This is a genomic window from Burkholderia pseudomultivorans (assembly GCF_001718415.1).
Classification (GTDB): domain Bacteria; phylum Pseudomonadota; class Gammaproteobacteria; order Burkholderiales; family Burkholderiaceae; genus Burkholderia; species Burkholderia pseudomultivorans_A.
In genome coordinates this window covers 4561603-4673378 of the sequence record NZ_CP013378.1, presented here as the reverse complement: position 1 = coordinate 4673378, position 111776 = coordinate 4561603, and the positions used below count along the sequence as shown (strand labels likewise).

105 protein-coding genes and 1 pseudogene (1 of these 106 running past the window's edge) are annotated in these 111776 nt (G+C 68.9%); 40 read left to right on the top strand and 66 right to left on the bottom strand.

The genetic code is table 11. From position 1 onward, the window contains the following. Positions 1–39 precede the first annotated feature (39 nt). Positions 40–924 (bottom strand): transcriptional regulator GcvA, encoded by an 885-nt coding sequence (locus WS57_RS33915; RefSeq protein WP_059603503.1) that lies wholly within the window; start codon positions 922–924, stop codon positions 40–42. Between the two features lie 96 nt (positions 925–1020). Between WS57_RS33915 and WS57_RS33910 the strand changes: the two genes are divergently transcribed. From WS57_RS33910 to WS57_RS33865, 11 genes are all read left to right on the top strand, one after another. Continuing rightward, entirely contained in the window at positions 1021–1608 is a 588-nt protein-coding gene (locus tag WS57_RS33910; RefSeq protein WP_040128429.1) for a chromate transporter, read from the top strand. After that, the gene (locus tag WS57_RS33905) at positions 1605–2132 is read left to right on the top strand and encodes a chromate transporter (RefSeq protein ID WP_040128428.1); all 528 of its coding nucleotides are present in this window, start codon (positions 1605–1607) and stop codon (positions 2130–2132) included. The genes WS57_RS33910 and WS57_RS33905 overlap by 4 nt, the downstream gene beginning before the upstream one ends. 226 nt (positions 2133–2358) lie before the next feature. Further along, positions 2359–3060 carry a YoaK family protein gene (locus WS57_RS33900; RefSeq protein WP_059481682.1) on the top strand — a complete coding sequence of 234 codons (702 nt, stop codon included), beginning with the start codon at positions 2359–2361 and terminating at the stop codon, positions 3058–3060. 310 nt (positions 3061–3370) lie between these two features. Next, positions 3371–4492, top strand: coding sequence for a porin (locus tag WS57_RS33895; RefSeq protein ID WP_009693651.1), 1122 nt, complete (start codon positions 3371–3373; stop codon positions 4490–4492). A 262-nt stretch (positions 4493–4754) separates the two neighbouring features. Next, positions 4755–5897 (top strand): porin, encoded by a 1143-nt coding sequence (locus WS57_RS33890; protein WP_069245390.1) that lies wholly within the window; start codon positions 4755–4757, stop codon positions 5895–5897. Between the two features lie 303 nt (positions 5898–6200). Beyond that, a complete protein-coding gene (locus WS57_RS33885; RefSeq protein WP_009693647.1) occupies positions 6201–6428 on the top strand; it encodes a hypothetical protein in 228 nt (75 codons plus the stop codon). A 234-nt stretch (positions 6429–6662) separates the two neighbouring features. After that, on the top strand, positions 6663–8018 hold the full coding sequence (gor, locus tag WS57_RS33880) for a glutathione-disulfide reductase (RefSeq protein ID WP_069245389.1): 1356 nt from the start codon (positions 6663–6665) through the stop codon (positions 8016–8018). Between the two features lie 242 nt (positions 8019–8260). Then, positions 8261–8539, top strand: a complete 279-nt coding sequence (locus WS57_RS37450; protein WP_155774385.1) for a hypothetical protein — start codon at positions 8261–8263, stop codon at positions 8537–8539. Beyond that, entirely contained in the window at positions 8536–9213 is a 678-nt protein-coding gene (locus WS57_RS33875; RefSeq protein WP_059481687.1) for a CsgG/HfaB family protein, read from the top strand. The genes WS57_RS37450 and WS57_RS33875 overlap by 4 nt, the downstream gene beginning before the upstream one ends. Before the next feature lie 70 nt (positions 9214–9283). Further along, complete coding sequence (locus WS57_RS33870) at positions 9284–9727, top strand: DUF4810 domain-containing protein (protein ID WP_059516835.1); 444 nt, start codon at positions 9284–9286, stop codon at positions 9725–9727. 10 nt (positions 9728–9737) lie between these two features. After that, the gene (locus WS57_RS33865; RefSeq protein WP_040128419.1) at positions 9738–10403 is read left to right on the top strand and encodes a DUF799 domain-containing protein; all 666 of its coding nucleotides are present in this window, start codon (positions 9738–9740) and stop codon (positions 10401–10403) included. A 119-nt stretch (positions 10404–10522) separates the two neighbouring features. On the opposite strand, the gene WS57_RS33860 is transcribed toward WS57_RS33865, so the two are convergent. The 10 genes from WS57_RS33860 to WS57_RS33815 all read right to left on the bottom strand — a co-directional run bounded on the left by WS57_RS33860 (position 10523) and on the right by WS57_RS33815 (position 22920). After that, the gene (locus WS57_RS33860) at positions 10523–11824 is read right to left on the bottom strand and encodes an NAD(P)/FAD-dependent oxidoreductase (protein ID WP_060299667.1); all 1302 of its coding nucleotides are present in this window, start codon (positions 11822–11824) and stop codon (positions 10523–10525) included. A 22-nt stretch (positions 11825–11846) separates the two neighbouring features. Further along, entirely contained in the window at positions 11847–13151 is a 1305-nt protein-coding gene (locus WS57_RS33855; RefSeq protein ID WP_069245388.1) for an NAD(P)/FAD-dependent oxidoreductase, read from the bottom strand. 111 nt (positions 13152–13262) lie between these two features. Then, on the bottom strand, positions 13263–14840 hold the full coding sequence (locus WS57_RS33850; RefSeq protein ID WP_059516826.1) for a DUF3138 family protein: 1578 nt from the start codon (positions 14838–14840) through the stop codon (positions 13263–13265). A gap of 102 nt (positions 14841–14942) precedes the next feature. Then, entirely contained in the window at positions 14943–15788 is an 846-nt protein-coding gene (locus WS57_RS33845) for an ABC transporter permease subunit (protein ID WP_040128415.1), read from the bottom strand. After that, positions 15785–16777 (bottom strand): ABC transporter permease subunit, encoded by a 993-nt coding sequence (locus WS57_RS33840; protein ID WP_069244234.1) that lies wholly within the window; start codon positions 16775–16777, stop codon positions 15785–15787. The genes WS57_RS33845 and WS57_RS33840 overlap by 4 nt, the downstream gene beginning before the upstream one ends. 10 nt (positions 16778–16787) lie before the next feature. Continuing rightward, positions 16788–17942 carry an ABC transporter ATP-binding protein gene (locus tag WS57_RS33835; RefSeq protein WP_040128411.1) on the bottom strand — a complete coding sequence of 385 codons (1155 nt, stop codon included), beginning with the start codon at positions 17940–17942 and terminating at the stop codon, positions 16788–16790. Between the two features lie 189 nt (positions 17943–18131). Further along, a complete protein-coding gene (locus tag WS57_RS33830) occupies positions 18132–19247 on the bottom strand; it encodes a polyamine ABC transporter substrate-binding protein (RefSeq protein WP_059481503.1) in 1116 nt (371 codons plus the stop codon). 61 nt (positions 19248–19308) lie between these two features. Next, positions 19309–20739, bottom strand: a complete 1431-nt coding sequence (locus tag WS57_RS33825) for an aspartate aminotransferase family protein (RefSeq protein ID WP_069245387.1) — start codon at positions 20737–20739, stop codon at positions 19309–19311. Between the two features lie 29 nt (positions 20740–20768). Beyond that, positions 20769–22106 (bottom strand): glutamine synthetase family protein, encoded by a 1338-nt coding sequence (locus WS57_RS33820; protein WP_040128408.1) that lies wholly within the window; start codon positions 22104–22106, stop codon positions 20769–20771. Positions 22107–22134: 28 nt separating this feature from the next. Beyond that, positions 22135–22920: a gamma-glutamyl-gamma-aminobutyrate hydrolase family protein gene (locus tag WS57_RS33815; protein WP_059482662.1), complete on the bottom strand. Its 786-nt coding sequence runs from the start codon at positions 22918–22920 to the stop codon at positions 22135–22137. A 105-nt stretch (positions 22921–23025) separates the two neighbouring features. Here WS57_RS33815 and WS57_RS38235 point away from each other — a divergent pair, with 105 nt between their 5' ends. Beyond that, positions 23026–23160: a hypothetical protein gene (locus WS57_RS38235; protein WP_257786280.1), complete on the top strand. Its 135-nt coding sequence runs from the start codon at positions 23026–23028 to the stop codon at positions 23158–23160. 42 nt (positions 23161–23202) lie between these two features. Here WS57_RS38235 and WS57_RS36590 read toward each other — a convergent pair whose 3' ends face one another. Then, the gene (locus tag WS57_RS36590) at positions 23203–23382 is read right to left on the bottom strand and encodes a hypothetical protein (RefSeq protein ID WP_080292952.1); all 180 of its coding nucleotides are present in this window, start codon (positions 23380–23382) and stop codon (positions 23203–23205) included. 455 nt (positions 23383–23837) lie between these two features. Between WS57_RS36590 and WS57_RS33810 the strand changes: the two genes are divergently transcribed. Together WS57_RS33810 and WS57_RS33805 are read left to right on the top strand one after the other, a co-directional pair. After that, complete coding sequence (locus WS57_RS33810) at positions 23838–24389, top strand: cupin domain-containing protein (protein ID WP_009687514.1); 552 nt, start codon at positions 23838–23840, stop codon at positions 24387–24389. A gap of 84 nt (positions 24390–24473) precedes the next feature. Next, positions 24474–25964, top strand: coding sequence for an aldehyde dehydrogenase (locus tag WS57_RS33805; protein WP_059600973.1), 1491 nt, complete (start codon positions 24474–24476; stop codon positions 25962–25964). A gap of 45 nt (positions 25965–26009) precedes the next feature. On the opposite strand, the gene WS57_RS33800 is transcribed toward WS57_RS33805, so the two are convergent. Next, complete coding sequence (locus WS57_RS33800; protein WP_009687511.1) at positions 26010–26210, bottom strand: heavy-metal-associated domain-containing protein; 201 nt, start codon at positions 26208–26210, stop codon at positions 26010–26012. Positions 26211–26556: 346 nt separating this feature from the next. Between WS57_RS33800 and WS57_RS33795 the strand changes: the two genes are divergently transcribed. Further along, complete coding sequence (locus WS57_RS33795; RefSeq protein ID WP_009687510.1) at positions 26557–26889, top strand: cupredoxin domain-containing protein; 333 nt, start codon at positions 26557–26559, stop codon at positions 26887–26889. 6 nt (positions 26890–26895) lie between these two features. Then, complete coding sequence (locus tag WS57_RS33790) at positions 26896–27732, top strand: FTR1 family iron permease (RefSeq protein WP_059518516.1); 837 nt, start codon at positions 26896–26898, stop codon at positions 27730–27732. Between the two features lie 118 nt (positions 27733–27850). On the opposite strand, the gene WS57_RS33785 is transcribed toward WS57_RS33790, so the two are convergent. From WS57_RS33785 to WS57_RS33750, 9 genes and pseudogenes are all read right to left on the bottom strand, one after another. Further along, entirely contained in the window at positions 27851–28069 is a 219-nt protein-coding gene (locus WS57_RS33785; protein ID WP_009687508.1) for a hypothetical protein, read from the bottom strand. Beyond that, a complete protein-coding gene (locus WS57_RS33780) occupies positions 28069–28533 on the bottom strand; it encodes a hypothetical protein (RefSeq protein ID WP_059600976.1) in 465 nt (154 codons plus the stop codon). Before WS57_RS33780 ends, WS57_RS33785 begins: the two co-directional genes overlap by 1 nt. Positions 28534–28592: 59 nt before the next feature. After that, positions 28593–28913: a helix-turn-helix domain-containing protein gene (locus tag WS57_RS33775; protein ID WP_009689604.1), complete on the bottom strand. Its 321-nt coding sequence runs from the start codon at positions 28911–28913 to the stop codon at positions 28593–28595. Further along, a pseudogene (locus WS57_RS36585) lies at positions 28909–29271 on the bottom strand (type II toxin-antitoxin system RelE/ParE family toxin); the annotation flags it as partial. The pseudogene WS57_RS36585 and the gene WS57_RS33775, both read right to left, overlap by 5 nt. A 141-nt stretch (positions 29272–29412) precedes the next feature. Beyond that, positions 29413–31230, bottom strand: coding sequence for a glutamine--fructose-6-phosphate transaminase (isomerizing) (gene glmS, locus WS57_RS33770; RefSeq protein WP_069245386.1), 1818 nt, complete (start codon positions 31228–31230; stop codon positions 29413–29415). A 54-nt stretch (positions 31231–31284) separates the two neighbouring features. Continuing rightward, positions 31285–32646, bottom strand: a complete 1362-nt coding sequence (glmU, locus tag WS57_RS33765; RefSeq protein WP_069245385.1) for a bifunctional UDP-N-acetylglucosamine diphosphorylase/glucosamine-1-phosphate N-acetyltransferase GlmU — start codon at positions 32644–32646, stop codon at positions 31285–31287. A 135-nt stretch (positions 32647–32781) separates the two neighbouring features. Further along, positions 32782–33786, bottom strand: a complete 1005-nt coding sequence (gene ttcA, locus WS57_RS33760) for a tRNA 2-thiocytidine(32) synthetase TtcA (protein WP_069245384.1) — start codon at positions 33784–33786, stop codon at positions 32782–32784. Further along, positions 33783–34187, bottom strand: coding sequence for a dihydroneopterin aldolase (locus WS57_RS33755; protein WP_009689608.1), 405 nt, complete (start codon positions 34185–34187; stop codon positions 33783–33785). Before WS57_RS33755 ends, ttcA begins: the two co-directional genes overlap by 4 nt. Positions 34188–34264: 77 nt before the next feature. Next, positions 34265–35005 (bottom strand): Rossmann fold domain-containing protein, encoded by a 741-nt coding sequence (locus tag WS57_RS33750; RefSeq protein ID WP_059482673.1) that lies wholly within the window; start codon positions 35003–35005, stop codon positions 34265–34267. Between the two features lie 13 nt (positions 35006–35018). On the opposite strand from WS57_RS33750, the gene WS57_RS33745 reads away from it, so the two are divergent. Further along, positions 35019–36200 (top strand): class I SAM-dependent methyltransferase, encoded by a 1182-nt coding sequence (locus tag WS57_RS33745; protein WP_059600983.1) that lies wholly within the window; start codon positions 35019–35021, stop codon positions 36198–36200. Positions 36201–36211: 11 nt separating this feature from the next. After that, on the top strand, positions 36212–36406 hold the full coding sequence (locus WS57_RS33740; protein WP_009695565.1) for a DUF2905 domain-containing protein: 195 nt from the start codon (positions 36212–36214) through the stop codon (positions 36404–36406). A 28-nt stretch (positions 36407–36434) separates the two neighbouring features. On the opposite strand, the gene WS57_RS33735 is transcribed toward WS57_RS33740, so the two are convergent. The 6 genes from WS57_RS33735 to WS57_RS33710 form a co-directional block, all read right to left on the bottom strand. Next, entirely contained in the window at positions 36435–36656 is a 222-nt protein-coding gene (locus tag WS57_RS33735; RefSeq protein ID WP_009695564.1) for a hypothetical protein, read from the bottom strand. Positions 36657–36785: 129 nt separating this feature from the next. Then, positions 36786–37691 carry a carbohydrate kinase family protein gene (locus WS57_RS33730; protein ID WP_059518525.1) on the bottom strand — a complete coding sequence of 302 codons (906 nt, stop codon included), beginning with the start codon at positions 37689–37691 and terminating at the stop codon, positions 36786–36788. Further along, the gene (locus tag WS57_RS33725) at positions 37688–38968 is read right to left on the bottom strand and encodes an AGE family epimerase/isomerase (RefSeq protein WP_009695561.1); all 1281 of its coding nucleotides are present in this window, start codon (positions 38966–38968) and stop codon (positions 37688–37690) included. Before WS57_RS33725 ends, WS57_RS33730 begins: the two co-directional genes overlap by 4 nt. 2 nt (positions 38969–38970) lie before the next feature. Next, the gene (locus WS57_RS33720) at positions 38971–39984 is read right to left on the bottom strand and encodes a LacI family DNA-binding transcriptional regulator (protein ID WP_040128393.1); all 1014 of its coding nucleotides are present in this window, start codon (positions 39982–39984) and stop codon (positions 38971–38973) included. 424 nt (positions 39985–40408) lie between these two features. Then, positions 40409–42250 carry an EAL domain-containing protein gene (locus WS57_RS33715; protein WP_060255010.1) on the bottom strand — a complete coding sequence of 614 codons (1842 nt, stop codon included), beginning with the start codon at positions 42248–42250 and terminating at the stop codon, positions 40409–40411. A gap of 180 nt (positions 42251–42430) precedes the next feature. After that, positions 42431–43462 carry a bile acid:sodium symporter family protein gene (locus tag WS57_RS33710; RefSeq protein WP_040129037.1) on the bottom strand — a complete coding sequence of 344 codons (1032 nt, stop codon included), beginning with the start codon at positions 43460–43462 and terminating at the stop codon, positions 42431–42433. Between the two features lie 343 nt (positions 43463–43805). Here WS57_RS33710 and WS57_RS33705 point away from each other — a divergent pair, with 343 nt between their 5' ends. From WS57_RS33705 to WS57_RS33695, 3 genes are all read left to right on the top strand, one after another. Next, positions 43806–44300 carry a hypothetical protein gene (locus WS57_RS33705; RefSeq protein ID WP_040129036.1) on the top strand — a complete coding sequence of 165 codons (495 nt, stop codon included), beginning with the start codon at positions 43806–43808 and terminating at the stop codon, positions 44298–44300. 346 nt (positions 44301–44646) lie between these two features. Then, entirely contained in the window at positions 44647–45723 is a 1077-nt protein-coding gene (locus tag WS57_RS33700) for a porin (RefSeq protein WP_009692371.1), read from the top strand. A gap of 166 nt (positions 45724–45889) precedes the next feature. Beyond that, on the top strand, positions 45890–46852 hold the full coding sequence (locus WS57_RS33695; protein WP_040128390.1) for a LysR family transcriptional regulator: 963 nt from the start codon (positions 45890–45892) through the stop codon (positions 46850–46852). Between the two features lie 101 nt (positions 46853–46953). Here the strand turns inward: WS57_RS33695 and WS57_RS33690 are convergent, their stop codons facing one another. Next, on the bottom strand, positions 46954–47913 hold the full coding sequence (locus tag WS57_RS33690) for an NAD(P)H-dependent flavin oxidoreductase (RefSeq protein WP_009692373.1): 960 nt from the start codon (positions 47911–47913) through the stop codon (positions 46954–46956). Between the two features lie 265 nt (positions 47914–48178). On the opposite strand from WS57_RS33690, the gene WS57_RS33685 reads away from it, so the two are divergent. After that, positions 48179–49075, top strand: a complete 897-nt coding sequence (locus WS57_RS33685; RefSeq protein WP_040128387.1) for an alpha/beta fold hydrolase — start codon at positions 48179–48181, stop codon at positions 49073–49075. A 35-nt stretch (positions 49076–49110) separates the two neighbouring features. Here WS57_RS33685 and WS57_RS33680 read toward each other — a convergent pair whose 3' ends face one another. Next, a complete protein-coding gene (locus tag WS57_RS33680) occupies positions 49111–49602 on the bottom strand; it encodes an Lrp/AsnC family transcriptional regulator (protein ID WP_009692375.1) in 492 nt (163 codons plus the stop codon). Between the two features lie 113 nt (positions 49603–49715). Between WS57_RS33680 and WS57_RS33675 the strand changes: the two genes are divergently transcribed. Then, positions 49716–50618, top strand: a complete 903-nt coding sequence (locus tag WS57_RS33675; protein WP_069245383.1) for a DMT family transporter — start codon at positions 49716–49718, stop codon at positions 50616–50618. Positions 50619–50835: 217 nt separating this feature from the next. Here WS57_RS33675 and WS57_RS33670 read toward each other — a convergent pair whose 3' ends face one another. From WS57_RS33670 to WS57_RS33650, 5 genes are read right to left on the bottom strand one after another with little or no spacing between them, the layout of a single operon-like run. Beyond that, entirely contained in the window at positions 50836–51042 is a 207-nt protein-coding gene (locus tag WS57_RS33670; RefSeq protein ID WP_009692377.1) for a DUF1289 domain-containing protein, read from the bottom strand. Continuing rightward, positions 51039–51545 (bottom strand): YbaK/EbsC family protein, encoded by a 507-nt coding sequence (locus WS57_RS33665; RefSeq protein ID WP_009692378.1) that lies wholly within the window; start codon positions 51543–51545, stop codon positions 51039–51041. Before WS57_RS33665 ends, WS57_RS33670 begins: the two co-directional genes overlap by 4 nt. 25 nt (positions 51546–51570) lie before the next feature. Continuing rightward, complete coding sequence (locus WS57_RS33660) at positions 51571–52503, bottom strand: hydroxymethylglutaryl-CoA lyase (protein ID WP_009692379.1); 933 nt, start codon at positions 52501–52503, stop codon at positions 51571–51573. 30 nt (positions 52504–52533) lie between these two features. Then, positions 52534–53475, bottom strand: a complete 942-nt coding sequence (locus WS57_RS33655) for a 2-hydroxyacid dehydrogenase (RefSeq protein ID WP_040128381.1) — start codon at positions 53473–53475, stop codon at positions 52534–52536. Between the two features lie 4 nt (positions 53476–53479). Continuing rightward, complete coding sequence (locus WS57_RS33650; protein ID WP_009691311.1) at positions 53480–53917, bottom strand: VOC family protein; 438 nt, start codon at positions 53915–53917, stop codon at positions 53480–53482. A 230-nt stretch (positions 53918–54147) separates the two neighbouring features. Here WS57_RS33650 and WS57_RS33645 point away from each other — a divergent pair, with 230 nt between their 5' ends. Continuing rightward, complete coding sequence (locus tag WS57_RS33645) at positions 54148–54771, top strand: RBBP9/YdeN family alpha/beta hydrolase (protein ID WP_059518531.1); 624 nt, start codon at positions 54148–54150, stop codon at positions 54769–54771. A 51-nt stretch (positions 54772–54822) separates the two neighbouring features. Here WS57_RS33645 and WS57_RS33640 read toward each other — a convergent pair whose 3' ends face one another. Beyond that, complete coding sequence (locus tag WS57_RS33640) at positions 54823–56943, bottom strand: phosphocholine-specific phospholipase C (RefSeq protein ID WP_059518533.1); 2121 nt, start codon at positions 56941–56943, stop codon at positions 54823–54825. A gap of 43 nt (positions 56944–56986) precedes the next feature. Further along, on the bottom strand, positions 56987–57289 hold the full coding sequence (locus WS57_RS38310; protein ID WP_069245382.1) for a hypothetical protein: 303 nt from the start codon (positions 57287–57289) through the stop codon (positions 56987–56989). 484 nt (positions 57290–57773) lie between these two features. On the opposite strand from WS57_RS38310, the gene WS57_RS33630 reads away from it, so the two are divergent. From WS57_RS33630 to WS57_RS33620, 3 genes are read left to right on the top strand one after another with little or no spacing between them, the layout of a single operon-like run. Beyond that, positions 57774–58526 (top strand): (2Fe-2S)-binding protein, encoded by a 753-nt coding sequence (locus WS57_RS33630; RefSeq protein ID WP_069245381.1) that lies wholly within the window; start codon positions 57774–57776, stop codon positions 58524–58526. 18 nt (positions 58527–58544) lie between these two features. Beyond that, the gene (locus tag WS57_RS33625; RefSeq protein ID WP_069245380.1) at positions 58545–59546 is read left to right on the top strand and encodes an FAD binding domain-containing protein; all 1002 of its coding nucleotides are present in this window, start codon (positions 58545–58547) and stop codon (positions 59544–59546) included. Next, positions 59543–61768 carry a xanthine dehydrogenase family protein molybdopterin-binding subunit gene (locus WS57_RS33620; RefSeq protein WP_059600992.1) on the top strand — a complete coding sequence of 742 codons (2226 nt, stop codon included), beginning with the start codon at positions 59543–59545 and terminating at the stop codon, positions 61766–61768. The genes WS57_RS33625 and WS57_RS33620 overlap by 4 nt, the downstream gene beginning before the upstream one ends. Positions 61769–62011: 243 nt before the next feature. Here the strand turns inward: WS57_RS33620 and WS57_RS33615 are convergent, their stop codons facing one another. Continuing rightward, positions 62012–62932, bottom strand: a complete 921-nt coding sequence (locus WS57_RS33615) for a LysR substrate-binding domain-containing protein (RefSeq protein ID WP_040128372.1) — start codon at positions 62930–62932, stop codon at positions 62012–62014. 114 nt (positions 62933–63046) lie between these two features. Here WS57_RS33615 and WS57_RS33610 point away from each other — a divergent pair, with 114 nt between their 5' ends. Together WS57_RS33610 and WS57_RS33605 are read left to right on the top strand one after the other, a co-directional pair. Then, entirely contained in the window at positions 63047–63685 is a 639-nt protein-coding gene (locus WS57_RS33610; RefSeq protein WP_059600995.1) for a glutathione S-transferase family protein, read from the top strand. A gap of 139 nt (positions 63686–63824) precedes the next feature. Continuing rightward, positions 63825–66026, top strand: coding sequence for a TonB-dependent receptor (locus WS57_RS33605; protein WP_009693851.1), 2202 nt, complete (start codon positions 63825–63827; stop codon positions 66024–66026). A gap of 22 nt (positions 66027–66048) precedes the next feature. On the opposite strand, the gene WS57_RS33600 is transcribed toward WS57_RS33605, so the two are convergent. After that, entirely contained in the window at positions 66049–67329 is a 1281-nt protein-coding gene (locus tag WS57_RS33600; RefSeq protein ID WP_059518545.1) for an MFS transporter, read from the bottom strand. 106 nt (positions 67330–67435) lie between these two features. On the opposite strand from WS57_RS33600, the gene WS57_RS33595 reads away from it, so the two are divergent. The 3 genes from WS57_RS33595 to WS57_RS38135 all read left to right on the top strand — a co-directional run bounded on the left by WS57_RS33595 (position 67436) and on the right by WS57_RS38135 (position 69177). Continuing rightward, on the top strand, positions 67436–68473 hold the full coding sequence (locus WS57_RS33595) for a LysR substrate-binding domain-containing protein (protein WP_069245379.1): 1038 nt from the start codon (positions 67436–67438) through the stop codon (positions 68471–68473). Between the two features lie 117 nt (positions 68474–68590). Next, positions 68591–68797 carry a hypothetical protein gene (locus tag WS57_RS38140; RefSeq protein WP_009690346.1) on the top strand — a complete coding sequence of 69 codons (207 nt, stop codon included), beginning with the start codon at positions 68591–68593 and terminating at the stop codon, positions 68795–68797. A gap of 62 nt (positions 68798–68859) precedes the next feature. Then, the gene (locus WS57_RS38135; protein WP_236871982.1) at positions 68860–69177 is read left to right on the top strand and encodes a type II toxin-antitoxin system VapC family toxin; all 318 of its coding nucleotides are present in this window, start codon (positions 68860–68862) and stop codon (positions 69175–69177) included. 65 nt (positions 69178–69242) lie between these two features. Here WS57_RS38135 and dapA read toward each other — a convergent pair whose 3' ends face one another. Then, on the bottom strand, positions 69243–70136 hold the full coding sequence (dapA, locus tag WS57_RS33580) for a 4-hydroxy-tetrahydrodipicolinate synthase (RefSeq protein ID WP_069245378.1): 894 nt from the start codon (positions 70134–70136) through the stop codon (positions 69243–69245). A gap of 448 nt (positions 70137–70584) precedes the next feature. Between dapA and WS57_RS33570 the strand changes: the two genes are divergently transcribed. Then, a complete protein-coding gene (locus tag WS57_RS33570) occupies positions 70585–71601 on the top strand; it encodes a sulfate ABC transporter substrate-binding protein (protein WP_009690343.1) in 1017 nt (338 codons plus the stop codon). 178 nt (positions 71602–71779) lie between these two features. Further along, positions 71780–72754, top strand: a complete 975-nt coding sequence (locus WS57_RS33565) for an ion channel (protein WP_059482704.1) — start codon at positions 71780–71782, stop codon at positions 72752–72754. A 133-nt stretch (positions 72755–72887) separates the two neighbouring features. Here WS57_RS33565 and WS57_RS33560 read toward each other — a convergent pair whose 3' ends face one another. Together WS57_RS33560 and WS57_RS33555 are read right to left on the bottom strand one after the other, a co-directional pair. Next, a complete protein-coding gene (locus WS57_RS33560; protein WP_069245377.1) occupies positions 72888–73505 on the bottom strand; it encodes a glutathione S-transferase family protein in 618 nt (205 codons plus the stop codon). Positions 73506–74739: 1234 nt separating this feature from the next. Then, entirely contained in the window at positions 74740–75117 is a 378-nt protein-coding gene (locus WS57_RS33555; protein ID WP_155774383.1) for a hypothetical protein, read from the bottom strand. A gap of 1116 nt (positions 75118–76233) precedes the next feature. Between WS57_RS33555 and WS57_RS33550 the strand changes: the two genes are divergently transcribed. Beyond that, complete coding sequence (locus tag WS57_RS33550) at positions 76234–79806, top strand: indolepyruvate ferredoxin oxidoreductase family protein (protein WP_040128360.1); 3573 nt, start codon at positions 76234–76236, stop codon at positions 79804–79806. A 107-nt stretch (positions 79807–79913) separates the two neighbouring features. Here WS57_RS33550 and WS57_RS33545 read toward each other — a convergent pair whose 3' ends face one another. Further along, complete coding sequence (locus tag WS57_RS33545) at positions 79914–81581, bottom strand: Na+/H+ antiporter (RefSeq protein WP_040128359.1); 1668 nt, start codon at positions 81579–81581, stop codon at positions 79914–79916. 306 nt (positions 81582–81887) lie between these two features. Here WS57_RS33545 and WS57_RS33540 point away from each other — a divergent pair, with 306 nt between their 5' ends. Both WS57_RS33540 and WS57_RS33535 read left to right on the top strand, forming a co-directional pair. Next, entirely contained in the window at positions 81888–83174 is a 1287-nt protein-coding gene (locus tag WS57_RS33540) for an EAL domain-containing protein (RefSeq protein WP_040128357.1), read from the top strand. A 179-nt stretch (positions 83175–83353) separates the two neighbouring features. Then, a complete protein-coding gene (locus WS57_RS33535) occupies positions 83354–84079 on the top strand; it encodes a copper homeostasis protein CutC (RefSeq protein WP_040128356.1) in 726 nt (241 codons plus the stop codon). 19 nt (positions 84080–84098) lie between these two features. Here WS57_RS33535 and WS57_RS33530 read toward each other — a convergent pair whose 3' ends face one another. The 7 genes from WS57_RS33530 to WS57_RS37445 all read right to left on the bottom strand — a co-directional run bounded on the left by WS57_RS33530 (position 84099) and on the right by WS57_RS37445 (position 90267). Next, on the bottom strand, positions 84099–85454 hold the full coding sequence (locus tag WS57_RS33530) for a purine-cytosine permease family protein (protein WP_069245375.1): 1356 nt from the start codon (positions 85452–85454) through the stop codon (positions 84099–84101). Between the two features lie 224 nt (positions 85455–85678). Next, positions 85679–86674, bottom strand: coding sequence for a biotin-dependent carboxyltransferase family protein (locus tag WS57_RS33525; protein ID WP_059518556.1), 996 nt, complete (start codon positions 86672–86674; stop codon positions 85679–85681). Beyond that, positions 86664–87539 carry a 5-oxoprolinase subunit B family protein gene (locus WS57_RS33520; protein ID WP_059518558.1) on the bottom strand — a complete coding sequence of 292 codons (876 nt, stop codon included), beginning with the start codon at positions 87537–87539 and terminating at the stop codon, positions 86664–86666. Before WS57_RS33520 ends, WS57_RS33525 begins: the two co-directional genes overlap by 11 nt. Next, positions 87536–89032: an acetyl-CoA carboxylase biotin carboxylase subunit gene (locus WS57_RS33515; RefSeq protein ID WP_069245374.1), complete on the bottom strand. Its 1497-nt coding sequence runs from the start codon at positions 89030–89032 to the stop codon at positions 87536–87538. The genes WS57_RS33520 and WS57_RS33515 overlap by 4 nt, the downstream gene beginning before the upstream one ends. 4 nt (positions 89033–89036) lie before the next feature. Next, complete coding sequence (locus WS57_RS33510) at positions 89037–89279, bottom strand: acetyl-CoA carboxylase (protein ID WP_069245373.1); 243 nt, start codon at positions 89277–89279, stop codon at positions 89037–89039. Between the two features lie 17 nt (positions 89280–89296). Next, complete coding sequence (locus WS57_RS33505) at positions 89297–90079, bottom strand: 5-oxoprolinase subunit PxpA (RefSeq protein ID WP_009694894.1); 783 nt, start codon at positions 90077–90079, stop codon at positions 89297–89299. Further along, positions 90076–90267: a hypothetical protein gene (locus WS57_RS37445; protein ID WP_155754994.1), complete on the bottom strand. Its 192-nt coding sequence runs from the start codon at positions 90265–90267 to the stop codon at positions 90076–90078. Before WS57_RS37445 ends, WS57_RS33505 begins: the two co-directional genes overlap by 4 nt. Positions 90268–90337: 70 nt before the next feature. Here WS57_RS37445 and WS57_RS33500 point away from each other — a divergent pair, with 70 nt between their 5' ends. Beyond that, positions 90338–91255, top strand: coding sequence for a LysR family transcriptional regulator (locus WS57_RS33500; protein WP_009694895.1), 918 nt, complete (start codon positions 90338–90340; stop codon positions 91253–91255). Positions 91256–91357: 102 nt separating this feature from the next. On the opposite strand, the gene bioB is transcribed toward WS57_RS33500, so the two are convergent. The 9 genes from bioB to aceK all read right to left on the bottom strand — a co-directional run bounded on the left by bioB (position 91358) and on the right by aceK (position 101426). After that, positions 91358–92377 carry a biotin synthase BioB gene (bioB, locus tag WS57_RS33495; protein ID WP_069245372.1) on the bottom strand — a complete coding sequence of 340 codons (1020 nt, stop codon included), beginning with the start codon at positions 92375–92377 and terminating at the stop codon, positions 91358–91360. Between the two features lie 46 nt (positions 92378–92423). Next, positions 92424–93143: a dethiobiotin synthase gene (gene bioD / locus WS57_RS33490; protein WP_069245371.1), complete on the bottom strand. Its 720-nt coding sequence runs from the start codon at positions 93141–93143 to the stop codon at positions 92424–92426. After that, positions 93140–94321 carry an 8-amino-7-oxononanoate synthase gene (gene bioF / locus WS57_RS33485; RefSeq protein WP_069245370.1) on the bottom strand — a complete coding sequence of 394 codons (1182 nt, stop codon included), beginning with the start codon at positions 94319–94321 and terminating at the stop codon, positions 93140–93142. Before bioF ends, bioD begins: the two co-directional genes overlap by 4 nt. Next, positions 94318–95664, bottom strand: coding sequence for an adenosylmethionine--8-amino-7-oxononanoate transaminase (bioA, locus tag WS57_RS33480; RefSeq protein ID WP_069245369.1), 1347 nt, complete (start codon positions 95662–95664; stop codon positions 94318–94320). Before bioA ends, bioF begins: the two co-directional genes overlap by 4 nt. A gap of 551 nt (positions 95665–96215) precedes the next feature. Continuing rightward, positions 96216–97487 carry a dienelactone hydrolase family protein gene (locus WS57_RS33475; protein WP_069245368.1) on the bottom strand — a complete coding sequence of 424 codons (1272 nt, stop codon included), beginning with the start codon at positions 97485–97487 and terminating at the stop codon, positions 96216–96218. Between the two features lie 107 nt (positions 97488–97594). After that, positions 97595–98032: a YchJ family protein gene (locus WS57_RS33470; protein ID WP_059518571.1), complete on the bottom strand. Its 438-nt coding sequence runs from the start codon at positions 98030–98032 to the stop codon at positions 97595–97597. A 46-nt stretch (positions 98033–98078) separates the two neighbouring features. Continuing rightward, a complete protein-coding gene (locus tag WS57_RS33465) occupies positions 98079–98756 on the bottom strand; it encodes an SDR family oxidoreductase (RefSeq protein WP_069245367.1) in 678 nt (225 codons plus the stop codon). A 39-nt stretch (positions 98757–98795) separates the two neighbouring features. Further along, complete coding sequence (gene can, locus WS57_RS33460) at positions 98796–99563, bottom strand: carbonate dehydratase (RefSeq protein WP_009692614.1); 768 nt, start codon at positions 99561–99563, stop codon at positions 98796–98798. Between the two features lie 48 nt (positions 99564–99611). After that, entirely contained in the window at positions 99612–101426 is a 1815-nt protein-coding gene (aceK, locus tag WS57_RS33455) for a bifunctional isocitrate dehydrogenase kinase/phosphatase (RefSeq protein WP_009692615.1), read from the bottom strand. Between the two features lie 315 nt (positions 101427–101741). Between aceK and WS57_RS33450 the strand changes: the two genes are divergently transcribed. After that, positions 101742–102821 (top strand): MBL fold metallo-hydrolase, encoded by a 1080-nt coding sequence (locus WS57_RS33450; RefSeq protein WP_069245366.1) that lies wholly within the window; start codon positions 101742–101744, stop codon positions 102819–102821. Between the two features lie 14 nt (positions 102822–102835). Here the strand turns inward: WS57_RS33450 and WS57_RS33445 are convergent, their stop codons facing one another. From WS57_RS33445 to argS, 6 genes are all read right to left on the bottom strand, one after another. Further along, on the bottom strand, positions 102836–104491 hold the full coding sequence (locus WS57_RS33445; RefSeq protein WP_069245365.1) for an ABC-F family ATP-binding cassette domain-containing protein: 1656 nt from the start codon (positions 104489–104491) through the stop codon (positions 102836–102838). A 199-nt stretch (positions 104492–104690) separates the two neighbouring features. Further along, positions 104691–106286, bottom strand: coding sequence for an ABC transporter substrate-binding protein (locus WS57_RS33440; RefSeq protein WP_069245364.1), 1596 nt, complete (start codon positions 106284–106286; stop codon positions 104691–104693). A 253-nt stretch (positions 106287–106539) separates the two neighbouring features. Then, positions 106540–107313, bottom strand: coding sequence for an SDR family oxidoreductase (locus tag WS57_RS33435; protein WP_009694797.1), 774 nt, complete (start codon positions 107311–107313; stop codon positions 106540–106542). A 19-nt stretch (positions 107314–107332) separates the two neighbouring features. Next, positions 107333–107971 carry a thiol:disulfide interchange protein DsbA/DsbL gene (locus tag WS57_RS33430; protein ID WP_009694796.1) on the bottom strand — a complete coding sequence of 213 codons (639 nt, stop codon included), beginning with the start codon at positions 107969–107971 and terminating at the stop codon, positions 107333–107335. A gap of 68 nt (positions 107972–108039) precedes the next feature. Next, positions 108040–108918, bottom strand: coding sequence for an SPOR domain-containing protein (locus WS57_RS33425; protein ID WP_069245363.1), 879 nt, complete (start codon positions 108916–108918; stop codon positions 108040–108042). Positions 108919–109017: 99 nt separating this feature from the next. Continuing rightward, positions 109018–110799 carry an arginine--tRNA ligase gene (gene argS / locus WS57_RS33420; protein WP_069245362.1) on the bottom strand — a complete coding sequence of 594 codons (1782 nt, stop codon included), beginning with the start codon at positions 110797–110799 and terminating at the stop codon, positions 109018–109020. Between the two features lie 200 nt (positions 110800–110999). Between argS and WS57_RS33415 the strand changes: the two genes are divergently transcribed. Then, on the top strand, positions 111000–111323 hold the full coding sequence (locus WS57_RS33415) for a DUF1840 domain-containing protein (RefSeq protein WP_009693452.1): 324 nt from the start codon (positions 111000–111002) through the stop codon (positions 111321–111323). Between the two features lie 125 nt (positions 111324–111448). On the opposite strand, the gene metH is transcribed toward WS57_RS33415, so the two are convergent. Continuing rightward, positions 111449–111776, bottom strand: the 3' end of a protein-coding gene (gene metH / locus WS57_RS33410) for a methionine synthase (RefSeq protein WP_069245361.1). Its footprint extends 2390 nt past the window's final position; 328 of the gene's 2718 nt are visible here — the last part of the coding sequence; the start codon falls outside the window, past its right edge; it ends in the stop codon at positions 111449–111451.

Below are 111776 nucleotides of genomic sequence, written 5' to 3'. Positions count from 1 at the left end.
ACGTCATCCGCCTCGCCTGCCTCGTCGAACCGCGCCGCGCTACGCGACGAGGTTCGACTGCGTCTGCAGCCACGCGCAGAACTGCGCGACCAGCGGATCGTCCGCCGGCGCGCACGGCGTGATCCACCAGTAGCTGCGCGTCGCGATGCGCGGGCCGTCGAGCGGCATCACGAGCCGGCCGCTCGCGAGTTCGTCGTCGATCAGCGGCAGCGGGCCGAGCGCGACGCCGAGCCCGTCGACGGCCGCCTGCAGCGCGAGATAGAAGTGGTCGAACGACTGCCGCTTGCGCGCCTTCATCGCGACGCCGGCCGCCGCGAACCAGTCGCGCCAGCCTTCCGGGCGCGTATCCGAATGCAGCAGCACGTGCCGCGCGAGATCGTCCGCGCGCGCGATCGGCGCGCGCCGGAGCAGCGCGGGGCTGCAGACCGGGATCACGCTTTCGTCGAGGAAGTGGCCGCTCGCGCAGTTCGGCCAGTGGCCCGGGCCGCGGCGGATCGCGACGTCGAAGCCGTCGAGCGTGTCGAGCGGCGCGTTCGACGTCGACAGCTTCAGCTCCACGTTCGGCACGTCGCGCTGGAATCGCGACAGGCGCGGCAGCAGCCATTTCATCGCGAAGGTCGGCAGCGCGTTGATGCGCAGCACGCGCGCGGTGCCGGTATGGCGCAGCTGCTCGGTCGCGAGCGCGATGCTGTCGAACGCGGCGCGCACGGTGTCCAGATAGCGGCGACCCTCGTCGGTGAGCTTGACGCGCTTGCCGTAGCGGTGGAACACCGGCTTGCCGAGCCACGCCTCGAAACCGGCGATCTGCCGGCTGATGGCACCGTGAGTCACATGCAGCTCGTCGCCGGCGGCGCTGAAGCTTTCATGTCGTGCCGCGGCTTCAAAGGCCCGAAGCGCGGAAAAGGGCGGGAGATCGCGTGCCATGCTTGTGATTCTAGATCACAAGGACGCGCCGATAAAATCGTTTTGCCGGCATCCCGAACGGCGGTAAGCTCGGCTGACCGCTTGATGAGGATCCCCATGCAATCCGCTTCTCCGCCGTCCGCCGCGTCGCCGCGCCGGATCGGTCTCGCCGAGTTGTTCACCGGTTTTCTGTCGCTCGGGCTGATGTCGTTCGGCGGCGCGCTGCCGTTCGCGCGGCGCACCATCGTCGAAGAGCGCAAGTGGCTGAGCGCCGACGAATTCACCGATCTGCTCGGCCTGTGCCAGTTCCTGCCGGGCGGCAACGTGATCAACCTGTCGGTGGCCGTCGGCATGCGCTTTCGCGGCATTCCCGGCGCGTTCGCCGGCATTCTCGGGCTGATCGCGGGGCCGACGCTCGTCGTCGTCGCGCTCGGCGTGCTGTACGCGAAAACGCAGAACGATCCGCGCGTGCAGCATCTGTTCGCGGGCCTTGCGGCCGCGGCCGCAGGGCTGCTCGCCGCGATGGCCGTGAAGGTCGCGAAGCCGCTGCGGCATGCGCGCGCGGCGGCCGGCATCGCGGTGCTCGCGTTCGTCGCGATCGCGGTGCTGCGCTTGCCGCTGCTGACCACGATGCTCGTGCTGACGCCGGTGAGCGTCTGGCTCGCGGCGCGGCGGCGCGACGCGCAACCGGGAGGTCGGCGATGAACGATACGCTGGTCGCGATCGCGACGATCTTCAGCCAGCTGTCGCTGCTGGCGTTCGGCGGCGGCAACACGATCCTGCCGGAGATGCAGCGGCAGGTCGTCGACGTGCATCACTGGATGAGCGCGCACGAGTTCACCGCGCTGTTCGCGCTCGCGCAGGCGGCGCCCGGGCCGAACATGATGATCGTGTCGCTGGTCGGCTGGCACGTCTCCGGCTGGGCCGGGCTGCTCGTCGCGTCGCTCGCGAAGTTCGGGCCGTCGTCGATCGTCACCGTGCTCGCGCTGCACGCGTGGGAGCGCTTCCGCGACCGGCCGTGGCGCCGCTACGTGCAGCAGGGGATGATGCCCGTCACGGCCGGGCTCGTCGCGGCGAGCGCGGTGCTGATTGCCGACGCGTCGAACCACACCGCGATCCAGTGGGGCATCACGGCCGCGTGCGCGGTGCTCGCCTATCGCACGCGCATTCATCCGCTGTGGCTGCTTGCGGCCGGCGCGCTGATCGGCCTCACCGGCATCGGGCAGTAGGCCGCGGCCGCCCGGCCCCGCTTGTGTCGTCGCCCGCGGCCGCGCCAATCCGGCCCGCGTCCGGCGCGCCGCTATACTCGGCCTGACCCGTCCCGCCCGCCATTCCGGCGCTTGGCGCTGCCCGTGCCGCGCGTCGCTGCGGCCAGCGGCGGGACGCGACGCCCGCAACCGAATTCCGCACCGTCCGCCGCGCACCGCGCGGGCGGCGCACCCCACGGGAGGATCGATGGATCTCGACGGCGCCAGCCGCAATCTCACCGTCGCCGCGCTGCTGACGCTGTCCGGCGGCTATCTCGATGCGTACACCTACGTCGGCCACGGCCACGTGTTCGCGAACACGATGACGGGCAACGTCGCGCTGCTCGGCATCAACGTGTCGGCCGGCGAATGGGCCGCCGCGCTGCATCACGTGCCGCCGTTGATCGGCTTCGTGCTCGCGGTGTTCGTCGCGCATCTGCTCGGGCTCGCCGCGCAGCGCGGCTGGATGCGGCACACGGCGTTCGCGAGCCTGATCGTCGAGATCGCGTTTCTCGCCATCGCGGCGAGCGGCGCGGTCGGCGCGTCGAGCGGCTGGCTGATTCCCGGCATCTCGTTCGTCGCGACGCTGCAGACGCTGTCGTTTACGCATCTCGAGGAACTGTCGTACACGTCGGTGATGACGACCGGCAACCTGCGGCGTGCCGCGCAGAAGCTGTTCGTCGGGCTGATCCCGCGCTACGACGCGGGCGCGCTGCACGACTCGGCGCTGCTCGCGACGATCAGCTTCTGCTTTCTCGCGGGTGCGGTGATCGGCGGTTTCGTCACGCGGCTCGTCGCGGAAGTCGCGCTGTGGGGCGCGGTGCTGCTGCTCGCGGGCGCGTTCGCCGAAATCGTGCGGCGGGCGTGGCGCCGGCACGCGAGCGACGACGCGCCGCCCTCGGCCGCGTGACGTGATCGGCCACGGCGGCGCGTCGTCCTTCCCGCCCACGGCCGCGCGGCCCTCCTTACAGACCCGAGGCCGCCCCGAGCGTCCCGCCGGACGCGCCCGGATCACGCCTGACGGCCGTCGATCCCGCGCCGCCGCGCATAACGTTGTGCGCGGGCGACAGTTCGCGCGTGACTGTGCGTTTCAATTTCTTTCAACGATTGCACTCGTCATATGATTCAGCCCACATCGTGCGCGCCAAGAACGCGCGCGATCGCCACCCGGCTGCGCACGCGGCCGGCCATGAATGGAGACACCTAAAAAAGGAAAGCTCGTGAAGCAGACCATCCGACTCGCAGCACTCGCAGGGGGCGCATTGCTGGCATTCGCCAGTCAGAATGCAGCAGCACAAAGCTCGGTCACGCTGTGGGGCGTCGCCGACGTCAGCGTCCGCTACCTGACCAACGCGAACGCGAACAACGACGGTCTCGTGTCGATGACCAACGGCGCGATCACCAACAGCCGCTTCGGCATCTACGGCACCGAAGACCTCGGCGGCGGCCTGAAGGCATTGTTCAACCTGGAAAGCGGCGTGAACCTGCAGAACGGCGCGTTCGCCGACAGCGGCCGCCTGTTCAACCGTGCGGCCTACGTCGGCCTGCAGAGCCCGTACGGCACGGTCACGCTCGGCCGCCAGAAGACGCCGCTGTTCGACCTGCTGTCGGACACCTACGATCCGCTGACCGTCGGCAACTATCTCGAGAACGCGTGGCTGCCGGTTGCGCTCGGCGGCGGCCTGTATGCGGACAACCAGATCAAGTACACCGGCAAGTTCGCGGGCCTGACCGCGAAGGCGATGTACTCGACCGGCACCAACTACGAATCGACCGGCGCGGGCGGCTTCTCGGGCCAGATCCCGGGTTCGCTCGGCAAGGGCAATGCGTGGGGCGTGTCGCTGTCGTACGTGATGGGCCCGCTCAGCATCGCGGCCGGCGCGCAGCAGAACAGCGACAACTCGGCGCGCAAGCAGACGATCTACCACGCGAACGTCGTCTACGCGTTCAGCAAGGCGAAGGTCTACGCGGGCTACCTGCGCTCGAAGGATGACACCGGCTTCGTCGACAGCCTCCTCGCACAGCAGACGATTCCGGTGGCGAAGGGCACCGGCCGGATCGACGACGGCCCGTTCGCGGGCGTGAGCTGGCAGGTCAGCACGCCGCTGACGCTGACGGGCGCGTTCTACTACGACCACATGCGCAACGCGATGACCGCGAACGGCACGCTCGCGAGCGGCAACCGCTACGCGATCGTCGGCATCGCCGAGTACGCGCTGAGCAAGCGCACCGAAGTCTACGGCACCATCGACTTCAACAAGACGAACGGCGCAGCCAACGTCGAGCTGCCGGGCCGCAGCAACCAGACCGGCATCGCGATCGGCCTGCGCAACATCTTCTGATCGGCAGCCGTCTCGTTCGATCGCATGCAGGAAGGCGCCGCAAGGCGCCTTTCTGCTTTTGAAGCGCGCCTCGCGTTGAAGCGCAGGCCGTCGGGTCATGCCGCATGGTCATGACTTTTCGCCGAATCGGCAATATTCAGCAGGGTTTCGTCTCCGGATAATGCGCCAGGCGTCCGGATCACGCGTCGCACGCGGTATCGCGTGCATGCGACGCATCCGATAGATCCGGACTGCAAATCAAAACGACCGGAGACGAAACACCATGAAAGCATGGGTTGGAGCGGGATCCGCCGCGCTGGCCACACTCGCGTGCGCGCCGGCATGTGCGCAGGGCAGCGTGACGCTGTACGGCGTCGTCGATACGGGCGTCGAATTCGTTTCGCATGCGGATGCTGCGGGCAACAGCGTGGTGCGCATGCCCGGCATCACCGGCGAGCTGCCGTCGCGCTGGGGGCTGCGCGGCAGCGAAGCGCTCGGCGGCGGCTGGCGCGCGAATTTCGTGCTCGAGAACGGCTTCAACCTGCGCAACGGCGCCGCGAACCAGGGCGGGCGGCTGTTCGGCCGGCAGGCGTGGGTCGGCGTGGACGGCCCGTACGGCAGCCTGAGCTTCGGCCGCCAGTACACGATGACGTACTGGGCGGTGGCCGATGCCGACCTGCTCGGGCCCGACATCTACGGCGGCCTCGCGTCGTTCGACCAGTACCTGCCGAGCGCGCGCAGCGACAGCACGATCGCGTACAAGGGCGCGTTCGGCGGGCTGACCGTCGGCGCGACCTGGTCGTTCGGGCGCGATGCGGCCGGCACCGGCAATTCGCCCGGGCAGGGTACCTGCGCCGGCCCGGTGGCGGGCAGTGCGCAGACCTGCCGCGAGTGGTCGGCGATGCTGCGCTACGACGCGCGCGGCTTCGGCGTGGCGGCCGCGTACGACGAGCAGCGCGGCGGCGCGGGCGCGGCCGCGAGCTTCTACGACGGCGTCGCGCCGGTCGCGTTCACGCAGCCGGGCGACAAGGACGTGCGGATGCAGCTGAACGGTTATGGCGAATTCGGCGCATGGCGTTTCGGCGGCGGCTGGCTCGGCCGCCGCGTGCGGCTCGTGTCCGCGCAGACGCCGAACGTCGGCTACGACCAGTTCTACCTGACCGCGTCGTGGCGCGCCGCGCCGTTCCTGGTCGTCGACGGCGGCGCATACCGGATCGTCAATCGCGTGCATGACGCGCGCGGCACGATCGGCGTGCTGCGCGGCACCTACCTGCTGTCCAAGCGCACGGCCGTCTACCTGCAGGGCGCGTATCTGTGGAACAGCGCGCACGCGCAGTACACGGTCAGCCAGGGCGGCGGCGGGACGACGCCCGCGCCCGGCATGACGCAGCTCGGCGTGATGGCCGGTATCCGGCACCAGTTCTGAACGGCGCGCCCGCCGGGCCGGCGCGCGTTATTCGGCGTTTGCTTCATCGCATTGCGCAATCCGTAAGCGATCCGTCGGCATTCCAGAACATACTTTGACAATGCGCGTGCGTGCTTTCCGCTACGCTGCGTGCATCGCCCGCCGTGTGCCGCAGCGCACGCGCGTGCGTCGTTCCGGTGTGCGCACGGCGCATCGTGCGCCGCCGGCCTGGTGCGTAACTTGTGTATCCGGTGATGACAAACGCGGTCCGCCGGTTTTTTTCGTGGGACGATCGGCTCACGATTTTCTTGAGAGGGGTTGACGATGGGTATCCTGAACACCGTGGGTGAAATCGCTGGCGCAGTGGCGGCCGTCGAGGCGGCGGAGAAGGTCGATCCGGATGCAGGCCTGCTGACCAAGGCGGCCGCGGCCGTCGCCGGCTTCAAGGGCGCCGAGGCGCTCGAAGGCCTGCTCGAGAAGAAGGAAGAGCAGCCCGAGCAGGCTGCGGACGATACGCAGGCGACGGACGGCGGCGACACGTCGCAGGCCTGACGAGCATGGCGGCCGCTCCGGCCCGTGCGCGCCCTTCGCGCGGCCGGGCGGAGCGGTGCCGCGCAACCGGCGGGTCGGGCATGCGGTCGATCGGTGACGCATGACACACCCGGCAGTCGGATTGACCGGCGAGAGGCGACGTCTCTCGCCGTTTTTTATGGCGCGCGCGGCGCGCCGCACGAAATCCCGAATCTTGCTATCGTGCCGTCATCCGAACTGCGATGAGGGCATGCGATGGATTTCGACTACGACCTGTTCGTGATCGGGGCCGGCTCGGGCGGCGTGCGGCTGGCCCGGATGTCGGCTTCATACGGCGCACGCGTCGGCATTGCGGAACAGGAGCAGATCGGCGGCACCTGCGTGCTGCGCGGCTGCATCCCGAAGAAACTGCTCGTCTACGCGTCGCACTATCCGCACGACGTCGACGATGCGAAGGGCTTCGGCTGGCGCTTCGGCGCCGGCACGCTCGACTGGCCCGCGCTGATCGCCGCGAAGGATCGCGAGATCAATCGCCTGAGCGACATCTACATCGGCCTGCTGCGGCAGTCCGGCGTCGACATGCACGAGGGGCGCGCGACGCTCGTCGATGCGCACACGGTCGCCGTCGGCGAGCGCCGCTTCCGCGCGCGCCACATCGCGATCGCGACCGGCTCGCGCCCGTCGCTGCCGCCGCGGCCGGGCATCGAACACGCGATCACGTCGCGCGAGGCGCTGTCGCTCGCCGCGCTGCCGGCGCGCATCGCGGTGGTCGGCGGCGGCTACATCGCGGTCGAGTTCGCCGGCATCTTCAACGGCTTCGGCAGCCGGGTCGACCTGTTCTATCGCGGCGAGAAGATCCTGCGCGGCTTCGACGACGACGTGCGGCAGTTCCTGTCCGATGAAATGACGAAACAGGGCGTCGCGATCCATGCGGGCGCGACGGTCGACGCGATCGCGCGCGCGGACGACGGCTCGCTGAGCGTGCGCGTCGGCGATGCGCGACACGGGCCGTACGACGCGGTGCTCTACGCGACCGGGCGCGTGCCGAACGTCGAGGGGCTCGGGCTCGAACAGACGGGCGTCGCGCTCGACGCGCGCGGCGCGATCGCGGTCGATGCGTATTCGGCGACGTCGGTCGACTCGATCCACGCGATCGGCGACGTGACCTCGCGCCCGCAGCTCACGCCGGTGGCGACGCGCGACGCCGGGCTGCTCGCGACGACGCTGTTCGGCGGGCGGCGCGTCGCGGCCGACCACGCCGCGGTGCCGTCGGCCGTGTTCAGCCAGCCCGAAGTCGCGACGGTCGGCCTGACCGAGGCGGCCGCCCGTGCGCTGCACGGCGACGTCGACATCTACCGCACGTCGTTCAGGGCACTGCGCCACACGCTGTCGGGCCGCGACGAGCGCACGCTGATGAAACTGGTGGTCGCGCGCGACAGCCAGCGCGTGGTGGGCGCGCACATGGTCGGCCGCGAAGCGGGCGAGATCATCCAGGGCATCGCGATCGCGATGCGCGCGGGCGCGACGAAGGCGCAGTTCGACGACACGATCGGCATTCATCCGACCGCGGCCGAGGAATTCGTGACGATGCGCCAGAAGGTGGCGGAATAACGAGCGCGCACGAGCCGGCGTGCGGGTGGCGCCGGCCGTTGCGCCGGTCGGCGCGGCAATCGAATCAAAGCGCGAATTCGTGCGCATGCTCCGCAGCGCCGCTGCCGGCAAGGCTCGGCGAAATATTTGCGCAAAACGAGGTGCGGCGTCGTCGATGCCGTCAAAACCGTTAATTATTATCAGGATTCCCCGTCTCGATAAAAGCGTTTGCTATCATCGCGCCGAACGATATACGGGGCCGCATGATGCGCGATCAACAGCGCAGCAATCAGAATAATCGGGTGACCAGCGCGCGCGAATCTCGACCGCGTCGGCGCTTTTCCGCTTTTCGCCGCAACACGTCCGTGGCGCGCGGCTTCCTTTCCTGTCCCGCCGTCGCCGGCCTGGCGACGCATCGGGCCGCACGCGCGCCGCGTCGATGCACGCATGCGCGCGGCCCCCGCAGTTTCGATCGCCGGCTCGCACACGCGCCGGCGCGCCCGTTCCGGGCAATCTTTCCAGGCAAGGAGACCCAGCAATGAACCTTCAGACACGACGCACCGTGGTCGTCGCGGCGGCCGTCGTCGCGGCGCTGTCCGGCTGCGCGACCGAGTCGTCGCGCACGCTCGACGTGCCGGCCGTCAGCAGCGCGCAGAAACCGTATGCGGGCAAGCCCGTCGCGATCGCGGTCGGCAAGTTCGACAACCGCTCGAGCTACATGCGCGGCATTTTCTCGGACGGCATCGACCGCCTCGGCGGCCAGGCGAAGACGATCCTCGTCACGCGCCTGCAGCAGAGCCGGCGCTTCAACGTGCTCGACCGCGAGAACCTCGACGAGATCAAGCAGGAAGCCGGCTTCATGAAGAAGGCGCAGGCCGTGAAGGGCGCGAACTACGTGGTGACGGGCGACGTGACCGAGTTCGGCCGCAAGGACGTCGGCGATCACCAGCTGTTCGGCATCCTCGGTCGCGGCAAGACGCAGGTCGCGTATGCGAAGGTCAACCTGAACATCGTCGACACGACAACGTCGGAAGTCGTCGCCTCGAGCCAGGGCGCGGGCGAGTTCAGCCTGTCGAACCGCGAGGTGATCGGCTTCGGCGGTACGGCCGGCTACGACTCGACGCTGAACGGCAAGGTGCTCGACCTCGCGATCCAGGAGGCCGTGAACCATCTCGCCGAGCAGGTCGACGCCGGCGCGCTGAAGACCGCGCAATAAGCGCTGCGGGCGCCGGGGCCGGCGCCGCGAGCGAACGATTCACCACGACATCAAAAAAAGAGAACAGACCATGAAACGGGCTAACTGGCTGCCGGCGACGGCCGCCGCACTGCTGCTCGCCGGCTGCGCGAGCTCGACACCGCCGCTTTACCAGTGGAGCGGCTACCAGCCGCAGGTGTACGAATACTTCAAGGGGCAGAAGTCGCCGCAGGAGCAGATCGACGCGCTCGAAAAGGCGCTGCAGGACATTCGCGGCAAGGGCCATACGCCACCGCCGGGGTTCCATGCGCATCTCGGGATGCTGTACGCGAGCGTCGGCAACGGTCAGCAGGCCGCGCAGGAGTTCGAGGCCGAGAAGCAGCTGTTTCCGGAATCCTCGACCTACATGGATTTCCTGCTGAAGAAGAAAGACGGCGCGCCCCGGCCGGCCGATCCGAAGGCGGCCGCCCGGAGCGCCGCCGGCCAGACGATCGCCGGCCAGAAGACGGCCGATTCGAACCCCGCCAAACAGTGACGCGCCCGCCATGTTCAAGACTCTTTCATTCAAGCTGATGTCCGTGCTGTCGATCGCCGTGCTGTTGAGCGCGTGCGCACAGCCGGTCAAGCGACCCGACTACACGGCGTTCAAGAAGAGCCAGCCGCGCTCGATCCTCGTGCTGCCGCCCGTCAACGAGACTTCCGACGTCGGCGCGACCTACGGGATGCTGTCGCAGATGACGCTGCCGCTCGCCGAGTCCGGCTATTACGTCGTTCCGGTCGCGGTGATGGACGAAACCTTCAAGCAGAACGGCCTGACGAACGCGGCCGAGATCCAGGAAACGCCGGCCGCCAAGCTGCGCGAGATCTTCGGCGCGGATGCCGCGCTGTACTCGAAGGTGTCGCAGTACGGGACCGTGTACCGGATTCTCGCGAGCGCGACCGTCGTGTCGGCCTCGGCGAAGCTCGTCGACCTGCGCACCGGCGACGTGCTGTGGCAGGGCAGCGCCAGCGCGGCCAGCGACGAAAGCGGCAACAACGGCGGCGGCAGCCTGATCGGCATGCTGGTGACGGCCGCGGTCAAGCAGGTCGCGAATACGCTGATGGACCAGAGCCACGACGTCGCGGCGTTCACGAGCAGCCGGCTGCTGACGGCGGGGCCGCCCAACGGCCTGCTGTACGGCCCGCATTCGCCGAAGTACGGCACCGACTGACGGGCGCCGGCCGGGTTGGCGGCCATGCCGGCCCGCCGCGCCGCGAGACGGCGATCCGGCTCGACGGCCGCGCCCATGCGCGGCCGTTTTTGCATCGACGCGGCGTGCGCGCGTGGTGTTCAGTGCACGCCGAACGCGTCGAGCAGCCGATACCAGCTCATCGCGAGCACCAGCGCCGGCGTGCGCAGCGTCGCACCGCCGGGGAAGTCGCGGTGCCGGATCTTGCCGAACAGGTCGAAGCGGCTCGCCTGCCCGTCGATCGCCTCGGCGATCAGCTTGCCCGCCAGCGCGGTCGTATTCACGCCGTGCCCCGAAAACCCCTGCGCGAAATACAGCGTCGGCGCGATGCGCCCGAAGTGCGGCGCGCGGTTCATCGTGATGTCGACGAAGCCGCCCCACGCGTAGTCGATCTTCACGTCCGCGAGCTGCGGGAACGTCTTGAGCATGTCCGCGCGCATCGCTTCGGCGAGACGGCGCGGCGCGCGCGTCGAATAGCTGACCTTGCCGCCCCACACGACGCGCGTGTCGGGCGCGGGCCGGAAATAGTCGAGTACGAAACGGCTGTCGCAGATCGCCGCGCGCGCGGGCATCAGCGCGGCGGCGCGCGCTTCGCCGAGCGGCTCGGTGGCGATCACGTAGGTGCCGACCGGCATGATCTTCTTCGACAGCGCGGGCGACAGCGTGCCGACATAGGTATTGCACGCAAGCACGACGAAACGGGCGCGCACCTGGCCCTGCGCCGTCTCGACCAGATGGCCGCCCGACACGTCGCGCACGCGCGTCACGCAGCTGTCCTCGTGGATCCGCACGCCGGCGTCGGTCGCCGCGCGCGCGAGGCCGAGCGTGTAGTTCAGCGGATGCAGGTGGCCGCTGTCCGGGTCGTACAGGCCGCCGCAATAGCGCGACGACTGCACGTAGTCGCCGAGATCCTCCGCTTCGACGAAATGAAAGCGCTCGTAGCCGAAGCGCTTCGCGGCGTCGTCGCGCCAGCGCCTGAGCGCATCGGCGTCGCGCTCGGTGTTCGCGGCGGTCAGGTAGCCGGGCACCAGCGCGCAGTCGATGTCGTGCTTCGCGATGCGCGACTTCACGAGCGACAGCGTTTCCAGCCCCATGTCCCAGATGCGCTTCACGTCGCTTTCCGGCATGAACTGCGCGAACGTGTCGATGTCGCACGCGAAGCCGCCGATCAGCTGGCCGCCGTTGCGGCCGCTCGCGGCCCATCCGACCCGCGACGCTTCGAGCACGGTCACCGAATGGCCGCGCTCGGCGAGATTGAGCGCGGCGGACAGGCCGGTGAGGCCCGCGCCGATCACGCACACGTCGGCATCGGTCGCGCCGGCGAGCGGCGCATGGCGGGTCGTATCGTTGGCGGTCGCCGCGTAGTACGACGCGACGTGCGGCTGGTTGGCGAATGTCTGCATGATAAGGATGGCGAAGAAGGGCTCAGAACAGCTCGCGCACGCGGTGGTACAGCATCCCGAGTTCGAGCGCGGGCTGCCGCCACGCGTCGCCGCCCGGAAAGCGGCGGTGGCGCAGTTGCGCGAACAGGTCGAACGCGCGCGTGTCGCCCGCGATCGCGCCGGCGATCGTGCGCCCGGCGATGCCGGTCAGCGCGACGCCGTGTCCGCTGAAGCCCTGGACATAGAAGAAGTTCGGATCGAGCGCGCCGAAGTCCGGCGCGCGGTTGCGCGTGACGTCGACGAAGCCGCCCCACGCGTGCTCGACGCGCACGTCGTCGAGCTGCGGGAACACGCCGACCATGCGCCGGCGGATCGTGTCGGCGAGCGTGTCGGGCGACGCGCCCGCCGAGTTCGCGCGGCCGCCGAACAGCATCCGGTGGTCGGCCGACAGCCGGAAGTAGTCGAGGAAGAAGTTGTTGTCGCACACGGCCTCGCGCTGCGCGATCAGCGCGTCTGCGCGCGCCTTGCCGAGCGGCTCGGTCGCGATGATGTACGACGCGATCGGCGCGATGCGCGCGGCGGTCGATGCGGGCAGGATGCCGCCCGGACCGGCGTTGCAGCACGACACGACGAAGCGGCAGCGCACTTCGCCGGTCGGCGTGCGCACGACCGGCCGCGCGCCGCGCACGACGTCGAGCGCGGGCGTGTGCGCGTACAGCGCGATGCCTTCGCGGCGCGCGGCGTCGGCGAGGCCGAGGCAATACTTGAGCGGATGCAGGTGGCCCGACAGCGGATCGTAGACGCCCGCGAGATAGCGCGTCGACGCGATGCGCGCACGGATCTCGCCGGTTTCGAGCCACGCCAGCGACGGATGGCCCCAGCGCGTGGTCGCGGCTTCCATCCACGCATGCAGGTCGTCGATGCGGCGCGGCTTCGTCGCGACCGTCAGGTAGCCGCGCGTGAAGTCGCAGTCGATCCCGTAGCGCGCGATGCGCTCGGCGATCAGCGCGACGCCGTCGAGCGACAGCGACCACGCGGCGCGTGCGCCGGATGCGCCGAGCTGGCGCTCGATCTCCTCGTCCTTCGCGAAGCCGGTGATCGCCTGGCCGCCGTTGCGTCCCGACGCGCCCCAGCCGGGACGATGCGCGTCGATCACGGCGACCGACAGCCCGCGCGCGCGACAGTCGAGCGCCGTCGACAGGCCCGCGAAGCCGGCGCCGATCACGCAGACGTCGACGTCGATCGTGTCGTCGAGCACCGGGTCGTCCGCGGCCGGCCGCACGGCCGTCGCTTCGTAGTACGAGTCGCGCGCGAGCGCATCGGCACGGCGGGTGAAAGACTGCGTCATGAAACCGACTCCCTCGTTGCGGCCGGCGGCGATGCGCGACGCATCGCCGCCGGGCCGGTAGAAACGGCGCGGGACGCCGTGCGCGCGGCACGGCGTCCCGCGCGGACCGCATCAGAACGAATAGATGAACTGCGTCGCGAGCAGGTCGTTGGACTTGCCGTACGAACCGTCGTTGCGCAGGAACACCTTGTTGTTCGCCCAGTCGTGGCGGTATTCGACCTTCACGGTGATCTGCTGGGTCGGATAGAACAGCAGGTCGAGCGCGACGTCCTGGCGGATCGCGCCCTTGCAGTCGAAGCCCAGGCCGCCGTTCGCCTTCGACGTCGCGAGGCAGTCCGCATCGACGCCGAAGCCGTTGTACGGATCCATCCCGTTGCCGTTCAGCGCGATGCCGCCGCCGCCGCCGCCGTTCTTGCGGTTCACGAGCGCATCGTAGCGCAGCGTCACGCCCATGCGGCCGACCACCGGCGCGTTGAACTTGCGGTGCGCGAGCAGCGACAGGCCGTACCACTGCGCGAGCCCGCCGTTGTAGGCTGCATGCTGCTGCTGGCCGTAGTCGAGTTCGGCGTTGTACTGCACGTCGGCGAGCGTGTAGGTCGCATCGGCTTCCGCGAAGAAGAACGTGCCGTAGGCGTTCGGCGCCGCGCCGCCGACGCCGTACGATACGTTGCCGGTGGTCGGGTCGATCGCGCTCGGCAGCGTCTGCCGGCCGATGTTGAACGAGCCGCCGATGTCGAGCGCGCTCGACCACGTGTAGTCCAAGCGACCGGTGAAGGTCGGCACCTTGTTGCTGGTCGTGATCGGATCGCCGAGTGCGTTGGTGCCCGTCTGCGTGACCGAGCCGTAGGTGCGGTACTGCTCGTTGCCGAGGAAGAACTTCCACGCCCAGTTGCCCTTCGTGTAGTTCGCGCCCGCGCCGACGTAGCTGCCCGGATCGGAGAAGTCGTACAGCAGGTTGTGCGTGAGCGTGAGCATCTGGTTCGACTGCTGCACCTCGTAGCCGCCGAAGCTCGGGATCAAACCGGCGACGAGCGTCGTCTCGGCGGTGATCGGCACGTTGATGACCGCCGTGTTCAGCAGGTTGTCGGTGATCGAGCCGCGCGAGTTCTGCAGCAGCGTGATGCCGTTGCCGCGGTTCGGCATCAGCGTGATCTCGGCCGACGGCGCCATCGGCCCGACGCCGAAGGTCTTCTTGATGTCGAGGTAGAGGTCGCCGAACGTGCTGTTGAAGTAGTTGTACGCGTTCTCGTGGTTCGCGAACAGGAACGACGAGGTGCCGGCCGCGCGGTTGTAGATGTAGGTCGGGTCGAGGTAGCCCGTCACCGACAGCCCGGCGAGCGGGCCCGTGTTGGCCGCGTCCGTCAGCGAGTCGACCTTCAGCTGCTGGTTGGCGATCTGCTGCTTCATTTCGCTGACGTCGTCGTTGCTCAGCACGGCGGGCGCCTTGCCGTAGTCGGGCGAGCCCGGATCGGCCGCGACCGCGACCGGTGCGGCGCCGGCCTTCGCGCCGGCTTGCGCGACCGGCGCGCCGGCCGGCCGCGCGGCGAGCTGCGCCTGCATGGCCTTCATCTGCTTCTGCAGCGCGGCGACCTGCGCCTGCAGCGCCTTGATCTCGGCGGATGTCGAGTCGGCCAGCGCGATGCCCGGCAACGCGCCGGCCACCAGCAGGCAGATCAGTTTCTTCTTCATTGCGGATTCTCCTTGTCGTGCGCCTTGTCAATGCGTGGTCGAATCGCGCGCCGCGCGAAGCGGCGCGCAGGGTTTGTTATCGGAGCAAAGGGAAGCGGAAGCTCATGCGGCGGCCACCGCGAACGCCGCCTTCATGTCGGCCATGCGACGCCGCTCGCGCGCGATCATCATCTGGTTCACGACGATCACGCCGATCGTCACCGCCGTGATGAACAGCGTCGCCAGCGCGTTCATCTCCGGGTTCAGCCCCAGCCGCACGCGCGAGAACACCACCAGCGGCAGCGTCGTCGAACCGGGCCCCGACAGGAACGCCGACAGCACCAGGTCGTCGATCGACAGCGTGAACGACAACAGCCAGCCCGACAGTAGCGCCTGCGAGATCAGCGGCAGCGTCACCACGAAGAACACCTTCAGCGGCGTCGCGCCGAGATCGAGCGCCGCCTCCTCCAGCGACTTGTTCATCTCCTTCACGCGCGACTGCACGATGATCGCCACGTACGACACGCACAGCATCACGTGGCCGATCCAGATCGTCACCATCCCGCGCCCCTTCGGCCAGCCGAACATCTGCTCCAGCGCGACGAACAGCAGCAGCAGCGAGATCCCCTGGATCACCTCCGGAATCACCAGCGGCGCGTTGATCATCCCCGTGTACAGCGTGAAGCCCTTGAAGCGTCCGAAGCGCGCCAGCACGAAACCCGCCCACGTGCCGATCACGACCGAGGCGGTCGCCGTCAGCAGGCCGATCTTCAGCGACAGCCACGCGGCGCTCAGCAGCTCGTCGTCCTGCCACAGCGCCGCGTACCACTTCAGCGAGAAGCCCGACCACACCGTCACCAGCTTCGACTCGTTGAACGAGTACACGACCAGGCTGATGATCGGGATGTACAGGAACAGGAACCCGAAGGCGAGAACGCCCGTCGACAGCGGTTTGCTCGGCTTGATCATTTCGCGTCCTCCAGTTCCTTGACCTGGTAGTACTGGAACAGCGCCATCGGCACCAGCAGCAGCACCACCATCGCGACCGTCACGGCCGACGCCATCGGCCAGTCCATGTTGTTGAAGAATTCATCCCACATCACGCGCCCGATCATCAGCGTGTCCGCGCCGCCCAGCAGCTCCGGAATCACGTACTCGCCGACCGCCGGAATGAACACCAGCAGGCTGCCCGCGATGATCCCGTTCTTCGACAGCGGCAGCGTGATGCGCGTGAACGCGACCCACGGCTTCGCGCCGAGGTCGTATGCGGCCTCCAGCAGCGTGAGGTCCATCTTCACGAGGTGCGCGTACAGCGGCATCACCATGAACGGCAGGTACGAATAGACCATCCCGATGTAGACGCCCGCATCGCTGTGATAGAGCCGCAGCGGCGTGTGGATGATGCCCAGCGCGATCAGCGCATGGTTCAGCAGGCCGTCGTCCTTCAGGATGCCGATCCATGCGTACACGCGGATCAGGAACGAGGTCCAGAACGGCAGCATCACGGCCATCATCAGCACGTTGCGCGTGCCCGGCTCCGAGCGCGCGATGTAGTACGCCATCGGATAGCCGATCAGCAGGCACAGCACCGTCGATACAGCGGCCATCTTCAGCGAGCTGAGGTAGGTCGCGACGTACAGGTCGTCCTGCAGCAGGAACGCGTAGTGCGACAGCTGCAGCGCGAAGTGCACGACGCCGTCCTTGATCTCGACGAGCGACGTGTACGGCGGGATGCCCATCACCTGGTCGGCGAAGCTGATCTTCAGCACCAGCACGAACGGCAGCGCGAAGAAGATCGCGAGCCACAGGAACGGCACGCCGATCACCACGCTGCGGCCCGACGGCAGCAAGCGCGACAGCCGCGGGAAGCGATTGCCGCGCGCGGCAGTCGAGGCCGCGGTCGCGGCGGCGGCGCCGGACGACACCGGCGCGGACGAGGGGGAAGCGGAAGTTCTCATCGCGTGGTCCTCACTGCGTCAGCACGACGCCGCTGGACGGCGACCACGACACGAACACGTCGTCGTTCCATGCGGGCGCGCCGTCGTGCAGCAGGTGCGAGCTCGACAGGTTCGACACGACCGTCTTGCCGCTCGGCAGCCGCACGTGGTAGAGCGAGTACGCGCCCATGTAGGCGATGTCGGTGACGACGCCGCGCGCCCAGTTGTGCGGCGAGGCCGGCTTCTCGCGTGACACGTGCACGCGCTCCGGGCGCACCGAGATGCCGACCGGCATGCCGAGCGGGCCGGTGATGCCGTGGCTCACGTGCATGCGCGCCTCGAGGTCGTCGCTCTCGACGAAGATGTGGTCGGGCTCGTCTTCGACCACGCGCCCCTCGAACAGGTTGGTCGAGCCGATGAACTCGGCCGAGAAGCGGCTGTTCGGGAATTCGTACACTTCGCCCGGCGCGCCGATCTGCACGATCTTGCCCTCGCTCATCACCGCGAGGCGGCTGGCCATCGTCATCGCCTCTTCCTGGTCGTGCGTGACCATCACGCAGGTGACGTCGACCTTCTCGATGATGTTGACGAGTTCGAGCTGGGTCTTCTGGCGGATCTTCTTGTCGAGCGCGGACATCGGCTCGTCGAGTAGCAGCAGCTTCGGGCGCTTGACCAGCGAGCGCGCGAGCGCGACGCGCTGCTGCTGGCCGCCGGACAGCTGGTGCGGCTTGCGCTGCGCGTACTTGCTCATCTGCACGAGCGCGAGCGCGTCGGCCACGCGCTCCCTGATCTCGTTCTTCGGCGTGCCTTCCTGCTTCAGGCCGAACGCGACGTTCGACTCGACCGTCATGTGCGGGAACAGCGCGTACGACTGGAACATCATGTTCACCGGGCGGCGGTACGGCGGCAGCGACGCGAGGTCCTCGCCGTCGACGTAGATCTTGCCGGAGGTGGCCGTCTCCAGCCCGGCGAGCATGCGCAGCAGCGTCGACTTGCCGCAGCCCGAGCTGCCGAGCAGTGCGAACAGCTCGTTCTTCGCGATCGTCAGGTTCACGTTGTCGACGGCCGTGCTGTCGCCGAATTTCTTCACGACGTTTTCGATGCGCACGAAGGCGTCGTTCTTCGAACGGGCCACGGCAGCCGGTTGGGCCTGGCGTGCAGCAGCGGAAGAGGGTATCGATTGCATGGGAGTCACCATTCGTTCTTCACGGATTGCAGGCGTGAGCGTCCCCGCGCGAGGCGCGCAGCGCGACTCGCGGGATACGGCGCATGCCGGATGGAACAGTTGCGCGCGGCGCGCGCGGGCGGACGGTCGTCCGCGAATCTCAGGCGGGCAGGCGTACCGCCGGGCCTGCGCCGCCGGAATGCATCGCGATCAGTGGCCGGTCTTCAGCTGCGCCCACAGACGGTTCTGCAGACGCAGGATGTCGGCCGGCATCGGCTTCATCAGCACCATCTTCTTCAGCACGTCCTCGGGCGGATAGACGGTCGGGTCCTGCGCGACGGCCGGCGTGACGAACTGGTGCGCGGCCTTGTTCGCGGTCGGGTAGAACACCGTGTTGGTGATCGCCGCATTGACCTTCGGATCGGACACGTAGTTGATCCACTTCAGCGCGTTCTCGGGGTGCGGCGCATCCTTCGGGATCACCATCACGTCGAACCACAGCAGCCCGCCTTCCTTCGGGTTCGCGAACTTGATGTCGTACGAGCGCTTCGCTTCGGACGCGCGACGATGCGCGATGCCGACGTCGCCCGACCACCCGAGCACGACGCACACGTCGTTGTTCGCGAGGTCGTTGATGTAGCCGGACGAGTTGAACTGCGTGATGTACGGGCGGACTTTCTTCAGCACTTCGAAGGCAGCCTGGTAGTCGGCCGGATTCGTGCTGTTCGGGTTCTTGCCCATGTATTGCAGCGTGGCCGCGAACACGTCGACGGCCTGGTCGAGGATCGACACGCCGCAGCTCTTCAGCTTTTCCATGTTGGCCGGGTCGAACACCAGCGCCCAGCTGTCGACCGGCGCCTTGTCGCCGAGCACCTTCTTCACGGCCTGCACGTTGTAGCCGATACCGTCGGTGCCGTAGGCCCAGGGGACGCCGTACTGGTTGCCCGGATCCGCATCGGCAATCATCTTCATCAACAGCGGATCGAGGTTCGCGAGGTTCGGCAGCTTCGACTTGTCGAGCTTCTGGTACACGCCGGCCTGGATCTGCTTGGCCATGTAGTTCGACGTCGGCACGACGATGTCGTAGCCCGAGCTGCCGGCCAGCAGCTTCGCCTGGAGCGTGTCGTCGCTGTCGTAGTTGTCGTACTTGACGTGGATCCCGGTCTGCTTCTGGAAGTTCGGAATCGTGTCCGGCGCGATGTAGTCGGACCAGTTGTAGACGTTCAGCTCGTCGGCGTGCGCCGTCGGGCTGGCGACTGACGTGAACGCGGCCACCGCGGCGAGCGCGGCGGCGGAACAGGCTTGGCGAAGATAGCGAGCACGCATGGTGGAGTTCCCCTGGTTATGGCGGCGTGCGGCGCCCGCCGCACGCCTGTAGGCAAAGCCGTTACGAAAGACCCAGTTGCTGGGCGGTCGCATCGACGGCTTTCTTCGCCTTCGACACGAGTTCATCGATTTCCTGGCGCGAGATCACGAGCGGCGGCGACAGCAGCATCCGGTCGCCGGTCGCGCGCATGATCAGGTTGCCGTTGAAGCAGAAGTCGCGGCAGATCGTGCCGACGTCGCCGCCGTTCGCGAAGCGGCGACGCTCGGCCGGCGCCTCGGCGAGCTGCAGGCTCGCGACGAGGCCGTGACCGTGCACCTCGCCGACGATCGGATGACGCGCGAAGGTTTCGCGCATCAGCGCCTGGAAGTACGGGCCCGTGTCGGTCTTCGCCTGCTCGACGATGCCGCCGTCGCGCAGCAGCTTCAGGTTCGCGACCGCGACTGCGGCTGCCACCGGATGCCCCGAGTACGTGAGGCCATGGTTGAATTCGCCGTTGTCGATGATCGGCCGCGCAATGCGCTCGTGGATGCCGACCGCGCCCATCGGGATATAGCCCGACGTCAGGCCCTTGGCCATCGTGATCAGGTCCGGCTCGAAGCCGAAGTGCTGGTGTGCGAACCATTCGCCGGTGCGCCCGAACCCGCCGATCACTTCGTCGGCGACCAGCAGGATGTCGTACTTGCGGCAGATCCGCTCGATCTCCGGCCAGTACGTCGACGGCGGGAAGATCACGCCGCCCGCGCCCTGGAACGGCTCGCCGATGAACGCCGCGACGTTCTCCGCGCCGAGTTCGAGAATCTTCGCCTCGAGCTGCTGCGCACGCGCGAGGCCGAATGCCTCGGGCGTCTCGCCCGGCTGCGCCTCGCCGAAGAAATACGGCTGGTCGATATGCACGATGTTCTCGACCTTCGACGGCATCTGCTCGTGCATGTAGCCCATCCCGCCGAGCGTGCCGCCGGCGATCGTCGAGCCGTGATAGCCGTTGCGGCGCGAGATCACGTATTTCTTCTGCGGCTTGCCCTGCACGCGCCAGTACTGGTGCACGACGCGCAGCACCGTGTCGTTGCCTTCCGAGCCGCTGTTGCAGTAGAAGAAGTGGTTGAAGCCGGCCGGCGTGACTTCCGCGAGCATCGCGGACAGCTCGATCACCGGCGGGTGCGTGGTCTTGAAGAACGTGTTGTAGAACGGCAGCTCCTGCAGCTGGCGATACGCGGCGTCGGCGAGTTCCTTGCGGCCGTAGCCGACGTTCACGCACCAGAGGCCGGCCATCCCGTCGATGATCTTGTTGCCTTCCGAGTCCCACAGGTAGACGCCGTCGGCCTTCACGATCACGCGGCTGCCCGCGCGGTTCAGCGCGCCCATGTCCGAGAACGGATGGATGTGGTGCGCGGCGTCGAGCGCGCGGTATTCGGCGGTCGAGCGCGCGGCTTGCGCGGCGCGGGCCGCGGGCGCGGCGGGCTGGATCCAGGCAGATTCGTTGCGGTACGTCATGTTTCCTCCGTATGGCGGTCGTTGCGCGCTTACACGTGCAGCAGCAGATGGCGGCGTTCCCACGAGCTGATCACGCGGAAGAACGCTTCGTATTCGGTTTCCTTCAGCGCGAAATACGCCTTCAGGAACTTGTGGCCGAGGATTTCGCCGAGCGGCTCGCAGGCGGCCATCAGCGTGAGCCCTTCCTCGAGGTTGCGCGGCAGCTGGTACGGCAGCGAGTAGCCGTCGCTGACGAGCGGCTCGGTCGGCTCGAGGCGCTGGGTCATGCCGAGATAGCCGGCCGCGAGCGTCGCGGCGAGCGCGAGGTACGGGTTGCAGTCGACGCCCGGGATGCGGTTCTCGATGCGGCGCGCGGACGGCCCCGAGTGCGGGATCCGGAAGCCGACCGTGCGGTTGTCGTAGCCCCACTGCACGTTGATCGGCGCGGCCATGAAGCGCGACAGCCGGCGGTACGAGTTGATGTACGGCGCGAAGATCGGCATCAGCGCCGGCGTGTACTTCTGCAGCCCCGCGAGATAGTTGTAGAACATCGACGTCGCGCCGCCGGTTTCCTGCGACGTGAACAGGTTCTGTCCCGTCTCCTCGTCGACGATGCTCTGGTGCACGTGCATCGCCGAGCCCGGCTCGCCTTCCATCGGCTTGGCCATGAAGGTCGCGTACATGTTGTGGCGCAGCGCGGCCTCGCGCACCGTGCGCTTGAACAGGAACACCTGGTCGGCCAGCGACAGCGCGTCGCCGTGCATGAAGTTGATCTCCATCTGCGCGGCGCCGACTTCGTGGATCAGCGTGTCGATGTCGAGATCCTGCGTCTCGCAGTATTCGTAGATGTCCTCGAACAGCGGATCGAACTCGTTGACGGCCTCGATCGAGTACGACTGCCGACCCGTTTCGGGGCGGCCCGTGCGGCCGACCGGCGGGCGCAGCGGCAGGTCCGGGTCCTTGTTCATGTCGACCAGGTAGAACTCGAGTTCCGGTGCGACCACCGGCTTCCAGCCCTTGGCCTTGTACAGGTCGAGCACGCGGCGCAGCACGTAGCGCGGCGAGATCTCGACGGGCGAACCGTCGAAGTGCACGCAGTCGTGGATCACCTGCGCGGTCGGGTCGACGGCCCACGGGATCAGGCGGATCGTCGACACGTCGGGCACGCAGACCATGTCGGGGTCGGTGACGCCGGTCAGCGAACCGTCTTCCGGATACTCGCCGGTGACGGTCTGCACCATCACGGCCTGCGGCAGCCGCATCGACTCGCCGGACGTGAACTTGTTGCGCGGCGTGATCTTGCCGCGCGCGATGCCGGCCATGTCGGGAATGATCGCTTCGATCTCGGTGATCCGGTGCTGCTTCAGAAATTCTTCGATGTCTTGCATGTTTGTTCTCGTTGGTTGGTCGGCGCGCTCAGGCGAGCGCGGCGGCGGCCGTGGCGCGCGTGCGGGCTGCGCGGCGCGCGCGGCAGGCGTCGCCGAAGGCGCGGAAGATCGCGCTCGACAGCGGGTCCTGCGCATGCCGCCATTCCGGATGCCATTGCACGGCGAGCGCGAAGGCCGGCGCGTCGACGACGCTGACGGCCTCGATCAGCCCGTCCGGTGCGACGGCCTCGATCGCGAGGCCGGAGCCGAGTTGCGCGATGCCCTGCTTGTGCAGCGAGTTCACGTGCACTTCGTCGCGACCGCCGGCGAGCGCGTGCAGCATGCCGCCGGGCGTCAGGCGCACGACGTGCGCGGGGCCGTATTGCGTGTCCATCGGCGCGTCGTCGTCCTCGCGGTGATCGGCGAGGCCGGGCACTTCATGCACGCGCTGGTGCAGCGTGCCGCCGCATACGACGTTCAGCTCCTGGAAGCCGCGGCAGACAGCCAGCACCGGTACGCCCGCGGTGATCGCCGCGCGCAGCAGCGGCAGCGTCGTCGCGTCGCGCGCCGGGTCGTGCTTCGTGCCGGGCGCGCTCGGCTCACCGCCGTACAGGTGCGGCTCGACGTTCGAGTAGCTGCCGGTAAACAGCAGGCCGTCGACCGCATCGAGCACGTCGTCCGTCGACTGGCGAGCGCCGAGCGCGGGCAGCACCATCGCCAGCGCGTGAGCGCCGTCGACGATCGCGGCGACGTATTTGTCGCCGACCGTATGCGACGCGTGTGCGCCGATTTGCGTGTGGTCGGCCGTGATGCCGACGAGGGGTTTCCTTTCCATGACGTCTGTCAGTAATCCGAAGGGCCGTTGCCTGCAAATCGCGGCAATGGTCGAAACGCAGGCGCGACACGACCCCGCAGCCTTGCGAAAACCGCAAGGCCGCTGATGAGTGAGCGCAACGGGATGGTGTGGCGATCCGCGCTGCGCGCGACGATCAAGCCGTCGTTCGTTTCGTTGCGACGCGCGACGCTGCAACGCATGCGCGAACGCGTGCCGTCACCGCGCAATCGACGCGGCTAACGGGATGCAGACGAAACGAACGACGTGAAGAGAAAAGAGGCGCTACGGCAGCAGCGACGCGACTTCGTCGGTATGAACGGCGACGAATGCGCGTGCGGAAACGGCGTTGTGACGCCGGACGGAACGACGAGACAGGATGGTGTAGATCGACAGATGCAGGCGAGGACTATGCCAGCCGCAACTGCCGTCGGAAGGCGGGACCGCGCTGCGCAGACTTCGCACATCGCCTCGATCCCACCTCACCAGAGGGCCACGGACTCTCACGATTACACTCGACTGGTTCGTTGAAAGTATTGAACACCTGATCGTTTCGACGCGCGGGGCGTTTAAAATAATCGAGGCGCCGGTTCAGCATCGCTTACATCGACAGGCATCAATTTTTGCGTTGCAATAACGCATTTGGCTGCACATGACGCGCCAGTGACGCTGACCTGAGAGCCAGCATATACGAGCCAAAAACGGCGTCAAATGTTTTTTAACGGTCCCGTATCAGGGGTTTCCCGAGCAGTGCGAATAAAAGATTCATAAAAGGAATACTCGACACGGTGTTCATTATTTCGAACGCCTTTCAGGGTTTTCCCCGTTAATGCGCGGCATAAAGTGATTAGAATATTCAACGGCAGTCCACCGCGTCGTTTCACTTTTTCATCGCGCCTATCGTGTCCGAAACCGAATCGATGTCCACCGAAGTCGCCGAGCGCCTGCGTTTCGTGCGCAACAAGCATGCACTGTCGCAGCGCGAACTCGCGAAGCGGGCCGGCGTGACCAACGGCACGATCTCGCTGATCGAGCAGGGCCGCGTGAGCCCCTCGGTCGGCTCGCTGAAGAAACTGCTCGAATGCATTCCGATGAGTCTGGCGGAGTTCTTCACGTTCGAGCTCGTCGAGTCGCGCACGGTCGTGTCCCGCCGCGACGAGATGCCGAACCTCGGCAACGACGCGCTCGCGTTTCACCTCGTCGGGGCGGGCGTGAAGGACCGCAACATGTGCATCATGCGCGAGGTCTACCAGCCGCTGGCCGATACGGGGCCGGAGATGCTGGTGCATGCGGGGCACGAGGGCGGTGTCGTCGTGTCGGGGCGCCTGGAGCTGACCGTCGACGGCGCGACATGGCTGCTCGACCCCGGGGACGGCTACTACTTCGAAAGCCGTTTGCCGCACCGTTTTCGCAATCCCAGCGCGGAACAGATCTGCGAGGTCGTCTCGGCCAATTCGCCGGCGACCTTCTGACCGCGCGTCACCGCATTCGCGGCGGCCGCGCGTCGCGTGCGCCGCACGTCGAACCGCGAATGCCATCACATTGAGGCATCCTGAATGAAAAAGTTGACTTTGGCTGACTGGCAGGACAAGGCGGCGTCGCTCGAGATCGAAGGGCGCGCATTCATCGACGGCGCGTTGCGCGACGCGCACGGCGGCAGGACGTTCGACTGCGTGAGCCCGATCGACGGCCGCGTGCTGACGAAGGTGGCCGACTGCGGCGAAGCCGACGTGAACGCGGCCGTCGCGGCCGCGCGCCGCGCATTCGACGCGGGCGTCTGGGCCGGCCTGAACCCGCGCGCGCGCAAGGCCGTGCTGCTGCGCTGGGCCGCGCTGATGCGCGAGCATCTCGACGAGCTGTCGCTGCTCGAGACGCTCGACGCGGGCAAGCCGATCGGCGACACGACGACGGTCGACGTGCCGGGCGCCGCATACTGCGTCGAATGGTTCGCGGAAGCGATCGACAAGGTCGGCGGCGAAGTCGCGCCGGCCGATCATCATCTGGTCGGGCTCGTCACGCGCGAGCCGGTCGGCGTCGTCGCGGCCGTCGTGCCGTGGAATTTCCCGCTGCTGATGGCCGCATGGAAGTTCGGTCCCGCGCTCGCGGCCGGCAACAGCGTCGTGCTGAAGCCGTCGGAGAAGTCGCCGCTGACCGCGATCCGCGTCGCGCAGCTCGCGTTCGAGGCCGGCATTCCCGCCGGCGTGTTCAGCGTGGTGCCGGGCGCGGGCGAGCCGGGCAAGCTACTCGCGCTGCATCACGACGTCGACTGCATCGCGTTCACGGGCTCGACGGCGGTCGGCAAGCTGATCATGCAGTATGCGGCGCAGTCGAACCTGAAGCGTGCATGGCTCGAACTCGGCGGCAAGTCGCCGAACATCGTGCTGCCCGACTGCCCGGATCTCGACCGCGCCGCGCAGGCGGCGGCCGGCGCGATCTTCTACAACATGGGCGAGATGTGCACGGCCGGCTCGCGGCTGCTCGTGCATCGCGACATCAAGGACGCATTCGTCGAGAAGCTCGTCGCGGCCGCGCGCGCATACGTGCCCGGCAATCCGCTCGATCCGTCGGTGTCGATGGGCGCGATCGTCGACGGCATCCAGCTCGAACGCGTGCTCGGCTACATCGACGCGGGCCGCAAGGAGGGCACGCTGGTCACCGGCGGCGCGCGCGTGAAGGAAGAGACGGGCGGCTTCTACGTCGAGCCGACGGTGTTCGAGGTGAAGCCCGACGCGAAGATCGCGCGCGAGGAGATTTTCGGGCCGGTGCTGTCGCTGATCGTGTTCGACGATATCGACGAGGCCGTGCGGATCGCGAACGACACCGACTACGGGCTGGCCGCGGCCGTGTGGACGTCGAACCTGACGACCGCGCACGAGGTGTCGCGCCGGCTGCGGGCGGGCACGGTGTGGGTGAACTGCTACGACGAGGGCGGCGACATGAACTTCCCGTTCGGCGGCTACAAGCAGTCGGGCAACGGCCGCGACAAGTCGCTGCATGCGCTCGAGAAGTACACGGAGCTGAAGTCGACGCTCGTGCGGTTGCGCTGACGCGCATGCGCGCGCATCGTCGAGCGACGATGCGCGCGGCGGCCGTTACGCGCTGCGCAGCGCCGGATGGAACCCGGCCGCCTCGATGATGGCCTGCACACGTTCGGCGCCTTGCGCGGATTCGACCTTGACGGTCTTCGCGGCGACGTCGATGTCGAGCTTCGCGGCCGGATCGGCGGCCGTCACCGCGCGCGTGATCGCGTTGGCGCAGCCGCCGCAGGTCATGTCCTGAACTTCGAATTCCATCGTGCTCTCTCCTTGGCTGATTGACGATCGACGAACGCTCCAATGATGAAGCTTGCCACGGTGGGAAGGTCAAGCGTCGTCATCGACGCGCTCGGCTTCGCGCGCTGTCGGCCGTGCGTAAGGCGGTCGTCCGACGAATCTGTGCGGCGCGGCGCGCATGCCGCTCGGTGTTTGGCCGGATTGACCGCGCACGCGCGATGGCGGGCTCGCGCGCAGGCCTTGTCGTGCCATACGCCGTGTCCGCGCTATGGAGCGTGATCCCCATTGCGGGTGCAAGGGCATTCGGATTGAAAATGCGAATCGCTCTTAGTATCGAGGCCCCTCAAGCTCTGTTCGCTTTTCGATCATGAATCGTGTTGCTGTCGGTTTCTCGCTGGTTCTGCTCGGCGCCTGCGTCACCCCCGCGTTCGCTTCGGACGACGTCGTCAACCTGACGCTGAAGGATCACAAGTTCTCGCCGGACGGCGTGACGATTCCCGCCGGCAAGAAGGTGAAGTTCCTCGTGAAGAATCTCGATGCGACGCCGGCCGAATTCGAAAGCGACGACTTCAAGGCGGAGAAGGTCGTTCCGGCCGGCAAGTCGGTCGAGATCCTGGTCGGGCCGCTGAAGGCCGGCACGTACGAGTTTCACGACGAGTACCACGAAGCGCAGTCGAAGACGCATCTGACCGTCAGGTAAGCCGCCATGCTGTCCACTGCGCTGATCGTCTTTCGGGAAGTGCTCGAGGCCGCACTCGTGGTCTCGATCGTGATGGCCGCCACGCGCGGCGTGCCGCGGCGCGGCTGGTGGGTCGGCGGCGGGCTGGTCGGCGGCGTGATCGGCGCGGCGCTGATCGCGGCGTTCGCCGACGTGATCTCGCAGTGGGCGTCGGGGATGGGGCAGGAGGTCTTCAACGCCGGCGTGATGTTCGTCGCGACGCTGATGCTCGCGTGGCACAGCATCTGGATGAGCCGCCACGGCCGCGAAATGGCGGTGCAGATGAACGCGGTCGGCCGCGCGGTCGCCGCGGGCAGCAAGCCGCTGACGGGGCTCGCGATCGTCGTCGGCGTCGCGGTGCTGCGCGAAGGCTCGGAGGCCGTGCTGTTCCTGTACGGGATCGCCGCGGGCGATCCCGGCCAGACGCCGCAGATGATCGCCGGCGGGCTGCTCGGCGTGCTCGGCGGCGCCGGGCTCGGCTATGCGATGTATGCGGGGCTGCTGCAGATTCCGCTGAAGCGTCTGTTCTCGGTCACGAACTGGCTGATCGTGCTGCTCGCGGCCGGCATGGCGAGCCAGTGTGTCGGCTTCCTGCTCGCGGCCGGCCTCGTGCCGTCGTGGGGCGATGCGATCTGGGATACGACCTGGCTGCTGAAGGATTCGAGCCTCGTCGGCAAGGCGCTGCATACGCTGATCGGCTATACCGCGCGGCCGGCCGGCATTCAGGTCGCCGCGTACGTCGCGACGCTGGCGGCGATCGTCGGGCTGTCGCGGCTCGTCGGGCGTCCGCAGCGCGCGATGCAGCCGCCGCGTCAGGCCGCGTAGCCGTCGTTTGCGGAGCGCAGATGAGCGAAGGGGCGTCGTGGACGCCCCTTCGTTCGTTTTGCACGGCGACAACCGCGCGCGTTTCTGCCGCGGCGGCCGGCCGGATCCGGCGAATCGGTCAGCGGTGGTTGTCGATCCACGCACGCGCCCATTCGAGCCCCGCTTCGCGCGCTTCTTCCTCGGTGTCGAACACGTCGAGCACGCCCGACGCCTCGACCAGCTTGTTGTTCTGCGTGATCGTGCCGCTCGCCGCGTAGCGCTCGGGCTGCAGGATCTCGTCCTGCTGCAGGATCGCGTGGCCCCAGATCTGGTAGCCGTGATAGGTCTGCGCTTCCATTATCGCGTCACCTCGGCGGGACGGTTGCGCGTGCCGACACGCAGCACGTTGCCGTCCGGCGTGTATTGCCGCGGGATGTCGGAAAAGTCGTGCGCGTGCGGCGCATCGGGCGCGGCCGGCTGCATCACCGTGAGGCGGCCCGGCGTGGGCTGCGCGACGGGGCGCGGCGCGGCCGGCGCTTCGGCCGCGGCGGGCGGCCGATGGGGCTCGGCTTTCAGCGCTTGCGCGACGCGGCGCTTGTGCGGCGGTTTCACGATCGGTTTCGGCTGCGCGCTTGCGTGCTTCTCCGCGCCCTTGGCGGCATGCGCGTCGGCGCCGGCGTGTGCGGACGGCGTATGGGCAGGCGTACGAGCCGCAGGCAGCCGCGCCTCGGGCGGGTTCCAGACCTCGACGTAGTGCTCGGCCGCCCAGCCCGTCGACGCGAACGTCAGCGCCAGCACTCCGCATCCAAACAGTCTCAGCATTGTCTCTCCGTCAGATTCTTTTCGGCGCGCAAGGCGGCCTGCGAGATGTAAAGGCGTACTCAGGAGAACACCTCAAGCCCGTGCTTCTCGACGATCTGCAGCATGCGCGCCGCGATGCCGCTCGGCCGCTTGTCGCCCTGTTCCCATTGACGGATCGTCGACGTCGTCGTGTTCAGGTAGAGCGCAAACACGCTCTGGCTCACGTTGACCGACTTGCGGATGCGGGCAATTGCTTCCGGGGCGAACTGCGGGGCGGCTTCGATGCAGAGCTCGTCGTATTCGCGCATCGTCTTCTTGTCGATCAGATTGGCGCGATAAAGACCCGACGCGGCGCTGTGGATCGCCTCCGTTGCGTCGCTCTTGAACCGACTCTTGGCCATTGCAAATCTCCACAAGCTCGTTGAGTGCGATCAGCGTTGCGAGGTCGTCGTTGGTGCGATGCCCGAGATCGACCGCAAGCTTTCTGAAGGCGCGCAGTTCGCGTTCGTCGATGTCGTCCCGGTCGCGCTTCGCGAACAGGAACACGAACACCCACGCCTGCCCGATCCTGCCCAGCACGATTCCGCGCCGACGGTTGCCGTCCAGGCGCTTCTTCCAGACATTGCCGCCGAGATCGACGCCCTGGCCGCGCGCCAGCTCCCGGATTGCGCGGCAGAGTTCGGTATCGGCGATTCCCGCTTTTCTGGCTGCCTTGTGAAACCATTTCGTTTTGAAAACGCGTCGTACGGATGCAGGCATGTCGGGCCGGTCGAGTTAGCACAGGATTATATACCACTACGTGGTATATATTTCGACCTGGCCGAACGGCCACAAGCAGCCGGCCGGGCACCGACGCGACGCCGGGACGACCCTGCAGGGCCCTCCCGACCCGGTGTTGCCTTATTCCACCGTCACCGACTTCGCGAGGTTGCGCGGCTTGTCGACATCGGTGCCGCGCGCGCAGGCCGTGTGATACGCGAGCAGCTGCAGCGGCACGACGTGCAGGATCGGCGACAGTTGCCCGTAATGCTCGGGCATGCGGATCACGTGCAGCCCGTCGTCGTTGACGATCTGCGTATCCGCGTCGGCGAACACGTACAGCTCGCCGCCGCGCGCGCGCACTTCCTGCATGTTCGACTTCAGCTTCTCGAGCAGCGTGTCGTTCGGCGCGACCGTGACGACCGGCATCGCTTCGGTGACGAGCGCGAGCGGCCCGTGCTTCAGCTCGCCGGCCGGATAGGCCTCGGCGTGGATATACGAGATTTCCTTCAGCTTCAGCGCGCCTTCCAGCGCGATCGGGTAGTGCAGCCCGCGGCCGAGGAACAGCGCGTTTTCCTTGCGCGCGAATTCCTCCGACCACGCGATGATCTGCGGCTCCAGCGCGAGCACGCTGTTCAGCGCGGCCGGCAGGTGGCGCAGCTGCTTCAGGAATTCGGCCTCCTGCGCGGCGTCGACGTACCCGCGCAGCTTGCCGAGCGTCGCGGCCAGCACGAACAGCGCGACGAGCTGGGTCGTGAACGCCTTCGTCGATGCGACGCCGATCTCGGTGCCCGCGTGCGTCAGGAACTGCATCTCGGTCAGGCGCACCATCGCGCTCGTCGCGACGTTGCAGACCGCCAGCGTATGCGTGTGGCCGAGCGACTGCGCATGCTTGAGCGCCGCGAGCGTGTCGGCGGTCTCGCCCGACTGCGAAATCACCAGCACGAGCTGGCGCGGGTTCGGCACCGATTCGCGGTAGCGGTATTCGCTCGCGATCTCGACCTGGGTCGGGATCTTCGCGATCGATTCGAGCCAGTACTTCGCGGTCAGGCCCGAGTAGTAGCTGGTGCCGCACGCGAGGATCAGCAGGCTGTCGATGTCCGCGAACGCGGCGGCCGCGGCGTCGCCGAACAGCGATGCGTCGAACGCTTCGGTCTGCGGCACCGTATCGCCGATCGCGCGCGGCTGCTCGAAGATTTCCTTCTGCATGAAGTGGCGATAGGGGCCGAGCTCGACCGCACCGCCGTACGCGCTGACCACGCGGATCTCGCGCTGCGCGAGCGCGCCGTGGCGATCGACGATCTTCACGCCGTCGAGCGTCAGCTCGCACATGTCGCCTTCCTCGAGGAAGGTGAAGCGGTCGGTGCTGCCGGCCAGCGCGAGCGCGTCGGACGCGAGGAAGTTCTCGCCGTCGCCGTGGCCGACGACGAGCGGCGAACCCTGGCGCGCGCCGACGACGGTATGCGGCTGGTCCTTGTGGATCACCGCGATCGCGTAGGCGCCGTGCAGTTGCTGCACCGCTTCGCGCACGGCCTCGAACAGGTCGCCGCGATACAGGCTGTGCACGAGGTGCGCGATCACTTCGGTGTCGGTCTGCGACACGAATTCGTAGCCCTTCGCGCGCAGCGTTTCGCGCAGCGGCTCGAAGTTCTCGATGATGCCGTTGTGCACGAGCGCCAGCGCGCCCGACGAGAAGATCGGGTGCGCGTTGTGCGTGACGGGCGCGCCGTGCGTCGCCCAGCGCGTGTGCGCGACGCCCGTGGTGCCTTCGAGGTGCGAGTCGCGCACCTGCGCGTCGAGATCGGCGACGCGCGCGACGCTGCGCGCACGCTGGGGCCCGTTAGGATCGAGCACGGCGACGCCGCACGAATCGTAGCCACGGTATTCGAGGCGCCGCAATCCTTCGATCAGCACCGGAACGATATTACGCTGCGCAACTGCGCCGACAATGCCGCACATGAATGGACAATCCTGTAAGTCGACGCGGGCGCCGCACGGGCGCCCGCAAAAGGTTCAGCTTTTCTTCTTGACCGGGCGGACGTAGCCGCTCTTTGCGGTCTGCGTCTTCTCGTTCAATGCCAGCATGCCGTCAGCGACGTCCTTCCAGACCGTCGTGCCGGCCGCGATCGTCACGCCGCGGCCGACGCGCACCGGCGCGACGAGCTGCGTGTCGGAGCCGACGAACACGTCGTCCTCGATCACGGTGCGGAACTTGTTCGCGCCGTCGTAGTTGCAGGTGATCGTGCCCGCGCCGATGTTCACGCGCGCGCCGATGTCGGCGTCGCCGATGTAGGTGAGGTGGTTCGCCTTCGAGCCGTGGCCGATCACCGCGTTCTTCACCTCGACGAAGTTGCCCACGTGCGCTTCGTCCGCGAGCTGCGCGCCGGGGCGCAGCCGCGCGTACGGGCCGATCACGGTGTGCGCGCCGAGCTCGGCGCCGTCGATGTGCGTGAAGGCGTCGATGCGCGCGCCCGCGCCGATCGACGCGTTGCGGATCACGCAGTTCGCGCCGATCGTCACGTCGTCGGCGAGCGTCACGTCGCCTTCGAACACGCAGTTCACGTCGATCGACACGTCGCGGCCGCAGCGCAGCGTGCCGCGCACGTCGAGGCGCGCCGGATCGGCGAGCGTGACGCCGTCGGCAAGCAGCGCGTCGGCGACGTTGCGCTGATGGATGCGCTCGAGCTCGGCGAGCTGCGCCTTGCTGTTCACGCCGAGCGTTTCCCATTCCTCGTCGGGCTGCGCGGTGACGACCTCGAAGCCGGCCTCGATCGCGAGCTCGACGACGTCGGTCAGGTAGTACTCGCCCTGCGCGTTCTTGTTCTTCAGCGCGCCGAGCCACATCGACAGCTGGGCCGTCGGCGTGACGATGATGCCGGTGTTGATCTCGGCGATCTTCAGCTCGTCGGGCGACGCATCCTTCTGCTCGACGATGCGCGTGACGAAGCCGGCGGCGTCGCGCACGATGCGGCCGTAGCCGGTCGGATCGTCGAGCGTGACGGTGAGAATCCCGTAGCGGCCGTCGCGGGCCGCGTCGGCGAGGCGATGCAGCGTCGATGCGCGCGTGAGCGGCACGTCGCCGTACAGCACGAGCGTCGGCTGGGCGGGATCGAGCAGCGGCAGCGCCTGGCGCACCGCGTGGCCGGTGCCGAGCTGTTCGGCCTGCACCGCGAACTGCACGTCGGGTGCGGCGACCGCGGCCTGGACCTGCTCGGCGCCATGCCCGACGACCACGACGAGCCGGGACGGCTGCAGCGTGCGCGCGGTGGCGATGACGTGGGAGAGGAGCGGCCTGCCGGCCAGCGGATGAAGCACTTTCGGCAGCGCGGAACGCATGCGCTTGCCGGTGCCTGCCGCCAAAATCACGATATTCATGGCGCGCGCTTGTCAGAGGAGTTCGAAGCCGTCCATTTTAGCATGCGGCCCCTGTCGTTCCGGGGCTGCCGAGGCGCGCCGGCAACGCCGGAACGGGCGCCCGGCGCACCGTTCCGGCGGGCCTTCCGGCCCCGCTTACAGGTCGTCGAACTGGACGATCGAGATCGGCTTCGCGCCGCCCGCGCCGCCCGCGGCGGACGCGTCGTCGCCCGTCGCGCACGGCTCCTCGTCGAACGCGATGTCGCCCTGCGGATCGGCCTGGCCGGTCGCGCGCAGCGACGCGAACGGGAACAGGCCGGTATCCATCAGGTGCGACGGCACGACGTTGGCGAGCGCGCTGAACATGTTGTCGACGCGGCCCGGGAAGCGCTTGTCCCATTCGCGGATCAGCGCCTTCATTTCCGCGCGCTTCAGGTTCGGCTGGCTGCCGCACAGGTTGCACGGGATGATCGGGAATTCGCGCAGCTCCGCGTATTTCTCGAGATCGGTTTCCTTCACGTACGCGAGCGGGCGGATCACGACGTTCTTGCCGTCGTCCGACTGCAGCTTCGGCGGCATGCCCTTCAGCTTGCCGCCGTAGAACATGTTCAGCAGCAGCGTTTGCAGGATGTCGTCGCGGTGGTGGCCGAGCGCGATCTTGGTCGCGCCGAGCTCGCCGGCCACGCGATAGAGGATGCCGCGGCGCAGCCGCGAGCACAGCGAGCAGGTCGTCTTGCCTTCGGGCACGAGCCGCTTGACGATGCTGTAGGTGTCCTGGTTCTCGATATGGAACGGCACGCCGACCTGCGTCAGGTACTCGGGCAGCACGTGCTCGGGGAAGCCCGGCTGCTTCTGGTCGAGGTTCACCGCGACGATCTCGAAGTCGATCGGCGCGCGCTCGCGCAGGCGCAGCAGCACGTCGAGCATCGCGTAGCTGTCCTTGCCGCCCGACAGGCAGACCATCACCTTGTCGCCGTCCTCGATCATGTTGTAGTCGCCGATCGCCTGGCCGACCTGGCGCACGATCCGCTTGAACAGCTTGTTGTTCTCGTACGCTTCCTTCTGCTCGCGGCGCGTCAGCGCGCGGCGGCCGACTGCGTCGGCGGAAGCTTCGATGACGGCCGCGTCGGCCGCCGTGTCATGTGTTTGGGGGGCGTTCATGCGCGCTCCTCGTCCTTGATGCGAAAGACTTCGACGCCGACGGCGTCGCAGTCCGGATAGGCGTCCGGTTTCTCGGTACGGACGCGTACCGCGCGCACGGCGTCGTGCGCCAGCAGGTGCGCGGCGATCGCGTCGCACAGCGTTTCCTGCAGATGAATGTGGCCGCGCGCCAGGCATTGCGCGACGCTCTGTTTCATCAGATCGTAGTCGACGACTTCATGCAGCCGGTCGTCCACCGGGGTCGACAGCGAAAGCGGCACGAACAGGTCGACGTTGATGACGACGCGCTGCTCGCCGCGCTTCTCGTGTTCGAACGCACCGATATTGATGTGCACCTCGTAGTCGCGCAGGTAGAGCCTGCGGCAGTCCGCGAGGCGGGGGTGCAGGAGAGCGGAAAACATGGTCGTCCCAGTCAAATTGGCGTGCGGACACGCAAAGCGGCGCGGGCGGCGGTGTCAGGCCGCGCGATCCGCGCAGTTCATTCATTCGGGCCGGCGGCGGGCGGCACCAGGTGCTCGCCGCCGTCGACGGTCAGCGTCGCGCCCGTGACGCCGGGCGCGCTCGCGAGATAGCAGGCCGCCGCCGCGATATCGTCGGCGTGCGGCGCATGGCCGCGCACCAGCGCCGCGACGCGCACCTTCGGCGCGAGCGCCAGTGCCAGCGCCGACGTCGCGCGGTGCAGCGCGGCCTGCATCAGCGCATGCGGCAGGTGCGCCGCCGGCGCCGGGTGAAACAGGGCCTGGTCCAGCACGTGGATCGCGCAGGCGCGCAGCGCTTCGTCGTCGCGCGCGGCGTCGGGCGTCGCATCGGCCAGCGCGCGGGCCAGCGCGAGCGGCGCGGTGACGTTGCGGGCGAGCGCAGCGGCCAGGGCGGCAGCGAGCGCGGCGTCGTCGTCGCCGGTGCGGGCGCTGACGAACACCGTGCACGCGGGCCGGCCGAGCGCATCGCCGCACGCGGCGACCAGCGCCGCCGCATCGGTTTCCAGGGCCAGATCGGCGTCGAGCACGGCCGCGCGGCGGCCATGCGCCGCGACTTCGGCGACCAGCGCGTCGGCGGCCGCGCGCGGCGCGCCGGGGCCGCGCTGCAGCGCGAGGTCCCAGCCGCGCCGCGCGAAGGCGTTCGCGAGCGCCCGGCCGATCGACGCGGCGTCGGCGGCGCTGTCGAGAGCGCCCGCGACCAGCGCCACGCGGGCGGTCGACGTATCGGCTGAAACGGTCATTTACAATGCCGGGATGAACCCGAAAGCTCACGAACCCGCTAGTTTACCTGCTCCCGGCCCCGATGCGCTCGCGCAGTCCGAAACCCTGGCCGCGCAACTGCGCGACGAGGTCGCGGCGGCCGGCGGCTGGCTGCCGTTTTCCCGCTTCATGGAGCGCGCGCTGTATGCGCCGGGCCTCGGCTACTACAGCGGCGGCGCGCGCAAGTTCGGGCGACGTGCCGACGACGGCAGCGACTTCGTCACCGCGCCCGAGCTGTCGCCGCTGTTCGCGCAGACGCTCGCACAGCCGGTCGCCGACGCGCTCGCCGCCAGCGGCACGCGCCGCGTGATGGAATTCGGCGCGGGCACCGGCAAGCTCGCGGCCGGCCTGCTCGCGGCGCTCGACGCCGAACTCGACGAATACCTGATCGTCGACCTGTCCGGCGAACTGCGCGAGCGGCAGCGCGACACGATCGCGTCCGCCGCGCCGGCGCAGGTCGCGAAGGTGCGCTGGCTCGACGCGCTGCCCGAGCGGTTCGACGGCGTCGTGGTCGGCAACGAGGTGCTCGACGCGATGCCCGTGCGGCTGTTCGCGAAGGGCGACGGCGCGTGGCGCGAGCGCGGCGTCGCAGTCGATGCGCGGCAGGCGTTCGTGTTCGACGATCGTCCGGTCGCGCCGGACGCGCTGCCGCCGGTGCTGGCGGGCCTCGACGTCGACGACGGCTACGTGACCGAGACGCACGAGGCCGCGCTGGCGTTCGTGCGAACCGTCTGCACGATGCTCGGGCGCGGCGCGGTGCTGCTGATCGACTACGGCTTTCCCGCGCACGAGTACTACCATCCGCAGCGCGACCGCGGCACGCTGATGTGCCACTACCGGCACCACGCGCACGACGATCCGTTCCTTTATCCGGGCCTGCAGGACATCACCGCGCACGTCGAATTCACCGGCATCTACGAAGCGGGCGTCGCCACCGGCGCGGACCTGCTCGGCTATACGTCGCAGGCGCGCTTCCTGCTCGACGCGGGCATCACCGATGCGCTGGCCGCGATCGATCCGTCGGACATCAAGCAGTTCCTGCCGGCCGCGAACGCGGTGCAGAAGCTGATTTCCGAAGCCGAGATGGGCGAGCTGTTCAAGGTGATCGCGTTTTCGCGCGGCATCGACGGCACGCTCGACGCCTTCGCGCGCGGCGACCGCTCGCACGCGCTCTGACGGGGGCTGCGATGCTGCGCTGGTTGATGGCATCGTTCGTCGCGGTGATGATCCTGACGCGCTGCTGGCCGTGGCTCGGCAAGCTCGGCGTCGGGCGGCTGCCCGGCGACGTCACGCTGACGCTCGGCGGGCGGCGCTACCCGTTTCCGTTCATGTCGACGCTGGTGCTGACGATGCTGGTGTCGATGGCGGCGCGGATGCTCTGAACCGCGCCGGGGCCGGGCCGCGGCCGCGCTACAGCTCGATCTCGCCGAGGATCCGGTGCGCAAGCGCCTTCGCCTCGTCGAACGCTTCCTCCTCGCTCGGGCTCGTGGTGTGCACGTCGTACCGGATGTTCTCGGTCTCGTCGCCGTCGTCGCGGGCGAGGATCACATAGCCCTGGAACTGCCCGTTGCCCGCATGCTGCGTATGCGCCTTGGCCGTGTAGATGCCCTTCGTGAACGTGTTGGTGTCCATGACGCGTCTCCCGCAAAAGGACACTTCATCGTAGCACTGCGGCGCAGCATGTACAGCGCGGCTTATCGGTGACCGATCCGTGTCCGGTCACCGTTCCGTCATCTTTCCGTCATCGTTCGTCATCGTTCGTCAGTCGAGCAGCGCAACCACTTCGTCGAGCGTCGGCGCATGCGCGCCCGTGTGCCGGCACGCGGCCGCGCCCGCCGCGAGCGCGAACGCGAGATGTTCGCGCCACGAGCGCTGCGGCGCGGCCATCAGGCTGAACAGCAGGCCGCCGATCGAGGCGTCGCCCGCGCCGACGGTGTCGGCCACCTCGACGCGCGGCGGGCTCGCCTCGTAGCGCTCGCCGCCCGCGTAGAGCGTCGCGGCCTGCGCGCCGCGCGTGACCAGCACGGCCGCGCGCGGGTTCAGCTCACGCACCATGTCGACCGCTTCGGCGCCGTCGCTGCCGAACAGGTGCCGCAGGTCTTCGTCGGACACCTTGATCAGGTCGGCGAGGCCGGCCATCTTCTCGAGCGTCGGCCGGTACGCGGCCGTCATCAGGTTGCGCACGTTCGGATCGAAGCTGATCTTCACGCCGCGCGCGTGCAGGTCGGCCGCGAGCGCGACGAGCGTGCCCGCGAGCGGCTCGCGCACGAGACTGATGCAGCCGAAATGCGCCCATTTCACGTGCTCGGTCCAGCCGGCCGGCAGCCGCGCCGGGTCGAACGCGAGATCCGCGCTTGCGTCGCCGATGAAGAAATAGGCGGGCGGACGCGTCTGGTGGACGATCGCGAGCAGCGGCGCGCGCGGCACGCGCTGCAGGAAGCGCAGGTCGAGTCCGGCCGCCTCGCTGGTGCGCCACAGTTCGTCGGAGAAGCAGTCCTCGCCGATCGCGCCCGCGAGCGCGCTCGGCATGCCGAGCCGCGCGACCGCGCGCGCGACGTTCCAGCCGGCGCCGCCCGGCACCGAAGTCCATTGCGCGTCGCCGCTGCGCACCATGTCGGTCAGGATGTCGCCTGCCGACACGAAAGCCGGGAAAGTGCCGCCGCTCATTGGTTTGCCTCGCCGCGCGCTGCGCGCGCCAGGGTTGCGAGCACGTCGTAGCACGCGCCCATCGTGTGATAGTCGGTCTTGCCGGCCGGACTCTTTTCGTCGCTGTACTTGCGGTTGTCGCAGGTCAGGATCCGGTACCACGCGCCGTAGCGGTGATCGACGAAGTGCGCCCAGCTGTAGCGCCAGATCTCGTCGTACCAGTCCCAGAAGCGTTCCGCGCCGGTGCGTGCGCCGAGCATCGCGGCCGCCGCGAAGGTTTCCGCCTGCACCCAGAAATACTTGTTGTGGTCGCAGATCGTGAAATCGGGGCCGAAGCCGTAGCAGAGGCCGCCGTGGTCCGTGTCCCACGCATGCGTGAGCGCCGCGTCGAACAGTTCGGCCGCGCGCGGCACGAGCCAGTCGAGCGGACGGTGCCGTTCCAGGATCAGCAGCAGCTTCGCCCATTCGGTCTGGTGGCCGGGCTGGAAGCCCCACGGACGGAAGATGTTCGAGCTGTCTTCCTTGTTGTAGTCCCAGTCGACCGACCAGTCCGCATGGTAGTGCTCCCACACGAGCCCGCCGGCGAGCGCGGCCTGGCGCTGCGTGATGTTCGTCGCGACCTTTTCCGCGCGATCGAGATACGTGAGGTGGCCGGTCGCTTCGTACGCGGCGAGCAGCGCTTCGGTCATGTGCATGTTCGCGTTCTGGCCGCGATACGTCGACACGATCCAGTTCGGCGTCGCATCGTCGGCATAGAGGCCTGCGGCGGGATCCCAGAAGCGGTGCTCGGCGAGCTCGTAGGTCGCGGCGATCAGCGGGCGCGCTTCGTCGATGCCGGCCATCGTCGCGTGCGCGGCGGCGAGCAGCACGAACGCGAGGCCGTAGCAGTGGCGCGTGCCGTCGAGCGTCGCGCGCTTCGCGCCGTCGCGCCAGTCGAGCTCCCAGTCGTAGCCCTGCAGTCGTTCGTCCCAGTGCGCTTCGCGCAGGAAGCGCAGCCCGTGGCGCGCGTAGTCGAGATGGCGCGGGTCGCCGAAATGGCGATACGCCATCGCGTAGTTGAACACGAACCGGCAGCTGCTGACGAGGTGGCGCGACGTGCGGTTGTAGACGCTGCCGTCGTCGCGGAAGTAGTGGTAGAAGCCGCCCGTCGGGTCGAGCGCATTCGGCGCGTAGAAGCGCAGCGTGTCCTCGACGTGCGACAGCAGGAACGACGGGTCGCGGAAATTCTCGACGAACGGCGCCGGCTGCGCGTGGGCGGCCGGCGTGGCCGGGCAGGGTTGGACCGGGGGCATGTTCATGATCAGGTGACCGTGGCGGAATCGAGCGCCGGCGAGCCGGCGGGCTGGCTGCTGGCCCGCACGATCAGCTCGACGGGCAGGGAGATCTCGGTGTGTTCGGGCGCTTCGGCGAGCAGCAGTTCGACGCCGCGGCGGCCGAGCGCTTCCTTGTCGACCGCGAGCGTCGTCAGCGGCGGGTTTGCGTGCGCGGCGGCCGGAATGTCGTCGAAGCCGACGATCGCGATGTCGTGCGGAATCCGCAGGCCGCGCGCGATGCACACGCGCTGCGCGGCGAGCGCGGCGGCGTCGTTGTAGGCGAACACGGCGTCGGGGCGCGGGCCCGGCGCGTCGAGCAGCTGCTGCATCGCGCGCGCGGCGCCGGTGTCGGGATCGAGCCCCGCGTCGATCGTCACTTCGTAGGCGGGATCGAACAGCTGGCCGGCCTCGAAGAACGCGCGTCGGTAGCCGATCGCGCGCTGCGCGATGCTGTAGTGCGCGGGCGAGCCGCCGATGAACGCGATCCGCGAGCGGCCGGTCGCGAGCAGATGGCGCATCGCGAGCGCCGCGCCCGTTGCGTTGTCGATGTTGACCGAGCGCAGCCCGGGCGCCCACAGGTCGATCAGCACGAGCGGGCGGCCGGTCGCGGCGAGCGCCTCGATCGTCTCGGGCTCGATGAAGCCGGCCACCGCGATCGCGTCGGGCGCGTGCGGGCGCATCTGGCGCAGCACGTCGTCGTTCGGTCCGACGGTGAGCAGCGTCGGCACGATGCCGCGCTCGCGGCACGCGTCCTCGACGCCGTGCAGCACGTGCGAGAAGAACGGGCTGGCGGGAAAGCGGTTGTGCTGACGATGCAGCAGGAACGTGAGCCGGCGGATGCGCGGCCGCAGTTGCGCGGAGTCGTAGCCGAGTCGCTGCGCGATCTCGACGACGCGCGCACGCGTCGTTTCCGACAGGCCGGGCTGGTTTTTCAGCGCACGGGAGACGGTGCCGATCGAGACCTCTGCCGCCCGCGCCACATCGCGAATGGTGGTGCCCATCGTTCGGGATCCGGTTTGTTTAGGGTGATGGCGATTGTATAGTAAAACTTGTTGGGGAAAACGGGCCGGATAACCGGGGAATACCCGCAAATAGTGCGTTTTAACGTGCTAATCAGCGAAAACGACGTTACTAAAAATACTAAACAAAAGGCGAAAAAGGCAAGGTGAACGCGCGAAGGCGCGCTCGATGCGGGCCACAGGCGGGCGACGTGTGCCGGAATTGGGTCGACGGCGGTGCGGATGGAGGTGGGGTGGCCGGCTGCTGCGCGACGCACAGCGGAGGCCGCCCGCGTGGTGCGATCCGGGAAGGGGAGGCAAGGCGGCAACGCGGCGAGGCAGCAAGGCAGCAAGGCAGCAAGGCAGCAAGGCAGCAAGGCAGCAAGGCAGCAGTGCAACGCGTCCCCGAAACAGCGCCCCACACGGTTCAGCGCGCGATCGTGCCGCCCGGCTCGCCGCGTTCGCGCAGCGCCGCGCGGCCCGCATCGAGATCGACCACCGCGAGCCCGCCGGGTTGCTGCTTCGCGCGCCGTTTCGCGAGCGCGGCGACCGACGCGATCTCGTCGCTGCCATAGCGCTTCGCGCCGTGTGCGCCGGCCGGCACGCCGACCGCGCCGATCGCCATCGTCACGAAGCCGAAGAACGCGGGGTTGCCGTGGCGATCCTCGCCGCGCAGGCCGCCTGCCTGCCGGTCGGCCTGCGTATAGAACAGCTGCGCGCCCGCGTTGAAGCGTTCGATCGCGGCGAGCGCGCGCGACCGCCAGTCGTCGTGCTGGAACAGCACGAGGAAATCGTCGCCGCCGACGTGCCCGAGAAAGTCCCGCTGCGGATCGCACACGCCGGCCAGCACCGTCGCGGCGAACTTCAGCACCTCGTCGCCCTGCCAGTAGCCGTACTGGTCGTTGAACGGCTTGAACTGGTTCAGGTCGACGTAGCACGCGTGAAAGCCGGCGTCGCGCGCGAGCAGCCGGTCGATGTGCGCGCTGATCGGGATGTTGCCGGGCAGGAACGTCAGCGGGTTCGCGTAGCGCGCGGCCTCGATGCGCATCTCGGTCACCGCGCGCACCAGGCTCTCGCCGGTGCCGAGCCCGACGTAGCGGCCATGCTCGGTGATCACGAAGCCGTCCGCCAGATAGCGCTGGTCATGGCTCGCGAGCAGCATCGCGAGCTGCTCGAAGGTGGTCGAGTTCTCGATCATCAGCGGCGCGTCGTTCGCGAACTGCAGGCACGGCTTCTTGCCGAACACCTCGCGGTGGTACGGCAGCGCGAAGCGGTCGATGAAGCCGCGGCGGTTCACCAGCGCGACGGGCCGCCCGCGCTCGACGAGCGCAACCGCGTGCAGGTCGGGCATCCGGTTGAACAGGTCGAGCACGTCGTTGCTGGTCGCGTCGCGCGGCAGCGCCGGCGCCGGCACCAGCATCTTCGAGGCGATCGTGCCGGCCGGCCGCGCGACGCGCGTCGCGCCGGGGAACACCGCGATGTGCGGCGCGCGGATCGCGTCGCGCGCGGCCGGCGCGACGACGCGCGAAGGCCGGGCGTCCGGGCGGCCGAGCAGGAAGCCCTGCACGCAGCAGATGCCCATGTCGCGCACGACGATCAGGTCGCATTCGTTCTCGATGCCTTCCGCGATCAGTTTCGCGCCGCTCGCGTGCGCGAAATGCTGCATCGCCTTCACGGCCTCGAACTTGAGCGGGTCGCGCGCGATGTCATGGATGAAGAAGCGGTCGATCTTCACGACGTCCGGGTGCAGGCGCAGCCACAGATTCATGCTCGCGTTCGCGGTGCCGTAGTCGTCGAGCGCGAACTGGATGCCCGCATCGCGCAGCGATGCGATCGCCGGCACGATGTGCGCGACGTCGGTCGCCGCGTTCTGCTCGGTCAGCTCGATCACGATGCGTTCGGCGCCGACCCGCGCGCGGCCGAGCAGCATGCGGGCGCGCTCGCGTTCGCGCGCGAGCTGCAGGATCGTGCCCGCGCTGAAATTGAGGAACAGCTTGCCGTCGCAGCCGAGCGCCGCGAACGCATCGAGGCAGGCGAGCGCGGCCGCCTGTTCGAGCGCGATGGTCTCGCCCTCGCGCGCGGCCTGCGCGAACAGCGCGGCAGGCGGCTCGAGCTCGGTGCCCTGAGGGCCGCGGATCAGGCCTTCGTAACCGACGACGGTGCCCGACCCGAGGTCGACGATCGGCTGGAACACGGCGGCGAGCGCGCGATCCGCGATCAGGCGCGAGGTGCTGCCGGCGGCAGCGGAAGCGGGAGGGGGCGCGGGCATGAGCGTGGCGGCCGAAACGACGGGACCCACGACTTAACGGCAGCGCACGCGCAGAGTTGAATGAAGATTGTGTGACGCGATGCGCGATGTTGGTGCGTCGTATCGCGTACCGGCCGCGTATTGGCCGTGTACCGGCCGCGCGGGCGAGGACGCGCAGGCGTGCGCCTGCGCCCGGGTGCGTCAGCGCTTGCCCGCGCTCAGCGTGCGCGGCGCCGCGCTCGCGTCGCCCTCGTCGCGCTCGCCGCTAAGGTCGCGGGCGCCCCAGCGCTGCGCGAGTGCCGCGCACGCCATCAGCTGGATCTGGTGGAACAGCATCAGCGGCAGCACGATCGCGCCGACCGCGTGCGACGAGAAAATCACCTTCGCCATCGGCACGCCGGCCGCGAGGCTCTTCTTCGAGCCGCAGAAGATGATCGTGATCTGGTCGGCGCGGTTGAAGCCGAGCCGCTTGCCGACGAACGCCGTCAGCAGCAGCGCGATCGCGAGCAGCACGAGGTTCACGACGAGCAGGCCGCCGAGCGCGCGCGCCGGCATCTGGTGCCACAGCCCCTGGTTCACGGCCTCGCTGAACGCGACATAGACGACCAGCAGGATCGAGCCCTGGTCGACGAAGCGCAGCACACCGCGGTTGCGATCGATCCAGCCGCCGATCACGGGCCGCAGCAGCTGGCCGGCGATGAACGGCACGAGCAGCTGCATCACGATGCTGCCGACCGTGCTCCACGGCGATGCGGCCGCGGCCGACTGCGACGTGATCATCAGCCCGACGAGCGCCGGCGTGACGAAGATCCCGAGCAGGCTCGACGCCGAAGCCGCACAGACGGCCGCCGGCACGTTGCCCTTGGCGATCGACGTGAACGCGATCGACGACTGGACCGTCGACGGCAGCGTGCACAGGAACAGCACGCCCGCATACAGCGCCGGCGTGACGAGCGGTTGCAGCACCGGCTTCAGCGCAAGGCCGAGCAGCGGGAACAGCGCGAACGTGCTGAGCAGCACGACCGTGTGCAGCCGCCAGTGGGTCGCGCCGGCGATCACCGCCTCGCGCGACAGCTTCGCGCCGTGCAGGAAGAACAGCAGGCCGACCGCGATATTGGTCGCCCAGTTGAACGCATGCGCGGCCGGGCCGCGGCACGGCAGCAGGCTCGCCAGCACGACGGTGCCGACGAGCGCGAGCGTGAAGTTGTCGGGAAGAAAACGGGGACGGGCCATCAGGATCTCAACGGAAACGACGAAGGCGCGCATCGCGCGCGAATCCGGCTATTTTCCCGGTTGATCATTCAATACACAAATTCATTGTGCGAATCGATTGATGAATCAGGTGCATGCCAAGCGGCCCGGCCGCGCATGCCCGCCGATGCGTAAAACGGCAGAAGAATGTTCTGCCGCGATCACGCCCCGAGGTGAAAAAACCTAGCAGTAACATGGTGTTACACCGATGCCCGCGACATAACATTTTTTGGCTCGACACGTTTTTCGCCCGCTCATAAATTACTGCTGAAAGGCTTGTGTCGGCCGGAAACGGCTGGCGGCGAGCAGGAACTGGCACTGAATGATGACGGAACGGGTGAAACGGAAGATCGGACGATGGGCGGCAGGCGTGCTCGGCGCATTGCTGATACCGCTCGCGCTCGCGCAGCCGCCGCATGGCGGCGGTTATGCGTTCGGCGGCCACGGCTTCGGCGGCGGCGACATGCGCGCGTACGGCCAGCCGGCCGGCGGCGCGCCCGTGTGGCGTCGCGCGGCGCCGCCGGGCGGCGTGCGTCTCGCGGTGCCGGGTGGCGTCAGCGGCGCCGGTTCCCGCTGGGGCCTGCGGCCGACGCCGTCGTACGGCCACTACGCCGCGCAGAGCCCGTATCGCCCGATCAGCGCCGACGCGCGCCAGATGCCGCGTCCGCCGGCTGGCGGCAACCTGCCGCTGCGCGCCGGCTCGATCCGCGCCGACGTCGCGCGCTACAACGAGGAGCGCGGCGGCCGCCCGATGCCGCCGCCCCGGTCGCAGGAAGAGCCTGCGCATTCGCCGTTTTTCTCGCCGTTCTACCGCAACTGAACGCGACCGCGTTCCCCCTCCCCACGCCGGCTGATGCGAATTCGCCACAGTCGCGCGCAGATTTCCGCTGATTTTCCCGCCGCATTGCGCTATCTTTCGCGCCCGGCACGCGTGCGCCACGCGGCCGTCCGGTCGCGCGAACGCTCCGCGCCGGGCCGCCGCCCCTCGCGCCGGCCACGTATCGCCTTCGCAAAGTTAATGCTGCCGCTATACCCGCAATAAGCGGACGCAATTTTGACCGGACGAATGATCCGTAAAGATGGCTGCGCCCCACACGACGCAAGCATCGGCTCCGATAACAACGCTCGCGCCATTTATCGACAAATCGACAAAACCTGGAGATCCCATGAAAGCATTCGCCCGCCGTGCGTCGCGCACGTCCGTCAAGCTGATCGCAGCGGCCGCCTGTGTGGCCGCCACCGCCCCCGTCCATGCGCAATCGAGCGTGTCGCTCTACGGCCAGGTCGATGAATGGGTCGGCGCGACCAAGTTCCCGGGCGGCAACCGCGCATGGAACGTGAGCGGCGGCGGGATGTCGACGTCGTACTGGGGCATGCACGGCGCCGAGGACCTCGGCGGCGGCTACAAGGCGATCTTCACGCTGGAAAGCTTCTTCCGCGCGCAAAACGGCCAGTTCGGCCGCTTCCAGGGCGACACGTTCTTCGCACGCAACGCGTACGTCGGCGTCAGCTCGCCGTACGGCACGGTGACGGCCGGTCGCCTGACCACGCACCTGTTCCTGTCGACCATCCTGTTCAACCCGTTCTACGACTCGTACACCTTCTCGCCGATGGTGTACCACGTGTTCCTCGGCCTCGGCACGTTCCCGACCTATCCGAGCGACCAGGGCGCAGTCGGCGATTCGGGCTGGAACAACGCGCTGTCGTATACGTCGCCGTCGTTCGGTGGCCTGAATTTCGGCGCGATGTACGCGCTCGGCAACCAGGCCGGCGACAACCGCTCGAAGAAGTGGAGCGCGCAGTTCAACTACGCGAACGGCCCGTTCGCGGCGACCGCCGTCTACCAGTACGTGAACTTCAACAACGGCCCGCAGGATCTGAGCGCACTCGTGGCCGGGATGAAGAGCCAGGGCATCGCGCAGGTCGGCGCGACCTATGACCTGAAATTCGTGAAGCTGTTCGGCCAGTATATGTATACGAAGAACGACCAGGTCGCCGGCAGCTGGCACGTGAACACCGCGCAGGGCGGCGTGTCGGTGCCGCTCGGCGTCGGCAACGCGATGGCGTCGTACGCGTACTCGCGCGACTCGGGCGGCCTCGACCAGACGCGCCAGACCTGGGCCGTCGGTTACGACTACCCGCTGTCGAAGCGCACCGACGTCTATGCCGCGTACATGAACGACCACATCAGCGGCCTGTCGACCGGCAACACGTTCGGCGCCGGCATCCGCGCGAAATTCTGAGCCCCGCGCGCGCGGCCTGCGCGCCGCGCGTTCCGCACCCCGATTTTTTGCCCGAAACGGCGCCGCAACCCGCGGCGCCGTTTTGCCTTTCTTGACCTTTCTATTTCTTCGCCTTTGTTACCCTATCTCGTAATTGCATGATTCCCAGGAATTGCGAGCTAGTTCGATGGATACCCTCGTCAGCATGAATGTGTTTCGATACGTCGTCGAAGTGGGCAGCTTCGTCGGCGCGGCGGAGCGCATGCAGATGTCCGCGGCGATGGCGAGCAAGCACGTCATGCATCTCGAGCAGCAGCTCGGCGCGCGGCTGCTGCACCGTACGACGCGCCGCGTCGCGCCTACCGAGGCGGGACGCGAATACTACGAGCGCCTCGTGCAGGCGCTCTCCGAACTCGACGAAGCGGGGCAGGCGGTCGGCGCCGCGAGCGTGGTGCCGCAGGGCCGGCTGCGCGTGACGTCGCTGTCCGCATTCGGGCTGCGGCACGTGATGCAGGCGGTCACCGATTATGCGGAGCGCTTTTCCGACGTGACGGTCGAGATCACGCTGTCCGATCGCGTGGTCGAACTGATCGACGAAGGCTACGACGTCGCCGTGCGCGCCGCGCCGAGCGGGCTGAAGTCGTCGTCGCTGGTCGCGCGCCAGATCGCGACCGCGCACATCCTGCTGGTCGCCTCGCCGGCGTATCTGGACAAGCACGGCACGCCCGAGACGATCGCCGATCTCGCGCACCACAACTACCTGCGCCGCGACTCGAACGCGACGATGCTCGACTCGATGCTGAACGACGCGGCCGCCGCGTCGCGCGTGACGCTGAGCGGCAACCTGATCGTCAACCATCTCGAGGGATTGCGCGCGGCCGTGCTCGGCGGCGCGGGCATTGCGCTGCTCGGCACCGAGGTGGTCGGCGACGATATCGAGTCCGGGCGACTGGTGCCCGTGCTGATCGACGCGATACCGCCGCGCGAACTGCCGATCTATGCGGTGTATGCGAGCCGTCGCCACGTATCGGCGAAGGTGCGCTCGTTCGTCGATTTCCTTGCCGCGCGTTTCGAAGGGCAGTCGCTGTGCCCGTCGATCGAATCGCGCCTGCGCGTGCTGCCGATCACGCGGATCAAGCGCGCGGGCTGAACCGCCTTTCCCTTCGCCGCACGAACAAAAAACGCGAACCGCAGGGTTCGCGTTGTCGTTTCGTCCGACGTGACGGGGGATGGCGACTGCCGCCGCCTGCGTCAGCGCGCGATGCCGAGCCGCGCCTTCGCAGCGTCGTATTCGCCCTTCAGGCGCGCGATGAGCGTTGCGACGTCCGGCAGGTCGTCCATCAGGCCGACACCCTGGCCCGCGCCCCAGATATCCTTCCACGCCTTCGCCTTGTCGCCGCCGAAATTCATTTTCGACTTGTCCGATTCGGGCAGCGCATCCGGATCGAGGCCCGCCTTCTGGATGCTCTCGCGAATGTAGTTGCCGTGCACGCCGGTAAACAGGTTCGTATAGATGATGTCGGCCGACTTCGCGTTGACGATCGCGCGCTTGTAGTCGTCGACCGCGTGCGCTTCCTGCGTCGCGATGAAGCGCGTGCCCATGTACGCGAGGTCGGCGCCCATCGCCTGCGCGGCGAGGATCGAGCCGCCGTTCGCGATCGAGCCGGACAGCACGATCGGGCCGTCGAAGATCTTGCGCACTTCGCCGACCAGCGCGAACGGCGACGTCGTGCCGGCATGCCCGCCCGCGCCGGCCGCGACGAGGATCAGCCCGTCGACGCCCGCTTCGAGCGCCTTTTGCGCATGGCGCAGGTTGATCACGTCGTGCAGCACGATGCCGCCGTAGCTGTGCACCGCGTCGACGATCTCGCGCGCCGGCGCGCGCAGGCTCGTGATGAAGATCGGCACGCGGTGGTCGACGCACACGCGCACGTCATGCTCGAGCCGCACGTTCGACTGATGGACGATCTGGTTGACCGCGATCGGGCCGATCACCGCGTCGGGATGCTTCGAGCGATGGTCCGCGAGTTCCGACTGGATCTGCGTGAGCCACTCGTCGAGCAGCTCGGCCGGGCGCGCGTTGAGCGCGGGAAATGATCCGACGATGCCCGCCTTGCATTGCGCGAGCACGAGTTCGGGGTAGCTGACGATGAACATCGGCGACGCGATGACGGGCAAGGTCAGGTTCTGCAGGACGGCGGGCAATGCCATGTGAAGTCTCCAAGATCGACCCGGTCCGGCGCTTCGGCGGCGTGCGCCGACCGGCATCCCGAGTGTAGTCGCGAGTCGCGGATCGGGTCCGCTGGCTCATATTAATACGAACGGTCGTGCGATTCTACGCGAGCTTAGCAAAACGCGCGGTGCGGCGGCAATCGAGTGAGTGCTCTCTTTCTACGGGTTCGGGCTGCTGCGCCGCTCAGATCGCGCACTCACGCTCCTACAATAGCCGCCATAACAAACCAACGAGAAACAAACCATGTCGTTCGACGCGTTCGCACCGTTTCGCGTGACGGTGCAGGACACCGACATCTTCGGTGTCAAAGGAGGCGCGGGGCCGCCGCTTCTGCTGCTGCACGGTCACCCGCAGACCCACATGATCTGGCATCGCGTCGCCGCGACGCTGGCGAAGCATTTCACGGTGATCGCCACCGACCTGCGCGGCTACGGCGCGTCGGGCAAGCCGCCGAGCGACGCGCAGCATGCGCCGTATTCGAAACGCGCGATGGCGGCCGACCAGGTCGCGGTGATGCGGCATTTCGGCTTCGACCAGTTCCACGTATGCGCGCACGATCGCGGCGCACGCGTCGCGCATCGGCTCGCGCTCGATCACGCGCCGGCCGTCGAGCGGATGATGCTGCTCGACATCGCGCCGACGCTCGCGATGTACGAGCAGACCGATCGCGCGTTCGCGACCGCGTATTTCCACTGGTTCTTCCTGATCCAGCCCGAGCCGCTGCCCGAGACGCTGATCGGCGGCCATACCGATGCGTATATCGAGCGCGTGATGGGCAACCGCTCGGCCGGGCTCGCGCCGTTCGCGCCCGAGGCGCTCGACGCGTATCGCGCGGCGCTCGCGCAGCCGGGCGCCGTGCATGCGATGTGCGAGGACTACCGCGCGTCGGCGACGATCGATCTCGAGCACGACCGCGCCGATCTCGAACGCGGCAACAAGGTGGCCTGCCCGCTGCGCGTGCTGTGGGGCGAGCACGGGATCGTCGGCCGCTGCTTCGATCCGCTCGACGAATGGCGGCGCGTCGCGCGCGACGTCAGCGGCCGTGCGCTCGATTGCGGGCACTACATTCCGGAAGAAGCGCCGGGCGCGCTGATCGACGAGCTGCTGGCGTTCTTCGACGCGCGCGAACCGGCCGTGTGAGCGGGCGCGCGGTGTGAATGCCGCCGGCGCGGCGCCTAGCGGCGCGCCGTGTCGTCTTCGGCGAGCGGCGGCAGCCGGCGCGGCACCGGCGTCGACTTCACGATCGCGGTGCTCGTTTCCGCCCGCTCGGTCACCTTCGACAGGATGTCGTCGAGGTGCTCGATCGTGCGCAGGTAGAGCCGGCAGATGAAGCAGTCGTCGCCCGTCACCTTGTCGCATTCGACGAATTCGGGAATCCGCCGCAGCACGTCCTCGACGAGATGGAGCTGGCCCGGCAGCGGCTTCACGCGGACGATCGCCTGCAGCGTGTAGCCGAGCGCGCGCGGGTCGAGATCGACGGTGAAGCCGGCGATCACGCCCTGCGCCTCGAGCCGCCGCACGCGGTCGGCCGTCGCGGGCGCCGACAGACCGATCTGCCGCGCGAGCTCGCTGGTCGCGATGCGCGCGTCGTCGGCGAGCGCCGCGAGGATCGCGCGGTCGGTCGCATCGAGCGATGCGACGGCGGGAGGGGAAAGGCGTTTCGGCATGATCGCTTTGCTTTCGAAGGTAAATCGGTCGATTCACTTCAGTCTAGTCGTGGTTTTGCCGAAAGCAAGTTCCTAGAATCGAAGTCATCCCCGCTCTTTTCCAGGAGTCCATGATGGCCTCGAACGAAATCCGCCGCGGCGCCGCCGAGATGGTCGTCGCGATGATGATGTCCGGCACGATCGGCTGGCTCGTGATGTCGTCGCAGCAACCGCTGACGAACGTCGTGTTCTTCCGCTGCCTGTTCGGCGCGGCGACGCTCGCGATCGTCTGCGCGGCGCTCGGCTTCCTGCGCCGCCGGCTGTTCTCGCCGCGCATGCTGCTGCTCGCGACGCTCGGCAGCATCGCGATCGTCGCGAACTGGCTGTTGCTGTTCGCGGCCTATTCGCGCGCGTCGATCTCGATGGCGACGGCCGTGTACAACACGCAGCCGTTCATGCTGATCGCGCTCGGCGCGCTCGTGTTCCGCGAACGGATCACCGCGTCGACGCTCGCGTGGCTCGGCATCGCGTTCGTCGGGCTCGTCTGCGTGGTGCGCGTCGAGCCGGCCGTGCTCGCGGTGCCCGGCGAATATCTCGAAGGCGTCGCGCTGTCGCTCGGCGCGGCCTTCCTGTACGCGCTGTCGTCGATCGTCACCAAGCATCTGAAGGGCACGCCGCCGCATCTGCTCGCGCTGCTGCAGGCCGGCATCGGCATCGTGATGCTCGCGCCGTTCGCGCACTTCGACACGCTGCCCGCGACAGCCGGCCAGTGGCTCGACCTCGTCGCGCTCGGCGTCGTGAACACCGGCGTGATGTACGTGCTGCTGTACGGCGCGATCCAGAAGCTGCCGACCGCGATGACGGGCGCGCTGTCGTTCGTCTATCCGGTCGTCGCGATCGCCGTCGATCACTTCGCGTTCGGGCAGACGCTCGCGTGGACGCAGGTGTTCGGCGCGCTGCTGATCCTGCTGGCGGCAGCCGGCGTGAACCTCGGCTGGCGCATCGTGCCCGCGCGCCGCGCGGCGGTCGGCGGCTGAAACGGACGGGCGATCCGGCCTGCCGCTACGCGCTGCCGTCGCCGCGCGAGGGCCGTCCGGACGGCCGCGCGCACGCTCGAAAGACACTGTAAGAAGTTGTAGGGAAACACCCGATGCGAGCCGGCGGCGTCGCTCGTATCATGCCGGCTGTGACGTTGATCACGTTCACAGGATTCCGATCTCGATGCCGTTCGCCCGACAGGCCGAACGGCTTTTTTTATTCGCCGCTGCGCGCGAGCAGGCGCCGCCGCGCATCGAGCCGCGCGAGCACCACGCGTCGCGCGTCGTCGTCGCAGCTGCGCCATGCGCGAATCTCGTCGCGCGTACGCAGGCAACCCGCGCACCAGTCGGTGCGCGGATCGATCCGGCATACGTCGGTGCAGGGCGAACCCACCACGCCGACCGGCACCGCCACGTCGCTCATGCCGGGTCCCGCAGCGCGACATCCGCAACCGGCGCGCCCGTCAGCGTGACGAGTTCCTGCGGCGACAGGTTGAACACCGCATGCGGATGGCCGGCGGCGGCCCACAGGCTGTCGAGCGCGAGCAGGTCGGCGTCGATCAGCGTGACGGGCTCGACGAGATGGCCGATCGGGCAGACGCCGCCGATCGCGTAGCCGGTGTTGTCGCGCACGAACTTCGCGTCGGCGCGGCCGACTTCGCCGACCTGCGCGGCGACCTTCTTCTCGTCCACGCGGTTCACGCCGCTCGCGACGACCAGCACCGGCGCACCGTCCGACTGCCGGCGAAACAGGATCGATTTGGCGATCTGCGCGACCGAGCAGCCGAGGCCGGCCGCGGCTTCGGCCGAGGTCTTGCCCGTTTCGGCGAGCATCACGATGTCTTTCGAATGGCCGCGCTCGCGCAGCAGCAGCGCGACGCGGCGCGCGGAATCGGGAAGGGTGTCGAATGAAGCGGGTGTCGTCATGTTCAGGAATCCGTCGGATATCGGGTCAGACGCAGTTCGCGGCGTCGGCCGCGTTCTGCGCCTTGGCGAGCAGCGCGCGACCGGCGCGCGACACGTTCGCGCGGCCGATCGCGTTCGAGATGAAGTCGCCGGCCGCGACCACCTGCGCGAGATCGATGCCGGTGTCGATGCCGAGGCCCTGCATCAGGTACAGCACGTCTTCCGTCGCGACGTTGCCGGTCGCGCCCTTCGCATACGGGCAGCCGCCGAGGCCCGCGACCGATGCGTGGAAGATCTCGATGCCTTCGAACAGCGCCGCGTAGATGTTCGCGAGCGCCTGGCCGTAGGTGTCGTGGAAGTGGCCCGACAGGCGCTCGCGCGGGAACACGCGCGTGACCGCCGCGAGCACTTCGCGCGTGCGCTTCGGCGTGCCGACGCCGATCGTGTCGGCGATGTCGATCTCGTCGCAGCCGAGCGCCGCGAAGCGTTCGACGACGTCGACGACCGACGCGACCGGCACCTCGCCCTGGTACGGGCAGCCGAGCGCGCACGACACGCTGCCGCGCAGCCGCAGGCCCGCATCCTTCGCGGCCTTCGCGACCGGCTCGAAGCGCGCGATGCTCTCGGCGATGCTGCAGTTGATGTTGCGCTGCGAGAACGCTTCGCTCGCCGCGCCGAAGATCACGACCTCGTCCGCGCGTGCGGCGAGCGCATTCTCGAAGCCCTTCAGGTTCGGCGTGAGCACCGAGTAGACGGTGCCCGCGCGGCGCTCGATGCCGGCCATCACGTCCGCGCCGTCGGCCATCTGCGGCACCCATTTCGGCGACACGAACGATGCGGCCTCGATGTTGCGAAAGCCCGCGCGCGACAGCTTGTCGACGAGCGCGATCTTCACGTCGGTCGGCACGAAGGTCTTTTCGTTCTGCAGCCCGTCGCGCGGGCCGACTTCGACGATCTTGACGGCGGTGGGGAAGCTCATGGTTGTCTCCTGTTTGCTGTATGGGCGAATTCAGTAGCCGCGCGCGTAGTCGACGATGCCGCCGACCGGCTCGCCGCGCTCGAACGCGCGGATCTTGCCCGCGATCTGCTCGACCGCTTCCGCGCGCAGCGTCTCGGCCGAGCTGTGCGGCGTGATCGTGATGCGCGGCGCGGCCCAGAACGGATGATCGGCGGGCAGCGGCTCGCGATGGAACACGTCGAGCGTCGCCGCGGCGATCCGGCCGCTTGCGAGCGCGTCGAGCAGGTCGGCGTCGACCAGATGCGCGCCGCGCGCGACGTTGACCAGATAGGCGCCCGGCGCGAGCCGCGCGAAGGTGCGCGCGCACAGGATGCCGTCGGTGTCGGGCGTGCTCGGCAGCAGGTTGACGAGCACCTTCGCGCCGTCGATGCATGCGTCGAACGCGTGCTCGCCCGCGAACGTCTCGATGCCGTCGAGCTGCTTCGGGCTGCGGCTGTAGCCGCGCACGGGCAGGCCGAGCGCGGCGAGCGCGCGTGCGACCTGCGCGCCGAGCACGCCGAGGCCGAGCACCGCGACGGTGAAGCTCGCCCGCGGATGCGGTTCGAGCGCCTGCCAGCGGCGCGCGCGCTGCAGCGCCTCGTATTCGTCGAACCGGCGCAGGTAGCGCAGCACCGCGTGCGTCACGTATTCGATCATCTGCTGCGCCATGCCCGAATCCTCGAGCCGCACGAGCGGCACGTGACGCGGCAGCGTGCCCGGATGCGCGTGGTCGAGCGCGAGCAGCGCATCGACGCCCGCGCCGAGATTGAAGATCGCGCGCAGGCCGTCGCGCGGCGCGAAGAACTCGCGCGGCGCGCGCCACACGAGCGCGTAGTCGGCCGGGGCCGTGTCGCCCGGCTGCCACGCGCGCAGTTCGGCCTCCGGCAGCGCCCGCGCGAGTTCGTCGCGCCATGCGGCGGCTTCCTGATGCGGGGAATGGAACAGGATCTTCATGCGCTCATTTCGCGAACAGCTGGCCGATGTCGGCGAACGCCTTGAATTCCAGCGCGTTGCCGCACGGATCGAGGAAGAACATCGTCGCCTGCTCGCCGACCTCGCCCTTGAAGCGGATATGCGGCTCGATCACGAAGCGCGTGTGCGCGGCCTGGAGCTTTTCGGCGAGCGCGTGCCATTCGTCCATCGACAGCACGACGCCGAAGTGGCGCACCGGCACGTCGTCGCCGTCGACCGGGTTGACCGCGCTCGCGCCCGTTTCGTGCGGCGCGAGATGCGCGACGAGCTGATGGCCGAAGAAATCGAAGTCGACCCAGTGATCCGAGCTGCGGCCCTCGGGGCAGCCGAGCAGGCCGCCGTAGAACGCGCGCGCATCGGCGAGGCTCGACACGGGAAAGGCGAGATGGAACGGGCGCAGCGCGCCGGAAGGCGTAGCGGACATCGGGTGTCTCCTGACAGCCGGGGCGGGCGCGCGGGCGCCCGGTCCGGCTCCATGCATGGCTGGCGGGAAGCCCACATTCTACGGTGTCGCGGCGTGTTGCGCGTTGTTCCGGCCGGCCGGTCGGCTCCGGCTGGCCGGCCCCGCGCACAAGCAAAGCACAAAATATTGGTTCGGCCGCGGCGCGCGGCGCGCCACAATCGAAACCCGTCTTCAAGCAAGCGAGGGCAATCATGCGCGCATGCAGCAAATCGGCGTGGCCGCCGCGGCTCGTGACCGTTCCGGGCCTGCACGGCAGCGAGGGCGCTCACTGGCAGACCTGGCTCGAGCGGCAGTTCCCGCGCTCGCTGCGCGTCGAGCAGTACGACTGGGACGCGCCGGATCTCGCGCGCTGGGCGCAATCGGTGCGCGCGCTGCTCGAACGCGAGCGCGGCCCGTTCGTGCTCGCCGCGCACAGCTTCGGCTGCCTCGCGGCCGCCCATGCGCTTGCGCAGTGGCCGCAGGCGGCCGATGTCGCGGGCGTGCTGCTCGTCGCGCCCGCGAGCCCGCACAAATTCACGTTTGCGGGGCCGTTCGACGCGCGCCGGCTTGCGGTGCCGTCGATCGTGATCGGCAGCGAGACCGATCCGTGGATGCCGCTCGCCGATGCGCGCACGCTCGCGCAACGGCTCGGCAGCGCGTTCGTCAATCTCGGCGACGCGGGACACATCAATACCGCGGCCGGCTTCGGGCCGTGGCCGCGCGCGAAGTACTTCGTCGATACGCTCGTGCACTGCGCGGCACCGCTGCGCTTTCGCGAGGCGGACGACGGCTTCGAGGCCGAACTGATCGACCGCGCACTCGCGCACGCGGTCTGAGTCCGACCGTCGCGCGGCGCGGCCTGCGCCGCACCACGCGCGCGTTCGCGCTCAGGACGCGGACACGGGCTGCACGGCCGCCGGATCCGAGTAGCTCGGCCGGCCGTTCTCGACGTGGCCCGCGAAGCGGCGCGAGAAGGTGCCGTTCGCGCCGTCGCTCACCGTCACGTCGTACCAGTGGTGGCTCGACGCGAGCGCCCATTGCTCGACGTGCTCGTCGCCGCCGTGCAGCGTGACCTGGCGCGTCGGCGCGCCGTACGCGTTGTCGGTCAGCGTCAGCGTCACGTGGCCCGTGCCGTGATTGCGCAGCTTCAGGTACAGGTTGCCGTTCGCGATGTCGTAGCCGGCCTTCACTTCGGGCTGCGCCTGGTTGCGGCGGCGCGCGGTCGAATCCGACACGTCGCCCGAGAACATCCGCACGAAGCCGTTCGGCCCGTACACCGAGAACGCATACGCGCCGTTCGTCACGGTCACGTCGAAATCCGCATGCAGCACGCGGCGCGCGCCGACCGTGTAGCGCCACGGGCCATCGGTGCGGTTCGCCGCATACACGTTGAAGTGCGCGCCCTGGATGCCGCGGTTCGCGAACTCGATGCGCAGCTTGTTCGCGCCGATCAGGCTCGCATTCACGTGCAGTTCGTACGGCAGCGCGCGTGCAGGCCGCACGCCCGGTTCCTGCGGATCGATCGGCGACGGCGTCGCCGGCACGGTCGGCGCGGGCTGCGACGTGCACTGCTGGTCCGCGATGGTGCGGTACTGGCTCGTGTCGGGCAGCGGCGGGAAGCTCGCGTCGGACGAGCGGAAGTCGAATGCGGCGGTCAGGTCGCCGCAGACCGTGCGGCGCCACGGCGTGATGTTCGGCTCGTCGACGCCGAAGCGCTCGCCGATGAAGCGGATCACCGACGTGTGGTCGAACACCTGCGAGCACACGAAGCCGCCCTTGGTCCACGGCGACACGACCGTCATCGGCACGCGCGGCCCGAGGCCGTACGGCAGCCCGTCGGCCGTATAGCTGCCGCCGCGGCCGGGGTTCACGACCGTATGCAGCTCGCCGTCGGTCGTCACGGTCGAGGCGCCCTGCGCGGCCGAGGTCGGCGGCTGCGGCGGCACGATATGGTCGAAGAAGCCGTCGTTCTCGTCGTACATGATGAACAGCACGGTCTTGCGCCAGACGTCCGGGTTCGCGGTGAGCGCGTCGAGGATCTGCGACGTGTAGTTCGCGCCATACGCGGGCGTGTACTTCGGATGCTCGGAGAACGCGGCCGGCGGCAGCAGCCACGACACCTGCGGCAGCCGGTCGTTGATCACGTCGTCCTTCAGGTTGTCGAGCGTGCGCACCGTCTGCGCGCGCTGGTACAGCGACGAGCCCGGCTTCGCATTGATGAAGTTCGCGAAGTTCTGCAGGATGTTCGTGCCGTAGTTGCCGTTGTACGGGTCGGCCCAGGTCAGGCCCTGCTGGTAGATCTGCCACGAGATGCCGCGCGCCTCGAGCCGCTCGGGGAAGGTCTGCCACGACAGCAGCTGGTACGCGGGCGGCAGGTCGCCGTCGACGTAGTCGGCGTTGTCGAGCAGCGGGCCGCCGAACTTGCCGGTCGGATCGATCGTGCCGGTCATCAGGTATGCGCGGTTCGGATGCGTCGGGCCCGGCAGCGAGCAGAAGTACTGGTCGCAGACGGTGAAGGCATCGGCGAGCGCGTAGTGGAACGGGATGTCCTCGCGCACGTGATAGCCCATCGTCATGTCGGTCTTGTTCGCCGGCCACTGGTCGTAGCGGCCGCCGTCGATCGCCGCGTGCGTCAGCGCCCACGAATGGTCGAGCGCGCCGAGGCATTGCGCGCTGGTGGTCTTCGTGTCGAGCCGGAACGGCAGCACCGGCTTCGACGGGTCGGCCTTCGACGGCTGGTACCACACCGGCTTGCCGTTCGGCAGCGCGATCGGGAAGCGGTCGTTGTAGCCGCGCACACCGCGCAGGTGTCCGAAGTAATGATCGAACGAGCGGTTTTCCTGCATGAACACGACGATATGTTCGACGTCGCGGATCGTGCCGGTGCCGCGCGCGACCGGAATCGCGAGCGCGCGGCGGATCGATTCGGGAAACGCGTTGAGCGCGACCGCGGCGCCCGCGGATTGTGCGACGGTATGCAGGAAACGGCGGCGGCTGGATGACGTCATGTTATTCACCTCGGTTCTGCGAGCGGGGACGGGAACGGCGGAATCAGTGCGACGGCGACGCGGCGGCGCCCGACGCGGCGGCGCTCGACGCAGATGCGTCTGCGGCGGGCTTCGCATCGTCGTCGTCGTCGGGCGGATAGTGGACGACCGGCGGCGCGAGCGGCGCGGCATCCGACGCGGCGGCATTCGCGGACGACGGTTCGCTGTTGAACGCGTTCGCGGGGCCGGCCGATCCGCCGGATTGCTGCGAGGCGTCGGTCGCGTGCGCGTCGTGCGGCGCGTCGTCGCTGCATGCGGCGACGAAGGCGGCGGCACAAAGAACGACGACGAAGGCAACGCGACGCATGAATTTTCTCCGGGCGAGTGAATCGGGAACGATTTCGAGTATGCCGGCGCGATGCGACGTTTCGGTGAATCGTGCGCGACGCGCGTGTGATCGACGTATGCTTTCGGAATCCTGACTCCATGCTTTCGCGGCTGCGAGCGTGGCGCGCGCGGCAATATTTCCCGGCGCGCCGCGCGGGCCGGACGCATTTACCGGGGGGCGCACCGCGCCGTGTTTCTTGCCGCTTCGACAGGCCGCGGTCAGTTGCGCGCCAGCCGTGCGACATCGTCGCGCCATCATGCAGAAAAGCCAGGTCGCACGCTTTACTTTCCCGCATGTTGCGCGCAGTTTCATGGAGTGGCGCGCGCTTGCGCGCGCATCGGCGCGGCACCGGAATTGCTATGCGCAAGGGTGTGCATGCGGACGAGCATGCAGCGCCCGCGCGCGGTCGAACGGTGCGCGGCCGATCCCTCTGCATCCCTCAATCATGGAGCGAGCAGAACCCATGTCCAGCGATCGATCCATACCTGTCTCATCCGAATCGGCGTGCGGCGCGAGCGCATCGTCGAGCGGGCCCGGGCCTTGCGGCCCTGCGTCGAAGCCGGTCGAGACGCCGTCGAGCGCCGCACGCCGGCGCTTCCTGCAATCCGCGGCGGCGGCCGCGACGGTCGGCGCCGCGCCGCACCTGCAGGCGCAGGCGCAACCCGCGCCGGCCGCAGGGCCGCCGCATCGCGCGGCGATCCCGCCGCAGCCGGTGCGCCTCGACATCAACGGACGCACCTACACGCTGCAGCTCGAACCGCGCGTCACGCTGCTCGATGCGCTGCGCGAATACGCGGGGCTGATGGGCACGAAGAAGGGCTGCGACCGCGGCCAGTGCGGCGCGTGCACGGTGCTGGTCGACGGTCGGCGCATCAACGCATGCCTGACGCTTGCGGTGATGCACGACGGCCAGCGCATCACGACCGTCGAGGGCCTTGCGCGCGACGGCGCGCTGAGCCCGCTGCAGCAGGCCTTCATCGAACACGACGCGTTCCAGTGCGGCTACTGCACGCCCGGGCAGCTCTGTTCGGCGACGGCGATGCTCAACGAGTTTGCCGCGGGCGCGGCGAGCGCAGCCACCGGCGACGTGCGCAGCCGCCCTGTGCAGCTTTCCGACGACGAGATCCGCGAACGCATGAGCGGCAATCTGTGCCGCTGCGGCGCGTATCCGAACATCGTCGCCGCCGTGCGCGCCGTGCACGCGGCGAAAGCGTAGGTGCGGGAGGACATCGGCATGGAAGCGATTTCCTACGAACGGGCGAGCGACGTGGCCGGCGCCGTGCGTGCGGCGCAGCGGCCGGGCGCGGTCTTCATCGGCGGCGGCACCAACCTGCTCGACCTGATGAAGGGCGGCGTCGCGCGGCCGGTCGCGCTGATCGACATCACGCGCATCGCGGGGCTCGACACGATCGATGCACTGCCCGGCGGCGGGCTGCGCATCGGCGCGCTGGTGCGCAACAGCGATGCGGCCGACCATGCGCGCGTGCGCACGGACTACCCGCTGCTGTCGCAGGCGCTGCTGGCCGGCGCGTCGGCGCAGCTGCGCAACATGGCGACCGTCGGCGGCAACCTGATGCAACGCACGCGCTGCCCGTACTTCTACGATCGCGCGTTCGCGCAATGCAACAAGCGCGATCCGGGCAGCGGCTGCGCGGCGATCGGCGGCGACAACCGGATGCACGCGATCCTCGGCGCGAGCGCGCAGTGCGTCGCCGTGAATCCGTCGGACATGAGCGTCGCGCTGGCGGCGCTCGATGCGGTGGTGCGCGTGAGCGGCCCGCGCGGCGAGCGGCAGATTCCGTTCGCGTCGTTTCACCGGCTGCCCGGCGAGCGGCCCGACCTCGACACGACGCTCGAGGCGGGCGAGTTGATCACCGCGGTGGACCTGCCTGCGCCGGGCTTCGCTGACCACGCGCATTACCTGAAGGTGCGCGATCGCGCGAGCTATGCGTTCGCGCTGGTGTCGGTGGCGGCGGCGTTGCGGATGGACGGCGCGCGCATCGCGGAAGCGCGGATCGCGCTCGGCGGCGTCGCGCACAAGCCGCTGCGCGCGAGCGCGGCGGAGCAGCATCTCGCGGGCCGGCCGCCGACCGATGCGACGCTGCGCGAAGCGGCCGCGCTCGCGCTGCGCGATGCGCACCCGCTCGACGGCAACGCGTTCAAGGTCGGTCTCGCGCAACGCGCGATCGTGCGCGCGGTGAAGCTGGCCGCGGCGCAACAGGGAGGTGTCGCATGAATACGCTGACCGGCCAGCCGCTCGACCGTGTCGACGGCGTGCTGAAGGTGACGGGCGGTGCGCGCTATGCGGCCGAATTTCCCGGTGCGCGTCTCGCGCATGCGGTGCTCGTGACGAGCACGATCGCGTGCGGCCGCATCGCGTCGATCGACGCGGGCCATGCACGCGCGATGCCCGGCGTGCTGCTCGTGATGACGCACGAGAATGCGATGCGCCTGCCCGGCGGCGGCCGCCCGCCGCTGTCGCCGCCGGCGGGACGCCGGCTTACGCTGCTGCAGGACGACGTCGTGCGCTACAGCAACGAGCCCGTCGCGGTGGTCGTTGCCGAGACGCTCGAACAGGCGAGCGCCGCCGCGGACGCATTGCGGATCCGCTATCGCGCGAGCGACGCGACGCTCGACTTCGCGCGTGCGAAAGCCGGCGCGCGCGTGCCGCCGGGCCAGCAGGGCCGGCCGATGGACACGCAGCGCGGCGATGTCGATGCGGGGCTGCGCGAAGGCGCGGTGCGCGTCGATGCGACGTACACGACGCCGATGCAGCATCACAATCCGCTGGAGCTGCACGCGACGATGGCGCACTGGGACGGGCCGATGCTGACGCTGCACGATTCGACGCAGGGTGTGTCGGGTGCGCGCACGGCGGTGGCCGCGGTATTCGGCATCGCGCCGGAGAACGTGCGCGTGATCTCGCCGTTCCTTGGCGGCGGGTTCGGCTGCAAGGGTTCGTCGTGGTCGCACGTGTCGCTGTGCGCGATGGCCGCGAAGCAGGTCGGTCGGCCGGTGCGGCTCGCGCTGACGCGCCCGCAGATGTTCGGCCCGGTCGGCGGCCGGCCTCGCACCGAGCAGCACCTGGTGCTGGCCGCGCGCCGCGACGGCACGCTGACGGCGATGCGCCACGATTCGATCGTCACCACCTCGACCTTCGAGGACTGGACCGAGATGTGCGGAATGCCGTCCCGGATCCTGTACGCGGTGCCGAACCAGGCGACCACGCACCGGATCGTGTCGCTGAACGTCGGCACGCCGACCTTCATGCGCGCGCCCGGCGAGACGCCCGGTTCGTTCGCGCTCGAATCGGCGATGGACGAACTGGCATGGCGGCTCGGCATGGATCCGATCGCACTGCGCCTCGCCAATTACGCGGAAGTCGATCCGCAGGACGGCAAGCCATGGTCGAGCAAGGCGCTGCGCGCGTGCTATCGCGCCGGGGCGGAGCGCTTCGGCTGGTCGCGCCGCACGAACGCGCCGCGCACGATGCGCGACGGCGACACGCTGATCGGCCTCGGCATGGCGACCGCGACGTATCCGGCGAATCGCAGCGAGGCGTCGGCGATCGCGCGCATCCTGCCCGACGGCACCGCGACGGTCGCGTCGGGCACGCAGGACATCGGCACCGGCACCTATACGGTGATGACGCAGGTCGCGGCCGACGCGCTCGGCTTCGCGCCGCAGAACGTGCGCTTCGAGCTCGGCGATTCGAGCCTGCCGCGCGCGCCGGTGTCGGGCGGCTCGCAGTCGGCGGCGAGCGTCGCGCCGGCCGTGCGCGAGGCGGCGCTGCAGGCGCGTGCGAAGCTGATCGCGATGGCGATCGCCGACGCCGGCTCGCCGCTGCACGGCGCCGCGCCCGACGACGTGACCGTCGACGGCGGCTGGGTGATGCTGCGTGCCGATCCGTCGCGACGCGATCCGGCCGCCGCGGTGATCGCCCGCGCAGGCGGCCGGCCGATCGACGCGCAGGCGACGACGAAGCCCGGCGACGAGAAGGCGCGCTATGCGTTTCATTCGTTCGGCGCGGTGTTTGCGGAAGTGCATGTCGATGCGGCGCTCGGCACGATCCGCGTGCCGCGCATCGTCGGCGTGTACAGCGTCGGCAGCCTGCTCAACGCGAAGACCGCGCGCAGCCAGCTGATCGGCGGCATCGTGTGGGGGCTCGGCACCGCGCTCGAGGAAGGCTCGCGGCTCGACGTGCGGCACGGCCGCTTCACGAACGCGAATCTCGCCGAGTATCACGTGCCGGTGAATGCGGACATCGGCGAGCTCGACGTGAGCTTCGTCGACGAACGCGATACGCACTTCAATTCACTCGGCATTCGCGGCATCGGCGAGATCGGCATCACCGGCGTGCCGGCCGCGATCGCCAACGCCGTCTATCACGCGACGGGCGTGCGCGTGCGCGACCTGCCGATCACGCTCGACAAGCTGGCGGAGGCGACGAGCGTGTGAGTGCGGGCGATGGGCGTGGGCGGCGCGATGCGCTGGCCGCGCGCGGCTGCGTTCTCCCGAAGCGCGGCCGGGGCGCGTGCGAGATGTGCGCGTTCACGCGACTTCGGCGCGGATGTTGTGCCGTATCTCGCGCGGCAACCGGACCGGCGTACCTGCAACTTTTCGCGTGTCGGGCTTTCGCGGCGTGTCGGCGTGTCGGCGTGTCGGCGCGTCACCGTGTCGGCGTGTCACCGTATCGGCGTGTCACCGTCGCGGCGTCCTGCGCCGCACTTCGCTGCGCAGCCAGTCGAGCCACGTGCGGATCGCCGCTTCGTGCGGATGGTCCGGCCGCCACACGACGTAGTGCGCATAGACGTCGGTCACGCGCACCGTCGACACGCGCACCAGCGTGCCGGCCGCCAGCTCGGGGAGGATCAGCGAGCGGCGCGCGAGCGCGACGCCGCGCCCTTTCAGCGCCGCATCGATCAGCGCGTTCGCATCGGTGAAGCGCGGCGCGCGCGCCGATTCGGCGAGATCGAGGCGGGCGGCCTGGAACCACGGCTCCCAGGGCTGCGCCGGATGACGCAGCAGCGTCGCGCGCGCGAGATCGGCCGGCGTGCGCGGCGCGATGCCGTCGCGATTGCGATAGGCAGGGCTGGCGACCGGGAAGATCGTCTCGTTCATCAGCTTCTCGGCGACGACGCCCGGCCACGTGCCGGGGCCGTAGCGCAGCGCGACATCGATGCGGTCGCGCTTGCGCAGCGGCGCGAGCGTGGCGTCCGGATGCAGCACGATCGCGATGTGCGGATGCGCGGCCGCGAAGCGCGGCAGGCGCGGCGCGAGCCAGCGCTCGGCGACGCTCGGCAGCACGCTGACGTTCAGCGTGACGTCGTGCGCGCGCGGCCGGCCGCGTGCGGCGCGAGTCGGTTCGAACGCGCGTTCGAGCACGCTGAGCCCGAGCCGGACCTGCAGCGCGAGGGCATGGGCCGCGTGTGTCGGCGTCGCGCCGTTGCGCTCGCGCGTGAACAGCGGATAGCCGAGCTGCGCCTCGAGCGCGCGGATATGCTGGCTCACGGCGCCTTGCGTGAGCGCCAGCGCATCGGCCGCGCGCGTGAAGCTCTGCAGCCGGACGGCGCTCTCGAAGGCTCGCAGCGTCTGGAGCGGAGGAAGGTGGATGCGTTTCATAAGCGGGTATTAGTAGCACTAATGCCCGCGCGCCACAATTCATCGTTTGCGGCAGGCGCTCGTGCGTTCCTACACTCGGTTCCGTGTTCCACAGGTCCGACGGACAACGCAATCATGAACGCCTATCTCCTCTATCTTTCGCCGGGCGCGTGTTCGCTCGCCGCCCACATCGCGCTCGAGGAAACCGGTGCGCCGTTCGACACCGAGATCGTCTCCGTCGCGCAGCAGCAGAATCTCGGCGCGCGCTATCTCGCGATCAACCCGAAGGCGCGCGTGCCTGCGCTCGCGATTCCGGGCGAGCCGCGCGTGCTGACCGAAACGCCGGCGATCCTCACCTATCTCGCGCGCCGCCACCCCGATGCGCAGCTGCTGCCGCTCGACGATCCGCTGCGCGAGGCGCGCTGCCACGAATGGCTTGCGTGGCTGGTCGGCTGGGTGCACGGCGTCGGTTACGGCGCGTTGTGGCGGCCCGGCCGCTTCGCCGGCGATGCCGCGCTGCACGGCGCGATCAGCGCGCACGGGCGCGGCGTGATCGACGCGGCGAATGCGTCGATCGAAGCCTTGCTGGCCGACGGGCGCGCATGGGCCGAGCCGGGCGGTCATTCGATCGTCGATCCGTTTCTGCTCGTGCTGTATCGCTGGGGCGTCGCGATCGGGCTCGACATGACGCGGCATCGGGCATGGAGCGCGCATGCGGCGCGCGAAATGCAGCGGCCCGCCGCGCAGCGCGCGCTCGCGCGCGAGGCGGTCTGACGGACGGCGCGGCGGCTGCGGTGCGCGTCACGGCATCGGACTCGCGCGCGTTTTCCGGTGAAATTCGAACGTGTCCGATTGCGTTGCGACGGGCTTTTGTATTGAATGAGAACCATTCTCGTTTAATTATGGAGTCCGCATGAGTCGCCGTATCCAGTCGAGCCCGACGCCGCCGCGTCGCGGCACCGCTTCCGTCGCGTTCGCGATGATGACCTGTGCGACCGCGCCGGCCGGTGCGGAGGCGGCCGACCCGCGCCGCGCGACGCATCTGAGCCCGATCTTCGTGCACGGCGATCGCGATGCCGGCTCGCGCGTCGACCGGTCGGGGTCGGCGAAATATGCGACGCCGCTGCTCGACGTGCCGCAGACGATCACCGTCGTGCCGCGCGAACTGCTCGACGAGCAGCAGGCGCTGAGCCTGCGCGACGCGCTGTCGAACGTCGCGGGCATCACGTTCAACGCCGGCGAGGGCGGCGGCGGCTCGGGCGACATGGTGAACATCCGCGGCTTCAACGTGAACGCGAACCTGCAGCTCGACGGCTTGCGCGACAGCGCGCAGAACAACCGCAGCGACCTGTTCAACGTCGAGGCCGTCGAGGTGATCAAGGGGCCGAACTCGGTGTTCGGCGGCGCGGGCACGACAGGCGGCTCGGTGAACCTGATCAGCAAGACGCCGAAAGCCGACGCGTTCGCCGAGGCCGGCGCCGCGCTCGGCACGTCCGGCCGCCGGCGTGCGACGCTCGACCTGAACCGGCCGCTGCCCGGCCTCGGCGACCATACCGCGTTCCGGCTCAACGCGATGGCGCACGTCAACGACGTGCCGGGCCGCGACGACATCCGCAAGCGGCGCTGGGGCGTCGCGCCGACGCTCGCATTCGGCCTCGGCACGCCGACGCGCGTCACGCTCGGCTACTTCCACCAGTACGACAACAACCTGCCCGATTACGGGCTGCCCGCGCTCAACGGCCAGGTGCTGGGCGGCGTGTCGCGCGACCGCTACTTCGGCTGGCGCAACCTCGACCGCGAACGGATCACGTCGAACGTCCTGACCGTGAAGGCCGAGCACGACGTGTCGCCGCGCGTGAAGCTGCAGAACCTGAGCCGTTATGCGCACCTGCATCGCGACACGGTGGTTTCCGCGTCGCACGCGAACCTGAAGGGGATGCCGCCCGGGCGCTACAAGCCGGCCGGCCCGCAGGGCTACGGCCGCGATTCGTCGACGGCGATGTGGGCCAACCAGACCAACGTCACGAGCGAATTCGGCACGTTCGGGCTCGGCCATACGCTGGTCACCGGGTTCGAGATTTCTCGGGAAACCTACGGGCGCACGACCTATTCGTACGGGCTTGCGAAGTCGTGGCCGGCGGAGGGCTATGCGCTGACCGCGCCGCCCGGCTGGTGGCACGGCCCCGTGCGCCGACAGGACACCGCGCGCAACGACACGGCACTCACCGTGAAGGCGCTCTACGCGTTCGACACGATCTCGTTCGGCCGATACTGGGATGTCGACGTCGGGCTGCGGCACGACTGGATCGACGGCCGTTCGGCGAGCACGCCGGCCGGCAAGCCGACCGAGCGCGCCGATTCATCGGATCGCCACCTCAGCACGCGCACCGGGCTCGTGTTCAAGCCGACCGACAACGGCCGCGTGTATGTCGCATACGGCACGTCGTTCAATCCGTCGGCCGAGTTCCTGGTGACGACCGGCTCCGGCGTGAGCGCGGCGACGGGCGGGCTGTCGCCGGAGAAGAGCGAGAGCATCGAGCTCGGCACGAAGTGGGAAGGGCTCGCGGGTCTCGCGCTGAACGGCGCGCTGTTCCAGACCCGGAAGAACAACGCACGCGAGCGGATGGCCGACGGCAGCTACGCGCTCGCGGGGCGGCAGCGCGTGCGCGGCATCGAGTTCGGCGCGGCCGGCAAGGTGACGCCGAACTGGGACGTGTTCGCGAACTACACGTATCTGGCGAGCGTCACGCTGGAGTCGCCGTCGTCGCCGCGTCGGGTCGGGCAGATGCTCGGCAACACGCCGCGGCACGCATTCAATCTGTGGACGACCTACCGGCTGCCGGCCGGCTGGACGCTCGGCTACGGTTCGCATTTCGTCGGCCGCCGCAACGTGACGGCCGAAGGCGACGGGATGCTCGGCGCGTACTGGGTGCACAACCTGATGGCGCGCCATGACGTGAATCGCCGGTTGCGCCTGCAGTTGAACGTCGACAACGTGTTCGACCGCGCGTATGTCGAGCGCGTGCGGCAGCAGCTCGGCAACGCGTCGCGGTCGTCGGCGGTCGAATTCGGCGACGGCCGCTCGGCGACGCTGACGGCGGTGTACCAGTTCTGAGCGGCCCGCGCGTGCGCGCCCGCTAGTGCTGCTGCCGCGGAAACAGCGGCCAGGTCGCGGCCGCGCACAGGGCGGCCGCGAGCCACACGACGCTCCACGAACTGGCGGCCAGCAGTGGCGGAATCGCCAGCGGTGTCGCGAACAGCCCGAGATAGACGATCGTGTTGGCCATTCCGAGCGCGGTGCCTGCGTGGTTCGCGCCCGCGAGCGTCGCCAGTTCCGTATAGGCGACGCCATGCCACGCCGACACGCAGATGCCTGCGAACACGAGGATCGCGACGATCGCGGCGAACGGCACGCGCGGGCTGCCGGCTACCGCCGCCGCGAGCAACGCGAACGCGGCGGCCGCGACGAGCACCGATCCGCGCAGGTAGGCGCGCCGGTTGCCGTGCCGGTCGGTGTAGCGGCCGCTCCACACGCGCATGGCCATCGCGCCGAGTTGCAGTGCGACCATCGTCGCGCTGATCGCGGCAAGGTCGAGCCGGCCGAAATCGTGCAGGAACACCGTCGCGAACGTCAGCACCGCGAACTGCGGCGCGCAGAGGGCGCCGATGCCGATCACGATCCGCCAGACGGCGAGATTCGCGAGCGGCGGCGCGCTGCGCGCGGCCCCCGGTTGCGGTGCGGCGGGATGCGGAGCGGCGCCGCTGCCGGGCGCGGCGGCTGCGGCCGCGTGGGCGGGCGGCTCGCGCAACCAGCGCCAGGTCAGCGTCGCCGCGGCGGCACACAGCAGCATCAGCGCACCATAGACCGCGGCGAAGCCCGCACGCGACGCGAGCCACGGCAGCAGCGCCGCGCCGACACCGCCGCCGAGCGGCACGGCCGTCTGGCGGATGCTCATCGCGAGTCCGCGTTCGCGCTCGCCGAACCAGCGCATCACCGCCCGCCCGCTCGACCCGTTGACGCTGCCGCCGAGCAGCCCGACGCAGCCCATCATCGCGACCACGCGCGCGAGCGGCGGTGTCGCGTGCGGGGTCGGCACGATCGCACAGGCCATCAGCGCGAGCATCGCGGCGGTCGCGACGAGCCCGGTCAGCAGCACGCGGCGGTCGCCGAAGCGGTCGGCGGCAATTCCCCACGGCAGCTCGGACAGCGCGACGCCGAAGCCGAGCGCGCCGAGTACGAGACCGAGCGCGCCGTTGTCGAGGTGATAGGCCGTGCGCATCCACACGGCGGTGGTCGGAATGCCGGCGGCGGCCGCGGAAAAGCTCATGTTCGCGGCGACGCCGGCCGCCAGCACGCGCCAGCGATGGGCGGGGCCGCGCGCGGGCGCGCAGCGGGAAAGGGTAAGCGAGGTGTCCATGACGGCAGGCCGGGTTGGAAATTGACAGTCACAGTGTGGTGGCCTACATTCATCCTGAAAATCGGAAAGTTTTTGATGAATCGTTCGATAAAACGGGATGATTGAAATGTCCGGATTTCCTGTCGCGCACGACGACGCGGTGCGCGTGGCGGCCGATAGCGCATCGGCACGGCCCAACTTCGACATCGCCGCGCTGCGCAGCCTGGTCGCGGGCGTGGATCTCGGCAGTTTCGCGAAGGCGGCCGATCGCGTCGCGCGCTCGTCGTCGGCGGTGAGCGCGCAGATCCGCAAGCTCGAGGAACAGGCCGGCACGCCGTTGTTCGTGAAAGCCGGGCGCGGGCTCGCACTGACCGACGCCGGCGACGCGATGCTGCGCTATGCGCGGCGGATGATCGAACTGAACGACGAGGCGGCGGCCGCCGTGCGCGGCATGAATCTCGACGGATGGGTGCGGGTCGGCCTGCAGGAGGATTTCGGCGAGGCGATCCTGCCCGACGTGCTCGGGCGTTTTGCGCGCGCGCATCCGAAGGTGAGGATCGAGGCGCGGGTCGCGCGCAATGCCGACCTGCTCGACCGGCTCGATGCGAACCAGCTCGATCTTGCGCTCGTGTGGGGCGATCCGGCGTCGGCGACGCTGGTGTCGCGGGCGGGGATCGACAGCGAGACGGTCGCGCAGGTGCCGATGCGCTGGGTCGGGACGGCCAGCTGGACGGCCGGTGGGACGGCCGTGACGTCATCGAACGCATCGAATGAAGCCGATATTCGCGCGACCGTTCCCGCGCCGGGCGAGCCGCTGCCGCTGGTCGTGTTCGACCGGCCGTGCCGGTTTTTCGGGGCGGCGACGGATGCGCTCGATCGCGCGGGCGTGCCGTGGCGCGTCGCGTTCACGACGCCGAGCCTTGCCGGGCTATGGGCGGCCGCTGCGGCCGGCCTCGGGCTGACGGTGCGCTCGCGCTACGGGCTGCCTGCGTCGGTGCGCCTGCTCGACGCCGCATCGCTCGGCCTGCCGGAGCTGCCGAGCCTGCCGCTGATCCTGTTGCGGCGCGCGTCGTCGGCGACGCCGACGGTCGACCAGCTCGCGCGGATCGTCACGCAGGCGGTGCGCGACGCGACGAATGCGCCGCTGGCTGCGCTCGCGGCCTGAGCGACGGTTCTCGAACGCGCAGCCGAACCGCCGATCGGTCCTGATATCCCATCCGGCCAGGTGGCCCGACCGGGGAAATCTGACTAGAGTGGTGATCACCATGCAACGGAGATCATCATGCAAGACACGAACCCGCCGAAGATCAGGACCGATTCGCTGCAACGCGCCGATGCCTCGTTGTCGAGCCAGCAGGCTTCGGCCGAATGGAGTGCATCAGCCGCGTCGCCCGTTCGGTTCGGGGTCCTGCGCGATCAGATCCGGATCCCGGACGACTTCGACGCGCCGCTGCCGGACGATCTGCTGGACGCTTTCGAAGGGCGCTGACGCGGCTATTGCTCGATACGCACATCTTTCTCTGGATCGTGACGGACGACCGCAAGCTCGGCATGCGGGCGCGCAGACTGATTTGCGCGGCTGACGAGCGATTCGTCAGCCGCGCAAGTATCTGGGAAGTCGCCATCAAGGCGGGACCGGGGAAGCTCGATGTCGACGTGGACCGGCTGAGCCGCGCGATCGGCTCGAGCGGGTTCCGCGAACTGCCGGTCCGGGCCGCGCATGGCGCGGCCGTGCGTGATTTGCCGCGGCACCATCGCGATCCTTTCGATCGCCTGCTCGTCGCGCAGGCGCGCCACGAACCCCTGCGGCTCGTCACTGCCGACGGCCATCTCGCGCGGTACGGCGCATCGCTGGTTCTGACGGTTTGAAACAGTCTGCAGGACTGACATCTCCCCGTCGTTGCCGACGCTTCGTCACGCGCTGCCGCCGTCGCCTAAGCCGCCGCGACGTTCCGCCCGGTCTCCTGCAGTGACGCGCAGATTGCCGCGAGCCGCTGTCGCAACGCGTCGCTCGCCGGCACGAACGGCAACCGCAAGCCGTCCTTGCACCACCCTTGAGCGGCCAGCACGGCCTTCACCGGCGCCGGGTTCGGCTCCGCGAACAGCGCCGCGACGAGCGGCTGCAGCGCGACCGACAGGCGACGCGCGTCGGCGAGCCGTCCGTCGCGCAGCAGTGCATGGATCCGCACGTGCCATTCGGGCAGCACGTGCGCGCTGCTCGCGATCGTGCCGTGCGCACCCGCGCAGAGTGCTGCGAAGTTCTGGTTGTCGTCGCCGGAGAAGACCGCGAGCGGCGTGTCGTGCACGAGCCGGCTCATCCTTTCGAGTGTGCCGCCGCATTCCTTGATGCCGGCGACGCGCGCATCGCGCGCGAGCGCCTGCAGCGTGTCGAGTTCGACGTTCACGCCGGTGCGGTACGGGATGTTGTAGACGAGCACCGGCAGGTCGGCCGCATCGACGATCGTCTCGACGTGGCGGCGAATCCCGTCCTGGGTCGGCCGCACGTAGACGGGCGGCGTGACGAGCAGCCCGTCGGGGCGCAGCGCGGCGAGTTCGCGTGCACGGGCGGCCGCGAAATGCGTGGCGCTCGCGGTGAGCCCGACGACGACCGGCAGTTCCGGCACCGCGTCGCGCAGCGTCGCGAACACGGCATCCTGCTCGCGTGCGTCGAGCAGCACGCCTTCGCCGGTCGTCGCACCGGCGACGAACCCGGCGACGCCCGCGGCCGCATAGTGGCGCGCGAGTCGCGCGAGCGCCGCGTGGTCGACTTCGCCGTGGTGGAACGGCGTGATGATCGGCAGCCAGATACCTTCGAAACGTGTTTGCATGCAAAGCCTCATGGTGGAAACGGCGTGGTGGGAACCGTTCCGCCGGCGCAGAGCCGGAACGAGGCGTGCAAGCGAGGAGAAAGAAACGACCTGCGGGCATCCCGTCCGGCATTCGCCTGACGGGACGCGACATCCCCGTCAGTCGAGGAGTCGTTTTTTCAGTTTCAGCCCGGCCGCGCGCGTGCCTGCCGCGACGGCGGCGAGGATCGGAAGCGAGCGCAGGGCAGCGGACATGGAGGAACCGTAAGTGGGCTGAGCGGCGATCTTAACACCGGATCGCGGAGGCGCGCGAGAGCCGGCGCGGTTTAGCAGAATTCGTGATTTGCATTCCACGACAGATTGGAAGGCGCGCCGCGCCCGGCCGCTAGAATGCCCGCTTACGATTCGATGACGGCGCCAGCGCGCGCCGCCACGCACATTCACCACACTGGAAGCGGGGCATATCACGATGGCAGGCATCAAGGGGATCGGCCGCTGGCTGCACACGGGCGCGGCGGCGCTGGTCATGGCGGCGACGGCCGCGCACGCGGACACGTCGATCCTGAACGTGTCGTACGACGTGACGCGCGAGCTGTACAAGGACATCAACGCGAGCTTCGCCGCCGCGTACAAGCAGAAGACCGGCGAGACGGTCACGATCAAGCAGTCGCACGGCGCGTCGAGCGCGCAGGCGCTGTCGGTGCTGCAGGGGCTGCAGGCCGACGTCGTGACGATGAACCAGCCGAACGACATCGACCTGCTCGCCGAGCGCGGCCAGCTGCTGCCGAAGGACTGGCGCGCCCGCTTCCCGGACAGCAGCTCGCCGTACTCGACGACGATGGTGTTCCTCGTGCGCAAGGGCAACCCGAAGGCGATCAAGGACTGGAGCGATCTCGCGAAGCCGGGCGTGCAGGTGATCATCGCGAACCCGAAGACGTCGGGCAACGGCCGCTACGCGTATCTCGCCGCGTGGGGCTATCAGAAGCTGAAGGGCGCGACCGACCAGCAGGCGCTCGATTTCGAGAAGGCGATCTTCCGCAACGTGCCGGTGCTCGACTCGGGCGGCCGGGGCGCGACGACGACGTTTACGCAGCGCGGGATCGGCGACGTGCTCGTCACGTTCGAGAACGAGGTCGCGCTGATGGACAGCGGCGCGTCGGGCGCGGAATTCGACGCCGTGTATCCGTCGGCGAGCATCCTCGCGGAGCCGCCCGTCGCCGTCGTCGACAAGGTCGTCGACAAGAAGGGCACGCGCAAGGTCGCGCAGGCGTATCTCGACTACCTGTACACGCCCGAGGCGCAGGAGATCATCGCGCAGCATCATCTGCGTCCGCGCGACGCGAACGTGCTGAAGAAGCACGCGGCCGAGTTCAAGCCGCTGAAGACGTTCAGCGTCGAGCAGGTCTTCGGCAGCTGGGCGAACGCGCAGAAGACGCACTTCGCCGACGGCGGCACCTTCGATCGCGTGATCGTCGACCGGAAGTAACGGCGGCGCGCCTCGCGCCGCACGACGCGAACGAAGCCGGCCGACGCGGCCGGCTTTTTTACGCAGGCTCGGCCCCGGGCCGCCGCGCGCCGCTGCGCACCGGCTTCGCGTCGGCGCGCATTCCCGGGCGCCGTCGCGCGTGCTACGCTCATCGCCTCCCTGTTTCAGGCGCCGCGCGATGAACGTCGATTCGTCCTCCTCAGCCTCCCGCGGCCGCGGCCGCAAGATCTGGTCGGGCACGCGCCCGGTGATCGCGTACGGGATGCCGCCGCTCGGCTGGCGCGACCTCTATCACCGCGCGCTGACGGTGAGCTGGCCCGTATTCTTCCTGTCGCTCGCGCTGCTGTTCCTGCTGCTCAACGGCGGCTTCGCGACGCTCTACCTGCTCGGCCATGCGCCGATCGCGAACCAGTCGCCGGCCGGCTTCGCCGGTGCGTTCTTTTTCAGCGTCGAGACGCTCGCAACCGTCGGCTACGGCGACATGCATCCGCAGACCGTCTATGCGCACCTGGTCGCGACGTTCGAGATCTTCGTCGGGATGTCGGGCATCGCGCTGGCCACCGGCCTCGTGTTCGCGCGGTTTTCCCGTCCGCAGGCGAAGATCCTGTTCGCGCGCTACGCGATCGTCCGGCCGCTGAACGGCCGCATGACGCTGATGGTGCGGGCCGCGAATGCGCGCCAGAACGTGATCGCGGAGGCGCGCGCGAAACTGCGGCTGATGCGCATCGAAGCCACGCACGAGGGCTACACGCTGCGCAAGATCCACGACCTGCCGCTCGTGCGCAGCGAGCATCCGATTTTCCTGCTCGGCTGGAACCTGATGCACGTGATCGACGAGTCGAGCCCGCTGTTCGGCGAGACGCCCGAGTCGCTCGCGGCGCGCGAGGCGTCGCTGCTGCTGCGGATCGAGGGTTCGGACGAGACGACCGCGCAAGTGATGCAGGCGCGCCACGAGTGGACGCACGCGCAGATCCGCTGGCGTCACCGCTATGTCGATCTGATGCACGACGAGGACGGCATCACGCATATCGACTACACGCACTTTCACGAGGTCGTCGCGGTCGACGCCGATACGGACGCGGACGGCGACGGCGGGCTGCCGGGCGCGACGGTAGTGTCGGACGGCACGGCGCAGGTTTCGCCGCGCGCCTAGCGTCGCTTTGTCGATAGCGGGGCGGGACACGCCACGCGCCGCCGCGCGCGACGAGGCGCGGCGCGGACGGCGTTACGCCGGGCGCGTTGCGAGCCGCCCGGCCGTCGCGGTGCAGGCGCGCCGGCCGCGCGCGTCACGCATGCAGCAGGCGCGCCGCTTCGCGCTGTTCGATCGCGGCCGCGCGACGGTAGCCGTCGCGATCCTCGGCGCGCGCGACGTAGTCGCCGAGCACGCCTTCGTGCGGCAGCAGGTGCGCATCGAACGCAATCTTCAACGTGCTGGCGAGCAGCAGGTCGGCCGCGGTGAAGTGGTCGCCGACGAGCCAGGGGCTATGGGCGAGCGTCTGCGCGAGTGCGCGCTGCACGCGCGCGATGTTGCCCCAGCCGAATGCGACCGGGTTGCCCGACGCGCCGGTGAATTTCTCGGCCATCGCCGGTTCGAGGCAGGTCGGCGTGAAGAACATCCACTGCAGGAAGCGGCCGCGCAGCGGATCGTCGGGCGCGATGCCGAGCCCGGCATCCGGGCAGCGGTCGGCCAGATAAAGCAGCACGGCGCCCGATTCGGCGAACGGTGCGCCGCCGCTGTCGTCGAGCGCGGGCAGCTTGGCCATCGGGTTGACCTGGATGAACGCGTCGCTGCCCTGTTCGTGCGAGCGCAGGTCGATCGGCACGAGCTCGTAGACGGCGCCAATCTCCTCGAGCATCCACAGCGCCCGGAACGCCCGGGTTTTCGGCCAGTAGTAGAGCTTCATCGCGCCTCCGCGTCGGGGTGTCGGTATCGCCGGATGCTCAAGCGTACCCGAGCGAAGGCGGTTCGGACAGGGGCGGGCGGCGCGCGGGCAGACGGACCTTGATTTCGTTGGAGAACATCGTCCGGGAGGCCTATGAGTCGCAGTGAATTTTTATAACTAGTTATAGAAACACTATCGCAGGAATCTGCATGACTTTCCGGATGGCAGAGTGATGCGCGAACAGATTGGTGCGCCGCGGGCGAGTCGAACAGCGCCGCCCGCACGTGGGGTTTCCGATGCCGATGCGGCGATCGGCGTGAGGGAACCGCGGCGCGAATCGACACAAAAAACTGTGACTTTCAACGGTGAGCATCGAACATTCAACGGGATGAAACGCCCGTTTCGATGTAGTATCCGGTCCCCCGCATGATTCGATGCACGGGAACGCGATCCGGCGAAGTATCGGCGACGTGTGGATATCCGGTACTCGAAGGGGCGCGAAGCGCGTCCGGTAGAGCGAAGCTGGCGTCGCGATGTGGATATCCGCGCCGCGAACGGACTCGCATCGCTGTGCATTTGATCGGTGAGGGTGAGCCGTCCGTCGCGTGACGGCCGTGCCGGGCGCGCTTTTCCGCGGCACGGAGAGCGTCGCTTCGCCGTACGTTGCGGCGATGGGGCGAGCGGCCGACCGAGCGCGGGCCGGTGTTTCGGTGTGGATAACCGGGATCCGGACAGACTCGTATTGCTGTGCTTCTCGACGGTGAGCGCGAGCGATCAGGCGGACGAAGCAGCGGGCGATGTGGATATCCGGCGCGTGAAGAGACTCGAATCGCTGTGCATTTCGATGGTGAGGATGCGCATTCGGTCCCGTCGGACGGGGATTTCGACGTGGATGTTCGCGGTATCGGGTATGACTCGGGCGCGTGCCCGCCGCCGAGCGAGCGGGCGCGCGTCGATGTGGATATCTCCGCTCGAAACGACTCGACGCGCTGTGCATTTCGATGGTGAGGGTGCGTACGTCGGTCGGCGGAGGCCGTCCCGACAAGGGTTTCGAGCCGTCAAGGCGATCCGGTCCATGTCCGGTGCTTCCGCCTGCCGCTGCGAACTGCGGCTCGAATCGACGTGCCTGATTTGCGGTGTGGATATCTACCCGTCGTAACGACTCGGCATCCTGTGTATTGCAACGGTGAGCGCACGCATGCGATCGCACGCCGGCCATGCGGGGCGTGCCTCCGGCTTCGACCGTCGCGTTGGTTCATCGTACGAGAATGCTGGCGCACTCCATCGCCACGTCATCGCCACCATGCTGACCCGTCACATCCTTCCACGCGTTATCGATGCCGCCGCATTCGTCCTTGCGGCCTGCGCTGACCGTGAAGCCGTCCGCGAACGGAACGCCGCTCGACAAGCCAATGGCGACGACACGCCACGGACCTACCGCCGCCGCGCTGCGTAGCGGCGACGTGCCGATAGGCGGGCGGCGAAAGCAATGAGCGGGTTCGACGAGGAGACGGTGATGGAGGACGAACGGTACGCGGAGCGCCACCCGTTCGATGACACAGGCGGCGGGGAGCGGATTCGCGCTTGCGCCGCTGCCAGACGGAACAGCGCCGGCAACGGGACGGGACCGCATCACATCGAAGCCCGCATTCCGCGAGCGGCCCGCGCGCGAAATATATCGGGCAGGCGATTTCGACGAAAACAGCGCGCTTCGCTCGACTGACCTCCTCGGTGAACGATTCCCTGACGTGAATCGCATCGTGCGGCCGCGCGATCGAACGACGGCTGCGGCGTCGATGTGGATATCCTGCCCTCGCGCTCACTCGAAACCCTGTGCATCCGGAAGGTGAGCGTCGCTGCGCGATCGCGCGCAACGTCGATGCAGCGGGGCTGTCCGGCGGTTGCAGCCGGTTTTGGCGATTCGGCGAGACCGGCATTTCCCGCGACGAACGCGGCTTGCCGATCGCCCGACGAACGCATGCGCGCATGTGGATATCCCGCCTCCGAAGCCACTCGAAGCGCTGTGCATTTCGACGGTGAGCGTCGGGACGCGAGTGGAGAAGGGGCGGATTTTCATCGCCCGCCGCGCTGCGCATTGTCCATCAAATGCCACCCGCACTCAATGAACGAAGCCGGTTTCCGATGTGGATATCCGGCTTCGCCGATCACTCGAACGCCTGTGCATTTGCACGGTGAGCGCACGCGCGATCGCAGGAATCGGCCGATGCCGATGTGGATATCCTGCCGCAGCGACCACTCGCATCTCTGTGAATTACATCGGTGAGCATCATCCGGTCGCCGAGCGAAAACCACCCGAAACGCTGTGCAATCGAACGGTGAGGGCGGGCGCCGAGCGGCGATGCGGACATCCCGCCGCCGGCGATACTCGAAACGCTGTGCGCGCCTACGGTGAGGATGCCGCCGCGATCGTCCGAAACCCTTGCCGCACGGCCCGCAGCCGGCTGCCTCCGGGCCGCGGCCGCCATCCCCGCTTCCCGCTGTCGCCGCGACCGGCAACGCCGCCGCCACGCGGTGCGCGCCGCGCCGCTCCATCCGGCGCCGCGCGAGAACTCTCTCAAATCCGTGCCAAAAGCTGCGCAGTTTTTCTCGCCAGCGCGCGGTCCGCGCAAGATGAGAAAAAACATTCTCGGCTGCGCGCGAAAAAATAGAGCCATCGCGCTGCCGCCGGCCCGACGTCGCCCGACGCCGCGCCGCGCAGCCAGAACAGCACAAATCAGGAGACGTCCCCATGACAGCCCGCCTGCCGATCGACGGCACGCCCGCCCTTTCCGACTACCGTCTGACCGACAACCTGAGCGCGACGCGCGGTCGGATCTTCCTGACCGGCACGCAGGCGCTGGTGCGCCTGCTGCTGATGCAGCGCGCGGCCGATACCGCGCAGGGCCTGAACACGGCCGGCTTCGTCAGCGGCTATCGCGGCTCGCCGCTCGGCATGGTCGACCAGCAGCTGTGGAAGGCGAAGAAACTGCTCGACGCGAGCGGCGTGCGCTTCCTGCCCGCGATCAACGAGGAACTCGGCGGCACCGCGGTGCTCGGCACGCAGCGCGTCGAGGCCGATCCGGAACGCACCGTCGATGGCGTGTACGCGATGTGGTACGGCAAGGGCCCGGGCGTCGATCGCGCCGGCGACGCGCTGAAGCACGGCAACGCGTACGGCTCGTCGCCGCACGGCGGCGTGCTCGTGGTCGCGGGCGACGATCACGGCTGCGTGTCGTCGTCGATGCCGCACCAGAGCGATTTCGCGATGATGGCGTGGCACATGCCGGTCGTGAACCCGTCGAACATCGCCGACATGCTCGAATTCGGGCTGTACGGCTGGGCGCTGTCGCGCTACTCGGGCGCGTGGGTCGGCTTCAAGGCGATCTCGGAGACCGTCGAATCGGGTTCGACCGTCGATCTCGACGCGCTGCAGACGCACTGGCCCGCGCCGCAGGGCTTCACGGCGCCCGCGGGCGGCCTGCACAACCGCTGGCCCGACCTGCCGAGCCTGACGATCGAGGCGCGCCTCGCCGCGAAGCTCGACGCGGTGCGCCACTTCGCGCGCACCAACAGCATCGACAAATGGATCGCGCCGTCCGCGCAGGCGAACGTCGGCATCGTCACCTGCGGCAAGGCGCACCTCGACCTGATGGAGGCGCTGCGCCGCCTCGACCTGACGGTCGCCGATCTCGACGCGGCGGGCGTACGGATCTACAAGGTCGGCCTGTCGTATCCGCTCGAAATGACGCGCATCGAAACCTTCGTCGACGGCCTCGCCGAAGTGCTCGTGATCGAGGAAAAGGGCCCGGTGATCGAGCAGCAGATCAAGGACTACCTGTACAACCGCCCGGACGCCGCGCGCCCGCGCGTGCTCGGCAAGCACGACGCGGCCGGCGCGTGCCTGCTGTCCGAGCTGGGCGAACTGCGTCCGTCGCGGATCCTGCCCGTGTTCGCCGAATGGCTCGCGCGCCACAAGCCGGCGCTCGACCGCCGCGAGCGCGTGGTCGACCTGGTCGCGCCGCAGATCCTGTCGAACGAGGCCGACGCGGTGAAGCGCACGCCGTATTTCTGTTCGGGCTGCCCGCACAACACGTCGACGAAGGTGCCGGAAGGCTCGATCGCGCAGGCCGGCATCGGCTGCCACTTCATGGCGTCGTGGATGGAGCGCGACACGACCGGGCTGATCCAGATGGGCGGCGAGGGCGTCGACTGGGCCGCGCATGCGATGTTCACCAACACGAAGCACGTGTTCCAGAACCTCGGCGACGGCACCTACTTCCACTCGGGCATCCTCGCGATCCGCCAGGCGGTCGCCGCGAAGGCCAACATCACCTACAAGATCCTCTACAACGACGCGGTCGCGATGACGGGCGGCCAGCCTGTCGACGGCAGCATCTCGGTGCCGCAGATCGCGCGGCAGGTCGAGGCCGAGGGCGTATCGCGCTTCGTCGTCGTGTCCGACGAGCCGCAGAAGTATGACGGCCATCACGGGCTGTTCCCGGCCGGCACGACGTTCCATCACCGCAGCGAGCTCGACGCGGTGCAGCGCGAGCTGCGCGAGACGCCGGGCGTCACCGTGCTGATCTACGACCAGACCTGCGCGGCCGAGAAGCGCCGCCGCCGCAAGAAGGGCGAATTCCCCGACCCGGACAAGCGGCTGTTCATCAACGACGCGGTCTGCGAAGGCTGCGGCGACTGCGGCGTGCAGTCGAACTGCCTGTCGGTCGAGCCGCTGGAAACGCCGCTCGGCCGCAAGCGCCGGATCGATCAATCGTCGTGCAACAAGGACTATTCGTGCGTGAACGGCTTCTGTCCGAGCTTCGTGACGGTCGAAGGCGCGGCGCTGAAGAAGGCCGCCGGCGCGGCGTTCGACGAAGCGGCGCTCGCCGCGCGCGTCGACGCGCTGCCGGTGCCCGCGACCCATCTCGACGCGGCGCCGTACGACATGCTCGTGACGGGCGTCGGCGGCACCGGCGTCGTGACGGTCGGCGCGCTGATCAGCATGGCCGCGCATCTCGAAGGCAAGAGCGCGTCGGTGCTCGACTTCATGGGCTTCGCGCAGAAGGGCGGCTCGGTGCTGTCGTTCGTGCGGATCGCGTCGAGCGACCGCTGGCTGAACCAGGTGCGCATCGACACGCAGCAGGCCGACGTGCTGCTCGCCTGCGACATGGTGGTCGGCGCGAGCGCCGAGGCGCTGCAGACGGTGCGTCACGAGCGCTCGCGGATCGTCGTCAACACGCACCGGATTCCGAACGCATCGTTCGTGCAGAACCCCGACGCGAACCTGCACGCGGACGCGCTGCTCGAGAAGATGCGCCACGCGGCCGGCGACGGCTTCCTGTCGAGCTGCGACGCGCAGGCGCTCGCCGCGAAGTTCCTCGGCGACACGATCGGCGCGAACATCCTGATGCTCGGCTACGCGTGGCAGCTCGGCCTCGTGCCGGTGTCGCTCGCCGCGATGATGCGCGCGATCGAGCTGAACAACGTCGCGGTGCCGATGAACAAGCTCGCGTTCTCGGTCGGCCGGATGGCGGCCGGCGATGCGGCGGGCCTCGATGCGTTGTGGAACGCGCGCCACGCGGTGGCCGTGCCTGCCGCGCCGCAGACGCTCGACGAATTGATCGCCGATCGCGAGGCGCGCCTTCTCGCATACGGCGGCGCGCGCTACGTCGAGCGCTACCGTGCGCTCGTGAGCGCCGCGCGCGCGAAGGGCGACGACGCGCTGACGCGCGCGGTCGCGACGACCTTCTATCGCCTGCTCGCGGTGAAGGATGAATACGAGGTCGCGCGCCTCTATGCGGACGGCGCGTTCCGCACGGCGCTCGAAGCGCAGTTCGAAGGCGTGCCGGGGCAGGACTACCGCGTGAAGTTCAACCTCGCGCCGCCGACGGTCGCGAAGGCCGGCCGCGACGGCAGCGCGCCGCGCAAGCGCGTGTTCGGCCAGTGGATGTGGCCGGTGTTCGGCGCGATGGCGCGCGTGCGCGGCCTGCGCGGCACGTGGCTCGATCCGTTCGGCCGCACCGTCGAGCGCAGGATGGAGCGCGCGCTCGCCGACGACTACGAGACGACGCTGACGCGCGCCTTCGCCGTGACGACGGCCGGCAACGCGGCGCGTGTCGCGCAGCTTGCCGAGCTGCATGCGCGCGTGCGCGGCTTCGGTCACGTGAAGCTGCGCAACCTGGCCGGCGTGAAGCGCGCGGAGCGCGAGCTTGCGTTGCAGCTCGGCATCGACGCGGCGACGAGCGCGGCCGTCCAGCATGCGCTCGACGAGATGAAGGGCGCCGGCATGCTGAAGGGGATTCCGGTCGTCGTCGCGAAGTAGGCGCGACGGGCTGGACGTGGAAACGGCGACGCCAGGGCGTCGCCGTTTTTTCTTGCGAGCCGGCGCAGGCAGTGCGGTCTCGCACGCCCCCGGCGTTCACCGCGCCGTCAGACGATGCCCTTCTTGCGCGTCGACAGCGCGGTTTCCGACAGGTCGATCTCGCGCAGCAGTTTCGTCAGCGTCTCGTCCGAAATCCTGCTCTCGCTGCGCAGCCGGTACAGCGCCGAGCGCTCCGCGCGCACGGCCGCGATCCGCATCTGCAACTCCATCGTCTCGGACTGTCTGGCTTCGGCGCGCGGCGTCGGGCCGTCGTCGGCGAGCGCGGTGAGCCGGCGGCGATACTGGTCCATCACGCGCGCGGAGATGTCCGCGCAGCGCGCGGCGCCCGATTCGTCGAGGTCGGTCGCGATCGCGTCGTGCGACGAGTCGATCGCGCGAATCGCTGCCTGCGCGGCGGCCGCGCGCGCGGCGCGCTCTTCGTCGGCGAGCGGATTGCGTGTCGAACGCACGCCGCGCAGCAGCAGCGGCAGGCCGATCACCGCGACCACCAGCGACACGAGGATCACCGCCGACGCGATGAAGATCGCCGTGTCGCGGCCCGGCAGCGGTACGCCGTCGCGCAGCGCGACCGGGATCGACAGCACGCCGGCGAGCGTGACCGCGCCGCGCACGCCGCCGACCGTCATCACCGCGATCGTGCGCACGCCGGCCATCGTGCCCGCGAGGCCCTGGCGCGCCGCGCGCCGGCTCGCGAACCAGCGCAGCAGCCATACCCACAGGAAGCGGATCGCGTACAGCGCGAGCGTCATCGCGACGACGTTGAACAGCATCCGGCCGAGCAGCGCGTCGCTGGTGTGGTGCGCATCGACGAGCGCGCGGCCGATGATGTGCGGCAGCTGCAGCCCGAGCATGATGAACACCATGCCGTTGAACACGAACTCGATCATCGCCCACGTGCTTTCCGCGCGCACGCGCGAGGCGACCGTGCTTTTGCGCGAGAAGCTCGTGTAGTTCATCATCATCCCCGCCGCGACGGCCGCGAGCACGCCCGACAGGTCGAAGTGCTCGGCGATCAGGTAGGCCGCGAACGGCACCAGCAGCGTCATCACGATACCGGGGGCCGGATCGCCTTCCTGCTCGGCGTTCAGGAAGCGGGTCGATACCGCGCTGAATAGCCACGACACGGCCGCGCCGGTCGCGAGCCCGCCGGCGGCGACGATCACGAAGGTGAGCGACGCGTCGCGCAGCGAGAACATGCCGGTCAGTGCGGCGGCGACCGCGAACTTCAGCGCGACGAGGCCGGACGCGTCGTTCATCAGCGCCTCGCCTTCGAGGATATGCATCAGTTGCGGCGGGATCCGGCCCTTGCCGGCGATGCCGGACAGCGCGACCGCGTCGGTCGGCGACAGCACGGCCGCGAGCGCGAACGCGATGGCGAGCGGCAACTCGGGAATCAGCCAATGCGCGAAGTACCCGACTGCGAGTACCGTCATGAACACGAGCCCGAACGCGAGCATCAGGATCGCGCGGCGCTGCAGGTACAGCTCGCGTTTCGGAATCCGCCAGCCATCCGCGAACAGCAGCGGCGGGATGAACAGCAGCATGAAGATTTCGGGATCGAACGTGACGTGCAGGTTGAACTTCGGCCAGGCGAGGATCGCGCCGAACGCGATCTGCATCAGCGGCAACGGCAGCCGCAGCGGCAAGGTGCGCGTCAGCGCGCCGGACAGCGCGACGGTGAGCAGCAGGATCAGGACTGTGAAGACGATTTCCATCGATACGGCGAATGCGGGAAATGAAACGACCGTACGGAGTTTAGCGTGCCGGCGTGACCGCTGCGCTCGAGTGCGCCGGTGCGGATGCCTCAAAACGGTGCATCGCGGCCGCGCCACGCTGGTGCGGCGGCCGTGCGCAACCGCGCGGCGGGCGTGGTCGCGGCTTGCACGGAGCTTGCTTGATGCATGGCTGCCGTCCGGTTCCGACCGGCAAACCGAGGGTTGATCCATGACATTCCCATGCCGCGCGCCGTCCGGTTCGTCAGCCGCCGCGTTCCCCATGCAAACCGCTTCGAGGAGGCAGGTATGACGATCGTGCAACAGGAGCGTCCGGCCGTCGCGTCGCCGTACCGTTTCGAGCGCGAGGTGAGTTCCGGCTACGAGCGCCTGGCGACGCAGCATCACGACCTGACGCTCACGACCGTGTTCCAGCCGATATTCAGCCTGTCGCACCAGCGCGCGGTCGGCTACGAGGCGCTCTTGCGCGCGCACGACACGCTCGACCGGCCCGTGTCGCCGCTCGACGTGTTCGGCGACGCCGCGCGTCACGGCGAGCTGCTGCAGCTCGACCGGCTCGCGCAGGCGCTGCATCTCGAGAATTTCGCGCTGCTCGGCGCGGAGCGCGAGTGGCTGTTCCTCAACGTGCATCCGGGCGTGCTGACCGACCCGTTCCAGGCCGCCGCGCTGCTCGCGAACCTGAAGCGGCTCGGCGTGCCGCCGCGCCGCATCGTGCTCGAGGTGCTCGAGCAGCGCGCGGACGACATCGAACGGCTTGCCGATGCGGTGCGCGCGTTCCGTGCGCAGGGCTTCCTGATCGCGCTCGACGATTTCGGCGCGGGCCACTCGAACATCGAGCGGATCTGGCAGCTCGACCCCGACATCGTCAAGCTCGACCGGATCATGCTGTCGCACGCGGCGCACCGCACCGGGCCGAGCGCGATCCTGCACGGGCTCGTCACGCTGCTGCACGAGGCCGGCAAGCTGGTGCTCGTCGAAGGGATCGAGACCGAGCACGAGGCGCAGATCGCGCTGTCGTGCGAAGCCGACTTCGTGCAGGGCTACTACTTCGGCCGCCCGGCGCCGGGGCTGCCCGACGGCGCGGCCGCGACGGGCTGCATCGTCGAGCTGACCGAGCGCTATCGCCAGCAGGCCGACGCACGCGAGCGGCGCGACGCGCAGCGTATCGCGCCCTACCTGCGCGCGTTCGAGCGCGCGGCCGAACGCCTCGCGGCCGGCGAGCCGCTCGACGAGGTGTGCTGGAACTTCCTCGCGCTCGACGACGCGGCGCGCTGCTTCCTGCTCGATGCGCAGGGCCGCCAGGCCGGCCGCAACGTCGTGCTGCGCGCCGATCGGGCGCTGCGCGAGGCGCGCTTTTCGCCGCTGTCGGACGCGCAGGGCGCGAACTGGCTGCGGCGGCCGTATTTCCGCACCGCGATCGCCGAGCCCGGGCGCGTGCAGGTGACGCGCCCGTACCTGTCGATCAACGAGGTGCAGCCGTGCGTGACGCTGTCGGTCGCGGTGCGGGTCGGCGATGCGCAGCGCGTGCTGTGCGGCGACATCGACTGGGCCGGGGACGAGGCCGACGCGAATTAGGAGCGGCTCGCCGCAGCGACGGGCCGACGGCGGGCGTGGGGCACCGCGGCGGGCGGGAGGCCGTGCCCCGATGCGCGCGTGCGCCGGCCTGCGCAGCAGCCGCAGCCATCCATACGCTGGCGCCGTTCGCGTCGCTCGGCTAGGATGCGCGAATCCCTCCGACGATTCGCGCCCTGCCCATGAACCGAACCGCCGCTTCTTCCGTTCTGCTCGAAGTGATCGCCACGACCGTCGGCGATGCGAAGGCCGCCGCCCGCGCGGGCGCCGACCGTCTCGAACTCGTGACCGCGATCGGCGAGGGCGGGCTGACGCCGAGCGTCGGCCTGGTCGAGGCCGTCGTGGCGGCCGTGCCGATTCCGGTCAACGTGATCGTGCGTCCGCACAGCCGCTCGTTCGTCTACGACGCCGACGACCTGCGCGTGATCGAGCGCGACGTGCGCGCGGCCGTCGCGGCCGGTGCGAACGGCGTCGTGTTCGGCGCGCTCGACGCGCGCGGCGACATCGACCTCGACGCGCTCGCGCGCATCGCCGCGGCCGCGGACGGCCGTGCGCTCACGTTTCATCGTGCGTTCGACGTGTCGCGCGATCTCAACGCCGCCTTCGACGCGCTGCTGCGCGTGCCGGCCGTCACCTCGGTGCTGACGTCGGGCGGCCGTCCGTCGGTGCTCGACGCGGTGGCGACGATCACGCGCATGGTGCGGCAGGCCGCCGGCACGACCTGCACGGTGCTGGCCGGCTCGGGGCTCACGCTCGATGCGGTCGGCGATTTCGTGCGCGCCACCGGCGTGCGCGCCGTGCATTTCGGCTCGGGCGTGCGCCCGCGCGGCGAGGTGCTGGCGCCGGTCGACGAAACGCTCGTCGCGAAGGTGCGCGCGACGCTCGACGGCGCCGCGCAGCACGTCTGATGCGGTCGTTCCGGCGCCGTCACGTGTTCCGCACGAACCAGGTCCGCTTCGCGCTGCCGAGCAGCGCGCGGTAGACGAGCCACGACACGGCGAAGGTTGCGGGCGCCGACAGCGACGCGGCAAACCCGCTCGCCTGGTTCAGCGCGAGCCCGGCGAACGCGCCCGCGAACCATGCGGCGAGCCCGCCCGGATTGAAGGTCGGCACATGCGCGTCGCGGCATTCGACGTCGTCGCCGACGAGCTCGCCATAGCGCGCGGACAGGATATGCGCGAGCGCGACGCCGACCCACGCGACGACGAAGATGCCCTGATACGCGAGCGCCTGCAGGATCCGCGAGAAGATGTCGGCCATCATCAGCGCATAGACCACCGCACCGACCACCAGCGCCCATACGAATTTCGGCGCGCGCAGGCCGGCCACCTTCTGGAAGAACGCCTGCATGTTGACCGTCGCGAGGTAGTAGTTCGCGGTGTTGATGCGCGACTGCGTGACCCAGACGAACAGCAGGCCCCACAGCCCCATCAGCTTCAGCAGCGCGAGCACGACCGACACTTCGGACAGCGTACCGAGCCCGGGAATCGTGCCGACCAGATAGATGCCGGCCGCGCCGTTCAGCAGGAACGTGACGAGGTAGAACGGCATCCCGAAGTTGCAGCGGCCGTGATAGCGCGCGTCCTGCCTGCGGCCGAAGCGCGCGTAGTCGAACGTGAACATCATCAGCACCCACACGCCCATGTAGTAGACGAAGCAGTGCCACCAGCCACCGGCCGGCGCGCCGCCGGCCGGGCCGACGTCGAGCCACGCGGCGTGATAGCCGTATTCGGCCGTCGCGAGCCCGACCGCCGCGAGCAGCCCGAGCAGGTAGAACGGCAGCAGCACGCCGTTGAACTTGTCGAGCCAGTGCTGCACGCTGCCGAATACGAGCGGCACGCTGTAGCCGACGACGAGCAGCGCAGCCCATTTGTAGTCGAGCGCCGGAAACAGGTGATGCGCGGCAATCGCGATCACCGAGCCTTCGAACACCGCGTAGTAGATGGCCGTCGCGAAGAAGATCAGCGTCGCGAGCGCGGCGCCCGCGCTGCCGAACAGCACGCGCGAGAACAGCGCGACCGACAGCCCGGTGCGGATCGCGTAGCGGCTGATGATCGTGTTGACGGCGCCGTACGATACCACCGACAGCGCCATGCCGATCAGCGCGTTGCGCGCGCCGTAGGTGAGCGCGAGCGTCGCGCCGACGACGATGTAGAACACCGCGCTGCACACGGCCCACCACGCCATCGTCAGCGAGAAGGGCGGCATGCGCGCGTGATCGGGAATGGCGAGCGTCGACAGGTCGAGATCCTCGTCGGTGCGGGCCTGAGCCAGGTTGGCCATGAGCGTGCTCCTTGGTGGGCGAAACGGCGGACGACGTCGCGGCTGCGGTGCAGGCGCTCCGCAGGGTTGCCCCGACGTCGGGCGGGCAACCGGTCCGGCAGAAACGACGCGCAAGCGTCCCCGCCGCGCGGCGTGCGGTCGCGCGGGCGGGAAACGGAATACGGAGTCGGAAAACGAACCGCGCAGGCGGCCGTGCCGCGGCGCGGCGGCCGGGCGTCCTGCGTTCAGTCCTGCAGCACGGCGCGCAGCAGCGCGAGGCGTCGCTGGTACTCGCGGCGTGCGGCGAGTGCCTCGGCCATCGTCACGCGCACGAAGCGCGCGCGATGGTTGGGCTGCATCTGGCCGATCAGGTCCATGTCGGCGCTGATCACCGTGCCGATCGTCGCGTAGCCGCCGCCCGACACCGCGTCGCGATGCAGGATGATCGGCTCGAGCCCGGCCGGCACCTGGATCGAGCCGATCGGATAGCACGCGTCGACGATGTTCGACGGATCGGCGCCCGCGCCGAACGGCTGCTCGCGCGGCCTGAACTGCAGCGGGCGGCCGTTCTTGTAGCGATAGCCGATGCGGTCCGCCTCGGGCGCGACGGTCCATTCGTCGTCGAAGAACGTATGCGCCGATTCGTCGCTGAGACGGTAGTGATACAGGCCGGTCAGCACGCGCAGTTCGACCTGGCTGTCGAGCGGCCGGCATACGGCCGGCGGCAGCTCGCGGCCTTCGCGGCCCGGCTCGCGCGCCGCGCCGACCGGCAGCCGGTCGCCTTTCTGCAGACGCCGGCCGGCGTGGCCGCCGATCGCGCCGAGCGCATACGTCGAGCGGCTGCCGAGCACGACCGGCACGTCGATGCCGCCCGCGACGGCGAGATACGCGCGCGCACCGCCCTTCACGTAGTTGAACGACAGCACGCTGCCCGCGCGGATGCGCAGCGCGACGTTGCAGCGCTGGCCGACGCCGTCGATCTTCGGCGTCATCTCCGCGCCGGTCACGGCGATCAGCGCGTCGGTGTGGAACAGCAGCTCGGGGCCGAGCAGCGTGCATTCGAGCACGGCGGCCTGCTCGGGATTGCCGACCAGCAGGTTCGCCGCGCGCGATGCGTACTGGTCGAGCGAGCCCGACGGCGGAATGCCGACATGGTAGTAGCCTTGCCGGCCCATATCCTGGACCGAGGTCGCGAGGCCGGGCTTCACGACCTCGATCAGCTTGTGCGCGTCAGCTTGCATGCAGCACCTCGACGAGAGAACGGTTGTACGCATCGGGATCGCGCCGGAACGCGTCGAGCGAGAATTTCACGGGGCGCACGCGCAGCGAGAACGTGCCCGCTTCGACGGCCGCGACGGCCGCGTCGTACGCGGCGCGGTCGATCGGCTGGAACTTCACGATGTCGCCGGGGCGGAAGAACACCATGAAGTCGCGCAGATAGTCGAGCCGCTGTTCGGGATCGAAGATCGGCGCCGGCGTCACGCCGAACATCTGGTAGCCGCCCGCGCCGCGCACCGAGTAGATGCAGCCGAAGCAGCCGCCATGGCCGACCGTCAGCTTCGGCGTGTCGGTGCGCGGCCGCAGGTATTTCGGCACTTCGAGCTGGCGTTCGCGTTCGACCATCTGGTACATGAACGGCAGGCCCGCGACGAAGCCGACCATCGACACGAACCACGGCGCGCCCGAGTGCGCGGCGATGAAGTCGTCGACGTCGCGCTTGCCGTTGATGCGCGCCGCGTATTCGAGATCGGTCGACGACGGGTCCTGGTGGCGCTCGCGGAACCGCATCATCGTCTCGTGCGTCCACGGATCGTTGTAGAGCACCGGCACCTCGACGATGCGCGTGTCGAGGTCGAGCGACGCTTCGCCGACGTCGGCCTCGATCGATTTCAGCAGCGCGACCAGTGCGTCGGGCGCGATCGTGTCCGGGTCGTAGCGCACCTGGTAGGACGCGTTGGCCGGGCAGATCTCGGTGATGCCGGGCACCGCGCGGCGCTGCAGCTCGCGCGTGATCGCGGTGCCCTTGAAGAACGCGTCGAGCGACATCGCTTCGCTGATCTCGACGAACACGAACTCGTCGCCGCCGAACGTATAGCGGGTCGTCACAGGGCCTCCCCGACGCGCGTCGCGTCTGCGTTTACGTTGAGGTTTGCGGATTCGGATTCGGATTCGGACCGGCCCGCGGCGGCGGCCGCCGCGTCGAGCGCCGCACGCCATCGCGGCATCCACGCCTCGAGGAAATTGGTGTGATAGCGGCCGGCGCGGACGTCGGCGTCGGCGAGCAGCGCGGCGTGCAGCGGCGCGGTGGTCTTCATGCCGCCGACCTGCAGTTCGCCGAGCGCGCGTGACAGACGCTGCAGCGCCGCCGCCCGGCTCTCGTCGTGCACGATCAGCTTGGCGAGCAGCGAGTCGTAGAACGGCGGCACGACGCAGCCCGGATAGAGCAGCGAGTCGACGCGCACGCCGGGGCCGGTCGGCCAGACGAGTGCATCGATCCGGCCGGGATTCGGGCGGAAGTCCTGCAGCGGGTCTTCCGCATTGATCCGGCATTCGAGCGCCGCGCCGCGCATCGCGATGTCCTGCTGCGCGAAGCGCAGCGGCTCGCCGTCGGCGATGCGCAGCGTTTCGCGCACGAGGTCGATGCCGGTGATCGCCTCGGTCACCGGATGCTCGACCTGGATGCGCGTGTTCATCTCGATGAAGTAGAACTCGCCGCGCGTGTCGTCGAACAGGTATTCGAGCGTGCCTGCGCTGCGATAGCCGACTTCGCGCGCGAGACGCGTCGCCGATGCGCACAGCTCGGCGCGCAGCGCCGGCGTCAGCGACGGCGACGGCGCTTCCTCGAGGATCTTCTGGCGGCGGCGCTGCAGCGAGCATTCGCGTTCGAACAGATGGACGACGTCGCGCCCGTCGCCGAGCACCTGCACTTCGATGTGCCGCGCGCGCGCGATGAAGCGCTCCAGATAGACGCCGCCGTCGCCGAACGCGGCCTGCGCCTCGCGCTGCGCGAGCGGCAGCTCGGCGTCGAGCTGCGCCGCGTCGTGCGCGACGCGAATGCCGCGGCCGCCGCCGCCGGCGGCGGCCTTGATCATGACCGGATAGCCGATGCGCGCGGCCACCTCGCGCGCGGCGTCGAGCGACTGCACGACGCCGTCGCTGCCGGGCACCGTCGGCACGTTCGCGCGCCGCGCGGTGTCGCGCGCACGCGCCTTGTCGCCCATCGTCGCGATCACCTGCGAGTCCGGGCCGACGAAGACGAGGCCGGCCGCTTCGACCTGCGCGGCGAATGCGGCGTTCTCGGACAGGAACCCGTAGCCGGGATGGACCGCATCCGCGCCGCACTGCCGCGCGGCGTCGAGGATCGCGGCCGGATTCAGGTAGCTCTTCGCCGCGTGCGAGGAGCCGATGTGGATCGCTTCGTCGGCCATGCGCGCGGCGAGGCTGTCGCGGTCGGCATCGCTGACCACGGCGACCGCGCGCATCCCGAGCTCGTGCGCGGCGCGAATCACGCGCACCGCGATTTCGCCGCGGTTCGCGACCAGCACGGTGCGGATGCGCGACGGGCGATAGAACACGTCGCAGGAAATTGCCTGGTTCATCGCGTCACCCCTCGATCCGCATCAGCACCTGCCCCGCGTCGACGGGCTCGCCGTCTTCGACGAGCAGCTCGACGACGCGCCCCGGCGCCTCGGACTCGATCTCGGTGAACTGCTTCATCACTTCGACGAGGCCGACGACCGCGCCGGCGGCCACCGTCGCATCGAGCGCGACGTAGTAGTCCGCATCGGGCGACGGGCGCCGGTAGAAGGTGCCCGGCAGCGGGCTGACGATGTCGTGCAATGCCATCTCTGTGTCTCCTTGAATCAGTGTTGCGCGGCAAGCGGCTGCGGGCCGGCGGTGCGGATGCCCTCGCGGCTCAGCGCGTCGCGCGTTTCGCGCACGAGCGCGAGCGCGCCCGGCGTGTCGCTGTGGATGCAGACCGAATCGAAATCGATGTCGATGTCGTTGCCGTCGACCGTGCGCACCTTGCCGTCGACGCAGGCGCGCAGCACCTTGTCGGCGACCTGGCGCGCATCGAGCCGGCCGACGCGGCGCGTAAACACGATCGAGCCGCTGCGGTCGTAGTCGCGGTCCGCATAGAACTCGCGCACTACCGGCTGGCCGTATTCGGCGGCGACGCGGTACGTGGCCGACGCTTCCATGCAGTACAGCAACAGGCCCGGATCGACGCGCTGCAGCGTCTCGATCAGCAGTCGCGAGAACGTCTCGCTGGCGGCCGCGTGCATGTACAGCGCGCCGTGCGGCTTCACGTGCTGCAGGCTCACGCCGTTCAGTCGCGCGAACTCGCGCAGCGCGCCGAGCTGATACACGATGTCGTTGACGAGTGCCTGCGGCGATTCGGCGATCGTGCGGCGACCGAAGCCGACCAGGTCGCGAAAGCCCGGGTGCGCGCCGATGCCGACGCCGGCGTCGCGCGCGAGCTGCACCGTGCGCGCCATGATGTTCGGGTCGCCGGCATGAAAGCCGGTGGCGATGTTCGCCGAGCTGATCAGCGGCATGATCTGCTCGTCGACGCCGTCGCCGATCGTCCACGGGCCGAAGCCTTCGCCCATGTCGGAATTCAGGTCGACGCTGTGCTTCCTCATACGGTGTGTTCCTCCAGGTTCTCCGGTTCGCCGGCGTCGGTACGCCTGTCGAAACCGTGTTGAACCGAGGTTAGCCGCGCGGCGCGAGTCAAAATAGTTCTATTTTTATATGCCGGCGTATCGATTTTTTCGATATCGCCGAAAACGCGCTGCCAGGGCCGTCGCAGCAGGGATGGCAGGGTTTTCACGAGGCCCGCTTCTGCGTCGCGACACGGTTGATATGATGTTTATCGCGCCTCCATCAGTTTTCCGTCGACCATGGCCCTGACCCTCAGACAGCTCAAGTACTTCGTCGCGACCGCCGAACTCGGCCAGATCTCGCAGGCCGCGATCCAGCTGACGATCTCGCAGTCCGCGGTGACGAGCGCGATCAAGGAACTGGAGGACAGCCTCGGCACGCAGCTGTTCCTGCGCACGTCGGCAGGCGTCACGCTGACCGATACCGGGCGGCGCTTCCTGAATCACGCGTACGCGATCCTGTCGTCGGTCGACGAGGCGATGCGGATCCCGAACCTCGAAAGCACGCTGACGGGCACGCTCGCGATCGCCGCGAGCTACACGGTGCTCGGCTACTTCCTGCCGCATCACGTGCTGCGCCTGAACACGCTCTATCCGCGGCTGACGATCCATCTGCACGAGCTGAACCGCGAATCGATCGAGGAAGGGCTGATTGCGGGCCGCTACGACATGGCCGTGCTGCTGACCTCGAACGTGTCGAACCCCGAGCTCGTGCTGGAGCCGGTGATCCATTCGGTGCGACGGCTGTGGGTCGGCGCGCATCATCCGCTGCTCAGGCGCGAGAGCGTGACGTTCGCCGAGGTCGCGCGCGAACCGTTCGTGATGCTGACGGTCGACGAGGCCGGGCAGACGGCGATGCGCTACTGGAACGAGACGCCGTACCGGCCGAACGTGATCCTGCGCACCTCGTCGGTCGAGGCCGTGCGCAGCATGGTCGCGAACGGCACCGGCGTCGCGGTGCTGTCCGACATGGTGTATCGGCCATGGTCGCTCGAAGGGCGGCGCATCGAGACGATCGTGCTGCGCGATCCGGTGCCGCCGATGAGCGTCGGCCTCGCTTGGCGCAAGAACATCGAGCTGAGCCCCGCGATGCATGCGGTGCGCGACTATTTCCGGCACACCTTCATGGAGCCGAGGGCGGTCGGCGGCGCCGCCTGAGCGCGGCGCCGTGCCGGCGCGCGCGAAGCGGGCGGCAACGAAAAAGCCGGGACGGATCCCGGCTTTTTCATCGGGCGGGCGAACCCGCGGTGCGCGGCGCGCTTACGCGTCGGCCGACATCGCGTCCGCGTCGCTCGCGCGGATGCCGAGGCGCTCGAACAGTGCTCGGTCCTTCTGCGACTGCGGGTTGCTCGTCGTCAGCAGCTGGTCGCCGTAGAACATCGAGTTCGCGCCGGCGAGGAAGCACAGCGCCTGCAGCCCGTCGTCGAGCTGCTCGCGGCCGGCCGACAGGCGCACGACGGCCTTCGGCATCGTGATCCGCGCGACCGCGATCGTGCGCACGAACTCGAACGGGTCGAGCGGCGCGGTACCGGCGAGCGGCGTGCCTTCGATCGCGACGAGATTGTTGATCGGCACCGAATCCGGGTACGGGTTCAGGTTCGCGAGCTGCGAGATCAGGCCCGCGCGCTCGCGGCGCGACTCGCCCATCCCGATGATGCCGCCGCAGCATACGTTGATGCCCGCGTCGCGCACGCGGTCGAGCGTGTCGAGGCGGTCCTGGTACGTGCGCGTCGAGATCACCTGCCCGTAGAACTCGGGCGACGTGTCGAGGTTGTGGTTGTAGTAGTCGAGGCCCGCGCTCGCGAGCTGCTGCGCCTGCTCTTCTTCCAGCATGCCGAGCGTCATGCAGGTCTCGAGGCCGAGTTCCTTCACGCCGCGCACCATCTCGGTCAGCGCCGGCATGTGGCGCTCCTTCGGGTTGCGCCAGGCGGCGCCCATGCAGAAACGGCTCGCGCCGTTCGCCTTCGCGGCGCGCGCGGCGTCGAGCACCGCGTCGACGTCCATCAGCTTCTCGGCCTTCAGGCCCGTGTCGTGGTGCGACGACTGCGAGCAGTAGCCGCAGTCTTCCTCGCAGCCGCCGGTCTTGATCGACAGCAGCGTCGACAGCTGTACCGCGTTCGCGTCGAAGTGCTCGCGATGCACCTGCTGCGCGCGGAAGATCAGGTCGTTGAACGGCAGTTCGAACAGCGCGACGACGTCGGCGACGCGCCAGCGCTGCGACGCCGGAGCGGCCACGGGAATCGCATCGGTTTGCGCGGCGACGGTCTGGGCTTGGGTCATATCGTTTTCCTGTCGTGGACTGGATGGATTCGGGGGATCGGTGGGGTCAACGCCGCGCGGCGCGCAGCGTATCGACGAGCGCGTCGATGTCGAGCATCGACGCGGCGGATTCGGGGGCGGCCGGGCTCAGGTGCGCGATGCGGCCGACGAGCGGCGCGCCGTGTTCACGCGCGAGCCAGTCGCGGATCGTCGCGACGTTCTCGTCCGCATACGACATGGCCGGATCGACGTGGTTCGCGACCCAGCCGGCGAGCGTGAGGCCGCGCTGGCGAATCGCGTCGGCCGTCAGCAGCGCGTGGCTGATGCAGCCGAGCCGCACGCCGACGACGAGCACGACGGGCAGGCCGAGCGCGACCGCGAGATCGGCGGTGTCCTGCGTGTCGTTCAGCGGCACGCGGAAGCCGCCGACGCCTTCGACGACGACGATGTCCGCACGCGTCAGCGCTTCGCGGTGGCACGCGACGATCGTGTCGATGTCGAGCATCACGCCTTCGTGCGCGGCGACGATATGCGGTGCGGCCGGCGCCTTCAGCAGGAACGGCGTGCGCAGCGACGGCGGCAGCACGACGTTTGCGGCCGCGTCGAGCTGGTCGGCGTCCTCGTTGCGCCACACGCCGTCGCGCTCGTACGCGCCGGCCGCGACCGGTTTCAGTGCGGCCGCGCGCAGCCCGCGCCGTGCGAAGCCGTGCAGCATCGCGGCCGATACGAAGGTCTTGCCGATCTCGGTGTCGGTGCCGGTGACGAACAGTGAAAGCGGTGCGGTCATGCGGCCTCGCTGGCGTGGATCAGCGCCGCTCCGAGCCGCGCGAGATCGTCGAACGAATGGGCGGCGGACAGCGAGATGCGCAGCCGCGACGTGCCGGCCGGCACCGTCGGCGGCCGGATCGCCGGCACCCACAGGCCGCGGGCGTCGAGCGCGCGCATCGCGACGAGCGTCGCGTCGTTGCTGCCGATCACGAGCGGCTGCACGGCCGTGTGCGAATCGACCGGCTGCCAGCGCGTCTTGCGCAGCAGCGCACGCGTGCGTTCGATCAGCGCGGCGAGATGCGCGCGGCGCGTGTCGCCTTCGTCGCCGGCGATCAGCTTCAGGCTCGCCGATACGGCATGCGCGACGGCCGGCGGCGCGGCGGTCGTGAAGATGTAGCTGCGTGCGCGCTGGATCAGCCATTCGATCACGGTCTCGTGCGCGACGACGAACGCGCCCGCGACGCCGGCCGCCTTGCCGAGCGTGCCGACATAGATCAGGTGCGGCGAGCGCAGCGCGGCGGCGGCCAGTGCGCCGCGGCCTTGCGGGCCGAGCACGCCGAAGCCGTGCGCATCGTCGACGACGAGCCACGCGCCGTGCCGTTCGGCCAGCGCGACGAGTTCGGCGAGCGGCGCGATGTCGCCGTCCATGCTGAACACGGTGTCGCTGACGATCAGCTTGGTTTCGGCGTCGGACGCGTCGAGCAGCGCGGCGAGCGCGGCCGTGTCCGCGTGCGGGTAGACCTGCACGTTCGCGCGCGACAGCCGCGCGCCGTCGATCAGCGACGCGTGGTTCAGCGCGTCGGAGAAGATCGTCGCGTTCTTGCCGGTCAGCGCCGTCATCGCGGCGAGGTTCGCCATGTAGCCGGTGCTGAAGTACAGCGCGCGCGGTGCGTCGCAGAAGCCGCCTGCGAACGCGGCGAGTTCGTCCTCGAGCGTCGCATGCGCGCGCGAATGGCCGCCGAGCAGATGCGAGCCGCCGCTGCCGGAGCCGTAGCGCCGCGCGCCTTCGCCCAATGCGGCGACCAGCGCCGGATGCGCGGCGAGGCCGAGATAGTCGTTGCTGGCGAAGCCGACGATGGCGCGGCCGTCGACCGTCATGTGTGCGTCGCACGCGGTGTCGGCGATGCGGCGCACACGGCGCAGCCCTTGCGCGTCGAGATCGGCGAGGCCGCGCTGCAGCGTATCGAGCAGGCTCATCGTGCGACCTCCGCGAGCGTGGCGTCGAGCGTGTCGCGCGTGCGCTGCGCGAGCCATGCGATGTCGTCGTCGGTCATCACGTACGGCGGCATCAGGTACACGGTCGTGCCGATCGGGCGCAGCAGCAGCTCGCGTTCGAGCGCGCGCTCGAAGAAGCGTCGCGAGAAGCCGCGCGCCGCGTCGCCGTCGAGCGCGACGTCGAACGCGAACAGCGTGCCGCGCTCGCGCAGGTGGCGCACGTCCGGATGCGCGGCGAGCGGCGCGAGCGCCGCGCGCATCGCGGCCGACTTGCGCGCGTTGCTCGCGAGCACGTCGTCGCGCGCGAACAGGTCGAGCGTCGCGACCGCCGCGCGGCACGCGAGCGGGTTGCCGGTGTACGAATGCGAATGCAGGAAGCCGCGCGTCGTGTCGTCGTCGTAGAACGCCGCGAACACGTCGTCGCGCGTGAGCACGAGCGACAGCGGCAGGTAGCCGCCGCTGATGCCTTTCGACAGGCACAGGAAGTCGGGCCACACGCCGGCCTGCTCGCACGCGAAGAACGTGCCGCTGCGGCCGCAGCCGACCGCGATCTCGTCGGCGATCAGGTGCACGCCGAATTCATCGCACAGCGCGCGCAGCCCGCGCACGTACGACGGATCGTGCATCGCCATGCCGGCCGCGCACTGCACCAGCGGCTCGACGATCAGCGCGGCGATCCGCTCGCCGCGTTCGACCAACAGGCGCCGCACGTCCGCGAGCGCGCGGCCCGCGACGTCGGCGGCCGTCTCGCCCGGCAGCGCGCCGCGCGCATCCGGCGAGGCGACCACGTGTGCGTGACGGATCAGCGGGTCGTACGCGTCCTTGAACAGCGCGACGTCGGTCACGCCGAGCGCGCCGATCGTCTCGCCGTGATAGCTGTTCGCGACGCACACGAACTCGCGCTTGTCCGCGCGGCCGCGGTTGCGCCACGCGTGGAAGCTCATCTTCAGCGCGATCTCGACCGCCGACGCGCCGTCCGACGCGAAGAACGCGTGGCCGAGCGTGTTCGCGGTCAGCGCATGCAGCCGCTCGGCGAGCTCGATCGCCGGCTCGTGCGTGCAGCCCGCGAGCATCGCGTGCTCGAGCGTGTCGAGCTGGTCCTTCAGCGCCGCGTTGATGTCCGGGTTCGCATGGCCGAACAGGTTGACCCACCACGAGCTGATCGCGTCGAAGTAGCGGCGGCCGTCGCGGTCGTACAGCCATACGCCCGCGCCGCGCGCGACGGGAACGAGCGGCAGGCGCTCGTGGTGCTTCATCTGGGTGCAGGGATGCCAGACCGCGCGCAGGCTGCGCGCGACCCAGTCGTCGGTGGCTGGCGTACTCAAGGCGACTCCGGGGGTAAAACGGCGGCGCGCGGCATCGGAATGCGGTGCGCCGCGCTGGACTGCGGCCTGCCGGCGAACGACCGGCGGGACACTGAAACGCGCAGAGATTAGCGTGTTCCGCGGCACGTTGCACTAGCGGTTACAAACGCCGCAAAGCCTTGCTGGACGGGAGTTCGGCGCAGATCGGGGGCGCTCGGGACGGTACGCGCCAGATGTCATGAAATCGCCGCAGATGACGACGTTCGAGTGACACCCCCCCATGGAAAAAATCGTCGGCGGGGGCGGGCGACGGCGCGTGGAATTCGGGGAAGGATGAGTGGCGCCGCGCGCGTGCTGGCACAGGGGACGGATCGACCGGCCGTGGAGATCGGGCGCGTGCTTCCGGCGCGAACGGATGGAAACCGGCCGGCAGGGCGACGGCGCGTCGCGCATTCAGGCCGTGGATCGCCGGTCGAAACGAGCGTGATGCCGTCGCTGCCCGTCGGCACGGGCGCCTGCGCCGGCGCGCCTGTGCAGAGGAGGGAGAAGAAGCGGAAAAGGAAAGGGGCGCGTCAGCGCGACGCCAGCGCGCGCGTATCGGCGCTGTGCGTATCGCTGTCGCCGTTGTCGGCGGTTTGCGTATTCGCGTTCCACACGACGCGGTCGTTGACCGCATACAGCCGGCACGCGCCGGTGCCCTGCTTCGAGCAGTTGTCGAGCGCGAGCGCCATCGGGTCGTCGCCGCCTTCGGCCCACGACCACGCGCCTTCCGACGACACCGCGAACGCGCGGCTCGGATGCTGGCTCAGGAAGCGGCGATAGCCGTCGCGGCCGGCTTCGTCGAGGAACGGCACCGCGTCGACCGCGTCGATCGAAGCGTAGCCGGTCGCCTTCGGCTCGTGCGGGTTCGCGACCGCATAACGCACGGCGGTCGGCAGGTTCAGCTCCGCGAGGAACGCATGCACGGCGGGCCACCACACCGGCACGCCGTCGCGATCGACGATCAGGCGGTGCGCGTCGTCCTTGTAGCGGCCGAAATCGACGAACTGCGCCTGCGTGCCGTGCGACACGTACGCGTCGTGCATCTGCGCGACGAGCGCGGGCGTCCACACCGAATCGTTGTCGCCGTACAGCCACAGCGAGCGCACGGCCGTATGCGCGCCGTACTGGTCGAACGCGTCGACCAGGTTCTTCTGCCAGCCGTCGCACAGATCCTGGCGCAGCCCGCCGGAGAAATTGATGATGCCGCGCACGCCCGGCGCGGCTTCGGTGCCGTAGGCGACCGACACGAGGCCGCCGTGCGACGTGCCGGCGACGACGATGCGCGACGCATCGACGTACGGCTGGTGCGACATGTAGCGGACCGTCGCATCGACGTCGGCGGCCTGCGCGAGGCCGTTCTTGCCGACGTTGCAGCCTTCCTGCTGATAGGTGCCGCCCGAGCCCGCGAAGCCCTGGCGGTTCGGCGCGATGACCGCATAGCCGCGGCGCACGAACTCGCGCGCGAACGCGAGCGGCCGGCTGCGCGGCTGCTGATGGAGATCGCCGGTGTTCTTGCCGTGGTTGAACACGACGAGCGGGAACGGGCCGGGGCCGTCCGGCTTGAAGAGCGTCGCCTCGAGCGTCACGGCGCCCGACGCGTCGGCCGGAATCCGAATGATCTGTTCGTTCAGGTTGGCCGCGACCTGCGGCAGGCCCGAGTCGCCGTAGTCGAAGCGCTCGGCGCGGGCGAGCGACCCGTTCGCGGGGCTGACGCCAGCATTGGCGCCCGGCAGCGTATCGGCCTGAGCGGCCGACAGCGCACAGGCCGCCATCCATCCCACCAATACCTTGCTGAACGCCATTCGTAAGCCCTGCCATGCAACATGACCAAACCGAGGCTCATCGTAGCCCGACAAATTCGGGTTGTGCAATGCAGGAATAACCCGGCGTCTGACACAGCAAGTATTTGTCAGCGCTCGCTTACATCACCGTCGACATAGCGCCAGAAACCGCGCTCGTCGCGCTCGAAACGGCTCGTCTCGTGGAGCCGGTACGCGCGCCCGCCGACCTTGTAGCGGGCCACGAACTCGACCTCCGCGTGCCGTTCGTCGAGCGGCGCATGGCGCTTGACCGCGAGGCCGAGCCAGCGCGGCGCGTCGGGGGCCGCGGGGGCGGCATCGAGATCGGCCGGGCAGGTGCGCGGATCCCAGGTCGCGCGCAGGTAGTCGGTCGCGCCGAGCACGTATGCGCTGTACCGCGAGCGCATCAACTCGAGTGCGGTCGGCGCGGCCGCACCGCCGTCGATGAAGCGGCCGCAGCAGGCCGCATAGCGCGGCGCCGGCCCTTTGCCGGCGGAAGCAGGGGACGCGCCGCCGCACGGGCACGCGTCAGGTCGGGTCGAAATCATGCGGAACGGGAATTAACGACGGCCGGTTGTTAATCATGACGAATGCTTACCAGCTCAGCTCGATGCCGTCGTACTGGAAGAACCGGCCGTTGGCCTGCGAGACGTCCGCGCCGGCTTTGGCGATCACGCGCCGCATGCCGGTCACGCTGGTTTCGGGGTCGATCGCGGCCTGCGAGCCGCCCATGTCGGTGCGCACCCAGCCTGGATGGAGCGAGATGCACGCGGCGTGGCGCGTCTGCAGCGACGCGATGCGCAGCACGTCGTTCAGCGCGGCCTTGCTCGCGCGGTACAGCCAGCCGGTCGTGCCGGTCGCCTCGGCGATGCTGCCCATCCGGCTCGACACGACGGCCAGCACGCCGCGCGCGTCCTCGACGAGCGGCAGCAGGATCGGCAGCAACTGCATCGGCCCGCGCACGTTGGTATGCATCACCGCGTCGAAATCCTCGGAGGTGATCGTTTCGACGCCCTCGGTGCGCGGCCCGTAGACGCCCGACACGACGACGGCTGCGTCGAGCCGCTCGCCGTCGAGCTTCCAGCCGAGCGCGGCGATCTGCTCGGGCTGCGCGATGTCGAGCGCATGCGCGTGCGCGCCGAGTTCGCGCAGCGCGGCGAGCGACGCGTCGTCGCGCGCGGTGGCGATCACGTTCCAGCCGTCGCGCCGGTATTGCCGGACGAATTCGCGGCCGAGGCCGCGCGATGCGCCGACGATCAGTACGGTTTTCATGTGCGCCACTCCTTTTCGTGCGGTGTGCCGGGTCGATGCTTATTTCGTGTCGCCACCGTGCTTCAGCGTATCGACGACCGCTTGCGCGACCTCGTCGAGCCGCGCGGCGTCGGCCGCGACCATGTCGTTGTCGGGCGCGTGCTGGCCGCGCGCGGTCAGCGACGCGACGCAGCGCCGGTAGGTTTCGTCGAGCGCGTCGAAGTTCGACACGGCCATGCCGAGGTTGCGCATCCGCCCGTCGTGCACGCCGTACACGAGCGCGTGCACGGTCAGCGACTGGCCGCGCGCCCACGCGTCGTTGACGATCGTCGTGCGGCAGACGTTGACGACCTGCTCGATCGCGTTCAGCTCGATCAGGCGGCGATAGCGCGCCTCGCCGACCGGCCATTCGTCGAGTAGCGCCGCGTGCCGTTCGCGCACGTCCTGCACGTGATGCAGCCAGTTGTCGGCGAGGCCGACGCGGCGGTTGTGCAGCGCCGCGTTGACGCCCGAACAGCCGTAGTGGCCGACCACCATGATGTGCTTCACGCGCAGGATGTCGACCGCGAACTGGATCACCGACAGGCAGTTCAGATCGGTGTGCACGACGACGTTCGCGATATTGCGGTGTACGAACACTTCGCCCGGCGGCAGGCCGATGATCTGGTTCGCCGGCACGCGCGAATCCGAGCAGCCGATCCACAGGTACTCGGGCGCCTGCTGGTCGGCCAGGCGTGCGAAGAACTGCGGGTCGTCGGCGAGCTGGCGCTTGACCCAGGCGTCGTTGTTGTCGAACAGGTGCGAGAGCGGGTGGTCTTGGGTATTCATCGGGAGGGTTTCCCTTATCGGAAATCGGTCGATATGGTTGTCTGAGGCTCAGGCCGCGCGCTGCGCGCCGCCTGCGCGGTCGTCGTCCGTCGCGGCGAAGCGCTCGGGATAGCGCACGCAAAAGCGCAGCGACGCGTCGTACGGAAAGAAATCGGGCAATTCGCCCTGCAGCAGCTTGTCCTTGCTCGCCTGCCACAGCGCCGGATCGAAGAAGTCCGCGTGATGCGCCATGAAGATCGCGCGCACGCGCGGGTCGCCGAGCAGGAACGGCCCGTAGGTTTCCGGAAAGATGTCGTGCGGGCCGACGGTATACCACGGTTCGCCGGACAGTTCGTCTTCCTCGTTGCGCGGCGGTGGCACGCGGCGCACGTTGCAGTCGGTCAGGTACTCGATCTCGTCGTAGTCGTAGAACACGACGCGGCCGTGGCGCGTGACGCCGAAGTTCTTGTACAGCATGTCGCCGGGGAAGATGTTGGCCTTCATCAACTCCTTCACCGCGTTGCCGTATTCCTTCACGCCGTGTTCGACTTCCGCGTCGGTGCCGTTCTGCAGGTACAGGTTGAGCGGCGTCATCCGGCGCTCGATATACAGATGCCGGATCACGAGATTGTCGTCCTCGTATTCGAGCAGCGACGGTACTTCCTTCTCGAGCTCGCGCACCAGCGCATGGTCGAGCCGCGCGAGCGGGAGCGCGACGCTCGAATACTCGAGCGTGTCGGCCATGCGCCCGAGCCGGTCGTGGCGCTTCACGAGCTGGTACTTCTCCATGATCTGCGCGCGCGTCGTGTCCTTCGGCGGCGGGAACTGGTCCTTGATGACCTTGAACACGTACGGGAACGACGGCAGCGTGAAGACCAGCATCACGAGGCCCTTGATCCCGGGCGCGATGATGAAGCGGTCGCTCGAATGCGACAGGTGATGCAGCAGGTCGCGGTAGAACAGGTTCTTGCCCTGCTTCTGCAGGCCGACCGACGTGTAGATCTCGGCCTTCGGCTTGCCGGGCATGATCGTGCACAGGAAGTCGACGTAGGCGGACGGCACGTCCATGTCGACGAGGAAATACGAGTGCGAGAAGCTGAAGATGATCTGCAGCAGGTCGCGGCGCAGCAGCACCGTGTCGAGCGACAGCAGGCCCGGGCGCACGTGGCGGATCGGCACCGCGAACGGCAGCACGCGATCGCCGTTGATGATGCGGCCGACGATGTACGCGCTCTTGTTGCGGAAGAACAGCGACGACAGCACGTGGATCTGGAAATTCGGCGCCTCGTCGAAATGGCCGAACTCGTCGTGGATCGCCTGCATCACGCAGCCGATGTCGCGCGTCAGGTCCTCGAACGGCGGCTCGAGCTGGAAGTTCGTGACGATGCGCTCGAGCGTGGCCGCGAGCCCGTCGGTGCCCGGATAGTACGCGCGGTAGGTCGGCTTCGCGGCCGGCGCGTCGCTCTCGAGGTATTCGGTCGAGATCGCCGGACGCACGAAGATGAAATCGTTGTTGAAGTACGAGCGGTGCAGGATCTTGCAGCACACCGAATTGAAGAACGTCTCCGCGCATTCGGGCTGCAGGTGCGACGTCAGCAGGCCGATGTAGTGCAGCTTGATCTGCTGCCAGACCTCGTCGTCGATGTTCTCCGCGTCGTATTCGTCTTCCAGCAGCTCGACGCACTCCTGCACGCGCTCGTCGTACGACGTGATCCGCTCGCGTGCGAGCCGCTGCAGCCCGTGCCAGTCGGCGCGCTCGTAAAGCGTCTTCGCTTCGACGGCCGCTTCGCGGAAGATCCGGTAGTGGCGGTCGAAGTTTTCGAGCATCGTCTGCGCGACGTCGAAACCGATCTGCGACGACAGCAGTTTGGGGAAGTGATTCATGCGGGCAAGCTCGCTCAAAAGGGGCAGAGGGGCCGTTCGCTGCACTCGCCATTTTAGCGCCCAAGTCGGCGTTGCAATGCGTCCCGGCGCGCCACGTGCCGGACGCCCGGGCGGCCGTTTGCCGGCGGTTGGATGCCGTTCGATGCAACTTCGCGTAAAGATGCGGGTACGGAACCGATTCTGGCACGAACTTTTTTTGACCTGCCGGAGGCCGCCGGGCGCGTGTTTCGCGAGACGGCGATAGAATCGGCGGAACGCCCGCGGCGGCCTGCCCGCACGCGCGCCCCGCACCGATAACGACGAGACGCCCCACCGATGAACGCACTGGAACACCAACTCGACTACCCCTTCGCCGATACGCTGCCCGCCGCGGGCGACACGTTCGAGGTCGCGCCCGGCGTGCGCTGGCTGCGCATGCCGCTGCCGTTCTCGCTCGATCACATCAACCTGTGGCTGCTGCGCGACGAGATCGACGGGCGGGCCGGCTGGACGATCGTCGATTGCGGGATCGCGTCGGACGCGATCCGCACGCACTGGGAACAGATCTTCGACACGCATCTGGACGGCCTGCCCGTGCTGCGCGTGATCGTCACGCACTGCCATCCCGATCACTTCGGCCTCGCGAACTGGCTGTGCGAAGGCGGCGACCGGCAGCGCTGGAACGTGCGGCTGTGGATGACGCTCGGCGAGTACATGTTCGGCTGCCTGATGGCGGCCGGCAACGGTTCGAACGCCGGCGGCGCGGCCGCGGCCGATCATTTCGCGCGCCACGGCCTGACCGATCCCGCCGCGCTCGACAAGCTGCGCAACCGCCGCAGCTACTACTCGGATCTCGTGCCGTCCGTGCCGCCGCGCTATCGTCGCCTGCGCGAAGGCGACGCGCTGACGATCGGCGCGCGCACCTGGCGCGTCGTGACCGGCTACGGCCATTCGCCTGAACATTGCGCGCTGCACAGCGAAGCGGACGGCGTGCTGATCTCCGGCGACATGGTGCTGCCGCGCATCTCGACGAACGTGTCGGTGTTCGACCTCGAGCCGGAAGCGAATCCGCTCGCGCTGTATCTCGAATCGCTCGGCCGCTACGAGACGATGGCGCCCGACACGCTGGTGCTGCCGTCGCACGGCAAGCCGTTTCGCGGCGTGCGCACGCGCATCGCGCAACTGCGCGCGCACCACGATGCGCGGCTCGACGAAGTGCGCGTCGCGTGCGCGGCGCAGCCGGCGAGCGCGGCCGACATCGTGCCGATCATGTTCCGCCGCCGCGAACTCGACATCCACCAGATGACCTTCGCGCTCGGCGAGGCGATCGCGCACCTGAACCTGCTGTGGCTCGCGGGCGAGCTCGTGCGCGAGCAGGGCGAGGACGGCGTGCTGCGCTTCCGCTCCGCGCGCTGAGCGCGCTACGCGCATCACGCGACAGGTTCGTAGCGCCAGCCGTCGCGATGCCATTGCATCGTATGCGTCGGTGCCAGCGCCGCGAGAAACGCGGCGTCGTGCGACGCGACGACCAGCGCGCCGCGGAAGCCGGCGAGCGCGGCCTCGACCGCGCGCACCGATTCGAGGTCGAGGTGGTTGGTCGGTTCGTCGAGCAGCAGCAGTTGCGCGGGCGTGCCGCGCCATAGCGCGCAGGCGAGCGCGGCCTTGAGCCGCTCGCCGCCGCTCAGCTGCCGGGCCGGCTGCGTCGCCCGCGATGCATCGAGCTGCAGCAGCGCGAGCCGGCTGCGCAGCTCGCCTTCGGCGAGCGGCGTATCGAGCAGTCCGAGCTGTTCGACGATCGAGCACTCGGGGTCGAGCAGCGCGAGCCGCTGGTCGAGATACGCGGCGCTCACATGCGTCGTGCATGCGCCCGCGCGCGGCGGCAGCTCGCCCGCGAGCATCCTCAGCAGCGTCGATTTTCCGCATCCGTTCGGGCCGGTGAGCGCAACGCGCACGGGGCCGCTCGCCGACCACGTGAGCGTGTCCGCGTCGCCCGCGACCGGCCATGGCAGTTGCGCGCGTTCGAGCGTGAACAGCTGGCGGCGCGCGCCGAGCTCGGTGCCCGGCAGCGATACGAGCACCGGTGCGTCGGCTTCGACGCGCGCGGCCGCCTGCTGCACGCGTTCGTCGAGCGTCGTGCGCGTGTCGTGCAGGCGCCGCCGCACGTGGCCCATGATCGCGCGCGCCGCGCCCTTGCGCGACTGGCGCGCCATCGACGACAGGTTGGCCGTCTTCGCTTCGCGAAGCGACGCGGCTGCGTGGCGCTGGATCGTGTCGTGCTCGTCTTCGAGCCGGCGCCGCACGCGTGTGCGCTCGCTGCGCGCATGGTCGAGCGCGGCCTGCGCCGCATCCTGCTCCGCGTCGCGCTGCGCGCGGTAGACCGCGTAGTTGCCGCCGTACGCGCGCACGCCGCGCGGCGTCAGTTCGACGATCCGCTGCACGTCGGCGAGCAGCGCACGATCGTGGCTGACGACGACGAGGCCGCCGCGCCAGCCGTCGAGCGCGGCGCGCAGCCAGGCGCGGCCGGGCGCATCGAGATGGTTGGTCGGTTCGTCGAGCACCAGCAGGCCGGCGTCGGACAGCAGCGCGCCGATCAGCGCGACGCGGGCGAGCTGGCCGCCGCTCAGGGCATGCGCGGGCGTCGCGGGCTCGATGTCGCGCAGGCCTGCCGCGTCGAGCGCCGCGCGCAGCCGCTCGGCGAGGTCCCAGCGTTCGCCGATCAGCTCGAAGTCGTCCGGCTCGGCGCGGCCGTCCGCGACGCGCGCAAGCGCCGCGAGCGGCGCATCGAGCGCGGCGACCGTCGCGACGGTGCGCGCATCGGACGACGCAGCGGCCGGGATTGGCGCGTCGTGCTGCTGCGCGACGTAGACCACGCGCACATGCCGGTCGATCGCGCCGGCGGCGGGCGCGAGCCGGCCCGCGATCAGTTGCGCGAGCATGCTCTTGCCGATGCCGTTGCGGCCGACGATGCCGGTCGGCGTGCGGTCGATGACGAGGTCGAGCGAATCGAACAGCGTGACGCCGTCGTCGAAGCGGAAGGAAACGTGATGAAGCGCGACGAGCGCGCCGGTGGGCGTGGCGGCAGCCATAAGCACCTCCGAAAATGCGTGAGAACCTTCGCGCGGCGTGCGGGGCACGGCGGCGAAAACATTTCGGGAAGGCTTAGTGATTCACTTTGGCTGGCGTCCGGTATGAGGAATGAGCGCGCAGTGTAGCAAGCGCCGCGCGCGGGCCGCAAGCGACGCTCGGACATACCGTCGCTCGCGCGCCACGCGCGCCTGCTGCGCCTTATTGCACGGCGACCGTCGTGAAGTTCTGGCGTCCGAACGGACTTACGCGATAGCCGCTCACGTTCGCGCGCGTGAGCGCTGCGGCGGTCGGATAGCCGAGCGGAATCCACAGCGCCTGGTCGTGGATGATCTTCTGCGCCGCTTCGTACAGCTTCGCGCGCTTGCCCTGGTCGGCGGTCGCCTTGCCGTCGGCGATCAGCTTGTCGAGCTGCGCGTCGCAGTAGCGCGCGAAGTTGATGCCGGACTTCACCGCGTTGCAGCTGAACTGCGGCGTCAGGTAGTTGTCCGGGTCGCCGTTGTCGCCGGCCCAGCCCATGAACAGCAGGTCATGCTGGCCGAGCTTCGCCTGCTTGATCAGCTCGCCCCATTCGATCACCTTCACGTCGGCCTTCACGCCGATCTTCGCGAGGTCGGCCTGCAGCAGTTCGGCGCCGGCCTTCGGGTTCGGGTTCAGCACGCTGCCGGTCGGGCGCGTCCAGATCGTCGTCGAGAAGCCGTTCGGAAAGCCGGCCTGCGCGAGCAGCTGCTTCGCCTTCGCCGGATCGTACGGGTAGGGCGCGACGTCCTTCGCGTAGCTCCACGTGTTCGGCGGATACGGGTTGTTGGCGACCGTCGCGGTGTTGTCGAACACGACCTTCAGGTAGGTCGAGCGGTCGAACGCGAGGTTCAGCGCCTCGCGCACCTTGTCGTTGTCGAGCGGCTTCTTCTGCGTGTTCAGCGCGACGAACGCGGTCATGAACGCGGGCGTCTGCACGACCTTCAGCGCGCTTTCGCCCTTCGCGGCCAGCACGTCCTGCGGCTTCGGCGACAGCGCGATCTGGCATTCGCCGGCCTTCACCTTCTGCATGCGCACCGACGGATCGGGCGTGATCGCGTAGATCAGCCGGTCGACCTTCGGCTTCGCGCCCCAGTACGACGGGTTCGCGTCGTAGCGGATGAGCGCGTCCTTCGTATAGCTCTTCAGCACGAACGGACCGGTGCCGATCGGCTTCGCGTTCAGGTCGGCCTGCTTGCCGGCCTTCAGCAGCTGGTCCGCGTATTCGGCCGAGTAGATCGACGCGAAGCCCATCGTCAGGATCGGCACGAAGGTCGCGTTCGGCTCGTTAAGCACGAACTTCACCGTGCCGTCGTCGACCTTCGACACCGACTTCACGAGCTTGATCAGGCCCATCGACTGCGCATGCGGGAAGCCGCTCGCGCCGGCCACCTTGTGCCACGGGTTCGCGTCGTCGAGCATCCGGCTGAAGGTGAACACGACGTCGTCCGCGTTCAGCGGGCGGCTCGGCTTGAAGTAGTCGGTGGTCTGGAACGCGACGTTCGGGCGCAGGTGGAACGTATAGGTCAGGCCGTCGGCGCTGGCTTCCCACTTGTCGGCGAGCGCGGGCACGACCTTTTTCGCGGCTTCGTCGTACGACACGAGCGTGTTGAAGATCACGTCGGCCGATGCGTTGGTCGTGACGAGCGAGTTGAACTGGACGACGTCGAAGCCGTCCGGGCTCGATTCCGTGCAGACGGTGAGCGGCTTGGCGGCGGCGAGGCCGGGAACGGCGAGGGCGGCGGCGACGGCGGCCGCGGCGAACAGCTTGACCTGCATAGGATCTCCCACGTGGCTTCTGCTTTTTGCTTGATGACGGGATGCGGGCGCGGGCCCGGAAACGCACGGGCCCGCGCAGCTGACGAATAGCATACCGTCAAAGCGCGCGGTGCGTGGAAAAAGGCGTCGGAACGCGGCGAATTGAGCGAAAAACGGCTGCGTTCGCGACGGAACGGGCGCCGGGGCGGCGGGAACGGGGGGATGCGGCGCGGCGCGCGGGCACGCCACGCGCCCGCGCAGCCGCGCGCGGCGTTCAGTGCGCGCCGGCCTTCGGCTTGCGCGGCGCCTTTTCGAACAGGCGGTCGTAGAGCCAGCGCGGCAGCACGTGCAGCACCTTCGCGACGACGCCCATCTGCCACGGAATCACGCGGAACGCATGCTGCCGCGCGATCGCGCGCGCCGCGCGTGCGGCGAAGCGGTCGGCGTCCATCAGGAACGGCATCCGGTACGGGTTGTGCGCGGTCATTGGCGTGCGGATGTAGCCGGGCGCGATCGTCACGACGCCGACGCCGGCCGGCCGCAGCTCGACGCGCAGCGATTCGAGATACTTGATCGCAGCCGACTTCGACGCGCTGTACGCGCCGGAGCCGGGCAGCCCGCGCACGCCGGCGACGCTCGCGACGCCGACCAGCGTGCCGTGCCGCGCGGCCGTCATCGGGCCGACGAACGGCTCGAAGGTCGCGACCATCCCGAAGTAGTTGATGTCCATCACGTCGCGGAACGCCTTCAGATCGCCCTGGCCCGTGACGGCGCCCTGGCTGATGCCCGCGTTCGCGATCACGACGTCGGGGCAGCCGTGCGCGGCGATGAACGACGCGGCCGCAGCGGCCAGCGCGTCGGGGTCGCGCACGTCGGCGGAATAGACGGAGATGGAGAGGGCGGGGAAGCGCCGCGCGAATGCGTCGAGCGCATCGGTGCGGCGTGCGACGAGGGCGAGCGTGGCGCCCTGTCGCGCGTATTCCTCGGCCATCGCGAGGCCGAGGCCGCTCGATGCGCCGGTGATGAAGACCTTCAGCGGAGTAGTCATGCCGGCGCGCGGGCGGGGATCAGAGCTTCTTGTCCTGGATCTGCTTCACGAGGTAGTCGAGCACCTGCGTGGTAGCCGGGATGCCGTCCGCGTAGGAGGGGCCCGTCTTGTACTTGCCCTGGACGATGATCGTCGGCACGCCGTCGATCCCGTAGTCCTTCAGCAGCTTGGCGGACTGGTTCACTTCGCTCTGCACGCTGAACGAGTTGTACGCGTTCATGAACTGCTTCTTGTCGACGCCCTGCGTCGCCAGGAAGTCGGCCTGCGCCTGCGGCGTCAGCAGGTAGTTCTTCTGCTTGTGGATCGCGTCGAAGATCGCCGGCGTGACCTTCTCGCTGATGCCGAGCGCGGACACCGCGTAATACAACTTCGAGTGCGGGATGAAATCGTCGCGGAACGCGACCGGCACGCGCTTGAACTCGATGTTGTTGCCCTGCTTCTTCACCCACGCTTCGATCGTCGGCTCGAATTCGTAGCAGTGCGGGCAGCCGTACCAGAAGAATTCGATCACCTCGACCTTGCCGGCCGGCGCGGATACCGGCTGCGGCGACTTCATCGTCTCGAAGCCCTTGCCCGGCGGCTGCGCCGCCGCCGCGGTCTGCGCGAAGCCGGCCACGAGGCCCAGGGACAGAAGGAGCGTGCTAATCAGTTTTTTCATGTTGTGAACGTCGCATCAGTTGCTCGGGTTACGAAACGTAACGGGTTCTGCGTGGCGCGGCCGGCCGCTTACTGCTTCGTGAAGCGGATCACCGCCGTATCGACACCTGCATCGGACAAGCGCTGACGGGCCGAGTTCATATCCTCGAACTTCGAGAACGGGCCGACGCGCACGCGGAAGTAGGTCACGCCGCTCACGTCGCGCTTCGACACCTTCGACTCGAAACCCTGGAAGCCCAGGCGCGCGCGCTGCTGCTCGGCGTCGCCTTCCGTCTTGTATGCGCCGACCTGCAGGAAGTAGCCGGTGTTCGCGTCGTTCGCGGTCGGCGGCTTCGCCGCGGCGGCGGGCGCGGCCGACGAGGTCGGCTTCGGCGTGTTCGCGGCCAGTTGCTGCTGCTGTTGCTTCTGCGCGGCAGCCTGCTGCGCCTGCTTCTGCGCCGCGAAACGGGCGAGATCGTCTTCGCCGGCCTGCTGCGGTGCTTGCGTCTTCTTCGGCGGCGTATTGTCGGCCGGCTTCGGTGCGACGGCGACGCCGTTGCCCGACGCATTGTTCGACGCGGTCGTGCTCGGCGAGCTGCCGGCGCCGTTCGAGCCGTTCGCGGACGGCGGCACCTCGACGATCTGCGGCTCGGGCAGCAGGCCGCCCTGGGTCTGGTTCGCGGCCTGGCCCGGCGCGGTGTTCGGCGGCGCGGGCTGCGCGGCCTGCGGCACCGGCTGGCCCGGCGTCTTGCCCTGCAGCGCGCGGTTCGGATCGAACTGCTGCGGCTGGCTCGCGCCGTTGTCGGCCGGCGGCGGCGCGACCTTCGACACGAACGGCGACGGCGAACGCGTGATATAGAGCGCCACCACCACGGCAATCGCGAGGCCGACGATCAGGCCCAGCACGATTCCAAGAAATGTCCCTCCGGCTTGTTTCGATTGCTTCGAAGTGCGGCGTGGTTGTGCCATTGCTTGAGTCACCTGCAAAAAGAATCGTGAAAGTGCCGCGGCAGGCGCCCCTGCGGCGGGCGCTCCTGCCGCGGCCATTCGCGGCCCGACCCGGGCCGCTTACATCTTGGCGGGCGCGGACACGCCGAGCATCGCCAGACCGTTCTCGAGCACCTGCCGGGTCGCGGCGAGCAGCGCGGCGCGCGCATTGCGCGGCGCTTCGTCGTCGACCAGCACGCGCTCCGCATTGTAGAACGAGTGGAATTCGCCAGCGAGATCGCGCAGGTAGAACGCGACCGCGTGCGGCGCCAGTTCCTTCGCGGCGTGCGTCAGCATGTCCGGATACTCGGCGAGCTTCTGCATCAGCGAGGCCGCCTGCGGGCTCGTGAGCTGCGACAGGTCGGCGCCCGGCAGCTGCGCCACCTCGACGTTGTAGCGCGACTTCAGCTCGTTGAGCACCGAGCAGATCCGCGCATGCGCGTACTGGACGTAATAGACCGGGTTTTCGTCGTTCTGTTTCAACGCGAGGTCGATGTCGAACACGAACTCGGTGTCGGCCTTGCGCGAGATCAGGAAGAAGCGCACCGCGTCGCGGCCGCGCGTGATGGTCGCCTCGTCGATCAGGTCGGGCGCCGCTTCCTGGCCCGGCGCCGCGCCGCCCGACCATTCGATCAGGTCGCGCACCGTCACGTAGCTGCCCGCGCGCTTCGACAGCTTCACTTCCTGGCCGTCGCGCATCACCGTGACCATCTTGTGCAGCACGTAGTCGGGATAGCCCTTCGGGATGCCGATGTGCAGCCCCTGCAGGCCGGCGCGCACGCGCGCGATCGTGCCGTGGTGGTCCGAGCCCTGGATGTTGATCACCTGCGTGAAGCCGCGCTCCCACTTCGTCACGTGGTACGCGACGTCCGGCACGAAGTACGTGTACGTGCCGTCCGACTTGCGCATCACGCGATCCTTGTCGTCGCCTTCGTCGGTCGTGCGCAGCCACAGCGCGCCGTCCTGCTCGTAGGTCATGCCGGCCTTGATCAGCGCGTCGACCGTCTTCTCGACGCGGCCTTCGCTGTACAGCGACGACTCCAGGTAGTACTGGTCGAACTTCACGCCGAAGGCCTGCAGGTCCATGTCCTGTTCGTGGCGCAGATAGGCCACCGCGAACTTGCGGATCGCGTCGAGGTCCTCGACGTCGCCCGCGCCCTTGACCGGCTCGCCGTCCTTCGCGGCGACCGTCTCGCCGTTCAGGTAGTCGCGCGCGATGTCGGCGATGTATTCGCCGTTGTACGCGGCTTCCGGCCAGCCGGCGTCGCCGGGCTTCAGGCCGCGTGCGCGCGCCTGCGTCGAGATCGCGAGGTTGCCGATCTGCACGCCCGCGTCGTTGTAGTAGAACTCGCGGTGCACCGCGTAGCCCTGGCTCGCGATCACGTTCGCGAGCACGTCGCCGAGCGCGGCCTGGCGGCCGTGGCCGACGTGCAGCGGGCCGGTCGGGTTCGCCGACACGAATTCGAGCAGCACGCGCTTGCCCTTTTCGCGCTCCGACGTGCCGAACGCGCGGCCCTGCGCGAGCACCGCGGCGACCACGGCCTGCTTGGCAGCGGCCGTCAGGCGCAGGTTGATGAAGCCCGGGCCGGCGATTTCCGCGGCCTCGACGAGCCCTTGCGCGTCCGGCCGGGCCGTGAGCTCGGCGACGATCTTCTCGGCGAGCTGGCGCGGGTTCGTGCCGAGCGGCTTGGCGAGCTGCATCGCGACGTTGCACGCGACGTCGCCGTGCGCGGCGACCTTCGGGCGCTCCAGCGTGATGGTCGGGGCGACGAACGCGGAGTCGGCGCCTTTCAGCGCGTGTGCGACCTGCTTGACGCTATCCGCGAGCAGGGCTTCGAGGGTCTGTTTGTGTGCTGGCAGCATGCTGGTAGAAGGCTTCGTTGGTGGCGGCCGGGAAGGCCGGGCCGCCGGCGCGCTTTTTAAGCGCGCGTTTCAGGGATCGCAGAATTTTAACAGGTGCTAATATGCCGCTCAGGCGCCCCGCGTCCGCGAGGCCGGACGCCGGTCTGCCGGCGTCCCCCAACCGCGCTGCGCAGGCACAACAAGATGAAAAGGGAATTGTCATGATTACGTTCAAGAGCAAGGCGGCACAGGATCTCGACGTGCTGAAGGATTTCGCCGTATACGTGCTGGGTCTGGTCGGCAAGCAACTGGGCGAGCGCGGCGTGATTACGCACGACGAACTGGACCACGCGATCGCAAAGCTGGAAGGCGCCGTCGCGCAGGCGAAGCAGGAGCGCGCGGAGCACGCGGGCCACTTCCACGAGGACGATGCCGACCACGCGCACCACGAAGTGCCGCCGAGCCTGGCCCAGCGCGTCGCGCCGTTCCTGACCATGCTGCGCGAAGCGAAGGCCGGCGAGGCCGACGTGCACTGGGGCTTCTGAGCCCGTTTTCCCGGTAGTCCGAAAGGAAAGAAAGGAAACCGAAGGCCCGCTTTCGAGCGGGCTTTTTATTTTGTCTGATGAAAATCGCGGTGCGCGCCCCGGCCGCGGATGCCGGGGCGACGCGCTCAGAGCTGCGGCGCGAGCGCGCGGCGCGCGTCGTCGAGCGACAGCGCCATGCGCTTCGCGTAGTCCTCGAGCTGGTCCTGGCCGATTTTCCCGACCGAGAAGTACGTGCTGTCCGGATGCGCGAGGTAGAAGCCCGATACGCTCGCGGCCGGCAGCATCGCCAGCGAATCGGTCACGCTCATGCCGATCTCGTCCGCCTGCAGCGCGGCGAACATGTCGCGCTTCACAAGGTGGTCCGGGCAGGCCGGATAGCCGGGCGCCGGACGGATGCCCGTGTACTTTTCAGCGATCAGCGCGTCGTTGTCGAGCGTCTCGCCGCTCGCGTAG

What these genes read in the sequence shown, in the direction of transcription:
- WS57_RS33915 (WP_059603503.1), bottom strand. Translation starts at nt 924, where the DNA reads ATGGCACGCGATCTCCCGCCCTTTTCCGCGCTTCGGGCCTTTGAAGCC.
- WS57_RS33910 (WP_040128429.1), top strand. Translation starts at nt 1,021, where the DNA reads ATGCAATCCGCTTCTCCGCCGTCCGCCGCGTCGCCGCGCCGGATCGGT.
- WS57_RS33905 (WP_040128428.1), top strand. Translation starts at nt 1,605, where the DNA reads ATGAACGATACGCTGGTCGCGATCGCGACGATCTTCAGCCAGCTGTCG.
- WS57_RS33900 (WP_059481682.1), top strand. Translation starts at nt 2,359, where the DNA reads ATGGATCTCGACGGCGCCAGCCGCAATCTCACCGTCGCCGCGCTGCTG.
- WS57_RS33890 (WP_069245390.1), top strand. Translation starts at nt 4,755, where the DNA reads ATGAAAGCATGGGTTGGAGCGGGATCCGCCGCGCTGGCCACACTCGCG.
- WS57_RS33885 (WP_009693647.1), top strand. Translation starts at nt 6,201, where the DNA reads ATGGGTATCCTGAACACCGTGGGTGAAATCGCTGGCGCAGTGGCGGCC.
- gor (WP_069245389.1), top strand. Translation starts at nt 6,663, where the DNA reads ATGGATTTCGACTACGACCTGTTCGTGATCGGGGCCGGCTCGGGCGGC.
- WS57_RS37450 (WP_155774385.1), top strand. Translation starts at nt 8,261, where the DNA reads ATGATGCGCGATCAACAGCGCAGCAATCAGAATAATCGGGTGACCAGC.
- WS57_RS33875 (WP_059481687.1), top strand. Translation starts at nt 8,536, where the DNA reads ATGAACCTTCAGACACGACGCACCGTGGTCGTCGCGGCGGCCGTCGTC.
- WS57_RS33870 (WP_059516835.1), top strand. Translation starts at nt 9,284, where the DNA reads ATGAAACGGGCTAACTGGCTGCCGGCGACGGCCGCCGCACTGCTGCTC.
- WS57_RS33865 (WP_040128419.1), top strand. Translation starts at nt 9,738, where the DNA reads ATGTTCAAGACTCTTTCATTCAAGCTGATGTCCGTGCTGTCGATCGCC.
- WS57_RS33860 (WP_060299667.1), bottom strand. Translation starts at nt 11,824, where the DNA reads ATGCAGACATTCGCCAACCAGCCGCACGTCGCGTCGTACTACGCGGCG.
- WS57_RS33855 (WP_069245388.1), bottom strand. Translation starts at nt 13,151, where the DNA reads ATGACGCAGTCTTTCACCCGCCGTGCCGATGCGCTCGCGCGCGACTCG.
- WS57_RS33850 (WP_059516826.1), bottom strand. Translation starts at nt 14,840, where the DNA reads ATGAAGAAGAAACTGATCTGCCTGCTGGTGGCCGGCGCGTTGCCGGGC.
- WS57_RS33845 (WP_040128415.1), bottom strand. Translation starts at nt 15,788, where the DNA reads ATGATCAAGCCGAGCAAACCGCTGTCGACGGGCGTTCTCGCCTTCGGG.
- WS57_RS33840 (WP_069244234.1), bottom strand. Translation starts at nt 16,777, where the DNA reads ATGAGAACTTCCGCTTCCCCCTCGTCCGCGCCGGTGTCGTCCGGCGCC.
- WS57_RS33835 (WP_040128411.1), bottom strand. Translation starts at nt 17,942, where the DNA reads ATGCAATCGATACCCTCTTCCGCTGCTGCACGCCAGGCCCAACCGGCT.
- WS57_RS33830 (WP_059481503.1), bottom strand. Translation starts at nt 19,247, where the DNA reads ATGCGTGCTCGCTATCTTCGCCAAGCCTGTTCCGCCGCCGCGCTCGCC.
- WS57_RS33825 (WP_069245387.1), bottom strand. Translation starts at nt 20,739, where the DNA reads ATGACGTACCGCAACGAATCTGCCTGGATCCAGCCCGCCGCGCCCGCG.
- WS57_RS33820 (WP_040128408.1), bottom strand. Translation starts at nt 22,106, where the DNA reads ATGCAAGACATCGAAGAATTTCTGAAGCAGCACCGGATCACCGAGATC.
- WS57_RS33815 (WP_059482662.1), bottom strand. Translation starts at nt 22,920, where the DNA reads ATGGAAAGGAAACCCCTCGTCGGCATCACGGCCGACCACACGCAAATC.
- WS57_RS38235 (WP_257786280.1), top strand. Translation starts at nt 23,026, where the DNA reads ATGAGTGAGCGCAACGGGATGGTGTGGCGATCCGCGCTGCGCGCGACG.
- WS57_RS33810 (WP_009687514.1), top strand. Translation starts at nt 23,838, where the DNA reads ATGTCCACCGAAGTCGCCGAGCGCCTGCGTTTCGTGCGCAACAAGCAT.
- WS57_RS33805 (WP_059600973.1), top strand. Translation starts at nt 24,474, where the DNA reads ATGAAAAAGTTGACTTTGGCTGACTGGCAGGACAAGGCGGCGTCGCTC.
- WS57_RS33800 (WP_009687511.1), bottom strand. Translation starts at nt 26,210, where the DNA reads ATGGAATTCGAAGTTCAGGACATGACCTGCGGCGGCTGCGCCAACGCG.
- WS57_RS33795 (WP_009687510.1), top strand. Translation starts at nt 26,557, where the DNA reads ATGAATCGTGTTGCTGTCGGTTTCTCGCTGGTTCTGCTCGGCGCCTGC.
- WS57_RS33790 (WP_059518516.1), top strand. Translation starts at nt 26,896, where the DNA reads ATGCTGTCCACTGCGCTGATCGTCTTTCGGGAAGTGCTCGAGGCCGCA.
- WS57_RS33785 (WP_009687508.1), bottom strand. Translation starts at nt 28,069, where the DNA reads ATGGAAGCGCAGACCTATCACGGCTACCAGATCTGGGGCCACGCGATC.
- WS57_RS33780 (WP_059600976.1), bottom strand. Translation starts at nt 28,533, where the DNA reads ATGCTGAGACTGTTTGGATGCGGAGTGCTGGCGCTGACGTTCGCGTCG.
- WS57_RS33775 (WP_009689604.1), bottom strand. Translation starts at nt 28,913, where the DNA reads ATGGCCAAGAGTCGGTTCAAGAGCGACGCAACGGAGGCGATCCACAGC.
- glmS (WP_069245386.1), bottom strand. Translation starts at nt 31,230, where the DNA reads ATGTGCGGCATTGTCGGCGCAGTTGCGCAGCGTAATATCGTTCCGGTG.
- glmU (WP_069245385.1), bottom strand. Translation starts at nt 32,646, where the DNA reads ATGAATATCGTGATTTTGGCGGCAGGCACCGGCAAGCGCATGCGTTCC.
- ttcA (WP_069245384.1), bottom strand. Translation starts at nt 33,786, where the DNA reads ATGAACGCCCCCCAAACACATGACACGGCGGCCGACGCGGCCGTCATC.
- WS57_RS33755 (WP_009689608.1), bottom strand. Translation starts at nt 34,187, where the DNA reads ATGTTTTCCGCTCTCCTGCACCCCCGCCTCGCGGACTGCCGCAGGCTC.
- WS57_RS33750 (WP_059482673.1), bottom strand. Translation starts at nt 35,005, where the DNA reads ATGACCGTTTCAGCCGATACGTCGACCGCCCGCGTGGCGCTGGTCGCG.
- WS57_RS33745 (WP_059600983.1), top strand. Translation starts at nt 35,019, where the DNA reads ATGAACCCGAAAGCTCACGAACCCGCTAGTTTACCTGCTCCCGGCCCC.
- WS57_RS33740 (WP_009695565.1), top strand. Translation starts at nt 36,212, where the DNA reads ATGCTGCGCTGGTTGATGGCATCGTTCGTCGCGGTGATGATCCTGACG.
- WS57_RS33735 (WP_009695564.1), bottom strand. Translation starts at nt 36,656, where the DNA reads ATGGACACCAACACGTTCACGAAGGGCATCTACACGGCCAAGGCGCAT.
- WS57_RS33730 (WP_059518525.1), bottom strand. Translation starts at nt 37,691, where the DNA reads ATGAGCGGCGGCACTTTCCCGGCTTTCGTGTCGGCAGGCGACATCCTG.
- WS57_RS33725 (WP_009695561.1), bottom strand. Translation starts at nt 38,968, where the DNA reads ATGAACATGCCCCCGGTCCAACCCTGCCCGGCCACGCCGGCCGCCCAC.
- WS57_RS33720 (WP_040128393.1), bottom strand. Translation starts at nt 39,984, where the DNA reads ATGGGCACCACCATTCGCGATGTGGCGCGGGCGGCAGAGGTCTCGATC.
- WS57_RS33715 (WP_060255010.1), bottom strand. Translation starts at nt 42,250, where the DNA reads ATGCCCGCGCCCCCTCCCGCTTCCGCTGCCGCCGGCAGCACCTCGCGC.
- WS57_RS33710 (WP_040129037.1), bottom strand. Translation starts at nt 43,462, where the DNA reads ATGGCCCGTCCCCGTTTTCTTCCCGACAACTTCACGCTCGCGCTCGTC.
- WS57_RS33705 (WP_040129036.1), top strand. Translation starts at nt 43,806, where the DNA reads ATGACGGAACGGGTGAAACGGAAGATCGGACGATGGGCGGCAGGCGTG.
- WS57_RS33700 (WP_009692371.1), top strand. Translation starts at nt 44,647, where the DNA reads ATGAAAGCATTCGCCCGCCGTGCGTCGCGCACGTCCGTCAAGCTGATC.
- WS57_RS33695 (WP_040128390.1), top strand. Translation starts at nt 45,890, where the DNA reads ATGGATACCCTCGTCAGCATGAATGTGTTTCGATACGTCGTCGAAGTG.
- WS57_RS33690 (WP_009692373.1), bottom strand. Translation starts at nt 47,913, where the DNA reads ATGGCATTGCCCGCCGTCCTGCAGAACCTGACCTTGCCCGTCATCGCG.
- WS57_RS33685 (WP_040128387.1), top strand. Translation starts at nt 48,179, where the DNA reads ATGTCGTTCGACGCGTTCGCACCGTTTCGCGTGACGGTGCAGGACACC.
- WS57_RS33680 (WP_009692375.1), bottom strand. Translation starts at nt 49,602, where the DNA reads ATGCCGAAACGCCTTTCCCCTCCCGCCGTCGCATCGCTCGATGCGACC.
- WS57_RS33675 (WP_069245383.1), top strand. Translation starts at nt 49,716, where the DNA reads ATGGCCTCGAACGAAATCCGCCGCGGCGCCGCCGAGATGGTCGTCGCG.
- WS57_RS33670 (WP_009692377.1), bottom strand. Translation starts at nt 51,042, where the DNA reads ATGAGCGACGTGGCGGTGCCGGTCGGCGTGGTGGGTTCGCCCTGCACC.
- WS57_RS33665 (WP_009692378.1), bottom strand. Translation starts at nt 51,545, where the DNA reads ATGACGACACCCGCTTCATTCGACACCCTTCCCGATTCCGCGCGCCGC.
- WS57_RS33660 (WP_009692379.1), bottom strand. Translation starts at nt 52,503, where the DNA reads ATGAGCTTCCCCACCGCCGTCAAGATCGTCGAAGTCGGCCCGCGCGAC.
- WS57_RS33655 (WP_040128381.1), bottom strand. Translation starts at nt 53,475, where the DNA reads ATGAAGATCCTGTTCCATTCCCCGCATCAGGAAGCCGCCGCATGGCGC.
- WS57_RS33650 (WP_009691311.1), bottom strand. Translation starts at nt 53,917, where the DNA reads ATGTCCGCTACGCCTTCCGGCGCGCTGCGCCCGTTCCATCTCGCCTTT.
- WS57_RS33645 (WP_059518531.1), top strand. Translation starts at nt 54,148, where the DNA reads ATGCGCGCATGCAGCAAATCGGCGTGGCCGCCGCGGCTCGTGACCGTT.
- WS57_RS33640 (WP_059518533.1), bottom strand. Translation starts at nt 56,943, where the DNA reads ATGACGTCATCCAGCCGCCGCCGTTTCCTGCATACCGTCGCACAATCC.
- WS57_RS38310 (WP_069245382.1), bottom strand. Translation starts at nt 57,289, where the DNA reads ATGCGTCGCGTTGCCTTCGTCGTCGTTCTTTGTGCCGCCGCCTTCGTC.
- WS57_RS33630 (WP_069245381.1), top strand. Translation starts at nt 57,774, where the DNA reads ATGTCCAGCGATCGATCCATACCTGTCTCATCCGAATCGGCGTGCGGC.
- WS57_RS33625 (WP_069245380.1), top strand. Translation starts at nt 58,545, where the DNA reads ATGGAAGCGATTTCCTACGAACGGGCGAGCGACGTGGCCGGCGCCGTG.
- WS57_RS33620 (WP_059600992.1), top strand. Translation starts at nt 59,543, where the DNA reads ATGAATACGCTGACCGGCCAGCCGCTCGACCGTGTCGACGGCGTGCTG.
- WS57_RS33615 (WP_040128372.1), bottom strand. Translation starts at nt 62,932, where the DNA reads ATGAAACGCATCCACCTTCCTCCGCTCCAGACGCTGCGAGCCTTCGAG.
- WS57_RS33610 (WP_059600995.1), top strand. Translation starts at nt 63,047, where the DNA reads ATGAACGCCTATCTCCTCTATCTTTCGCCGGGCGCGTGTTCGCTCGCC.
- WS57_RS33605 (WP_009693851.1), top strand. Translation starts at nt 63,825, where the DNA reads ATGAGTCGCCGTATCCAGTCGAGCCCGACGCCGCCGCGTCGCGGCACC.
- WS57_RS33600 (WP_059518545.1), bottom strand. Translation starts at nt 67,329, where the DNA reads ATGGACACCTCGCTTACCCTTTCCCGCTGCGCGCCCGCGCGCGGCCCC.
- WS57_RS33595 (WP_069245379.1), top strand. Translation starts at nt 67,436, where the DNA reads ATGTCCGGATTTCCTGTCGCGCACGACGACGCGGTGCGCGTGGCGGCC.
- WS57_RS38140 (WP_009690346.1), top strand. Translation starts at nt 68,591, where the DNA reads ATGCAAGACACGAACCCGCCGAAGATCAGGACCGATTCGCTGCAACGC.
- WS57_RS38135 (WP_236871982.1), top strand. Translation starts at nt 68,860, where the DNA reads ATGCGGGCGCGCAGACTGATTTGCGCGGCTGACGAGCGATTCGTCAGC.
- dapA (WP_069245378.1), bottom strand. Translation starts at nt 70,136, where the DNA reads ATGCAAACACGTTTCGAAGGTATCTGGCTGCCGATCATCACGCCGTTC.
- WS57_RS33570 (WP_009690343.1), top strand. Translation starts at nt 70,585, where the DNA reads ATGGCAGGCATCAAGGGGATCGGCCGCTGGCTGCACACGGGCGCGGCG.
- WS57_RS33565 (WP_059482704.1), top strand. Translation starts at nt 71,780, where the DNA reads ATGAACGTCGATTCGTCCTCCTCAGCCTCCCGCGGCCGCGGCCGCAAG.
- WS57_RS33560 (WP_069245377.1), bottom strand. Translation starts at nt 73,505, where the DNA reads ATGAAGCTCTACTACTGGCCGAAAACCCGGGCGTTCCGGGCGCTGTGG.
- WS57_RS33555 (WP_155774383.1), bottom strand. Translation starts at nt 75,117, where the DNA reads ATGCGGTCCCGTCCCGTTGCCGGCGCTGTTCCGTCTGGCAGCGGCGCA.
- WS57_RS33550 (WP_040128360.1), top strand. Translation starts at nt 76,234, where the DNA reads ATGACAGCCCGCCTGCCGATCGACGGCACGCCCGCCCTTTCCGACTAC.
- WS57_RS33545 (WP_040128359.1), bottom strand. Translation starts at nt 81,581, where the DNA reads ATGGAAATCGTCTTCACAGTCCTGATCCTGCTGCTCACCGTCGCGCTG.
- WS57_RS33540 (WP_040128357.1), top strand. Translation starts at nt 81,888, where the DNA reads ATGACGATCGTGCAACAGGAGCGTCCGGCCGTCGCGTCGCCGTACCGT.
- WS57_RS33535 (WP_040128356.1), top strand. Translation starts at nt 83,354, where the DNA reads ATGAACCGAACCGCCGCTTCTTCCGTTCTGCTCGAAGTGATCGCCACG.
- WS57_RS33530 (WP_069245375.1), bottom strand. Translation starts at nt 85,454, where the DNA reads ATGGCCAACCTGGCTCAGGCCCGCACCGACGAGGATCTCGACCTGTCG.
- WS57_RS33525 (WP_059518556.1), bottom strand. Translation starts at nt 86,674, where the DNA reads ATGCAAGCTGACGCGCACAAGCTGATCGAGGTCGTGAAGCCCGGCCTC.
- WS57_RS33515 (WP_069245374.1), bottom strand. Translation starts at nt 89,032, where the DNA reads ATGAACCAGGCAATTTCCTGCGACGTGTTCTATCGCCCGTCGCGCATC.
- WS57_RS33510 (WP_069245373.1), bottom strand. Translation starts at nt 89,279, where the DNA reads ATGGCATTGCACGACATCGTCAGCCCGCTGCCGGGCACCTTCTACCGG.
- WS57_RS33505 (WP_009694894.1), bottom strand. Translation starts at nt 90,079, where the DNA reads ATGAGGAAGCACAGCGTCGACCTGAATTCCGACATGGGCGAAGGCTTC.
- WS57_RS33500 (WP_009694895.1), top strand. Translation starts at nt 90,338, where the DNA reads ATGGCCCTGACCCTCAGACAGCTCAAGTACTTCGTCGCGACCGCCGAA.
- bioB (WP_069245372.1), bottom strand. Translation starts at nt 92,377, where the DNA reads ATGACCCAAGCCCAGACCGTCGCCGCGCAAACCGATGCGATTCCCGTG.
- bioD (WP_069245371.1), bottom strand. Translation starts at nt 93,143, where the DNA reads ATGACCGCACCGCTTTCACTGTTCGTCACCGGCACCGACACCGAGATC.
- bioF (WP_069245370.1), bottom strand. Translation starts at nt 94,321, where the DNA reads ATGAGCCTGCTCGATACGCTGCAGCGCGGCCTCGCCGATCTCGACGCG.
- WS57_RS33475 (WP_069245368.1), bottom strand. Translation starts at nt 97,487, where the DNA reads ATGGCGTTCAGCAAGGTATTGGTGGGATGGATGGCGGCCTGTGCGCTG.
- WS57_RS33470 (WP_059518571.1), bottom strand. Translation starts at nt 98,032, where the DNA reads ATGATTTCGACCCGACCTGACGCGTGCCCGTGCGGCGGCGCGTCCCCT.
- WS57_RS33465 (WP_069245367.1), bottom strand. Translation starts at nt 98,756, where the DNA reads ATGAAAACCGTACTGATCGTCGGCGCATCGCGCGGCCTCGGCCGCGAA.
- can (WP_009692614.1), bottom strand. Translation starts at nt 99,563, where the DNA reads ATGAATACCCAAGACCACCCGCTCTCGCACCTGTTCGACAACAACGAC.
- aceK (WP_009692615.1), bottom strand. Translation starts at nt 101,426, where the DNA reads ATGAATCACTTCCCCAAACTGCTGTCGTCGCAGATCGGTTTCGACGTC.
- WS57_RS33450 (WP_069245366.1), top strand. Translation starts at nt 101,742, where the DNA reads ATGAACGCACTGGAACACCAACTCGACTACCCCTTCGCCGATACGCTG.
- WS57_RS33445 (WP_069245365.1), bottom strand. Translation starts at nt 104,491, where the DNA reads ATGGCTGCCGCCACGCCCACCGGCGCGCTCGTCGCGCTTCATCACGTT.
- WS57_RS33440 (WP_069245364.1), bottom strand. Translation starts at nt 106,286, where the DNA reads ATGCAGGTCAAGCTGTTCGCCGCGGCCGCCGTCGCCGCCGCCCTCGCC.
- WS57_RS33435 (WP_009694797.1), bottom strand. Translation starts at nt 107,313, where the DNA reads ATGACTACTCCGCTGAAGGTCTTCATCACCGGCGCATCGAGCGGCCTC.
- WS57_RS33430 (WP_009694796.1), bottom strand. Translation starts at nt 107,971, where the DNA reads ATGAAAAAACTGATTAGCACGCTCCTTCTGTCCCTGGGCCTCGTGGCC.
- WS57_RS33425 (WP_069245363.1), bottom strand. Translation starts at nt 108,918, where the DNA reads ATGGCACAACCACGCCGCACTTCGAAGCAATCGAAACAAGCCGGAGGG.
- argS (WP_069245362.1), bottom strand. Translation starts at nt 110,799, where the DNA reads ATGCTGCCAGCACACAAACAGACCCTCGAAGCCCTGCTCGCGGATAGC.
- WS57_RS33415 (WP_009693452.1), top strand. Translation starts at nt 111,000, where the DNA reads ATGATTACGTTCAAGAGCAAGGCGGCACAGGATCTCGACGTGCTGAAG.